General features: G+C 31.6%; 111 protein-coding genes and 2 tRNA genes (2 of these 113 only partly in view). 61 read left to right on the top strand and 52 right to left on the bottom strand.

From position 1 onward, the window contains the following. The 3 genes from LOS89_RS12075 to aspS form a co-directional block, all read right to left on the bottom strand. A protein-coding gene (locus LOS89_RS12075) for a cold-shock protein (protein WP_231835495.1) crosses the window boundary here: on the bottom strand, positions 1 to 151 show its 5' portion. Its footprint begins 47 nt before the window's first position; 151 of the gene's 198 nt are visible here — the first part of the coding sequence; it begins with the start codon at positions 149 to 151; the stop codon falls past the left edge of the window. An 84-nt stretch (positions 152 to 235) separates the two neighbouring features. Beyond that, positions 236 to 463, bottom strand: coding sequence for a hypothetical protein (locus LOS89_RS12070; RefSeq protein ID WP_231835494.1), 228 nt, complete (start codon positions 461 to 463; stop codon positions 236 to 238). A 7-nt stretch (positions 464 to 470) separates the two neighbouring features. Continuing rightward, a complete protein-coding gene (gene aspS / locus LOS89_RS12065) occupies positions 471 to 2,216 on the bottom strand; it encodes an aspartate--tRNA ligase (protein WP_231835493.1) in 1,746 nt (581 codons plus the stop codon). A gap of 140 nt (positions 2,217 to 2,356) precedes the next feature. Between aspS and LOS89_RS12060 the strand changes: the two genes are divergently transcribed. Both LOS89_RS12060 and LOS89_RS12055 read left to right on the top strand, forming a co-directional pair. Beyond that, entirely contained in the window at positions 2,357 to 3,361 is a 1,005-nt protein-coding gene (locus LOS89_RS12060; protein WP_231835492.1) for a TlpA family protein disulfide reductase, read from the top strand. Between the two features lie 162 nt (positions 3,362 to 3,523). Beyond that, positions 3,524 to 3,868, top strand: a complete 345-nt coding sequence (locus LOS89_RS12055) for a toxin-antitoxin system YwqK family antitoxin (RefSeq protein WP_231835491.1) — start codon at positions 3,524 to 3,526, stop codon at positions 3,866 to 3,868. Positions 3,869 to 3,920: 52 nt separating this feature from the next. Here LOS89_RS12055 and LOS89_RS12050 read toward each other — a convergent pair whose 3' ends face one another. Genes LOS89_RS12050 through LOS89_RS12035 form a run of 4 tightly spaced genes read right to left on the bottom strand, consistent with a single transcriptional unit; the run spans position 3,921 to position 10,544 of the window. After that, entirely contained in the window at positions 3,921 to 7,394 is a 3,474-nt protein-coding gene (locus tag LOS89_RS12050) for an efflux RND transporter permease subunit (RefSeq protein ID WP_231835490.1), read from the bottom strand. A 19-nt stretch (positions 7,395 to 7,413) separates the two neighbouring features. Beyond that, the gene (locus LOS89_RS12045) at positions 7,414 to 8,577 is read right to left on the bottom strand and encodes an efflux RND transporter periplasmic adaptor subunit (protein ID WP_231835489.1); all 1,164 of its coding nucleotides are present in this window, start codon (positions 8,575 to 8,577) and stop codon (positions 7,414 to 7,416) included. Positions 8,578 to 8,589: 12 nt separating this feature from the next. Beyond that, a complete protein-coding gene (locus tag LOS89_RS12040) occupies positions 8,590 to 9,939 on the bottom strand; it encodes a TolC family protein (RefSeq protein WP_231835488.1) in 1,350 nt (449 codons plus the stop codon). A 2-nt stretch (positions 9,940 to 9,941) separates the two neighbouring features. Further along, the gene (locus LOS89_RS12035; protein ID WP_231835487.1) at positions 9,942 to 10,544 is read right to left on the bottom strand and encodes a TetR/AcrR family transcriptional regulator; all 603 of its coding nucleotides are present in this window, start codon (positions 10,542 to 10,544) and stop codon (positions 9,942 to 9,944) included. 166 nt (positions 10,545 to 10,710) lie between these two features. Here LOS89_RS12035 and LOS89_RS12030 point away from each other — a divergent pair, with 166 nt between their 5' ends. Together LOS89_RS12030 and LOS89_RS12025 are read left to right on the top strand one after the other, a co-directional pair. Then, on the top strand, positions 10,711 to 11,685 hold the full coding sequence (locus LOS89_RS12030) for a polyprenyl synthetase family protein (protein WP_231835486.1): 975 nt from the start codon (positions 10,711 to 10,713) through the stop codon (positions 11,683 to 11,685). A gap of 47 nt (positions 11,686 to 11,732) precedes the next feature. After that, complete coding sequence (locus tag LOS89_RS12025) at positions 11,733 to 12,086, top strand: hypothetical protein (protein WP_231835485.1); 354 nt, start codon at positions 11,733 to 11,735, stop codon at positions 12,084 to 12,086. Here the strand turns inward: LOS89_RS12025 and LOS89_RS12020 are convergent. From LOS89_RS12020 to LOS89_RS12005, 4 genes are all read right to left on the bottom strand, one after another. Continuing rightward, the gene (locus LOS89_RS12020; RefSeq protein ID WP_231835484.1) at positions 12,070 to 14,703 is read right to left on the bottom strand and encodes a TonB-dependent receptor; all 2,634 of its coding nucleotides are present in this window, start codon (positions 14,701 to 14,703) and stop codon (positions 12,070 to 12,072) included. The genes LOS89_RS12025 and LOS89_RS12020 overlap by 17 nt on opposite strands. Beyond that, positions 14,696 to 15,433 carry a GLPGLI family protein gene (locus LOS89_RS12015; RefSeq protein ID WP_231835483.1) on the bottom strand — a complete coding sequence of 246 codons (738 nt, stop codon included), beginning with the start codon at positions 15,431 to 15,433 and terminating at the stop codon, positions 14,696 to 14,698. The genes LOS89_RS12020 and LOS89_RS12015 overlap by 8 nt, the downstream gene beginning before the upstream one ends. Before the next feature lie 10 nt (positions 15,434 to 15,443). Next, the gene (locus tag LOS89_RS12010; protein WP_231835482.1) at positions 15,444 to 15,704 is read right to left on the bottom strand and encodes a hypothetical protein; all 261 of its coding nucleotides are present in this window, start codon (positions 15,702 to 15,704) and stop codon (positions 15,444 to 15,446) included. A gap of 85 nt (positions 15,705 to 15,789) precedes the next feature. Next, positions 15,790 to 16,335: a hypothetical protein gene (locus tag LOS89_RS12005; protein ID WP_231835481.1), complete on the bottom strand. Its 546-nt coding sequence runs from the start codon at positions 16,333 to 16,335 to the stop codon at positions 15,790 to 15,792. Between the two features lie 115 nt (positions 16,336 to 16,450). Between LOS89_RS12005 and LOS89_RS12000 the strand changes: the two genes are divergently transcribed. The 3 genes from LOS89_RS12000 (at position 16,451) to LOS89_RS11990 (ending at position 21,817) form a co-directional block, all read left to right on the top strand. After that, complete coding sequence (locus LOS89_RS12000) at positions 16,451 to 19,222, top strand: 2-oxoglutarate dehydrogenase E1 component (RefSeq protein WP_231835480.1); 2,772 nt, start codon at positions 16,451 to 16,453, stop codon at positions 19,220 to 19,222. Positions 19,223 to 19,282: 60 nt separating this feature from the next. After that, entirely contained in the window at positions 19,283 to 20,500 is a 1,218-nt protein-coding gene (gene odhB / locus LOS89_RS11995; protein ID WP_231835479.1) for a 2-oxoglutarate dehydrogenase complex dihydrolipoyllysine-residue succinyltransferase, read from the top strand. 96 nt (positions 20,501 to 20,596) lie between these two features. Next, complete coding sequence (locus LOS89_RS11990; protein ID WP_231835478.1) at positions 20,597 to 21,817, top strand: TCR/Tet family MFS transporter; 1,221 nt, start codon at positions 20,597 to 20,599, stop codon at positions 21,815 to 21,817. A 1-nt stretch (position 21,818) separates the two neighbouring features. Here LOS89_RS11990 and LOS89_RS11985 read toward each other — a convergent pair whose 3' ends face one another. Next, the gene (locus tag LOS89_RS11985; protein WP_231835477.1) at positions 21,819 to 22,256 is read right to left on the bottom strand and encodes a retropepsin-like aspartic protease; all 438 of its coding nucleotides are present in this window, start codon (positions 22,254 to 22,256) and stop codon (positions 21,819 to 21,821) included. Between the two features lie 81 nt (positions 22,257 to 22,337). Between LOS89_RS11985 and LOS89_RS11980 the strand changes: the two genes are divergently transcribed. The 9 genes from LOS89_RS11980 (at position 22,338) to LOS89_RS11940 (ending at position 28,670) form a co-directional block, all read left to right on the top strand. After that, entirely contained in the window at positions 22,338 to 23,105 is a 768-nt protein-coding gene (locus LOS89_RS11980; protein WP_231835476.1) for a TatD family hydrolase, read from the top strand. A gap of 60 nt (positions 23,106 to 23,165) precedes the next feature. Continuing rightward, a complete protein-coding gene (locus LOS89_RS11975; protein WP_231835475.1) occupies positions 23,166 to 24,305 on the top strand; it encodes a 1-acyl-sn-glycerol-3-phosphate acyltransferase in 1,140 nt (379 codons plus the stop codon). Beyond that, complete coding sequence (locus LOS89_RS11970; protein WP_231835474.1) at positions 24,292 to 25,323, top strand: asparaginase; 1,032 nt, start codon at positions 24,292 to 24,294, stop codon at positions 25,321 to 25,323. The genes LOS89_RS11975 and LOS89_RS11970 overlap by 14 nt, the downstream gene beginning before the upstream one ends. Positions 25,324 to 25,398: 75 nt before the next feature. After that, positions 25,399 to 25,486, top strand: a tRNA-Ser gene (locus LOS89_RS11965). An 84-nt stretch (positions 25,487 to 25,570) separates the two neighbouring features. Next, positions 25,571 to 26,383 carry a MotA/TolQ/ExbB proton channel family protein gene (locus LOS89_RS11960; protein ID WP_231835473.1) on the top strand — a complete coding sequence of 271 codons (813 nt, stop codon included), beginning with the start codon at positions 25,571 to 25,573 and terminating at the stop codon, positions 26,381 to 26,383. A gap of 20 nt (positions 26,384 to 26,403) precedes the next feature. Beyond that, a complete protein-coding gene (locus LOS89_RS11955; protein WP_231835472.1) occupies positions 26,404 to 26,829 on the top strand; it encodes a hypothetical protein in 426 nt (141 codons plus the stop codon). A gap of 2 nt (positions 26,830 to 26,831) precedes the next feature. Beyond that, on the top strand, positions 26,832 to 27,446 hold the full coding sequence (locus tag LOS89_RS11950) for an ExbD/TolR family protein (RefSeq protein WP_231835471.1): 615 nt from the start codon (positions 26,832 to 26,834) through the stop codon (positions 27,444 to 27,446). Positions 27,447 to 27,467: 21 nt separating this feature from the next. Beyond that, positions 27,468 to 27,941, top strand: a complete 474-nt coding sequence (locus LOS89_RS11945; RefSeq protein ID WP_231835470.1) for an ExbD/TolR family protein — start codon at positions 27,468 to 27,470, stop codon at positions 27,939 to 27,941. 69 nt (positions 27,942 to 28,010) lie between these two features. After that, the gene (locus tag LOS89_RS11940; protein ID WP_231835469.1) at positions 28,011 to 28,670 is read left to right on the top strand and encodes a porin family protein; all 660 of its coding nucleotides are present in this window, start codon (positions 28,011 to 28,013) and stop codon (positions 28,668 to 28,670) included. Here LOS89_RS11940 and LOS89_RS11935 read toward each other — a convergent pair. From LOS89_RS11935 to LOS89_RS11900, 8 genes are all read right to left on the bottom strand, one after another. Then, entirely contained in the window at positions 28,665 to 29,276 is a 612-nt protein-coding gene (locus tag LOS89_RS11935) for a hypothetical protein (RefSeq protein WP_231835468.1), read from the bottom strand. The genes LOS89_RS11940 and LOS89_RS11935 overlap by 6 nt on opposite strands. A 4-nt stretch (positions 29,277 to 29,280) precedes the next feature. Then, positions 29,281 to 30,744: an RNA polymerase factor sigma-54 gene (gene rpoN / locus LOS89_RS11930; protein WP_231835467.1), complete on the bottom strand. Its 1,464-nt coding sequence runs from the start codon at positions 30,742 to 30,744 to the stop codon at positions 29,281 to 29,283. 94 nt (positions 30,745 to 30,838) lie between these two features. Next, a complete protein-coding gene (gene asnS, locus LOS89_RS11925; protein ID WP_111566274.1) occupies positions 30,839 to 32,287 on the bottom strand; it encodes an asparagine--tRNA ligase in 1,449 nt (482 codons plus the stop codon). Positions 32,288 to 32,316: 29 nt separating this feature from the next. Further along, entirely contained in the window at positions 32,317 to 34,728 is a 2,412-nt protein-coding gene (locus LOS89_RS11920; RefSeq protein WP_231835466.1) for an efflux RND transporter permease subunit, read from the bottom strand. A gap of 74 nt (positions 34,729 to 34,802) precedes the next feature. Beyond that, complete coding sequence (locus LOS89_RS11915) at positions 34,803 to 37,286, bottom strand: DUF5686 family protein (protein ID WP_231835465.1); 2,484 nt, start codon at positions 37,284 to 37,286, stop codon at positions 34,803 to 34,805. 70 nt (positions 37,287 to 37,356) lie between these two features. Then, complete coding sequence (gene frr, locus LOS89_RS11910; protein WP_231835464.1) at positions 37,357 to 37,920, bottom strand: ribosome recycling factor; 564 nt, start codon at positions 37,918 to 37,920, stop codon at positions 37,357 to 37,359. 46 nt (positions 37,921 to 37,966) lie between these two features. Continuing rightward, positions 37,967 to 38,674 (bottom strand): UMP kinase, encoded by a 708-nt coding sequence (pyrH, locus tag LOS89_RS11905; RefSeq protein ID WP_231835463.1) that lies wholly within the window; start codon positions 38,672 to 38,674, stop codon positions 37,967 to 37,969. 127 nt (positions 38,675 to 38,801) lie between these two features. Continuing rightward, a complete protein-coding gene (locus tag LOS89_RS11900) occupies positions 38,802 to 39,581 on the bottom strand; it encodes a patatin-like phospholipase family protein (protein ID WP_231835462.1) in 780 nt (259 codons plus the stop codon). 64 nt (positions 39,582 to 39,645) lie between these two features. Here LOS89_RS11900 and LOS89_RS11895 point away from each other — a divergent pair, with 64 nt between their 5' ends. Next, positions 39,646 to 40,251 carry a thioredoxin family protein gene (locus LOS89_RS11895; protein WP_231835461.1) on the top strand — a complete coding sequence of 202 codons (606 nt, stop codon included), beginning with the start codon at positions 39,646 to 39,648 and terminating at the stop codon, positions 40,249 to 40,251. On the opposite strand, the gene LOS89_RS11890 is transcribed toward LOS89_RS11895, so the two are convergent. The 5 genes from LOS89_RS11890 to LOS89_RS11870 are packed head-to-tail and all read right to left on the bottom strand — an operon-like array spanning position 40,243 to position 43,504. Then, positions 40,243 to 40,860, bottom strand: a complete 618-nt coding sequence (locus LOS89_RS11890; RefSeq protein ID WP_231835460.1) for a YiiX/YebB-like N1pC/P60 family cysteine hydrolase — start codon at positions 40,858 to 40,860, stop codon at positions 40,243 to 40,245. The genes LOS89_RS11895 and LOS89_RS11890 overlap by 9 nt on opposite strands. Further along, entirely contained in the window at positions 40,850 to 41,548 is a 699-nt protein-coding gene (truB, locus tag LOS89_RS11885; protein ID WP_231835459.1) for a tRNA pseudouridine(55) synthase TruB, read from the bottom strand. The genes LOS89_RS11890 and truB overlap by 11 nt, the downstream gene beginning before the upstream one ends. Next, positions 41,548 to 42,333: an undecaprenyl-diphosphate phosphatase gene (locus tag LOS89_RS11880; protein ID WP_231835458.1), complete on the bottom strand. Its 786-nt coding sequence runs from the start codon at positions 42,331 to 42,333 to the stop codon at positions 41,548 to 41,550. The genes truB and LOS89_RS11880 overlap by 1 nt, the downstream gene beginning before the upstream one ends. Before the next feature lie 10 nt (positions 42,334 to 42,343). Further along, positions 42,344 to 42,583, bottom strand: a complete 240-nt coding sequence (locus LOS89_RS11875; RefSeq protein ID WP_231835457.1) for a DUF3098 domain-containing protein — start codon at positions 42,581 to 42,583, stop codon at positions 42,344 to 42,346. 45 nt (positions 42,584 to 42,628) lie between these two features. Beyond that, positions 42,629 to 43,504, bottom strand: a complete 876-nt coding sequence (locus tag LOS89_RS11870) for a cell division protein FtsX (protein WP_231835456.1) — start codon at positions 43,502 to 43,504, stop codon at positions 42,629 to 42,631. A gap of 116 nt (positions 43,505 to 43,620) precedes the next feature. Between LOS89_RS11870 and LOS89_RS11865 the strand changes: the two genes are divergently transcribed. The 5 genes from LOS89_RS11865 to LOS89_RS11845 all read left to right on the top strand — a co-directional run bounded on the left by LOS89_RS11865 (position 43,621) and on the right by LOS89_RS11845 (position 50,214). After that, on the top strand, positions 43,621 to 45,294 hold the full coding sequence (locus LOS89_RS11865; protein WP_231835455.1) for a WG repeat-containing protein: 1,674 nt from the start codon (positions 43,621 to 43,623) through the stop codon (positions 45,292 to 45,294). Positions 45,295 to 45,427: 133 nt separating this feature from the next. Further along, a complete protein-coding gene (leuS, locus tag LOS89_RS11860; RefSeq protein ID WP_231835454.1) occupies positions 45,428 to 48,277 on the top strand; it encodes a leucine--tRNA ligase in 2,850 nt (949 codons plus the stop codon). 248 nt (positions 48,278 to 48,525) lie between these two features. Beyond that, entirely contained in the window at positions 48,526 to 49,122 is a 597-nt protein-coding gene (locus LOS89_RS11855; protein ID WP_231835453.1) for a hypothetical protein, read from the top strand. 114 nt (positions 49,123 to 49,236) lie between these two features. After that, positions 49,237 to 49,425, top strand: coding sequence for a hypothetical protein (locus LOS89_RS11850; RefSeq protein WP_231835452.1), 189 nt, complete (start codon positions 49,237 to 49,239; stop codon positions 49,423 to 49,425). A 99-nt stretch (positions 49,426 to 49,524) separates the two neighbouring features. Beyond that, positions 49,525 to 50,214, top strand: coding sequence for a zinc metallopeptidase (locus LOS89_RS11845; protein ID WP_231835451.1), 690 nt, complete (start codon positions 49,525 to 49,527; stop codon positions 50,212 to 50,214). 79 nt (positions 50,215 to 50,293) lie between these two features. On the opposite strand, the gene LOS89_RS11840 is transcribed toward LOS89_RS11845, so the two are convergent. Both LOS89_RS11840 and LOS89_RS11835 read right to left on the bottom strand, forming a co-directional pair. Then, positions 50,294 to 50,764, bottom strand: a complete 471-nt coding sequence (locus LOS89_RS11840) for an Lrp/AsnC family transcriptional regulator (RefSeq protein WP_231835450.1) — start codon at positions 50,762 to 50,764, stop codon at positions 50,294 to 50,296. Between the two features lie 101 nt (positions 50,765 to 50,865). Beyond that, positions 50,866 to 52,236: a saccharopine dehydrogenase family protein gene (locus tag LOS89_RS11835; RefSeq protein WP_231835449.1), complete on the bottom strand. Its 1,371-nt coding sequence runs from the start codon at positions 52,234 to 52,236 to the stop codon at positions 50,866 to 50,868. A 122-nt stretch (positions 52,237 to 52,358) separates the two neighbouring features. On the opposite strand from LOS89_RS11835, the gene LOS89_RS11830 reads away from it, so the two are divergent. Continuing rightward, entirely contained in the window at positions 52,359 to 52,745 is a 387-nt protein-coding gene (locus LOS89_RS11830; protein WP_231835448.1) for a DUF423 domain-containing protein, read from the top strand. Positions 52,746 to 52,814: 69 nt separating this feature from the next. Further along, complete coding sequence (pckA, locus tag LOS89_RS11825; protein ID WP_231835447.1) at positions 52,815 to 54,440, top strand: phosphoenolpyruvate carboxykinase (ATP); 1,626 nt, start codon at positions 52,815 to 52,817, stop codon at positions 54,438 to 54,440. Positions 54,441 to 54,563: 123 nt separating this feature from the next. On the opposite strand, the gene LOS89_RS11820 is transcribed toward pckA, so the two are convergent. Further along, a complete protein-coding gene (locus LOS89_RS11820) occupies positions 54,564 to 55,313 on the bottom strand; it encodes a uroporphyrinogen-III synthase (RefSeq protein ID WP_026724456.1) in 750 nt (249 codons plus the stop codon). 17 nt (positions 55,314 to 55,330) lie between these two features. Then, a complete protein-coding gene (locus tag LOS89_RS11815) occupies positions 55,331 to 55,996 on the bottom strand; it encodes a DUF4271 domain-containing protein (protein WP_231835446.1) in 666 nt (221 codons plus the stop codon). Between the two features lie 107 nt (positions 55,997 to 56,103). On the opposite strand from LOS89_RS11815, the gene LOS89_RS11810 reads away from it, so the two are divergent. The 3 genes from LOS89_RS11810 to LOS89_RS11800 are packed head-to-tail and all read left to right on the top strand — an operon-like array spanning position 56,104 to position 58,579. Next, positions 56,104 to 56,826, top strand: coding sequence for a polyprenol monophosphomannose synthase (locus LOS89_RS11810; RefSeq protein WP_231835445.1), 723 nt, complete (start codon positions 56,104 to 56,106; stop codon positions 56,824 to 56,826). After that, complete coding sequence (locus LOS89_RS11805; RefSeq protein WP_231835444.1) at positions 56,826 to 58,196, top strand: dihydroorotase; 1,371 nt, start codon at positions 56,826 to 56,828, stop codon at positions 58,194 to 58,196. Before LOS89_RS11810 ends, LOS89_RS11805 begins: the two co-directional genes overlap by 1 nt. Next, complete coding sequence (locus LOS89_RS11800) at positions 58,196 to 58,579, top strand: DUF4296 domain-containing protein (RefSeq protein WP_231835443.1); 384 nt, start codon at positions 58,196 to 58,198, stop codon at positions 58,577 to 58,579. Before LOS89_RS11805 ends, LOS89_RS11800 begins: the two co-directional genes overlap by 1 nt. Here the strand turns inward: LOS89_RS11800 and LOS89_RS11795 are convergent. Beyond that, positions 58,560 to 59,552 carry an NAD-dependent epimerase/dehydratase family protein gene (locus tag LOS89_RS11795; RefSeq protein ID WP_231835442.1) on the bottom strand — a complete coding sequence of 331 codons (993 nt, stop codon included), beginning with the start codon at positions 59,550 to 59,552 and terminating at the stop codon, positions 58,560 to 58,562. The genes LOS89_RS11800 and LOS89_RS11795 overlap by 20 nt on opposite strands. A gap of 144 nt (positions 59,553 to 59,696) precedes the next feature. On the opposite strand from LOS89_RS11795, the gene tyrS reads away from it, so the two are divergent. Continuing rightward, a complete protein-coding gene (tyrS, locus tag LOS89_RS11790; protein WP_231835441.1) occupies positions 59,697 to 60,986 on the top strand; it encodes a tyrosine--tRNA ligase in 1,290 nt (429 codons plus the stop codon). Here the strand turns inward: tyrS and LOS89_RS11785 are convergent. The 5 genes from LOS89_RS11785 to LOS89_RS11765 form a co-directional block, all read right to left on the bottom strand. Then, complete coding sequence (locus LOS89_RS11785; RefSeq protein WP_231837075.1) at positions 60,979 to 61,959, bottom strand: LuxE/PaaK family acyltransferase; 981 nt, start codon at positions 61,957 to 61,959, stop codon at positions 60,979 to 60,981. The two genes, tyrS and LOS89_RS11785, sit on opposite strands and share 8 nt — an antisense overlap. Before the next feature lie 82 nt (positions 61,960 to 62,041). Then, positions 62,042 to 62,989 carry a T9SS type A sorting domain-containing protein gene (locus tag LOS89_RS11780; protein WP_231835440.1) on the bottom strand — a complete coding sequence of 316 codons (948 nt, stop codon included), beginning with the start codon at positions 62,987 to 62,989 and terminating at the stop codon, positions 62,042 to 62,044. A gap of 103 nt (positions 62,990 to 63,092) precedes the next feature. Beyond that, positions 63,093 to 63,431: a T9SS type A sorting domain-containing protein gene (locus tag LOS89_RS11775; protein ID WP_231835439.1), complete on the bottom strand. Its 339-nt coding sequence runs from the start codon at positions 63,429 to 63,431 to the stop codon at positions 63,093 to 63,095. 105 nt (positions 63,432 to 63,536) lie between these two features. After that, positions 63,537 to 64,685, bottom strand: a complete 1,149-nt coding sequence (locus LOS89_RS11770) for a beta-helix domain-containing protein (RefSeq protein WP_231835438.1) — start codon at positions 64,683 to 64,685, stop codon at positions 63,537 to 63,539. Between the two features lie 144 nt (positions 64,686 to 64,829). Continuing rightward, positions 64,830 to 67,601, bottom strand: coding sequence for a TonB-dependent receptor (locus LOS89_RS11765; RefSeq protein WP_231835437.1), 2,772 nt, complete (start codon positions 67,599 to 67,601; stop codon positions 64,830 to 64,832). Between the two features lie 178 nt (positions 67,602 to 67,779). On the opposite strand from LOS89_RS11765, the gene LOS89_RS11760 reads away from it, so the two are divergent. Together LOS89_RS11760 and LOS89_RS11755 are read left to right on the top strand one after the other, a co-directional pair. Then, complete coding sequence (locus LOS89_RS11760) at positions 67,780 to 68,469, top strand: response regulator transcription factor (RefSeq protein WP_231835436.1); 690 nt, start codon at positions 67,780 to 67,782, stop codon at positions 68,467 to 68,469. Then, entirely contained in the window at positions 68,469 to 69,512 is a 1,044-nt protein-coding gene (locus LOS89_RS11755; RefSeq protein WP_231835435.1) for a sensor histidine kinase, read from the top strand. The genes LOS89_RS11760 and LOS89_RS11755 overlap by 1 nt, the downstream gene beginning before the upstream one ends. Here the strand turns inward: LOS89_RS11755 and LOS89_RS11750 are convergent. After that, a complete protein-coding gene (locus tag LOS89_RS11750) occupies positions 69,486 to 70,541 on the bottom strand; it encodes a glycosyltransferase (protein WP_231835434.1) in 1,056 nt (351 codons plus the stop codon). The genes LOS89_RS11755 and LOS89_RS11750 overlap by 27 nt on opposite strands. Further along, positions 70,541 to 71,365 (bottom strand): UDP-2,3-diacylglucosamine diphosphatase, encoded by an 825-nt coding sequence (locus tag LOS89_RS11745; protein WP_231835433.1) that lies wholly within the window; start codon positions 71,363 to 71,365, stop codon positions 70,541 to 70,543. The genes LOS89_RS11750 and LOS89_RS11745 overlap by 1 nt, the downstream gene beginning before the upstream one ends. A gap of 117 nt (positions 71,366 to 71,482) precedes the next feature. Here LOS89_RS11745 and trmB point away from each other — a divergent pair, with 117 nt between their 5' ends. The 10 genes from trmB to LOS89_RS11695 all read left to right on the top strand — a co-directional run bounded on the left by trmB (position 71,483) and on the right by LOS89_RS11695 (position 79,036). Further along, positions 71,483 to 72,157 carry a tRNA (guanosine(46)-N7)-methyltransferase TrmB gene (gene trmB, locus LOS89_RS11740; protein WP_231835432.1) on the top strand — a complete coding sequence of 225 codons (675 nt, stop codon included), beginning with the start codon at positions 71,483 to 71,485 and terminating at the stop codon, positions 72,155 to 72,157. Positions 72,158 to 72,211: 54 nt separating this feature from the next. Next, positions 72,212 to 72,841 (top strand): lysine transporter LysE, encoded by a 630-nt coding sequence (locus LOS89_RS11735; protein WP_231835431.1) that lies wholly within the window; start codon positions 72,212 to 72,214, stop codon positions 72,839 to 72,841. 1 nt (position 72,842) lies between these two features. Beyond that, entirely contained in the window at positions 72,843 to 73,178 is a 336-nt protein-coding gene (locus LOS89_RS11730) for an MGMT family protein (RefSeq protein WP_231835430.1), read from the top strand. A 169-nt stretch (positions 73,179 to 73,347) separates the two neighbouring features. Next, positions 73,348 to 73,935 (top strand): YceI family protein, encoded by a 588-nt coding sequence (locus LOS89_RS11725; RefSeq protein WP_231835429.1) that lies wholly within the window; start codon positions 73,348 to 73,350, stop codon positions 73,933 to 73,935. A 48-nt stretch (positions 73,936 to 73,983) separates the two neighbouring features. After that, positions 73,984 to 75,273, top strand: coding sequence for a hypothetical protein (locus LOS89_RS11720; RefSeq protein ID WP_231835428.1), 1,290 nt, complete (start codon positions 73,984 to 73,986; stop codon positions 75,271 to 75,273). A 57-nt stretch (positions 75,274 to 75,330) separates the two neighbouring features. Next, positions 75,331 to 75,888 carry a YceI family protein gene (locus tag LOS89_RS11715; protein WP_231835427.1) on the top strand — a complete coding sequence of 186 codons (558 nt, stop codon included), beginning with the start codon at positions 75,331 to 75,333 and terminating at the stop codon, positions 75,886 to 75,888. A 212-nt stretch (positions 75,889 to 76,100) separates the two neighbouring features. Beyond that, positions 76,101 to 77,240, top strand: a complete 1,140-nt coding sequence (locus tag LOS89_RS11710) for an Mrp/NBP35 family ATP-binding protein (RefSeq protein ID WP_231835426.1) — start codon at positions 76,101 to 76,103, stop codon at positions 77,238 to 77,240. 89 nt (positions 77,241 to 77,329) lie between these two features. Continuing rightward, positions 77,330 to 77,569: a NifU family protein gene (locus LOS89_RS11705; RefSeq protein WP_231835425.1), complete on the top strand. Its 240-nt coding sequence runs from the start codon at positions 77,330 to 77,332 to the stop codon at positions 77,567 to 77,569. Positions 77,570 to 77,643: 74 nt separating this feature from the next. Next, entirely contained in the window at positions 77,644 to 78,702 is a 1,059-nt protein-coding gene (locus LOS89_RS11700) for an NAD(P)/FAD-dependent oxidoreductase (RefSeq protein ID WP_231835424.1), read from the top strand. A gap of 1 nt (position 78,703) precedes the next feature. Next, positions 78,704 to 79,036: a 2Fe-2S iron-sulfur cluster-binding family protein gene (locus LOS89_RS11695; protein WP_231835423.1), complete on the top strand. Its 333-nt coding sequence runs from the start codon at positions 78,704 to 78,706 to the stop codon at positions 79,034 to 79,036. Between the two features lie 34 nt (positions 79,037 to 79,070). Here the strand turns inward: LOS89_RS11695 and LOS89_RS11690 are convergent, their stop codons facing one another. The 5 genes from LOS89_RS11690 to LOS89_RS11670 all read right to left on the bottom strand — a co-directional run bounded on the left by LOS89_RS11690 (position 79,071) and on the right by LOS89_RS11670 (position 83,095). Beyond that, positions 79,071 to 79,853: a DUF3050 domain-containing protein gene (locus LOS89_RS11690; protein ID WP_231835422.1), complete on the bottom strand. Its 783-nt coding sequence runs from the start codon at positions 79,851 to 79,853 to the stop codon at positions 79,071 to 79,073. Between the two features lie 124 nt (positions 79,854 to 79,977). After that, on the bottom strand, positions 79,978 to 81,156 hold the full coding sequence (locus LOS89_RS11685) for an acyl-CoA dehydrogenase family protein (protein WP_231835421.1): 1,179 nt from the start codon (positions 81,154 to 81,156) through the stop codon (positions 79,978 to 79,980). 75 nt (positions 81,157 to 81,231) lie between these two features. Next, positions 81,232 to 81,936, bottom strand: coding sequence for a tRNA1(Val) (adenine(37)-N6)-methyltransferase (locus LOS89_RS11680; RefSeq protein WP_231835420.1), 705 nt, complete (start codon positions 81,934 to 81,936; stop codon positions 81,232 to 81,234). A gap of 61 nt (positions 81,937 to 81,997) precedes the next feature. After that, the gene (gene rimM / locus LOS89_RS11675; RefSeq protein WP_231835419.1) at positions 81,998 to 82,525 is read right to left on the bottom strand and encodes a ribosome maturation factor RimM; all 528 of its coding nucleotides are present in this window, start codon (positions 82,523 to 82,525) and stop codon (positions 81,998 to 82,000) included. 15 nt (positions 82,526 to 82,540) lie between these two features. After that, the gene (locus tag LOS89_RS11670; RefSeq protein WP_231835418.1) at positions 82,541 to 83,095 is read right to left on the bottom strand and encodes a 30S ribosomal protein S16; all 555 of its coding nucleotides are present in this window, start codon (positions 83,093 to 83,095) and stop codon (positions 82,541 to 82,543) included. A 173-nt stretch (positions 83,096 to 83,268) separates the two neighbouring features. Here LOS89_RS11670 and LOS89_RS11665 point away from each other — a divergent pair, with 173 nt between their 5' ends. The 4 genes from LOS89_RS11665 to trxA all read left to right on the top strand — a co-directional run bounded on the left by LOS89_RS11665 (position 83,269) and on the right by trxA (position 89,715). Beyond that, positions 83,269 to 83,964: a DUF6252 domain-containing protein gene (locus LOS89_RS11665; RefSeq protein ID WP_231835417.1), complete on the top strand. Its 696-nt coding sequence runs from the start codon at positions 83,269 to 83,271 to the stop codon at positions 83,962 to 83,964. A gap of 156 nt (positions 83,965 to 84,120) precedes the next feature. Continuing rightward, entirely contained in the window at positions 84,121 to 88,647 is a 4,527-nt protein-coding gene (dnaE, locus tag LOS89_RS11660; RefSeq protein WP_231835416.1) for a DNA polymerase III subunit alpha, read from the top strand. Between the two features lie 66 nt (positions 88,648 to 88,713). Next, entirely contained in the window at positions 88,714 to 89,289 is a 576-nt protein-coding gene (locus LOS89_RS11655; protein WP_231835415.1) for a peroxiredoxin-like family protein, read from the top strand. A 108-nt stretch (positions 89,290 to 89,397) separates the two neighbouring features. Next, the gene (gene trxA / locus LOS89_RS11650; RefSeq protein WP_121312549.1) at positions 89,398 to 89,715 is read left to right on the top strand and encodes a thioredoxin; all 318 of its coding nucleotides are present in this window, start codon (positions 89,398 to 89,400) and stop codon (positions 89,713 to 89,715) included. Between the two features lie 46 nt (positions 89,716 to 89,761). On the opposite strand, the gene LOS89_RS11645 is transcribed toward trxA, so the two are convergent. Together LOS89_RS11645 and LOS89_RS11640 are read right to left on the bottom strand one after the other, a co-directional pair. Then, complete coding sequence (locus LOS89_RS11645) at positions 89,762 to 91,813, bottom strand: sensor histidine kinase (protein ID WP_231835414.1); 2,052 nt, start codon at positions 91,811 to 91,813, stop codon at positions 89,762 to 89,764. An 11-nt stretch (positions 91,814 to 91,824) separates the two neighbouring features. Continuing rightward, positions 91,825 to 92,529, bottom strand: coding sequence for a LytR/AlgR family response regulator transcription factor (locus LOS89_RS11640; RefSeq protein WP_231835413.1), 705 nt, complete (start codon positions 92,527 to 92,529; stop codon positions 91,825 to 91,827). A gap of 143 nt (positions 92,530 to 92,672) precedes the next feature. On the opposite strand from LOS89_RS11640, the gene LOS89_RS11635 reads away from it, so the two are divergent. The 5 genes from LOS89_RS11635 (at position 92,673) to LOS89_RS11615 (ending at position 97,055) form a co-directional block, all read left to right on the top strand. Further along, a complete protein-coding gene (locus LOS89_RS11635; RefSeq protein WP_231835412.1) occupies positions 92,673 to 93,170 on the top strand; it encodes a hypothetical protein in 498 nt (165 codons plus the stop codon). 145 nt (positions 93,171 to 93,315) lie between these two features. Further along, on the top strand, positions 93,316 to 95,268 hold the full coding sequence (locus LOS89_RS11630; protein WP_231835411.1) for a phage tail-like protein: 1,953 nt from the start codon (positions 93,316 to 93,318) through the stop codon (positions 95,266 to 95,268). 13 nt (positions 95,269 to 95,281) lie between these two features. Continuing rightward, positions 95,282 to 95,875: a hypothetical protein gene (locus LOS89_RS11625; protein WP_231835410.1), complete on the top strand. Its 594-nt coding sequence runs from the start codon at positions 95,282 to 95,284 to the stop codon at positions 95,873 to 95,875. Positions 95,876 to 95,965: 90 nt separating this feature from the next. Next, positions 95,966 to 96,892: a DUF58 domain-containing protein gene (locus LOS89_RS11620; RefSeq protein ID WP_231835409.1), complete on the top strand. Its 927-nt coding sequence runs from the start codon at positions 95,966 to 95,968 to the stop codon at positions 96,890 to 96,892. A gap of 86 nt (positions 96,893 to 96,978) precedes the next feature. After that, positions 96,979 to 97,055: transfer RNA gene (locus LOS89_RS11615), tRNA-Asp, on the top strand. 240 nt (positions 97,056 to 97,295) lie between these two features. Here LOS89_RS11615 and LOS89_RS11610 read toward each other — a convergent pair. Together LOS89_RS11610 and LOS89_RS11605 are read right to left on the bottom strand one after the other, a co-directional pair. After that, complete coding sequence (locus LOS89_RS11610) at positions 97,296 to 100,538, bottom strand: LamG-like jellyroll fold domain-containing protein (RefSeq protein ID WP_231835408.1); 3,243 nt, start codon at positions 100,536 to 100,538, stop codon at positions 97,296 to 97,298. A gap of 132 nt (positions 100,539 to 100,670) precedes the next feature. Further along, on the bottom strand, positions 100,671 to 101,168 hold the full coding sequence (locus LOS89_RS11605) for a DUF456 domain-containing protein (RefSeq protein ID WP_231835407.1): 498 nt from the start codon (positions 101,166 to 101,168) through the stop codon (positions 100,671 to 100,673). A 65-nt stretch (positions 101,169 to 101,233) separates the two neighbouring features. On the opposite strand from LOS89_RS11605, the gene LOS89_RS11600 reads away from it, so the two are divergent. Both LOS89_RS11600 and LOS89_RS11595 read left to right on the top strand, forming a co-directional pair. Further along, on the top strand, positions 101,234 to 101,851 hold the full coding sequence (locus tag LOS89_RS11600; RefSeq protein WP_231835406.1) for an energy transducer TonB: 618 nt from the start codon (positions 101,234 to 101,236) through the stop codon (positions 101,849 to 101,851). Position 101,852: 1 nt separating this feature from the next. Next, on the top strand, positions 101,853 to 102,338 hold the full coding sequence (locus LOS89_RS11595) for a hypothetical protein (protein WP_231835405.1): 486 nt from the start codon (positions 101,853 to 101,855) through the stop codon (positions 102,336 to 102,338). Here the strand turns inward: LOS89_RS11595 and LOS89_RS11590 are convergent, their stop codons facing one another. Then, positions 102,339 to 103,442 (bottom strand): glycosyltransferase family 2 protein, encoded by a 1,104-nt coding sequence (locus LOS89_RS11590; RefSeq protein ID WP_231835404.1) that lies wholly within the window; start codon positions 103,440 to 103,442, stop codon positions 102,339 to 102,341. 170 nt (positions 103,443 to 103,612) lie between these two features. Next, a complete protein-coding gene (locus tag LOS89_RS11585; RefSeq protein ID WP_231837073.1) occupies positions 103,613 to 104,542 on the bottom strand; it encodes a hypothetical protein in 930 nt (309 codons plus the stop codon). 20 nt (positions 104,543 to 104,562) lie between these two features. On the opposite strand from LOS89_RS11585, the gene ruvC reads away from it, so the two are divergent. Both ruvC and hemW read left to right on the top strand, forming a co-directional pair. Further along, entirely contained in the window at positions 104,563 to 105,117 is a 555-nt protein-coding gene (ruvC, locus tag LOS89_RS11580) for a crossover junction endodeoxyribonuclease RuvC (RefSeq protein WP_231835403.1), read from the top strand. Positions 105,118 to 105,166: 49 nt separating this feature from the next. Beyond that, positions 105,167 to 106,297 (top strand): radical SAM family heme chaperone HemW, encoded by a 1,131-nt coding sequence (gene hemW, locus LOS89_RS11575; protein WP_231835402.1) that lies wholly within the window; start codon positions 105,167 to 105,169, stop codon positions 106,295 to 106,297. 4 nt (positions 106,298 to 106,301) lie between these two features. On the opposite strand, the gene LOS89_RS11570 is transcribed toward hemW, so the two are convergent. Continuing rightward, positions 106,302 to 106,682: a hypothetical protein gene (locus tag LOS89_RS11570; RefSeq protein WP_231835401.1), complete on the bottom strand. Its 381-nt coding sequence runs from the start codon at positions 106,680 to 106,682 to the stop codon at positions 106,302 to 106,304. A gap of 52 nt (positions 106,683 to 106,734) precedes the next feature. Between LOS89_RS11570 and LOS89_RS11565 the strand changes: the two genes are divergently transcribed. The 5 genes from LOS89_RS11565 (at position 106,735) to LOS89_RS11545 (ending at position 109,711) form a co-directional block, all read left to right on the top strand. Beyond that, positions 106,735 to 107,502 (top strand): cyclase family protein, encoded by a 768-nt coding sequence (locus LOS89_RS11565; RefSeq protein ID WP_231835400.1) that lies wholly within the window; start codon positions 106,735 to 106,737, stop codon positions 107,500 to 107,502. Positions 107,503 to 107,553: 51 nt separating this feature from the next. Next, entirely contained in the window at positions 107,554 to 107,925 is a 372-nt protein-coding gene (locus tag LOS89_RS11560) for a four helix bundle protein (RefSeq protein ID WP_231835399.1), read from the top strand. A gap of 53 nt (positions 107,926 to 107,978) precedes the next feature. Continuing rightward, on the top strand, positions 107,979 to 108,350 hold the full coding sequence (locus LOS89_RS11555) for an MmcQ/YjbR family DNA-binding protein (protein ID WP_231835398.1): 372 nt from the start codon (positions 107,979 to 107,981) through the stop codon (positions 108,348 to 108,350). Positions 108,351 to 108,393: 43 nt separating this feature from the next. Then, positions 108,394 to 108,885 (top strand): hypothetical protein, encoded by a 492-nt coding sequence (locus LOS89_RS11550; RefSeq protein ID WP_231835397.1) that lies wholly within the window; start codon positions 108,394 to 108,396, stop codon positions 108,883 to 108,885. Positions 108,886 to 109,003: 118 nt separating this feature from the next. Beyond that, positions 109,004 to 109,711, top strand: coding sequence for a PH domain-containing protein (locus LOS89_RS11545; protein WP_231835396.1), 708 nt, complete (start codon positions 109,004 to 109,006; stop codon positions 109,709 to 109,711). Between the two features lie 53 nt (positions 109,712 to 109,764). Here LOS89_RS11545 and LOS89_RS11540 read toward each other — a convergent pair whose 3' ends face one another. From LOS89_RS11540 to ahcY, 3 genes are all read right to left on the bottom strand, one after another. Next, complete coding sequence (locus LOS89_RS11540) at positions 109,765 to 110,865, bottom strand: DUF4407 domain-containing protein (RefSeq protein WP_231835395.1); 1,101 nt, start codon at positions 110,863 to 110,865, stop codon at positions 109,765 to 109,767. Positions 110,866 to 111,293: 428 nt separating this feature from the next. Continuing rightward, positions 111,294 to 111,959 (bottom strand): hypothetical protein, encoded by a 666-nt coding sequence (locus LOS89_RS11535; RefSeq protein ID WP_231835394.1) that lies wholly within the window; start codon positions 111,957 to 111,959, stop codon positions 111,294 to 111,296. A gap of 311 nt (positions 111,960 to 112,270) precedes the next feature. Continuing rightward, positions 112,271 to 113,587 carry an adenosylhomocysteinase gene (gene ahcY / locus LOS89_RS11530; RefSeq protein WP_231835393.1) on the bottom strand — a complete coding sequence of 439 codons (1,317 nt, stop codon included), beginning with the start codon at positions 113,585 to 113,587 and terminating at the stop codon, positions 112,271 to 112,273. Between the two features lie 128 nt (positions 113,588 to 113,715). Here ahcY and LOS89_RS11525 point away from each other — a divergent pair, with 128 nt between their 5' ends. The 3 genes in view from LOS89_RS11525 to pnuC are tightly spaced (at most 4 nt apart) and all read left to right on the top strand, a layout consistent with a single transcriptional unit that may run on beyond the window. Then, on the top strand, positions 113,716 to 114,342 hold the full coding sequence (locus LOS89_RS11525; protein WP_231835392.1) for a 4'-phosphopantetheinyl transferase family protein: 627 nt from the start codon (positions 113,716 to 113,718) through the stop codon (positions 114,340 to 114,342). A 4-nt stretch (positions 114,343 to 114,346) separates the two neighbouring features. Continuing rightward, positions 114,347 to 115,060: a phosphoglycerol geranylgeranyltransferase gene (locus tag LOS89_RS11520; RefSeq protein ID WP_231835391.1), complete on the top strand. Its 714-nt coding sequence runs from the start codon at positions 114,347 to 114,349 to the stop codon at positions 115,058 to 115,060. Then, positions 115,060 to 115,343, top strand: partial view of a nicotinamide riboside transporter PnuC gene (gene pnuC / locus LOS89_RS11515; RefSeq protein ID WP_231835390.1) — the start only. The gene runs 331 nt beyond the window's last position; the window shows 284 of its 615 coding nt (coding positions 1-284); the start codon lies at positions 115,060 to 115,062; its stop codon lies off the right edge, out of view. The genes LOS89_RS11520 and pnuC overlap by 1 nt, the downstream gene beginning before the upstream one ends.

The raw sequence follows: 115,343 nt of genomic DNA, 5'->3' as shown, positions 1-115,343 counted from the left end.
CTTCTTCTTCGTAACTTACGCTATCTCCTTCGTTTAGAGTTTCTACTTTCATTCCAGTAGCGTGTACGAAAATGTCTTTTCCAGTTTCATCGTCAGTAATAAAACCGTAACCTTTTGATTCATTGAAGAACTTAACTTTTCCTGTTCTCATTTTGTAATGTAAAAAATTAATAATTATCAAAGATATACTTATTTATGACACGAACAAGAAAAAGTTAATTTTTTTTGTAATTTATTAGTTTTCAGTATTTTCTTTTTTCTTTAATTCAAAATTTAACATTCTATCTCGAACTTCTTTATTTCTGAATCTAGAAAATAAAAATAATGGAATCAAAACAAATGTGCTGATTAAGATTCCAATTCCAATCCATTTATCGCCATTTAATCCGTTTTGTTTTTGAATATATCCAAACGAAATAAATCCAATAATAATTATGATGAGTGCAATTAGAACCTTTTTCATTTTATACTTATCTTAATTTTATATGTAATTCTTGTAATTGCGCTTCATCAATTGTAGATGGGGCATCAATCATTACATCTCTTCCTGAATTATTTTTAGGGAATGCAATAAAATCACGAATCGTTTCTTGTCCTCCTAAAATTGAAACTAAACGGTCTAATCCGAAAGCTAAACCTCCGTGTGGTGGCGCTCCAAATTCGAATGCGCTCATTAAGAAACCAAATTGAGCTTGTGCTTCTTCTTTGCTGAATCCTAATAAATCAAACATTCTAGACTGTAATTCTCTATCGTGAATACGAATAGATCCTCCACCAATTTCATTTCCATTTAAAACCATATCATAAGCATTAGCACGAACTTTTCCAGGTTCTGTTTCAATTAATGCCATATCTTCTGGTTTAGGAGAAGTAAATGGGTGGTGCATTGCATGATAACGTCCGCTTTCTTCGTCCCATTCTAATAATGGAAAATCTACAACCCATAAAGGAGCAAACTCATCCGATTTTCTTAAACCTAAACGAGTAGCAACCTCCATACGAAGTGCAGATAATTGTGTTCTTACTTTGTTAGCATTACCCGATAAAATTAAAATTAAATCGCCTGGTTTTGCATTTGTAATTTCAGCCCATTTTTTCAAATCTTCTTGATCATAGAATTTATCTACCGATGATTTAAATGTTCCGTCTTCTTCACATTTCACATATACCATTCCCGAAGCTCCAATTTGAGGGCGTTTTACCCAATCAATTAAAGCATCAATTTCTTTTCTTGTATAATTTGCACAGCCTGGTGCAGCGATTCCAACTACCAATTCTGCTGAATTGAATACTGGGAAATCTTTATGTTGAGCTACAGCATTTAACTCTCCAAATTTCATTTCAAAACGAATATCTGGTTTGTCATTACCGTACGTTTTCATTGCGTAATCGTAAGTAATTCTTGGGAATTTATCTACTTCAATTCCTTTGATTTCTTTTAGTAAATGACGTGTTAAACCTTCAAACATATTTAAAATGTCTTCTTGTTCTACAAATGCCATTTCACAGTCGATTTGTGTAAATTCTGGTTGGCGGTCAGCACGTAAATCTTCATCACGGAAACACTTTACAATTTGGAAATATTTATCCATTCCACCTACCATCAATAACTGTTTGAATGTTTGTGGCGATTGTGGTAAAGCGTAAAATTGACCTTCGTTCATTCTGCTTGGTACAACGAAATCACGAGCACCTTCTGGAGTAGATTTAATTAAATATGGTGTTTCTACATCACAAAAACCTTGGTCAGAAAGATATTTTCTAACTTCCATCGATACTTTATGACGGAACAATAAGTTGTTTTTAACCGGATTTCTTCTGATATCTAAGTAGCGATATTTCATACGAATATCTTCACCACCATCCGTATCATCTTCAATAGTGAAAGGAGGTAATTGCGCTTCGTTTAAAATTGTTAATTCTGAAACCAAAATTTCAACATCACCAGTAGCCATATTAGCGTTTTTCGATTCACGCTCAATAACAGTTCCTTTAACCTGAATTACGAATTCTCTTCCTAAAGATTTAGCAAGTTCAAAAACAGTTTTGTCTGTTCTTTGTTCGTCAAAGATTAATTGCGTGATACCATAACGGTCACGTAAATCAACCCAAATCATAAAACCTTTATCTCTTGATTTTTGAACCCATCCAGCAAGGGTAACTTCTGTATTAATATGTGAAGCGTTTAGTTCGCCACAGTTATGACTTCTGTACATTTTGAAAAAATTTTATGCAAAAGTAAGAACAAAAAAGAAAATTTTAGAGTTCAATTGTTAATTAAAATAGAATTTTAATTCGATTTTATCGTTTTTTAAAATATTAGTATAATTTTACAGAAACCTTATTTACGTATTTTATGAAAAAACTAGTTTGCTTATTACTATTGTCGGTTGGTTTTTCTTTTGCACAAACTACTGCAAAAGGAAAAGTTAAGTTTTCGGCTAAAATTGAAAACAGAAATAGCGACACTTTAACTATTTATGGTCCGAATAAATTTAAACAAGTAATTCCTGTTAACAAAAAAGGAGTTTTTGAATCAACTTTTGAAGTGACTGATGGATTACACCAATTTAGTGATGGTTCTGAATCTTCGTTAATGTATTTAAGAGGAGGAGATGAGCTTACTTTAAAATTGGATGCTAAAGATTTTGATGAAACAATTGTTTATTCTGGTAAAGGAGCTAAAGAAAGTAACTTTTTAGCGCAGAAAGCTTTATCTGACGAGAAGTTTGAAATGGAATTGGAAGCTTTGTTAGAAAAAGACGAAGCAACTTTTAAAGCTGCATTAGAAGCAAAAGGTAAAGAAGATTTAGCAAAATTAGAATCTGCTGGTTTAGATGAAAAATTAGTTAGCCTTTTAAAGCCAAGAATTGCACAAGAAGGCATGATGCTTACGCAATATTATAATCAAAAAGCTGCTGCTAAAAAAGTTGAAGGAACTGCTTCACCATCGTTTGATTACGAAAATCACAAAGGAGGAAAAACAAAATTAGAAAATTTAAGAGGGAAATATGTTTACATTGATGTTTGGGCAACTTGGTGCGGACCATGTAGAGCTGAAATTCCTCATTTGAAAAAAGTAGAAGAGAAGTATCATGGAAAAAACATCGAATTTGTTAGTATTTCAGTTGATGTTGATAAAGATCACGAAAAATGGCAAAAATTTGTTGTTGACAAAGAATTAGGCGGAATTCAATTGTTTGCAGATAAAAACTGGAACTCAGATTTTATTAAAGCATTCGGAATTAATGCAATTCCTAGATTCTTATTAATTGATCCATCTGGTAAAGTTGTTAAGGCTGATGCTCCAAGACCATCGTCTAATGCTTTAGTAGAATTATTAGATACTTTAGTGAAATAATCATCTCTTTTTTATATATAATTCAAAGCCAATACATTACGTATTGGCTTTTTCAATGTTAAATTTTTACCCAATGTTACCAAATTGTTAAGCAAAAGTTTTTTTATTGTAAAATAAGTTCTATATTTGTTACTGTAATGTTAACCTAAAAAAGAAAAGACTATGAAAAAAGTAATTATTGCTGCGGTGTTGTTGGTTTCTAGCTTGTCATTTGCACAAGAAGTAAAACCAAAATTAGAGGTGGTTGACCAAATGGTAAAAGCGACATATTATTATGATAACGGACAAGTAAAACAAGAAGGATATTACTTAGACGGCAAATTACATGGAAAATGGACTTCTTATAATGAAGATGGAACTAAATTAACCATGGGAGAATATAAAAATGGAACTAAAACAGGTAAATGGTTCTTTTGGAGTGATACTTCTTTAAGCGAAGTAGATTTTTCAGATAGTAGAATTGCTGAAGTAAAAAAATGGTCAAGAGACGTTTTAGTTAAAAACTAATCGTTTTTAAATTATACAAAAAAAGTCCCGATTTAATCGGGACTTTTTCTTTTTATACTGATGGTAAAACTTCCGTTTCGGTAGGTTTCCCTTTTTTTATTCTAATCTTCATTCTGTTTAGTAAGTAGAACATTACTGGAACAATAATTAGTGTTAAGAACGTAGCAAATATTAATCCGTAGATTACCGTTTTAGCTAATGGTCCCCAGAAGATTACGTTATCACCTCCCATATAAATGTTTGGGTTGTAATTGATGAATAATCCAAAGAAGTCAATATTTAAACCAATCGCAAGTGGGATTAAACCAAGTACAGTTGTGATTGCTGTTAACAATACTGGGCGTAATCTTGAACGACCACCTTCTACAATTGCATCAAAGTAATCTTGTTTGCTTAAAATTTCACCTTCTTCTAATCCTATTTCAGCTGCTTTTCGGTCAAGTAATAATTGTGTGTAATCTATTAATACAATTCCGTTGTTTACTACAATTCCGGCTAACGAGATGATTCCCATCATCGTCATGATGATTACGAAATCATTTCTGAAAATTACTAATCCTAAGAATACACCAATAAAACTTAGAATTACAGTAAACATAATAATTGCAGGTTTAGAAATAGAGTTGAACTGCGCTACCATTACTAAAATAATTCCTCCCATCGCAATTAATAAAGCTTTGAATAAGAAAGAAGAGTTTTTCTCTTGTTCTTCTTGTTCTCCTGTAAAAGCAAAGTTGGTGTCTTTTGGCATCTTATAAGTTGCCATTTCTTTTTTAAGTGAACCAACAATTTCATTTGCATTATATCCTTCTAATACATTTGAATAAACCGTAATTACTCTTTTTAAGTTTTTACGTTTAATAGTGTTGAAAGAAGAAGTGTTTGTTTTTTCAACCAAAGCAGCAATTGGTACTTGTTGTAATCTTCCTGTAGCTTGATCTCTAAATGTTACAGGCTGATTGAAAATTGCACTGTTGTCATTTTTTAAATCCTCGTTGAAACGAACATTAATTTCATAATCGTCTTTGTCTTCTTTATAAGTAGAGATTTTTTCTCCATATACAGAACGACGTAATGTTTGACCAACTTGAGCAGTAGAAATTCCTAATTGTCCAGCAACTTTTCTATCTACAACAACTTCTAAACCTGGTTTAGATTTGTTAACATCTAGTTTTAGTTCTTCAATTCCAGCGATATTTTTAGAGTTGATGAAATCTTTTACTTTTTCAGCTTCAATAAGCATATCGTTGTAGTTTTCACCAGAAATTTCAATATTTACTGGATAACCTGAAGGGGGTCCGTTTTGATCTTTTTCAACAATTATAGAAACACCAGGATAACCTTTAACTGCTGCACGAATTTCGTTCATCAAGTCGCTACTATTAACCCCTTTTCTAAATTTGTATTCGCGCATTGAAAGCGTAATTTTTCCTCTATGTGGCATTTCATTTTGTGAAGCACCATCGGTTTGAGGGTTTCCAGCACCTTCACCCACTTGAGCAACTCCAGATTCTACCATGAAGTTGAAATTTTCTTCATCAGTATATTTGTTAGCAACAGCATATACTTTTTTCTCTATTTCCTTTGTAAAAGCATTGGTTTTAGCAATATCTGTTCCTTCAGGAAATTCAATGTAGGTCATGATTTGATTTGGTTGATTTTCCGGAAAGAATAAAACTTTAGGCTGTGCAATACCAACTAAAACAAATGAAAATATTAATAATCCAATAGTACCAAATAAAAATATTATTGGTTTTTTTCCGCTCAATGCAAAAATTAATGCTCTTTTATAAAAGTTCTCTAGTTTTACTAAAACAACTTCCATGAAATATACTTGGGCTCTTGATAAATAATATTTGTAAATCCAAAGCATAATAGCAAAGAAAACCATTAGGTTTCCAATACCTTTTAATCCGTTTGCACCAGATGAAAAACCAAGGATAACTAAAACTAATCCGATTCCACCAACAATGCTACTTAAACGAATTAATGTTTTTTGAGACATTTCTTTTTCTTCCAATTGCATGAATTCAGCTGTAATAAGTGCATTAATTACTAAAGCAACGAATAACGATGAAAATAATACAACAGAAAGTGTCATTGGGAAATAAATCATGAATTTACCCATTGTACCAGGCCATAAACCTAGAGGGAAAAAGGCAGCTAATGTAGTTGCAGTAGAAGCAATAATAGGCCATGCAATTTCTCCAACTCCTTCAATTGCAGCTTGCTTTCGGCTCATTCCTTGACTCATTAAAGAGTGAACGTTTTCAACTACTACAATTCCGTTATCTACAAGCATTCCAAGTCCCATTACTAAGGCAAATAATACCATTGTATTTAATGTAACTCCAAATGATGACAAGATGATGTACGACATAAACATAGATAGCGGAATCGCAAAACCTACGAATAAAGCACTTCTAAATCCTAAGAAGAACATTAAGACACCAACAACTAATAATACACCAAATATGATATTGTTTACTAAATCATCAACCTGGTTGATAGTTCTTGAAGATTGATCGTTTGCCATCGAAATTTTTAAATTCGAAGGGAAGTAATTGTCTTGCGCTTCTTTTACAATTTTCTTGATGCTTTCAGTAGCCTCAATCATGTTTTTACCACTACGTTTTTTAACGTCAAGCATAACAACAGCATTTCCATATTCTCTAGCATGCGTAGTTGCTTCTTTTGGTTGAAACTTAATCGTAGCAATGTCTTTAAGATAAACAACACCGTCTTGTTTTTTTACAACAACGTCTTCTAGTTCAGCCGGATTTTCAATTTCTCCAACAACGCGAATGTTTTTCTTAATACCATTGTTTACTACATTACCACCAGAAATAGTTGTATTTTCTCTAGAAACAGCTCCAATGATATCATCAAAACTCACTTGAGCTGCAGTCATTTTATAAATATCAACTGCAATTTCAACTTCTTTTTCTTGGGCACCACGAATAGCCGCTTCTTTAATTTGTGGAAGACGTTCGATTTTATCTTCTAAATATTCGGCATAATCTTTCAATTTATCTAAAGGTAAATCTCCCGATAAATTGATGTTTAAGATTGGTTGTTCTTCGGCAATGTTTAAGTCAAAAACATTTGGTTCTACTTTTTCTCCACCTGGCATAACTGGCCAATCGGTTTCCGATTTTACTAAGTCAACCTTATCTTTTACTTTTTGTTTTGCCGCATCTACTGTAATGTCTTCATCAAATTCTACTAAGATCATAGAATAATCTTGTAAAGTGTTTGATGTAATTTTTGTTACTCCAGAAATATTGTTAAACTCTTCTTCTAGAGGTTTTGTAATTAATTTTTCAACATCTTCTGCTGCGTTTCCAGGGTTAATAGAACTAACGTAAATTTTAGTTTCAATGATTTCAGGGAAATCTTCACGAGGCATTGAGTAATAGGAAATTAATCCTCCTATTAATATGATGGCTGTAATTACATACACGGTCATTTTGTTGTTAATGGCCCATGTAGAAATTCCAAAGCTTTTAGTTATTTTGTTATCCATACCAATAATTTTTTAGCACTTATTTTTTAAGAATTTCAACAACATCACCATTTTGAACACTTCTTGCTCCGTCGATAATGATGGTTTCTCCTTTGTTTAACCCAGATTTTACTTCAATATTAGCACCTGAAATTAAACCAACTTCGATTGTTTTTTTAATTGCTTTCGGCTCTTTACCACTTGCATCAACAGTATAGATGATTTTTTCACCTGCTGCATTTTCAGTTACGATACTTTCAGGAATTAAAATTGCATTAGGTTTTTTGTAATCTTCAATTTTTAAAACAGCAACTTGGTTTGGTCTTAACAAATTATCAGTATTTGGAACAGCAACTTCAATACTAAAGTTTCTATTGTTTGGATTGATATAATTACCAATTTGTCTTACTTTTCCTTTATATGTTTTTCCAGTAGATTTTACATTTACGTCTACAATAGCACCTACTTTAATTTTACCAATAAAACTTTCAGGAACGTTTGCAGAAACATACATATCTGATAAGTTTACAATTCTCATTAATTGTTGTCCAGGACCAACTACTTGTCCTTTTTCAGTAATTACTTCATCAATAACACCGCTAAATTGAGCTTTTACAACTGTTTTAGCAAGTTGTGCTTTCATTTGAGCAACTGCTTTTGTTTGTGCTTCATAATTTGTTTTAGCTTGTAAAAACTGAATTTCAGAACCAATTTTTTTATCCCAAAGATTTTTTTGTCTTTCAAATGTTGTTTTAGCTAAAGCAGTTTGTGTTTCCATTTGCGCTAATTGATTGCTTAATCCGCCATCGTCAATTCGAGCTAAAACTTGTCCTTTAGTTACATTTTGACCTGCTTTTACATAAACTTGAGATAATAATCCTGAATATTCTGGATAAATAATTAAGTTTTGTTTTGTATCTATATTTCCTTGAATATCGATGTAGTGTGTAAAAATGGTGTCTTTAACAACTGCTGTAGTTACTAAAGCCGATTTTTTTAATGTGTCTAATTCTGCAATTGCTAAATCTAGTTTTGCTAATTCTGTACCAATTGCATCGTATTGCTTTTGTATTTCAGCTCTTGTTGCTTTAATTGTTGCTACATTTTTTGATTCAATAGCTTTGTCAACTGAAGCTGTTTTTGAATCACCTCCACATGAGGTAATTAGTAAACCTAATAAACTGATGTATACTATTTTTTTCATTTTTCGAGTTAATTATTTTTTATTAGTTAGTTTGTCTAAAGTTGCTTTTTTGTTCATTACATCAATCATAGCTTGTAAATAATTTTGTTGCGCTGTATATAATTGACGTTGTGCTTCTGTAAATTCAAAACTTGTAGAAAGTCCTTCTTTGAATTTTACTTGTTGTTTTGCTTCAATTCGTTCTGCTAATTTCAAATTACTTTTAGAAGCACCATATTGTTCAATGCTAAATTCGTAATCCGTTTTTGCTTGTTGGTATTGAAGTTTTAAACGTTGTTCTGTTTCGGTTACTTGTGTTTTAGCTTGTTCAAAAGCAATTTTAGCTTGTTGTGTTCTTGCTCTATCTCTAAAACTACTAAAAATAGGAAGGCTAATATTTACACCAAAATTTGAATAATTGTACCATTTTTGATCCGTTGTTAAAAAGTCAAAACGGTTAGCAAATGTGTTAGCTCCGTAATTTAATTGTGCACCAATGGTAGGTAAAGCTCTAAAACGCTCTAATTTTAAAAGTAAACGTTTTGATTCTTCGTTGTTTTTTTGGATTTTAAAATCAATCGAATTGTTTGCGTCAAATTGTTCATTTAAAACAGCTAAATCAACGTTACTAGTAGCTAAATCATCTAATTTTTCAGTTAAAATCACCTCGTTGTTGATGTCAATTCCTATTGAGATTTTTAAAAGATTTAAAGCAATTTCTTCTCTTTTCTTAGCATTCGATAATGAACTTGTTAACTGAGTAAGTGTTATTTGAAGTTGCTCTACATTTTCTTCTTCAGTTAAACCATTTTTAAAAGTTTCATTTGTTTCAAATAATGTTTTTTCTAAAGTGGCTTTGTTTTTTTCGAAGATTAAAACACTTTCTCTAGCTAATAAAACATTTCCGTATGCATTAGTAACCAGTTCTCTGATTTCTAAATCGGTTTTTTCTTTAGCGTTTTCAGAAATTTGAAGATACACTTTTGCAGATTGCAAACCTACAATATACGAACCATCAAAAATCAATTGGCTTAAAGTTGCCGATGCATTCATGCTGTGTTTTGTTCCAAAAGCAATTGTTGTAATAGCATTTGGATCGCCACCAGGGTTAAAAGCATTACCCGAAACCCCTTGCGCTTGAAAATCTAAGTTATTCAAATATTGAACATTACTAGTAATTTGAGGAAGTCCAGAAGCGGTAGTTTCCCATTTTTTTTGTTTAGCCGCATCAATATCACGTTTTGCATTCATAGCCGTGTAATTGTTTTCAATGGCGTGATCAATTGCTTGTTGTAACGTAAAAGAAAACGATTTTTTCTCGCTTTCTTGTGCTGTTATTACAGAAGCAATAATTAAGCAAATTATGGTTAATTTTTGTTTCATATCTATTTATTGGTTTTTAATAATTGTTCTAATTTTTCTTTTCCTTTTTCTGTACAAATTCCTCTTAAATGATATTCTAAATAATGTTCTTGAATTTCTATTGCGTTAAACTGATTTTTTGGAAATAATTCTTCGTCTTTTAAACTATTCATTCCAGCAAAATAAAAGCGCCCAATGATTTCTACATTAATATCTTCTCTAAACAAACCATCTTGTACACCACGATTTAAATTATCTAGGACACATTCACTCATTTTGCCAAATTGTTTCTTTTTAAGTGTTGAATAAATTTTTGGGTAATATTTATTTAATTGATAAAAAGGTGATGCAGCTTCGTTTTTTAAATGTTCTAAAACAAAGTTTTTAATGGCAAAAAGTTCTTCAATTGGGCTTTTTCCTACAGCACAAATACCATCAATACCACATGAAATAGTTTCAAACAGATGTAAAGTAACTTCTTTTACTAAAGAATCTTTGTTGCTATAATGTTGATAAATGGTTTTTTTGGAAATTCCCATTTCAGCAGCAATATCATCCATCGTAACGCTCTTAAATCCTAGCGTTAGAAACATATCAGTTGCTTTAATTAAAATTTGGTCTTTCATCTTTATTTTTTTATTTAAAACTTTTTTTAGGTTCTAAATTTTGATGCAAATGTATGCAGGAAACTTTTAACACCAAAATAGTTTCCAAAGTTTTTAAGAAAATTTAACATTTGATTAATTTGCCACATTTCAGATTATTGAAGTACTTTAGCAAAAAAATCAAAAAATGCATTCTATTTCCCATTATCAAGAGAAAATGGTTAGTCAATTTTCTCAAATTGTAGCTAACAAAGAACCTAAAAATTTATACGAACCAATTCAGTATATTTTATCACTTGGCGGAAAAAGAATGCGTCCGGTTTTAACATTAATGGCTGCAGAAGTTTTTAATGTAGATTGTGAAAAAGCCATTCCTGCAGCAACGGCGGTTGAGGTGTTTCATAATTTTTCATTAATCCATGATGATATTATGGACGATGCTCCGTTAAGGAGAGGAAATCAAACTGTTCATGAAAAATGGGATTTGAATACGGGAATTTTATCGGGTGATGCAATGCTTATTTTAGCGTATCAATTTTTTGAGAATTATGAACCTAAAACATTTCAAAAATTAGCGAAATTATTCAGTAAAACTGCTCTAGAAGTTTGTGAAGGACAACAATATGATGTGGATTTTGAAACGCGTGACGATGTTACTATTCCGGAATATCTTAAAATGATTGAATACAAAACGGCTGTTTTAGTAGGTGCTGCTATGAAAATGGGAGCAATTGTAGCTGAGACATCCGAAGAAAATGCTGATTTAATTTACGATTTCGGACTAAACTTAGGAATAGCATTTCAATTACAAGACGATTATTTAGACGCTTTTGGAAATCCAGAAACTTTTGGAAAACAAGTTGGTGGTGATATTATTGAAAATAAAAAAACCTATTTGTATTTAAAAGCAGTTGAATTTGCATCTTCAGATGAAAAACAACAATTAATGCATTTGTTTTCGATTCAACCTTCCGATAATACAGATAAAATAGCATCTGTTAAAGCAATATTTAACTCGTCTGGAGCTAGCGATGCTACTAAAAAAGCGATTCAAGATTATACTTTTAAAGCTTTTGAAACGCTTGAAAAAATGAGTATTGAGGATGAAAAGAAAGCCATTTTAAAAGCTTTTGGAGAAAATTTAATGGGAAGAAACGTGTAATAATGTGCCAAATATTCAATTAGACAATGTGTCAATACTACTAAAAAATGAATTTTATAAATCCAGCAAATATTGACGCATTAATCACGCAAGCCGAAGAAGCACATTTGTACTTCAAGTTGATTGAGCAAGTGAATAAGGATTTTGCTTTGGCGAATGAGCCTTTAGATGTACCGGCAAGTATTTTTCCATTCGAATTTAAGAATTTAGTCCAAGAGAAAATCTACAAACTCATTCAACACAAATTTGCTGAATATTTGAATTTACTCTACATCATAGATGTTCCAGAAGAGCAAATCAAAAAATTAGATGGTTCCGACTTAGTGGAATTATCGGAACAAGTTGCTTTTTTGGTCTTAAAACGCGAATGGCAAAAGGTTTGGTTTAGAAACCGAATGTAACTTTTAACATTACATATCTTTCAATTAGGTTGTGTGATGATGTATTATTTGAAAAGTTTGTAACACTGCTCATAAAAAACGATTTATTATTTGTTAGATTTTTCCCAATTAATGAATAAGTGATTTTTTTATTTTTTGAGGTATAATTTATTTCAGATTCTAAGAAAAAATAATTGTTGTTTACCTTTAGATTTGGACAAATAAAGTTTCCAATTACATTTGCATTAAAACGCTCATTTTTCTTAAGTACAATTTTTGTTTGATTTGATAAACTTTGAAAGTTATTTTTCAAATTCTCTTTGATGACAGTAAAATTATTGTTTATAAAAGAAGTTTTATTTTCAACAACAACTATTTTTTTTATTCCTCTTCTAGCAGTGAAGTTCAAAAACAGGTTTTCATTTTTTATTTCTCTAATTTCAGAACTATTAATTATGTTATTATCAAATGAAAGATTGAAGTTAGAATTTAATTGAAATGTCGTTCTAAAGGGATGAAAGTAAGTTTCTCCAGAAATAGATAATCCATAATCTTTATTTCCAATATTACCATAAAAACGATTAAATATTGTTATGTCTTGATTAATTATAGTGTTGTAAAAATAGTTATTTGGGCGATAGTTATGGTTTAAGTTTACACTTAATTGCGTAAGGTTAAAAAAGTCATTATAGTTATAAGTTAGATTATATGAATGTGTTTTAAGATATTCTAAAGAAAGTTCATTAGAAATAAAGCCGCGATAACTTGTTTGAACCACTCCAGTAAAAGTTTTGTCTTCATCGGGAAGCATCTGATTGTAATCATAACTAAAAGTTGTGCTATTTTTTTTGTCAAATCTGTATTTTAAAGCTAGTTTTGGTGTAAAAAAGAGGTTGTTATTTTCTTTTTTTGACGAACTTTCTTTAAAATAAACAGAATTGTAAATAGCATTAATACCTAATTTAAAAGAATATTTTTCGGTATTAAATACTATTATAGGATTTATATTAAAATTAGTGATTTTATATAAATTATTATTAACAAAATCATTATTTAAAATTTGATTTGATTCGTCAAGTAATTTTGAATTTAATCGGTTTTCGTTAATAAAATAGCTTGAATGTATGCCATATTTGAATTTGTTTTTACTTAAGTAATAAGATGCATTTACATTAAAGTAATCTTTTGAAAATTCACTATTTTGTTGAGAAGCTATTAAATTATTGAAGCTATCTATTGTTGTACCTGGATTAGTTAAAAGTGTTTGCGGACTTTTACTACTTACGTGATGTAAAGATGTAACTAAGGCTTTGTTTTCAGAAATTTTATAAGTTGAATTAACAAATTGATTTAAGTTCAAGTTTTCAGAATCAACAGTATTGTCTTGAAGCAAAGTGTTATTAATACTTGAGTCGTTAAAATTTGTTTTATTGTAAAATAACTTTCCTAAATATTCCCAATGGAAATTCTTTTTTTCTTTATTTGAAAACTGAACTTTTAAATCGTATAACTGTGGTGTTTTAATTTGATTATTGATTTCATTAACTTCAAAAGTTTCATTTTCTAGAGTAATAACTGAATTACTTTTGTTTATCCTTTGGAGTTTATCATCGTAATAACCAAAATTTAGCCTTACATTAGAATTTTTGTAAACTTTGTTTAGAAAATTTAAACTGCTATAAAAATTATTGTTTAATCGGTGAAAGCTATCATCTATTTCAGAATTAAAATTACCTTCATTAATTAAAGATTGTGTATTTAAGTTTCTGTTTTTTAAATTTTCGAGTGATAATACTTGTGAATCAAAATCATAAGGTGTGTTATTTTGACCTACATTATTGTAAGAAGCAATTCCAAAACCTTTGATTTTACTGTTTACTAAAATGCCTGTAAGATTTCCGTAATAGCGATTTTCAACGCCAAAACCTAAGGTTGCATTTCCTGAAAAATCTGTTTTTCCCTTTTTAAGTACAAGATTTAAAGCAACTTTATCCGAATCTCTTATTCCTTTTAATAAACTATTTTCTTCAAAGTTTTCAATCCCTTGTATTTTATCTATCATGTCAACATTGATATTTTTGCTACCTATGGTATAGTTAGCATCAAATAAATCATCGCCATCTAAAAGCATTTTTTTTATAGGCTTGCCTTTAAATTTTATTTCACCATTATCTTCAACTTTTATACCAGGTAATTTTTTTAGTAAGTCTTCAATAACTCGTTCACTACCATCTTTAAAGCTTTCAGGGTTGTATACGAGCGTATCTTTTTTAGTTACAATTGGTATCTTTTTTTCTACAATAACTTCTTTAAGTTTAGTAACTCTTCCACTTAATTTGATGTCAATAATAACTTCATTATTTTTACTAACATAATCTTTTAAAGAGATTGTTTTGGGTTCATGTGTTAAATTAGTTACTTCTAAAAAAAGAATTTCTGCATTATTTTTTAAGAGAATTTTGTAAAAACCATTTTCATTGGTTGAAGTATATTGTTTAATAGTATTGTTGCCGTCTTTTAGTAATATAGTAGCAAAAGGAACAGTTCCAATTGAATCTGAAACTGTTCCTTTAATAGTGTTTTGAGAATGAATTTTCGTTGAGAATATTAAGAAAGTAAAAAATAGTATTTTATTCATTTATAAACTTCTCTATGTATCCCTTTGGAATACTAATTGTAACACCATCTTCAGAGACGAAATTTTGAACCTTATCAAATCTCCTTTTATAAAATTTTGTAAATTCAAGCCATGTAATCTTGTCTTTTTGTTCAAAATTATCTATTGATGGGAAAGGTATATTTTGAGAAACTTCTAATTCATAAGCTTCAATATTTACACAACCATCTGTAGAAACTATTTTTAAAATTAGACCTGGTAAGCCATCAAATTTAAAAGGTCCATTTTGATATGGAATATCTTTTAAAAAATAAGCCTTGTAATTTCGCCCTCTAAATGAACCAATTGCTTCTTGACAATTATATCCCAGCACATTTAAAGTATTATCGTTAATTTTCCAAGTTATTAAATTTGTAGAATCAATAATAATTTTCTTTGCCCCATAGTTTCTATCATATAATAAAACTTTTTTTTCAAAATCTTTTATATAAATGTATTTATAATCAGCATCAAAATTATTTAAATCTCCCATTGATAAACTTGATAATAGTGTGTCTCTTGGAGTTTCATAATATATACTCTTTTTGTTATTTGTTATGAGAGTATTGTTTTCGTAATAAAAACAACTAAAATCTTCTGTCTCATCAATTAAAAAAGTTTTATATTTTATGGTTAAGAACTCTTTATTCTCTTGAGAAAATAAAAAGCTACAACAGCAAAATATGGAATAAATATATATATACTTTCTCATTTCTCAATATTTATCCTGCCGCCTCAATTGCAGCTTTAACCATTTTAAGTGCTTTTTTGCATGCTTCACCCATATCAATAGCGTAGTCTCCTGTAGACGGTACACATGCTCTAGCGGTTGCATTTTCACCATTAGGTAATGTTTGTCCTCTTCTGCAACAAACATCTTGAACCTCTTTTTTCTTTTCATTTGTCTTCTCTTTTTCTGAGTTTCCAGCAAAAGCCCCTGTTGTCAGTAAAGACAATCCTAAAATCAAAATTATTTTTTTCATAATTAAAGTTTTAAATGTTAATGTAACAAATTTAACAAAGGGGGGGGGTAAAATGCAAAATTAAACTCGTTAAAATTTTGTTAAATTAAAAGAATATCCTCACAAACGGCATAAATGGCTCCGCGTAAATATTATCTCTATCACGATGAAGAATGTTATAACGAATTCCTAAAGTTATGTTTTCATTACGATATCCAGCGCCAAAGAATAATGCAGTGTTCCAAAAGTCTTGAGAGGCACTTCCAAAAGTTCCTTCATAAGTTCTGTTAATTCTCAATTGCTCTAATTCCGCAGAAATTTGAACTACTTCTATCGGATTAATTAAGGTAATTAGACTGCCTCCATACATGTTGGCGCTATAAAAATCGCGTTGTTTTACATAATTATATTGTGCTCCTAATCCTAAAGCTACATATTCATTAAAATTGTAAATAGCACTTGGCGCAATCATGATATCGGCATAGCCATTTCCAAAACCTAAACCTAGTCCGCCACCAAATTGAACATGATTCCAAAAATCACTTTTTGTTTTATTTTCTGGTATTTGTTGTGCAAAAATTTCAGATTTAAAACTAAATAAAACCACAATAGTTAACAAAAATGTTAAATTCATTACGAAATTCTTTTTCATAAAACCATTTTAAAAAAATTAATGTTATAAAAGTATTAATTTCCATGAGAAATTATCATAAAATGTTTTACTTTTGCGTAAATTTTTAATTAAAAGGTCTTTCAGACAACACAATATGGATAGGTTTTCCTTTTTAAACGCTGCACACACTGCTTTTTTCGCAGATTTATACGAACAATATTTACAAAACCCAGATAGCGTTGAGCCAAGCTGGAGAAGTTTTTTTCAAGGATTCGATTTTGCCCAAGCTAATTACGGTTCTGATGAAGTAGCTCAGCAAGTTGCTTATGTTGCTTCGGGAGATTCAGGTGAGATTTCTGAAAAAATGCAAAAAGAGTTCAATGTTCTTAAATTAATCGAAGGATACAGAACTCGAGGTCATTTATTTACAAAAACAAATCCTGTAAGAGATAGAAGGGTTCACGCGCCTTCTTTAGCATTAGAAAATTTTGGTTTGTCTCAAGCAGATTTAAACACGGTTTTTGATGCTGCTAAAATGGTTAACATGAAACCAAGTTCATTAACTGACATCATCAAGCATTTAGAAAATGTATATTGTCAGTCAATTGGTGTTGAGTTCATGTACATTCGTGATCCGAAAGTTCAAGATTGGATTAAGAATAGATTGGATATCAACGATAATCAGCCTAATTTTTCTGTTGATCAAAAGAAACATATTCTTAAGAAATTAAACGAGGCGGTTTCATTTGAAAACTTCTTACATACAAAATATGTTGGTCAAAAACGCTTCTCTTTAGAAGGTTGTGAGGCTGCTATTCCAGCATTAGATGCTTTAATCGAAGGTGCTGCTGATAGAGGAGTTGAGCAATTTGTAATGGGAATGGCGCACAGAGGTCGTTTGAATGTTTTAGCTAATATCTTTGGAAAAAACACACAAAATATTTTCTCTGAATTCGACGGAAAAGATTACGATGAAGATGCTAACTTTGATGGTGACGTAAAATACCACTTAGGTTTAACATCGGATAGATTAACGGATTCTGGTAAAAAAATCAACTTAAATTTAGCTCCAAATCCATCCCACTTAGAAACTGTTGGTGCAGTTATCGAAGGGATTACAAGAGCAAAACAAGACAGACATTATCCAAATGATTTTTCAAAAGTATTACCTATTGCCGTTCACGGTGATGCTGCGGTAGCAGGTCAAGGTATTGTTTATGAAATCATTCAAATGGCAAAACTAGATGGTTATAAAACGGGTGGAACTATTCACTTAGTAATTAATAACCAAGTAGGTTTTACAACAAACTATTTAGATGCTCGTTCATCTACTTATTGTACAGATGTGGCTAAAGTAACTTTATCGCCAGTTTTACACGTAAATGCTGATGATGCAGAAGCTGTAGTACATGCTATGTTGTTTGCCTTAGATTATAGAATGGAATTTGGTGGTGACGTATTTATCGACCTTTTAGGATATAGAAAATACGGACACAATGAAGGTGATGAGCCAAGATTTACACAACCAATTTTATATAAAGCAATTTCAAAACATAAAAATCCTAGAGATATTTATGCAGCTAAATTGCTTCAAGAAAATGTAATTAGTACTTCTTTTGTTAAAGAATTAGAAGATGCTTACAAAGCGAAGTTAGATGAGAATTTAGAAGAATCTCGTAAAAAAGAACTTACTGTAATTACGCCATTTATGCAAAATGAATGGGAAGGTTACAAACAAGTTTCTGACGATGTAATGCTTCAAAAATTTGATACAACTTTTGACAAATCAGAATTAACAGAAATTGCTAAAACAATAACAGAATTACCTTCAGACAAAAAATTCATTAGTAAGATTACTAAACTTATTAATGATAGAAAAAACATGTTTGAGACTGATAAATTAGATTGGGCAATGGGCGAATTATTAGCTTATGGTTCATTAATAAAAGAAGGTTTCGATGTGCGTATTTCTGGTCAAGATGTGGAACGAGGAACATTCTCACACCGTCATGCTGTAGTTAAAGTAGAAGATTCAGAAGAAGAAGTAATTCTTTTAAATAAAATAAAAGATAAAAAAGGGAACTTTTATATCTACAATTCGCACCTTTCAGAATATGGGGTTTTAGGTTTTGAATACGGATATGCCTTAGCATCACCAAAAACCTTAGTAATTTGGGAAGCACAGTTTGGAGATTTCTCTAACGGAGCTCAAATTATGATTGACCAATATATCTCAGCAGGTGAAGACAAATGGAACAACCAAAACGGATTGGTAATGTTGCTACCTCACGGTTATGAAAACCAAGGAGCAGAGCATTCATCAGCACGTATGGAGCGTTACTTACAATTATGTGCAAAACACAACATGTACATTGCCGATGTAACTACGCCAGCCAATTTCTTCCACTTAATGAGAAGACAATTAAAAACAGAATTCCGTAAGCCATTAGTAGTATTCTCTCCGAAGAGTTTATTACGTCATCCAGATGTAGTTTCTTCAATGGATGATTTAGCAAACGGACAATTCCAAGAAGTATTAGATGATCCAAATGTAACAGACAAAAAAGCAATCAAAACTTTGGTTTTCTGTACAGGTAAATTCTATTATGATATTATTGCAAAACGTGCTGAATTAGGTAGAAATGATGTGGCAGTAGTTCGTTTAGAGCAATTGTTCCCATTAGCGGTTGACCAAATCAAAGCGATTATCGATAGTTATCCAAATGTGGATGATTACGTTTGGGCACAAGAAGAACCTAAAAACATGGGAGCTTATGGTTATATGTTGATGAATTTTGATTTAGTAAAATTAAGATTAGCATCACCAAAAGCATACAGTGCACCAGCAGCAGGAAGTTATGAGCGTTCTAAAAAACGTCATGCAAACGCGATTGCTATGGTTTTCGACAAAAAATTATTTCAATAAAAAAACAACTCAATTATCACCCTGAGCTTGTCGAAGGGTAAACTTTTTAAATAAAAAGATATGATTTTAGAAATGAAAGTCCCTTCTCCAGGGGAATCAATTAAAGAAGTAGAAATTGCTACATGGTTAGTAAAAGATGGTGATTATGTAGAAAAAGACCAAGCAATTGCTGAGGTTGATTCAGATAAAGCAACATTAGAATTACCAGCAGAAGCAAGTGGAATCATTACATTAAAAGCAGAAGAAGGCGATGCAGTAGCAGTAGGTGCTGTAGTTTGTTTAATCGATACAGGTGCAGCAAAACCAGAAGGTGGTGCAGTTCCAGCAAAAGAAGAAGCAAAAGCAGTTGAAGCTCCAAAAGCTGAGGCTCCAAAAGCGGCTCCAGTTGCTGAGAAAACATATGCAACTCAAGCGCCATCTCCAGCAGCTAGAAAAATATTAGAAGAAAAAAACATCGAGCCATCTGCAATTGTAGGAACTGGTAAAGGTGGAAGAATAACTAAAGATGATGCTGTTAATGCAGTACCATCAATGGGAACTCCAACAGGAGGAAATCGCGGAACAGAAAGAACAAAACTTTCGATGTTACGTAGAAAAGTAGCAGAGCGTTTAGTTTCTGCTAAAAATGAAACTGCAATGTTGACAACTTTCAATGAAGTAGACATGTCAGCAATTTATGCTATTCGTGATCAATATAAAGAAGAGTTCAAAGCAAAACATGGTTTAGGATTAGGCTTCATGTCGTTCTTTACTAAAGCGGTAACTCGTGCTTTACAATTATATCCAGATGTAAACTCTATGATCGATGGTCAAGAGAAAATTTCTTATGACTTCTGTGATATTTCTGTAGCGGTTTCTGGGCCAAAAGGATTAATGGTTCCAGTAATGAGAAATGCAGAAACATTATCTTTCAGAGGTGTTGAAGCTGAAATCAAGAGATTAGCATTAAGAGCTCGTGACGGACAAATTACTGTTGACGAAATGACTGGAGGAACTTTCACTATTTCAAATGGTGGTGTTTTCGGAAGTATGTTGTCTACACCAATTATCAATCCACCTCAATCAGGTATTTTAGGAATGCACAATGTTGTAGATAGAGCAATCGTTAAAAATGGTCAAATCGTTATCGCTCCAGTAATGTTCGTAGCGTTATCTTACGACCACAGAATCATCGACGGACGTGAGTCAGTAGGATTCTTAGTAGCAGTTAAAGAAGCATTAGAAAACCCAGTGGAAATTTTAATGGGTGGTAATGTGAAAAAAGCATTAGAACTTTAATTGTCTTGCTGAACTTGTTTCAGCATCAAAATAATAAAATCCCAAACTTCAAAAGAGTTTGGGATTTTTCTTTTCTTTGTAATTCAAAAAATTGCCATGAAGAAATCTAAAAAACAAGCAGCAGTAGGTTTTATATTTATTACGGTTTTGCTTGATGTAATAGGCTGGGGAATTATCATTCCAGTAATTCCAAATTTAATCAAAGAACTTATAAACGGAGATATTAGCGAGGCTGCTAAATATGGTGGTTGGTTAACATTTGCTTACGCAATTACCCAATTTATTTTTGCTCCTGTTGTTGGAAATTTAAGCGATAAATATGGTAGAAGACCAGTTTTGCTAATTTCTTTATTTGGATTTTCATTAGATTTTTTACTATTGGCATACGCACCAACTATTATTTGGTTGTTTGTTGGAAGAATTTTATCAGGAATAACAGGCGCTAGTTTTACAACAGCTTCCGCTTACATTGCCGATGTAAGTACTCATGAAAATAGAGCGAAGAACTTTGGATTGATGGGAGCTGCTTTTGGATTAGGATTCATTATTGGTCCTGTTATAGGAGGTTTATTAGGTCAATTTGGCGTTAGAGTTCCATTTTTTGCAGCTGCATTTTTATGTATGTTGAACTTTTTATATGGTTATTTTATTCTTCCAGAATCGTTAGATAAAGATAAAAGAAGACCTTTTGAACTAAAACGTGCTAACCCAATTGGTGCTTTTGTGCATCTAAAAAAATACCCAAACTTAATTGGTTTGGTTTTGGCAATTTTCATACTTCATGTTGGATCGCATGCGGTTCAAAGTAATTGGAATTATTTTACTATGTACCAATTTAATTGGGATGAAAAAATGGTTGGAATTTCTCTTGGAATAATCGGGTTGTTAGTCGGAATTGTTCAAGGAGGTTTAATACGCTGGATTAATCCTAGAATAGGTAATGAAAAAAGTATTTATTTCGGATTGGCATTATATACATTAGGAATGTTTCTTTTTGCAATGGCAACCGAAAGTTGGATGATGTTTGTGTTTTTAATTCCATACTGTTTGGGAGGAATTGCCGGACCAGCATTACAAGCAGTAGTTTCCGAACAAGTTGATCCTTCAGAGCAAGGTGAAATTCAAGGAACGTTAACCAGTTTAATGAGTGCTTCTGCAATTGTAGGTCCGCCTATGATGGCTTCTGTTTTTTATTACTTTACTCATGGCGAAGCACCATTTTTATTTCCTGGAGCACCGTTTGTTTTAGGCGGAACCTTAATGTTGTTGAGTACAATTCTTGCTTTTAGAGCTTTGAAAAAGAATAGAAGTAAATAATTTATTTTAAATATAAGTAATGGTTGCTGTAATCAATTATTGCTTTTCCTTTTAATAGAATATCAGCGCCAATAATGCCATCAACAGGTTTGGTTTTATAATGCATCAAAGCTTCATTTACATGACTCATGTCAAAGACAATTAAATGAAGTTTGTTGTTTTTCCATCTTCCTAATTGAATTTCATTGTTTTTTGCCAATTGTGTTTCAATTCCTGTTGCGCCAGCTCCAGCAGCTTTAGTTTCTGAAAATTGAGCATCCAATTGAAAATGTTCAATACTCTCATATCCTACACAACTATTACTGGCTCCTGTGTCTAAAATGAAATTGCCTTTAACACCATTTATCTTTCCTTTGATTAATAAATGTTGGGTTTTTAGCACTGTGAACTTTATCTTTTTATATTTTTTCCCCTTTAAAAAGTCTTGCAAATCTTCCATGAATCAAAAATAGAAAATAGTTGTATTATTTCAGTCTTAATACTTTTATTTTAACTTTGCACTTTGTAACCCAATCTACTAATGATACTAACAGATACACACACCCATTTATATTCTGAAGAATTTGATCAAGACAGAAGCGAAATGATGCAAAGAGCAATCAATGCTGGAATTTCACGCTTTTTTGTTCCTTCAATCGATTCTAATTATACAACTAAAATGTATGATTTGGAAAAACAGTATCCTGAAAATGTGTTTTTGATGATGGGTTTGCATCCAACGTATGTGAAGGAAAATTACTTAGAAGAATTGGCGCATGTAGAAAAAGAATTGGCTTCGAGAAAATTTTATGCTGTTGGAGAAATCGGAATCGATTTGTTTTGGGATAAAACCTTTTTGAAAGAACAACAACATGCTTTCAAACATCAAATCCAATTGGCAAAAAAGTATAAACTAGGAATCAACATTCATTGTCGTGATGCTTTTGATGAGGTTTTCGAAGTGTTAGAAAGTGAAAAATCGGATGATTTATTCGGAATTTTTCATTGTTTTACGGGTGATTTGGTTCAAGCCCAAAGAGCTATTTCATTAGGAATGAAATTAGGAATAGGAGGAGTGGCAACTTTTAAAAATGGAAAGATTGATCAGTTTTTGAACGAGATTGATTTACAACAGATTGTTTTAGAAACCGATTCGCCATATTTAGCACCAGTTCCATATCGTGGAAAGCGAAATGAAAGCAGTTATACCTTGCTAGTAGCACAAAAGTTAGCCGAAATTTATCAGCTTCCAGTTGAAGAAATTGCGAGAATTACTACAGAGAATTCAAAACAAATTTTTGGAATTTAATTTAAAATAAAGGTTCATTTCATAAAATTTTTGTTCTTTTGTGAACTGTTTTTAATAAATATGACAAAATTCGATTCTATTCGCCCGTATTATGATTCTGAAGTAAACGAAGCTTTAAAGTCTTTGTTACATCATCCTATGATGAAGGCTATGATGGATTTTACTTTTCCTGAATTAGAAGATGAAGTTTGGAAAGAGCAGTTGAGTAGAACCCATTCTATTCGCGATTTTCAAGTTAATTTTGTTTATCAATCAATACAAAGAGTTTTAGAAAGAAGCTCAGAAGGGCTTTCTACTTCTGGTTTTGAAAAATTAGAGCCTAATACATCATATCTATTTATTTCCAATCACCGCGATATTATCTTAGATACGTCGTTATTGAACGTTTCGTTGTTTGATTACGGTTTGGTTATGACAGCTTCGGCTATCGGAGATAACTTAGTTCAAAAAGATTTTCTTTTAAAATTATCAAAACTCAACCGAAACTTTTTAGTTCAACGTGGTTTATCGCCTAGAGAATTATTACAAAGTTCTAAGTTGATGTCGGAATACATGTATCATTTATTATCAAAGGAAAATCGTTCGGTTTGGATTGCACAAAGAGAAGGAAGAACGAAAGATGGTAATGATGCAACACATCAAGGTGTGTTGAAAATGATTGCTATGGCTTCTGATGAAGCTTGTTGCATGAACTTTTTTAAGAAATTAAAAGTTGTTCCTGTTTCAATTTCGTACGAATATGATCCAACAGATGCTTTAAAAATGCCTCAATTGATTGCGCTTTCTAAAGATGAAGTATATATTAAGGAGAAAAACGAAGATTTCATTACATTGTTAAGTGGAATCATCGGTCAAAAGAAACGTATTCATATTCATATTGGCGATGTTTTAGAAAACGAATACGAAAAAATCATAGCTGAAAACGATAATAATAACAAACAAATCCAAGCTTTGGCACAAGTAATAGACGATTCTATTTTGCAATCGTATAAATTATGGCCAACCAATTTTATAGCTTACGATATTTTGTATAAAACCAACCAGTTTCAACATTTGTACAACGAAAAAGAGCGTCAATTGTTTGAAAGAAGATTAGAAATGCGAATTGATGCTGATAATGAAACTATGAGAGAAGGTTTCTTGGCGATGTATGCTAATCCGGTTGTGAACAAACTAAAATACACTAATGACATCTGTTAAACCAAAAATACTCTTAATCTATACCGGTGGAACTATCGGAATGGTAAAAGATTTTGAAACAGGAGCTTTGAAGGCTTTTGATTTTAATGAGTTGTTAAGCAGAATTCCCGAATTACATTTATTGGATTGTCAAATTGAAACAATTTCATTCGAAGTTCCTATCGATTCTTCGAATATGAATATTTCCAATTGGCAAAAAATGGCTAAAATCATTGAAGAGAATTATACTTCTTTTGATGGTTTTGTGGTTTTACATGGTTCGGATACGATGTCTTATAGTGCATCGGCATTAAGTTTTATGTTGGAAAACCTGGCAAAGCCAGTAATTTTTACAGGATCTCAGTTGCCAATTGGAGATTTAAGAACAGATGCAAAAGAAAATTTGATTACGGCAATTCAAGTAGCTTCTTTACGAGATGGCAAAAAATCTGCAATTCAAGAAGTGTGTTTGTATTTTGAGTATAAATTATACAGAGGAAACAGAACAACAAAAATAAGTGCCGAACATTTTAATGCATTTACTTCTCCAAATTTTCCCGAATTGGCGGAATCTGGAGTGCATTTAAAGGTGAATTCTGACATAGTTATCAAACAAAATTCTAATAAAAAGCTTAAAGTACATACAGAGTTTGATGATAATGTGGCGATTTTAAAAATTTTCCCTGGAATCAATCAGCATGTTTTGGATGCATTTTTTGCAATTCCTAATCTAAAAGGTATCGTTTTGGAAACTTACGGGTCAGGAAATGCGCCTACAGGAGAATGGTTTGTATCAACATTAAGTAAGGCAATTAACAATAATATCCATGTAATTAACGTTACACAATGTAGTGGAGGTAGTGTTTCGATGGGAAATTATGAAACAAGTACACAATTAAAAAATATTGGCGTAATCTCAGGAAAAGACATAACAACAGAGGCGGCTATAACTAAACTAATGTATCTTTTAGGACAAAAAGTTTCAAATAACGTTTTTAAGACCATTTTTGAAACCGGAATTCGAGGAGAAATGTTTTAAAAATAACATATAAAATTTTTATACATGAGATTTTTTGCGTTATTTAGCACCCTTAAAATCGAGTATTGTGCCGATAGAGAGGTGGCCGAGTGGTCGAAGGCGCACGCCTGGAAAGTGTGTATACTCCACAAGGGTATCGAGGGTTCGAATCCCTTCCTCTCTGCAGAACGATATTAATTTTAAATTTTTTATAAATATTTTTATATCTTTAAACCCAATTAACTAATTAAATTTAAGAACAAAAGCGATGAAAAGATTATTTTCTATTTTAGCAATCACGGGGCTTATGACTTTTGGAAATGTTCAAGCTCAAGATTCAACTCAAGCGGCAGCTCCTGCTACAGAACAAGTTGCTGATTCAACTGCAACTGAAGCTACAACTGATGAAGCTACTGCAACAACTGACGAAGCTGCTCCAGCTGAAGAAGTTACTTTCACTCAAGGAATGAAAAAACGTTTTATTGAAGGTGGACCTGCTTTCATGGGAATTGTATTAATCTGTTTAATTTTAGGTTTAGCAATTGCTATCGAGAGAATTATCTACTTAAACTTATCTTCTACAAATTCTAAAAAATTAATTAGTGAAGTAGAAAGTGCTTTAAATTCAGGTGGTGTTGATGCTGCTAAAGAAGTAGCTAGAAATACTTCTGGACCAGTTGCATCTATTTTCTACCAAGGTTTAGATCGTTATTCTCATGGTTTAGATTCAGCTGAAAAATCTATCGTAGCTTATGGTGGTGTTCAAATGGGTCAATTAGAGAAAAACGTTTCTTGGATTTCTTTATTTATTGCATTAGCACCGATGTTAGGATTCATGGGAACGGTAATCGGGATGATCGAGGCGTTTGACCAAATCCAATCTGCAGGATCTATGGAGCCATCTTTAGTTGCTGGAGGTATTAAAGTTGCCTTATTAACAACTGTATTCGGACTTATCGTTGCTATTATCTTACAAATTTTCTATAACTATATCACTGCAAAAATCGATTCTATCGTTAATGATATGGAAGATGCATCTATCAGCTTAGTTGATATGTTATCTGATTACAGCAAAAAATAATTAATAAATATATAACTGTTATGAATTTACACAAAGTAACAAAAATAGCAGCTATTGTAATTTCAATATTAAGTTTAGTTGCCTTAGGAGGCTTAATGGCTACAAGTGATAGCGAAGACAATAGTTGGATCTCTCCTCTTATATATTTATCTTATGTAATTCTACTTGCTTGTGTAGTAGTAGTTTTAATTTATGTATTTAAGAACTTATTCTCTCACAAAGAGAATTTAAAGAAAACTTTAATCTCTGCAGGAGTATTTTTAGCAGTAGTATTAGTTTCATTCATCTTAGCTGATGGTAGTGAAGTTAAATCTGCTACAAACGAGGTTATTGCTTCAGAAAGTACTTCAAAATGGGTTAGTACAGGTTTAAATACGTTTTATTTGTTAGCAGTTGCGGCAATTGGAACTATGGTTTGGACTGGTTTTAACAAAATTAAAAAATAATTATGGCTAGAAAAGGAAGAGGTTTACCACCTGAAGTAAATGCCGGTTCTATGGCAGATATTGCTTTCTTACTTTTGATTTTCTTCTTGGTAACTACAACTATTGGAGTTGACCAAGGGATTAACAGACTCTTGCCTCGTTGGGAAGAAAACCCACCTGTTCCGCCTATTAATGAAAGAAACATTTTAACAGTTTTGGTTAATAAAGACAACCAACTTCTTGTTGAAGAGAAGATAGTTGAACTTAAAGATTTAAGACAAACTGCTATTGAGTTTCTTGAAAATAATGGTAATGGTAGTTGTGCTTATTGTAATGGGAAAAAAGATCCTAATTCATCAGATAGTCCTGGTGATGCAGTAATTTCCTTAAATAACGACGGGCAAACATCTTACGAAATGTATATTGCTGTTCAAAACGAATTAGTTGCAGCTTATAACTTTTTAAGAGATAGAGAATGTAAGAGACGTTACGGTATGACTTTTACAGAAATGGAATACATTTATAATGATCCAGCTTCTAAAGCAACCGAAGGTTTAGTAGAGGATTTGAAACCGAAAGTGGAAAAAATTCAAGAATTATTTCCAATGAGACTTTCAGAAGCAGAACCAAAAAAATAATTAATATAATATTAAGAAAGTATGTCTAAATTTAAAAAGAAAAAATCGGGTGATCTTCCTGCTATTTCAACTGCATCTTTGCCAGATATTGTATTTATGCTTTTGTTCTTCTTCATGACTGCTACTACAATGAAAGATAGTGACTTGAAAATTGAAAATACACTACCTAAAGCAAATCAAACAGCTAAATTACATAAGAAACAATATGTTATGTATATCTATGCAGGAAAACCAAGCGAGAGATATCGCGCTACTTTAGGTGCTTCTGACCGTATACAATTAGCTGATAAAATGGCTTCACCTGCTGAAATAAGAAATTTTATTATTTCTGAAAGAGCACAACGTAATTCTGAAGACGAAAAATACCTTACTGCATCCTTAAAAATTGACAAACAAGTTAAGATGGGATTAGTAAGTGCAATCAAATTAGAGTTGCGTAAGATTAATCAATTGAAAGTAAATTATACTACTGCACAAGGAAATCCTGTTGAATAGTATAAATTTCATAAATAAAAAAAGGTACGCATTAGCGTGCCTTTTTTATTATTTTTATAAAAAAAATTAATGCGACAATTTAGATCTCTTTTTTTTCTATTTTTTTCTATAATTGGTTTTTCACAATCAGAGAATAAACCCGTTGTTGATTCTTTGTTTCGTGAGGATCAATTTTATATTTCTGTTTCTTATAATTTTCTTCAAAAAACGCCTGACAATTTTAGTCAGTATTCTTTTTCTACTGGTTTATCAGGTGGATTTTTGAGAGATTTTCCTTTTACTAAAAACAGACATTGGTCTATTGCTCCTGGAATTGGTTATTCGTTTAACGATTTGAAGCAAAATATCGATTTATCCTCTGTATCTACGAGTACTTCAACTACAGTTGTTAAAAGTAGAATGCTACTTCATTATTTAGATTTTCCTATTGAAGTTCGTTGGCGAAATGCAACACCAGAAAGTCATAAATTTTGGCGTATTTATGGGGGTTTTATGATGAGCTATTTAATTAATGGAAACTTCGAATATGAAGGCGCTATTGGTTCTGGGGATGAAAACATCAACGTTATTTTAAATAAATTTCAATACGCTACCTATCTAAGTTTTGGATTCAATACATGGAATGCTTACATTCATTATGGTTTAAATCCGTTTTTTGATAAAGATAAAACGGCTGCAGAAAATAAAGTTACTACCTTAAAAATAGGATTGATTTTTTATATTTTATAACCAATACTGATATAAAAAAACTTGTGGTGCAGCACCAATTAAGATACCAGCAATAAGTTCTGTGTATGTATGCGCTTTCATATACAATCGAGAAGAAGCAACTAATCCAACACAAACTATACAAAAAGCAGTTAGGTTTACAAACGGTAATTGATAATACATGCTCAAACCATAAATAAAGCATGTTAAAGCACTTATTCCTATCATGTGCAAACTAGCTTTGAATTTTAATAAAACAGCTGCTAAAACGATAATACTGCTTATTAATCCGCCAAGGAAAAAGAAATAGAGCTCGGCAACAGTATCTCTTGAAACACTAAATTGGATTAACACAAATAATAATATTGCTTGAACGGCAATTGGCATTTTTCTTTCACTAATGCTGGCTTCCGTAAAGGAAGTAACTACACCTAATGAGCGAAATAAAAAATACATCGACAAAGGTAGAAGCAAGGTTAATATTGTTACTTGAATTAGTGTAACTAATATTTGTGAATTATAAAAAAATGGACTCGCGATTAAAAAGAAGAAAAGCGTTCCATATAAGGAAACAAATATGGGATGAAAAATATAGGAAAAAACAGGTAATATTTTTTTTAAATCCATATTCTTAGATTTTTTTTCTCAAACGCGCTACTGGAATATCTAGTTGTTCGCGGTATTTTGCGATGGTTCTTCTAGCAATTGGATAACCTCTTTCTTTCAAAATTTCCGCTAACTGATCATCTGGTAAAGGTTTTCTTTTATCTTCTTCCGAAATAACTTGTTGTAAGATATTTTTAATTTCGATTGTTGATACTTCTTCACCTTGATCGTTTGTCATCGATTCACTAAAGAATTCTTTGATTAGTTTTGTTCCGTATGGCGTATCAACATATTTGCTATTGGCAACACGCGAAACCGTTGAAATATCTAAACCAACCATATCGGCAATGTCTTTTAGAATCATCGGACGAAGTTTGGTTTCTTCTCCTTCTAAAAAGTATTCTTGCTGATAAAACATTATCGCATTCATGGTCACATACAATGTTTCCTGACGTTGTTTAATCGCATCAATGAACCATTTTGCCGAATCTAATTTTTGCTTGATAAATTGAACTGCATCTTTCTGCGAACTCGATTTTTCAGAAGTGTCTTTATAACTCTGCAACATTTCTTGATAATCTTTAGAAACGTGCAATTCTGGAGCGTTTCTTCCGTTTAACGAAAGTTCTAGTTCGCCATCAACAATTCGAATAGTAAAATCAGGAACAATATGTTCTACAGCTTTTTGATTACCGTCGAAACTTCCTCCTGGTTTCGGATTTAGTTTTTCAATTTCGTCAATAGCTTTGCGCAGTTGTTGTTGCGAAACGTCAAATTTTTGTAACAATTTATCGTAATGTTTTTTGGTAAAAGCATCAAATTGTTGTTCAATCACATTAATAGCTAAAGCAATCGAATCCGATGGCGTTTTGTGTTTTAATTGTAACAACAAACATTCTTGTAAATCGCGAGCACCAACACCTGCAGGTTCTAAGTCTTGAACCAAATGTAAGATGCGTTCTACTGTTGGCTCGTCGGTATAAATACCTTGAGTGAAAGCCATATCATCCACAATATCTTGAATGCTTCTTCTGATATAGCCCATATCATCGATACTTCCTACTAAAAACTCAGCAATGTCTCGTTCCTCATCAGTTAAAATAAAAGTATTCAACTGATTGATTAAATCTTGATGAAAACTTACTGGAGCCGCAAAGGGCATCGTTTTGTCTTCATCGTCATCGCTGTAATTGTTGGTTTGATATTTATAATCTGGCGTTTCGTCATTGCTTAAATATTCGTCAATGTTGATGTCGCCTGTATCGATGTGTTCGTTATCGTAATCGTCGTAATCATCAGTATCACTTCCATAATCATCTAAATCGTAATTATCTTCCTTGCTACTTTCTTCCAAAGCAGGATTCTCTACTAATTCTTCCTGAAGACGTTGCTCAAAAGCTTGCGTAGGCAATTGAATTAACTTCATCAACTGAATTTGTTGAGGCGATAATTTTTGAGATAATTTGAATTGTAAACTGTGTTTTAACATTAATGTTTGTTTAATTGATTTAATCGTTTAACTGTTTAATTGTTTATTAAATTTACTATTTAATACATCGACAGTTAAACAATTTAACAAGATTCTAAAATTCTGCGTTTTGTGGTGTTCTTGGGAAAGGAATTACGTCTCTAATGTTACCCATACCAGTTACAAAAAGCACTAATCTTTCAAATCCTAATCCGAATCCTGAGTGAACAGCAGATCCGAATCTTCTAGTATCTAAATACCACCAAAGTTCTTCTTCATCGATTCCTAAGGCTTTCATTTTTTCTACAAGTACATCGTAACGCTCTTCTCTTTGAGAACCTCCAACGATTTCTCCAATTCCTGGGAATAAGATATCCATGGCTCTTACAGTTTCTTTTCCTGGTTCAGTGTTGTCGTTCAAACGCATGTAAAACGCTTTAATTTTTGCGGGATAATCAAATAAAATTACCGGACATTTAAAGTGTTTTTCTACTAAGAAACGTTCGTGCTCACTTTGTAAATCAGCACCCCATTCGTTAATGATATATTGAAATTTTTTCTTTTTATTTGGTGTTGAATCTTTTAAAATATCAATTGCTTCTGTATAAGAAACACGTTTGAAGTTGTTATCAAGTACAAAACTTAATTTTTCTAACAACGTCATTTCGCTTCTATCTGCTTGTGGTTTTGATTTTTCTTCTTCTAAAAGTCTTGCTTCTAAGAATTTTAAATCATCGCCACATTTATCAACCGTATATTTGATAACGTATTTGATGAAATCTTCAGCCAAATCCATGTTATCCGCTAAATCATTGAAAGCCACTTCTGGTTCAATCATCCAAAACTCCGCTAAGTGACGAGAAGTGTTTGAATTTTCTGCACGGAATGTTGGTCCAAACGTATAGATTTGACCTAATGCCATAGCAAAAGTTTCGCCTTCTAATTGTCCAGAAACGGTTAAGTTGGTTTGTTTTCCGAAGAAATCTTCTTTGTAGTTGATGCTTCCGTCTTCGTTTCTTGGAGCCGAACCGTCAATTGGTAAAGAAGTTACTTGGAACATTTCTCCAGCACCTTCAGCATCAGAACCTGTGATGATAGGCGTATTTACATAGAAAAATCCTTTTTCTTGAAAATATTGGTGTACTGCAAACGCTAAAGTTGAACGCACACGCATTATTGCTCCAAAAGCATTCGTTCTTACACGTAAATGAGCATTTTCGCGTAAAAATTCTAACGAGTGTTTTTTAGGTTGCATTGGGAATTTCTCTGCATCGCTATCGCCTAAAATCTCTAATTTCGTTACTTGAATTTCTACTTTTTGTCCAGCACCACGGCTTTCTGCCAAAGTTCCTGTAACGCAAATAGCGGCCCCGGTTGTAATTCTTTTTAAGGTTTCGTCAGGTGTGTTTTCAAAATCTACCACACACTGAATATTATGAATAGTCGAACCATCGTTCAACGCAATAAATTGATTGTTTCTAAATGTTCTAACCCAACCTTTTGCTGTTACTTCATGTAATGTTTTTGTGCTGTTTAAAAGGTCTATGACTTTTGAGTGTTTCATTTCGATTTATGATTTATAATGCAAATATACTATTTCTCGTTTGAATTTTCTTCTTCAATATCTTCTGCTAAAATATCTAATGTTGGTTCTAAAAATTCTTGTTGGTTAGCAATCGTTTTATCTAACGAAAGTAACAATGCTGGTAATAGAATTAAATTAGATAACATGGCAAATAACAAGGTTGTGGCAACTAATCCTCCTAATGCAACAGTTCCGCCAAAGCTAGATAATGTAAATACTGAGAATCCAAAGAACAACACTACTGAAGTGTAAAACATACTAATTCCTGCTTCTTTTAGTGTAGCGTAAACAGATCGTTTTATTTTCCAATCGTTAGCTTTTAACTCTTGACGGTATTTCGCCAAAAAGTGGATCGTATCATCCACCGATATTCCAAACGCAATACTAAATACTAATATGGTAGATGGTTTAATTGGGATTCCAAAATAACCCATCAATCCAGCAGTCATAACTAAAGGTAAAATATTTGGTAATAATGATACAACTATCATCTTGAAAGAACGGAACATATATGCCATTAATAGCGAAATTAGAACAATAGCAAAAATTAGCGATTGTACTAAATTGTCAATTAAATAATGGGTTCCTTTTTCAAAAACATAAGCTTTTCCTGTTAGTGAAACTTCGTAGCGTTCTTTTGGGAAAATGTGATTGATTTTGTCTTGTAAACGTTCTTCAATTTTTTGCATTTTGTCCGTACCAATATCTCGCATAAAAGTTGTGATGCGAGCATATTGCCCAGTACTATCAACATAGCTTTTCAGCATATTCTCGTTTCCTTTTTTAGTCGAATTTTTTATGTACGATAAAATGAAAGCTTCTTCTTGTTTGGTAGGTAATTCGTAATATTCAGGATTTCCGTTATAGTAAGCTTGTTTTGAATATTTGACTAAATTAACAATAGAAACAGGTTTAGATAATTCAGGAATTTCTTCAATGGTTTCTTGAAGTTCTTCTATTCGTTTTAATGTTACTGATTTTAAAGCTCCTTTAGGTTTTTTAGTATCAATCACAATTTCTAATGGCATAACACCATCAAATTCCTTTTCATAGAATAAAATGTCTTTGTAAAAAGGAGCCTTTTTCGGCATATCTTCAATAATACTTCCTGAAATTTTAATTTGATAAATTCCAATAATTCCCATCACTAAAATCCCAATGGCTGTTGAAAAAACAGCAACTCGGTGATGTCTAATCGTGTTTTCAATCCAATTCATGAAAGTTGCCATGTAGTTTTTGCCAAGATGAGCTAAATGTTTTTCCTTAGGCATTGGCATATAACTGTAAACAATTGGAATGATAATTAAACAAAGTATAAATAAGAAAACAATGTTTAATGAAGCTACAATTCCAAATTCTTTCAATAATTTACTATCTGTAAAAATGAATGTTCCAAAACCAGCAGCAGTAGTTAAATTCGTCATTAAAGTAGCATTTCCTACTTTAGAGATTACCCTTTGTAAGGATTTGGCTTTATTTCCGTGATTTTTAATTTCTTGCTGGTATTTGTTGATAAGGAAAATACAGTTAGGAATTCCGATAACAATGATTAATGGAGGAATAATTGCTGTTAAAACGGTTATTTCATAATGTAACAAACCTAGTGTTCCAAACGACCACATTACTCCAATAATTACCACAAACATGGAAACCATGGTAGCTCTGAAACTTCTAAAAAAGAAAAAGAATAGTAATGAAGTAATTCCTAGTGCTGCACCAACGAACAATCCAATTTCACTAATAATACTATTAGCATTCAGTGTTCTAATATAGGGCATTCCAGAAACACGAAGATCTAATCCGGTTTCTTTTTCGAAGGCGTTAATTCTGTCTTGGTTAAGATGTTTTTCAATAAATTGTTTTCTTGCTGGCGTGTTTACAATTTTTTTATCCATGTAAATAGCAAAACGCACTGCTCCACTTTCTTTATTGAACAGCATACCTTCATAGAAAGGTAAATCGTTGAAAAACTCTTTTTCCTTTTCTTTTAAATAGGTGTCAGAAATACTATCATTATTGATGAAAGAAACTAACTTGAATTTTTTTGCAACAGTGTCTTTTTCTAAAACTTGTAAATCTTCAATTGAAAGCGTTAGTTCGGTTGACTTGTCTTTCTTAATATCAGCTGTAAATTTTTCCCAAGCTCTGTAGTTTTTCTCATTAAAAAAGTTTTTGTCTTTAAATCCAAGAACTACAAGATTTCCTTCTTCTCCAAATTTCTCTAGAAACGAATTGTACTGAATATTTACTTCGTGATCATCAGGTAATAAATTGGCTTCGGTAAAGGTAAAACGCATGTTTTTCCATTGAAACCCCATGAATATGGTGAAAAGTAAAATAAGGATTAAAAGAAAAACGCGATTTCTTAAAATTTTACCGGCTATATAATTCCAAAAACTAGTGCTCAACCACTTTAACATCTCTCAAAAATTAGGGTGCAAAGGTAGCAAAACTTCCTTAATTTATTGGAACAGAATCAATAATTAAGATAAATTTAAAGTCCTAAATCTAAATAATAAGAAACTTTGATAGCGATGTTGTCATCAAAATTCGCTAATTGATTTGGACCATAACGATAAAAGGCAACCAACCCTAAACCTTTGAAAATTTTATTACATTCTATACCACTTTCAAAAAAACCATCTTCCATTGTTTTATATGCAATTCCTAAATGTTGGTTATTGTGGTTATTTGATCCAAAAGCCATACGTGTAACAACAGTAAATTCAGGATTTATTTTGTAGCCCAATCTTATTTTGTTAAAAGTATGTTTTAATTGTAGTGAAGCGTATTTGTCTGAGAAAAATTCATTAAAATACATGGTTTCAAAACTGTTTTTACCTGCAAAAGTAATACGTTGTAAAATGGCTTCTCTGTTTAAGTTATTTGGAACAATGCTGTATAAATGTGTAATTGGGACATCTCCAAATGCAATTCCTGTTTGTAAAAGAACAGAACTTTTTTGTCCTGATAAATAAGGTAATTCATAGAATGTTTTGAAATCAATCTTAGAAAAAACAAAATTATTATCTAATAAATTTGGTAACGTTTGTGTAAACTGAATTGAGAATTTTGGATGTCTTTTTTCATACTCAATTTTGCCCATTGGTGTTTGCATATAATTGCTAAACGGATTCCATTGAAATGCTAATTGAACTGCAGTTATAGTATAATCCGTATACGATTTATCTCCTTTTACAAAAGTGTAATCAAAAAGCGGTTGAATTTGATTGTGAGAAATTCCAAAATAACTTGATGTTTTTGGTAAAAATTTACTTTCTACAAATACAGAGCTCATTTTGTTGTTGTAAAATGTAGAGATGTTAATAGGTCTTGGGTCATAAATTTTAAATCTACGAGAATCTGTAGCAAAATTTGTTTGTGCAATCTCGCTAATATCATCCGCATAGGAAGCGCTAACCCAAGTTTCCGAATTTTTATGCGCTAGATATGAAGGTGTGATTCCATATTTGAACTCTTCATCTTTCAAACCATAAGCGCCATAAAAAGCAATTTTGTATTTTTCAGATAATTTTGAATTAGTAATAGCGCCTAATCCTAATCTGAAACCTTCAAAATTGTTGTATTTAACAATGCTTCTTAAATCAATATCAAAAATTGAAACAGGATAATAACCATTAAATATTTTTCTACCAAGAAAAAGTTTGTGTTCTATTTTTTCCGAAACCGATAAACTATCAATTGAAGTGTACGTTCTTAGTTTTCTGTTGTCAATAGTATCTTTTTTGAAAGCATTCCAATAATCGTTATCTTGTTTTAGACTTGAATTTGGGACTTCAATTTTTACTCTTGGTTTTGTAAAAGTGATTGACTTGTTTATTTCTATGTCAAAAGGTGTTGACTCAATGGAAACATAAGCTTGGTCGGTGGCATTTTTACTTTCCGTTAAATCCAAATCGGAACTAAATTTTATAGTACCACCTAAGATTTTAATATCTTCGTGATTATTTCCTTTAGAAACTTTAAATTTTCTGTTTTTTGGGAACCAAATATCGATGTCTTTTCTGTAATCAAATGTATAAGTAGCATTGATGTTTACCATACCATAAATTCTGAAATAGGCTTTACAAATAGCAAAATTTACTGTGTCAATATATAACAAACCTCTTAGTCGATTTGTATTTAATTTTTTTGGCTCGAAGTAAATTCTATAAGCACTTCTACCGTCAATTTTAACTGTATCTATTAACTTGTAATTGTAAAGTTTGCGGCCAAAATTTGAAATTGGGTTTTGAACTGGAATTTCCAAGATTTCAAACGGATTTTCATAAACAGAATAAGAAATTAATTTCAGACCTAAATATTCATAAATCGGTTTTTCAAAACCAGCCATTCGAGTAGCTAAAACAGTTTCTTTGTATTGGGATTGATTGTTTTGAATTAGATTTACTTTTTCAGTTTGATACAAATGCTGTTTTTCTGAAAACTTTTTAAACTTGTAGTTAGTGGAATCTAATTTCATTAAAGGCTTTCTCAAAAACCTTTTTTTGTAAATGGAATCAATTTTAGAGGTAATACTATCAGGATTTGCAGTTACCTGAAGATATTCGTAATTTTTATATTGAAAGCTTGATAATCCTTTTTCGGGGTCGTTTGTTTTTTTGTTTTCAATTACTTTTTTAATGATGTTGTTTACCTTGTTTTCGGTATAAATTTCTGCTTTTTTCTCGTTTAAATCATTAATTAATTTAATCGTGATGTTGGTAACTTTAGGCTGTGGATAGGTTATTTTTTCATAATATCCTTTGAAATTAACCTTGATTGGTAATTTGAAATCTTTTACTTCAATAGTGAATTTTCCTTCCCAGTCAGCATTAAATTTTGAGTTATTATAAGTAATAGAGGCAAAGGCAATAGGTACTTTAGTATCATAATCGATAACTTGTCCTTTTACTTTATTTTGTGCAATAAAACTATGTGTTATGAATAAGCTCAAAAAAAGCCAAAAATATTTCATGTAAGTTATTTCAAGTATTCTACAAATATATTCAAAATAAAAATCCCGAATGTTAATCGGGATTTAAAATTTATACTTTCATGATTTCAGCTTCTTTAACAGCTAAAACTTCTTCAATTTTTTTGATGAAGCTGTCAGTTAATTTTTGAACATCTTCTTCAGCTTTTTTACAGATGTCTTCGGCTGTTCCATTTTTTTCTTCTTTTTTGATATCAGTGTTAGCATCTTTTCTGTGATTTCTAATACCAATTTTTGCATCCTCAGCTTCTTGTTTTGCTTGTTTTACCAAGTCACGTCTTCTTTCTTCTGTTAAAGCAGGAATGTTGATGATAATGTTTTCACCATTGTTCATTGGGTTTAACCCTAAATTAGCAATCATAATTGCTTTTTCAATTGGGCCTAACATGTTTTTTTCCCAAGGAGTAACAGTTAATGTACGCGCATCTGCAGCGTTGATATTTGCTACTTGCGAAATAGGAGTTTGAGAACCATAATAATCTACAAAAACACCACCAAGCATTTGAGGAGAAGCTTTACCAGCTCTAATATTTAAAAGTTCTTTTTCTAAATGCGCAACAGAAGCACTCATAGCTTCTTTAGCACTGTCTAAAATAAAGTTAATTTCTTCTGTCATCGTTTTGTTTTTTAAATTTCCTGAATTCTTATTTCGGAATTCTAAATTATATTGTAACTGTTGTTCCTATAGTTGCGCCTTCACAAACTTTTAATAAATTTCCGTCTTTGTTCATATCGAAAACAATGATTGGTAATTTATTTTCTTGACTTAATGTAAAAGCAGTTGTGTCCATTACATTTAATCCTTTTGCTAAAACTTCTTCAAATGAAATATAGTCAAATTTCACTGCATCAGGATTTTTCTCTGGATCTGCATTATAAACTCCATCAACACGAGTTCCTTTTAAAATAACGTCTGCACCAACTTCAATTCCTCTTAAAACGGCTGCAGTATCAGTTGTAAAATATGGATTACCCGTTCCTGCACCAAAGATTACAATTCTTCCTTTTTCTAAATGGCGAGTTGCTCTTCTTTTGATATATGGTTCAGCAATTGCTTCAATTTTTAAAGCTGTTTGCAAACGTGTTTGCATTCCAGCTTCTTCTAAAGCGCCTTGTAAGGCCATTCCATTAATTACTGTTGCAAGCATTCCCATATAATCACCTTGAACGCGATCCATTCCGTTACTAGCTCCAGCTACACCTCTAAAAATATTTCCACCGCCAATTACAATAGCAATTTCTATGCCTTTATCGTGAATTTGTTTGATTTCTTGAGCATATTCTGATAAGCGTTTTGGATCAATTCCGTATTGTCTGTCGCCCATTAAAGCTTCACCACTTAATTTTAGAAGTATTCTTTTGTATTTCATTGGTTGTGTCGTTTATCTAAAAAACAGATTTTGTTTTACTTTGTTCTTGAAATTGAAATTGTTCTTTGAACTTTTAATGGTGCAAATATAGTCAAATCGCTTTTTTCTAAAAAAAATGTTTTAACATTTATAAAGCTAAATTTTCAAACGATTTTTTTGCTTCATCATATCCTATTTTAAATAACGTATCCATCTTGGATTTATTGGTTTCAAAGGTGCTATAATTGGCTAAATCTTTTGGTTCAATTACTAAATCACAAAGATTGAATTTTTGATAATTGTAATTGGCATACAACAAATCAAACGCTCTTGTGGTAACTCCTTTTATCGACTTTAAATCACTTGACTCTATTTTTTGTATTGGACTTACATAAATGCCAATCATAGTATCGCATCGACCTTGTAATAAATCGGTAGGAAAGTGATTTAAAATTCCACCATCGCTATATAATCTGTTTTTAATTTCATAAGGCGACAACATTCCAGGGAATGAAGATGAAGCTAAAATAGCATCAACTAATTTTGTTTCGCCACTAAAAACTTTAAGTTTTCCTTTTACCAAATCGGTTGCGGTAATATAAATTGGAATTTTAAGTTCTTCAATGGTAATGGGACCTAATATTTCTACAAAATAGTTTTTGAAGGATTCTGAATCAACAATTCCGGCTTTTTTAAATGTAAAATGTTTCCAATGGAAAAAGGAAATCGATTTAAAAAAATCTAAAATTTCTTCAGGTTTTTTGCCATAAGCATACAATCCGCCTACAATTGAACCAGCACTTGTTCCTGCAATACAAGATGGTTCGATACCTTGTTCTGATAAAAATTGTAATGCTCCAGCTTGCGCAATCCCTTTAGAACCGCCACCTGACAATACAATTCCGATAGATTTTGAATTTAAATCCATATGTAACATTTCTTACATTTAATTATCAAAATTAGAATTAAATTTGCCAAATAAAGTTAAGAAGATGATAAATACTATAAAACAAGCATTAGAAAATAGTTTTTCTTATTCTGAGTATAGAAATGAAGTAACGAGTTTAATTGCAGAAGGAAAATCTACAGGACATACCCAAACAGAAGATTTGTTGAAATATTCTGAATTGAACGAGACAAGAATGAATCGATTAGAGAAAACGATTCAGATACTTGATGGTGTGCAACATAAATTGCAAAATTTAGAAAAAAATTACATTTGGTTAGTACTAAGTGAGGGTTGGTGTGGTGATGCGGCTCAAATTGTTCCGGTTATTCATAAGATGGCTGCAGCTTTAGATAAAATAGATTTGCGAATTGCTTTGAGAGATGATAATGATGCTTTAATGCAGCAATTTTTAACTAACGGAGGAAAAGCTATTCCTAAATTGATAATTATTGAAAGTGCTACTTTAGAAGTGCTTTCAGATTGGGGACCAAGACCTCAAGGAGCAAAACAATTGATTTTAGACTACAAGGCAGCTCATGGTGTGGTTGATGAAACGGCAAAAATAGAGTTGCAAAAATGGTATTTACACGATAAAGGAATTTCGATTCAGAATGAAATCGTGGAACTACATGAAAGAGTGTTAGCGTAAGCTTCCTATAATTTTTAATTTGTTAGAAGTGGAAATTCCGCCAGGGTTACAACCAAGTTGCCCTTCTGGGATTTCCATTTTTAGTTTAGCATAATAGTCTGCCCAAACTTCAAAATATTCATTTGTATTTGGTGATTTGAAAGTCATTGGATACAAATCAAATAGAGGCTTTTTATACGAATTCAAAAAAGCATCATAAATTAATTCTGAACAATAGTATTTTCCATTATCATACAAATATTCATCGTCATAAGGAACACCAACTTGTTGCAAAGAAAAGCTAATTGCTTCAGGAATATATTTTCGGAATTTACGTTTCAATCTGCCTACATACATTTCGTCATTGGTGTAGGTTTTAAAAGTTTCGTAAGGTGTAACTTTTACTTCTTTTCCAGATGCTTCAATTACAAAAATAGAATCATTTTTGATGTACACCATTCCTAAATGACTAAAATCTTTTCCTTGATAACCTTCAGTAACTTCGTTAATGGCTTCACAAAGCGGACCGCAATTCATAGATTGAAATAATAAATCGCCTGTTTTTAGTTTTACGTTTTGCGAAAAGCTTGAAACAGTAAATAATAAAAGAAGGTAAAATTTAGTTTTCATTATTTATTTCTTTTTCAAAATCTTCAGGTGAAATAGCATTGTTAACTGAATAATCACCAATTTTCGTTCTTCTTAATGCGGTTAAATGACCTCCAGATTGTAGAGCTAATCCAAAATCATAAGCTAACGAACGAATGTATGTTCCTTTGCTGCATTTTACTCTGAAATCTACTTCAGGAAATTGTATTCTTGTAATTTCAAATTCGTAAATCGTAGTTTTTCTTGCTTGAATTTCTACTTCTTCGCCAGCACGAGCGTGTTCGTACAAACGTTTTCCATCTTTTTTTATAGCTGAAAAAACAGGTGGTTTTTGATCTATTTCGCCTAAAAATTGTTTAGTAGTTTCTAAAATCAATTCTTCAGTAATATGTTCTGTTGGAAAAGTTGCATCTATTTCTGTTTCTAAATCATAAGATGGAGTAGTGGCTCCAATTATAATTGTTCCAGTATATTCTTTTGCTTGTGCTTGAATTTCGGTAATTTGTTTGGTAAACTTTCCAGTACAAATAATTAATAAACCAGTTGCTAAAGGATCTAGCGTTCCGGCATGACCAATTTTAAATTTTTTAGGTAAATCGTATTTGCGTTTTAAAATGTATTTCAATTTATTAACCGCCTGAAACGAAGACCACGTTAAAGGCTTGTCGATTAGCAATACTTTTCCGGCTAAAATTTCTTCTGAAGTCATTAAATAATGGTTAATTTTTGAACAAAAAAATGAATTAATAGAATGGCAATTCCTGCTACTATTCTGTAATATCCAAAAATTTTAAATCCGTGTTTCGTTAAAAATCCTATGAAAGATTTTATTGCAATTAAAGCCACAATAAACCCAACAACATTTCCTATAATTAGTAAATTAGTTTGTTCTTGTGTTAGTTCATAACCTGCTTTATAATAATCGTATGATTTTTTTAATGTAGCGCCCAACATAGTAGGAATTGCTAGAAAAAATGAAAATTCCGCAGCAGTTGTTCTTGAAAGTTTTTGTGTCATACCACCAACGATACTAGCACCACTTCTAGAAACTCCAGGTATCATAGCTAAACATTGAAATAAACCAATTTTTAAAGCGGTTAAATAGGAGATTTCAGTTCCTTCAGAATTGCCAAACCATTCGTCAACTTTAAGTAATAAAACACCTCCAATAATTAATGAAACTGCAACAGTGATAGGATTTTCTAGTAAACCATCGATAAAATCACTTAGAAGTAAACCAAAAATTACTGCAGGAATAAAAGCTACAAATAATTTGAAGTAAAAATCAAGCGATTGAAAAAAGCGTTTGAAATACAATACAACTACTGATAAAATAGTTCCTAACTGTATTACGATTGTAAATAATTTGGTAAAATCGTCTTGTGCAATTCCAAAAAAAGAAGAAGCGATTATCATATGTCCTGTAGAAGAAACAGGAAGGAATTCGGTTATTCCTTCAATAATTGCAAGTATAATGGCTTGAAGTGTGTTCAATTTTAACTAATTACTTTTTAGAAGGATTTTTCAAAATGGAATAAACAGTAATTCCAAATCCAATTAATACTAAAGTTGGAGCTAAACGAATTCTTCTGAAATTAAAGATGTCTTCGTTAAACACGTTTGGATTGTCACTACCGCCACCACTCATTAAGATAAATCCTAGTGCAATTACAGCTAAGCCAACTAAAAGAATTTTATAATTTACTTTGTCAAAAAGAAATTCAGGTTTGTTGTTATTTTCCATTTTGTTATTTTTTAATTCACAGTGCCTTCAATTGAATACGGAATATTAGTATAAGTCGTCAGTTTTTAAATTTAGAAAACGTTGTGTTGCAAAAAACGTGCTAATCGAAGTAATAATGATTCCAATTAATAACACTCCAATAACTACAATTCCGATAGAAGTATAATCTTTTGCAATTCCTAAACTTGGGAATAAACCATCAACATAATATACAAGGAATAATAAAGCAATAATTGCCAACACAGAACCTATTAAACCTAGTTTGATGCTTCTCCAAATAAATGGTTTTCTGATGAAAGATTTTGTAGCGCCAACCATTTGCATTGTTTTGATTGTAAATCGATGTGAATAAACCGATAAACGAAGCGAACTGTTAATTAAAAGCATAGCTACTACTGTTAAAACTCCGCTTATAATTAAAATCCAAAAACTGATTTTAGTAACATTGTTATTAACTAAATCTACTAATTCTTTGTCATAAATAATTTCCGAAACCATTTCGTTTTTACGAATGTTACGTTCAATTTTTTTTATACTATCTGCAACAACGTAATCTCCTTTTAAGTGAATATCAAATGAATTTTGAAGCGGATTGAAACCTAAAAACTCCATGAAATCTTTTCCTACGATATCTACATTGTTTTTAGCAGCACTATCTTTATGAACAAATGCGTAGTCTTTTATAAATTTTGCATTTTTCATTTCGGTATCAAATGCATCAATAATAGAATCATTTGCATCGTTATTAAAGAAAATAGTCATCGGAATATTCTCTTTAAAATCATTGGTTATTTTTTTTGAATTAATTACAAAAAGTCCTAATGCTCCTAAAAGGAATAAAACTAAAAAGATACTCAATACTACCGAAAAGTATGAAGAAATCAATCGTCGCTTGTTGTAATTTTCAAAAGATGATGCCATATAATTGTATTTAAGCCGTAAAAATAGTAAAGAAATTTTGTTTACATAGAATATAACAACAAAGTTTTAACTTTAGTATTTATTATCTTTAAATTTGAACCTTTAAATTCTTTAAAATGACATCAAAATTTAAGATTTTTTCATTTTTATTATTTTTTACAATTGTTTTAAATGCCCAAGAAAAGATTTTTCCTTACCGAGAAGGAAATTTATGGGGTTTGTGTAATGAAAAAGCTTTGGTTTTAGTTAAGCCAACATACGATGTTGTTAAAAATGTACGTGGTAAATCGTATGATTTTTTTGAAGTTAAGTCGAATAATAATATTGGAATTTATTCAGGTTTTAAAAATATTATTCCAGTTGAATTTCAAGATTTGATTTATGTCTCTCATAATTTAATAATTGCTATTAAAAAAGATTCATTAAAAAAAGAACAACAATTTCTATACAATATTAATGGTGAACTTTTAATAAATAAACCACTTTCTTCTTTAAAAGCAATCAAAGGAAATGACAAGCGATTCGCAGATACATTTATAATTGGGTTTCATGTAAGAAATCTTGATGGTAAAGAATCGTTGGTAAACCTTGATTATTATGATAAAGATAAGTTGAGTTATGTAATAAAAGATGTTTTCTCAATTGAGTTAGATAATAAAAAATCAAAAGAAGAATTAGCAATTGCTTACATTAAGCAAACTGCAGTAAGTAATACTGAAACCAAATACTTTAAAATTGAAGGAAGTCAAATAATTCTTTTAGATGAAAAAAAAGATAGCCAGTACATTTTAGAAAATACTGGTATTCAAAAGAAAAAGAATAGATATGAAGGTTATGATGACAATGTAGCTGTTCCAGATATGGGAAGCGAAATTGTTATAGATGAACCACAAGTTTATTTAGGAACAGGATTAGGAAGTGGTGATGTGCCAGATCAAAAAAAGGACATTAGAAAAAAACCAAAAGGGAATTCTTATTACAATTATGTGTTAAAAGAAGGTCAAATTGAAATTACAAATAGCGTTAATAAGAATAAAAAAACTGTAAAATTCCCATTTAAAGTTGATAAAATAGAAGTGTTTAAATCAAAAGGTGCTATTGTAGATGAAAAGCCATTTTCGGATTCAATACAAGGGTACTTTAATTACATTATTTATCAGAAGAAGAATAAATTTGGTTTAATTTATAAATATCCATTTCAAAAAAGTTTAGAATATGATTTCTTAGAGCCAATGAAATCTGAAAAGAAATTTGATTATAGTTCTAAAAGTTATTTCAAAGTTGGAGTTTTAGATAAGAAAACAAAAATCATGAAATATGGCGTTATTGATGCTAAACATACTGTTGTTTTGCCATTTGAATATGATGAAGTAAAATTAGGATTTACTATAACTCCTATTGTTAAAGAACAAATATTTTTGGTAAAGAAAAACAATCTGTATGGATTAATTTCGGAAAAATTATTTGCTACTTCTTCAGATGAAAAAGAAATTAAATTACCAATCGATTTTGATGATATTAGATTCAATTCAGAAAATCAAAGTTTTTTAAAAGTAAAAAAAGGGAATCAACATTCGGCATATATTAGCTATTATAGTGGCTCTGATTATGTCCTGACATTGTTGCCGTCTTATTATCCTTATTCAGTTAAAGAAATTAGATATGCTGTTGGGAGTGGAAAAAAAGGAATTTCTCTGTTAGAAGCGATCGATTATATTGCACTTGAAGATGAAAATGGAAATTTCAAAGGATATGCAAATCCAAACGGTACTTTATATTTTAAAGATTAGTTTTATAAAAGTTTTATAAAACGTATTTTTGCACCTTATTTTTCGGTTAAACCGATTACAGAAAAACGACAATGTTATAAATGACTTGAGCTTGCGAAAGCATGAGACCATTAAAAAACAATAAAAACGACGAATGAAATACCATCACGAAAAAATCGAAGCCAAATGGCAACAATATTGGGCAGAAAACCAAACTTTTGCTGCTAAAAATAATTCTGAAAAGCCAAAATACTATGTATTAGACATGTTTCCTTATCCATCTGGAGCAGGATTACACGTTGGGCATCCACTAGGTTACATTGCTTCTGATATTGTGGCGCGTTATAAAAGACATCAAGGATTCAATGTTTTGCATCCACAAGGTTATGATTCTTTTGGTTTACCAGCGGAACAATATGCCATTCAAACAGGTCAACATCCAGAAAAAACAACTAAAGAGAATATTGCGCGTTATCGTGAGCAATTAGATAAAATTGGTTTTTCATTTGATTGGAGTCGTGAAGTACGTACTTCAAATCCTGATTATTACAAATGGACACAATGGATTTTTATCCAATTGTTCAATTCATGGTATAACAATGATACCAACCAAGCGGAAGATATCTCTACGTTAGTAGAAAAATTCCAAGCGGAAGGAAACGCAAATGTAAATGCGGTTTGTGATGACAATATTGTATCATTTACTTCAGCAGAATGGGATGCATTTTCTTCAGAAGAGCAACAAAAAATCTTATTACAATATAGATTAACGTATTTAGCAGAAACAGAAGTAAACTGGTGTCCGGCTTTAGGAACTGTTTTAGCAAATGACGAAATCGTAAATGGTGTTTCGGAGCGTGGTGGACATCCTGTTATTCGTAAAAAAATGACACAATGGTCGATGCGAATTTCAGCTTATGCAGAACGTTTGTTACAAGGTTTAGAAACGATTGATTGGAGTGAATCGATTAAAGAATCGCAACGTAACTGGATTGGGAAAAGTGTAGGAGCAAGTGTGACTTTTAACGTTCTTCCATCTTCTAACTTCCAACTTCCAGCAACAATCGAAGTATTTACAACGCGTCCTGATACGATTTTTGGTGTTACGTTTATGACGTTAGCGCCAGAACACGAATTGGTAGCTCAAATTACAACTCCAGAACAAAAGGAAGCGGTTGAAGCTTATATTGAAGCAACTGCAAAGCGTTCAGAAAGAGAGCGTATGGCTGATGTTAAAACCATTTCAGGAGTTTTTACTGGAGCGTATGCCGAACATCCATTTACTAAAGAACCAATTCCGGTTTGGATTGGCGATTACGTGTTGGCAGGTTACGGAACGGGTGCTGTTATGGCGGTTCCTTGTGGTGATGAGCGCGATTATGCGTTTGCTAATTTCTTCAAAGGAACAAACGGAATGCCAGCTATTAAAAATATTTTTAATCAAGATATTTCTGAAGCAGCTTTTGGTGAAAAAGGTGGTTTCGAACTAGTAGATTCTGATTTCTTAAACGGATTGGATTGCAAAAATGGAACGAAAAAAGTAATCGAAGAGTTAGAAAAAATAGGAGCAGGAAAAGCCAAAGTAAATTACCGTTTACGCGATGCTGTTTTCTCTCGTCAAAGATATTGGGGTGAACCTTTCCCAGTGTATTATGTAAATGGTTTGCCACAAATGATTGACAAAAAACATTTGCCAATTGTTTTACCAGAAGTTGAAAAATATTTACCAACAGAAGATGGTCAGCCACCATTAGGAAATGCAACGGTTTGGGCTTGGGATACAAATGCAAATGCTGTAGTTAGCAATGATTTAATTGACAATGTAAATGTATTCCCATTAGAATTGAACACCATGCCAGGTTGGGCAGGTTCGTCTTGGTATTGGATGCGTTATATGGATGCTCACAACGACAACGAATTTGCTAGCGAGGATGCTTTAAAATATTGGGAAAATGTAGATTTATATATTGGAGGAAGCGAGCACGCAACTGGTCACTTGTTGTATTCTCGTTTTTGGAACAAATTTTTAAAAGATAGAGGTGTTGCGCCAACAGAAGAACCATTCAAAAAATTAATCAATCAAGGAATGATTTTGGGAATGAGTGCTTTTGTTTACAGAAGTGAAGATTCAAAAACATTATATTCTAAAGGATTAATTAAAGATAAAAATGTTCATCCAATTCACGTTGATTTATCATGTATTAATGACATCACCAACGAATTAGACATCGAAAAATTCAAAGCGCATCCTTTATATTCAGATTATAAAAACGCTGAATTTGTGTTAGAAGATGGAAAATACATTGTAGGTCGCGAAGTAGAAAAAATGTCAAAATCGAAATACAATGTAGTCAATCCAGATGATATTTGTGAAGAATATGGTGCGGATACGTTGCGTTTGTATGAAATGTTTTTAGGGCCATTAGAACAAGCGAAACCTTGGAATACAGCAGGAATTACAGGAGTTTCTGGTTTCTTAAAAAAACTATGGCGTTTGTATTTTGATGACAATGGTTCTGTTGTAAAAGATGACGAACCAACGGCAGAAATGTACAAATCGTTACATAAAACCATTAAGAAAGTAACGGAAGATATTGAGAATTTCTCGTTTAATACTTCTGTTTCTCAATTTATGATTTGTGTAAACGAATTATCGCAATTAAAATGCAATCACAGAGCTATTTTAGAACCCTTAGCAGTTTTAGTTTCGCCTTATGCACCACATATTGCAGAAGAGTTATGGAGTGCTTTAGGTCATGAAGGTTCAATTTCAACAGTTGCTTTCCCTAAATTTGAGGAAAAATATTTAATTGAAAGCGAAAAAGAATATCCGGTTTCATTCAACGGAAAAATGCGTTTTACAATTAAATTGCCATTAGATTTAACAGCTGCTCAAATTGAAGAAATTGTAATGGCTGATGAAAGAACGCAAAATCAATTACAAGGAAGAACACCTAATAAAGTAATCATCGTTCCTGGAAAGATTATTAATTTAGTAGGGTAATCATAAAGAATATTTCTTTCAACCCCCAAACTTAAAAAGTTTGGGGTTTTTTATTTGGCATAGAAAATTTTGACAAAATCTGTTTGTTTTGGGTATAAAAAACATATTTTTTGTTAAATTTTTATATTTTATGATGTTAAACTCATGTTGTTTGATATAAAATGCATATATTTAGAAATCAAACAATTAAATAGGGTTTATTATTTATATAATTCACTAGTTTTATTAATCCCCCAAATCGATAAACTATGAAGAAAAATGTCAGTATTTCAGTAGTACTTTTTCTGATTTCTTGTTTTGTGTTCAATTTAAATGCACAAGTTTCGGACAGTAATTTGTCAAAAAAGTTTTCCACTTTATTTAATAATTCCTCTAGCTACAAAGATTATAAGATGATCAATAAGGCAGATGCTTTGGATTTTCAATCACATCTTCATAATTATATTCAACATCAACAAACTAATCAACTTGCGATAAAAGATAAACTGGTTGAAAACGAAAAAGAACTTTTGGTTTTGCAACAAGAAATGTCAGAGTTGATTAATATCAATCAAATGTTAATTCAGGATAGTGCAAGTGTTAGTCTTTTTGGGATGGCTATCAGTAGAGAAACATATTCTGTTTTTGTTTGGACAATATTTTTGGGGTTATTATTGTTTGGCGCAGCGATGTATTTCCGATTTAAAAAAGCAAATGAAGTAACAGAAAGTTCTAAATTGGTTTTGCAAGAATTAGAAGATGAATATGAAAATTTTAGAAGAGTTTGTATAGAACGCGAACAAAGTTTAAGAAGACAATTGTTTGATGAAATAAAAAAAACCAATGAGTTAAGAGATGCATCTTAATTAGATATGTTTAGTGTTAAAGCCTTCTTGCAAAAGAAGGCTTTTTTGTTTTTGGTAAATTTTACTTTTTATGTAACATTTTGTTTTTTTTACGTATAATAATAAATTTAAGTTATGAAAAAACACGAAGTACACGTTCTAAAGAAATCAGCTGGTTTTTCTGGAAGCATGAAAGAAGAATTGGCAAAAGAAGTAGAACAATTCTTGAATAAAAAAGCAAATGAAGGTTTTGAAGTTGTAAGTGTTTCATTTACCTATTACGAAACTATGGAGTTAATAGCTTTTGTTACGTTGTGTCGTTAGTATTTTAGAAATATTTAACTAATGCCAAATTGTCATTTTGTAAATTTGGCTTATAATTTGCAATTGATTTAATAAATTTTAAAATAAAAAATACAAGATATGTTTGATTTAGGTTCAATGATTATTGGTGGTATAGTAATGCTTGTGAGTTGGTTGGTTTCTAATCGACTTCAATCTAAGTTTGATTACTATTCAAAAGTTCATTTAAGAAACGGAATGAGTGGAGCTGAAATTGCGGAAAAAATGTTAGCCGATCATGGCATTCATGATGTGCGTGTAATTTCTACACCAGGTAGATTAACAGACCACTACAATCCAGCGGATAAAACCGTTAATTTGTCTGAAGCGGTTTATAACCAAAGAAATGCTGCTGCTGCTGCGGTTGCGGCTCACGAATGTGGTCACGCGGTACAACATGCACAAGCGTATAGTTGGTTAACAATGCGTTCTAAAATGGTGCCGGCAGTTCAAATTTCTTCAATGTTAGTACAATGGGTTTTAATCGCAGGAATCTTATTGATTAATAAATTCCCTTCATTATTATTAGTTGGAATTGTGTTGTTTGCTGTTACCACTTTATTTTCAATTATTACATTACCTGTAGAATACGATGCAAGTAATAGAGCGTTAGCTTGGTTAAAAAACAAAAATATGGTAAGTCAGCAAGAATATGCTGGTGCAGAAGATTCTTTAAAATGGGCTGCTCGTACGTATTTAGTTGCTGCAATTGGTTCAATTGCAACGTTGCTTTACTACGTAATGCGATATGTAGGAGCAAGTAGAGATTAAGGATTACTTATAATATTTTAAAACCCAAATTCGATAAGAATTTGGGTTTTTTATTGATTTTTGAAATTGTAATTGAAATTTACAACTGAATTTGTCTTTCTATTTGTTGTTCCAATGAAATATAAGTTTCTGTTCTGGAAACACCATCAATTGGTTGGATTTTTTTATTAAGTAATTGCATCAAGTGTTCATTGTCTTTACAAATTAGCTTAATTAAAATACTCCAGTTTCCTGTGGTGTAATGACATTCTAAAACTTCGGGTATTTTTTTCAACTCTTTTACAACATCTGGATTACTTGACGCTTTTTCTAAATAAATTCCAATAAAAGCCAAAGTGCTATAACCTAGAACTTTGGTGTCTACTACAAATTTTGAACCTGCGATAACACCAGCTTGTTCTAGTTTTCGCAAGCGTTGATGGATAGCAGCGCCTGAAATTCCAATTTTATTAGCAATCTGTAAAATGGGTTTTCGGGCATCTTCCATCAAATAACGAAGAATTTCTTTGTCGATGCCATCAATTTCAATTTGTAAGTGATTTATCTTCATATTGGATTTATTTGAAAGTAAAAATACAAAATTGGTTGTAATTGAAATAAAAAAATCCGAAACCAGTTATGATTTCGGATTAATTTTAGAATAATAATTACTTAATTCTTTATATTTAGTGGATTGTAGCCTAAATAAGGAACCTTAGTTTCTTTAAAAATCACACCATAATCTTCTAATTCTTTTAAGATAGGATCATAAACCTCTTTAGTAATTGGTAATTGAACTCCTGGTGTTGTAATTTCTTTGTTTAATATTTTTAAAGTAGCAATTGCTACAGGTAAACCAACGGTTTTTGCCATGGCAGTATACGTTTGGTCGTCTCCAATACAAACCATTGTAGAATCGATTTGTTTTTTCTCGCCGTTTAATTCGTAACCAAATTTATGATACATTACAATCATATCTTTGTCGTTTGGTTCCAAAGCCCATTTTTCAGATAATATTTTTTCTAAAATTTGTGCTGGAGTAGCTTTTATTAATCCAATTTTTTTAGTCGGATTGAATAAATCAATTTCTACTAATTTGTCCCAAATGATATCGTCTTGATCTATTTTTTGCGCATGACGTAATTTAATTTCAACTGTATCTGTTGGATGATATGGTAAGAATGAATTGGTAAACTCGCGATACGTCATGTTTTCAGAGTTGTCAATAGTATACGAATCATCTGTCATTCCAAGTTGAACTAAAATATCCCAAGCTCTAGAATATCCCACTCTTCTAATGGTCCCGCGATAACAAGTTAAAGCATCATCTAATCCGTAAACACTTCTGTATTTTAATGAATCACGATTTGCATAGGCTTCAAATCTGCCATAGCCTTCAACATGCAAAAATTCGGTTCTTCTGAATAATTTGGAATATGGAATGTATTTGTAAGTGCCTTCTTGGATAAATTTTGCAGCGCCACCTTGACCAGCTAAAACTACATTTCTTGGATTCCAAGTGAATTTGTAGTTCCATAAGTTTGTATCACTTTCAGGAGCAACCAATCCTCCACAGAATGATTCAAACAAAATAATGTTGCCGCCTTTTTCTCGAATTTCATCTAAAACTTTCATAGCACTCATGTGGTCGATACCAGGATCAAGACCAATTTCGTTCATGAAAATCAAATTTTTTTCTTTGGCCACCTTGTCTAATTCTTGCATAGCTGGGCTAATATAAGAAGCAGTAACCATGTGCTTTTTATATGTAATGCAATCTTTAGCAACTTCTAAATGCAAATGTGCTGGAAGCATCGAAACCACAATGTCGGCTTTTTGAATTTCTTCTTTTCGTTGTGCTTCGTTAAAAATGTCAAAAGCAATAGCTCTTGCGTTTTTGTGATTATTAGTCTTTTGTTTTGCTAACTCTTCAGATAAATCACTTATAGTAACTTGTAGATTTTGTTCTTCGGAATGATCTAATAAATATTTTATAAGAGATGATGCAGATCGACCAGCTCCAATGACTAAAACATGTCTCATTTTGTAACTTGTAAAATATCACACGAAGATAGTGAAATGTTATATTTATAAAAATAAATTCTTGATTTATGTCATAATTTAACATAAAAACTTTTGCTATCTTTGGTCTCAAATTTTATAAAATGGATAAGAAAATACTGTTGGTTGCGGCTATTTTAGGGGTAACAGCAATAATTTTAGGAGCATTTGGTGCTCACGGATTAAAGAAAGTACTTTCGGTGGAGCAATTGGCAACATTTGAAGTTGGGGTACGTTATCAAATGTATCACGCGTTGTTTCTTTTTTTTATAGGAACTTTTTCTTTTTTAGGAGAGAAAGAACGTTCTATCATTTTTTATTTAACAATTATTGGAGTTTTGTTTTTTTCAGGCTCGATTTATTTTTTAGCAACAAATACTGTTACGAATTTAAAGACGAAATTTTTAGGACCGATAACGCCAATAGGTGGGCTGTTCTTAGTTTCGGCTTGGGGATACTTATTTTACGCTGTTTTATCTAAAAAACACTAAATTAAAACGCTATCTCAAATTTAATTTATAATTTTGCACTTTATTTTAAACACAACATAACCTAATTTTATGGATACGAATGCTCAAACTACGAAATCGATTTCGTTAGAAAAGTACGGAATCGTTAATGTATCAGAAATCATATACAATCCTTCATACGATTATTTATATAATGAAGAATTAAACCCAGCTTTAGAAGGTTTTGAAAGAGGTCAGTTGTCAGAACTTGGCGCGGTTAACGTAATGACAGGTGAATTCACAGGTCGTTCTCCTAAAGACAAATACATTGTTAAAGATAGCGTTACAGAAAACACAATTTGGTGGAATTCTGATAAAGCAGCTAACGACAACAAACCGATCTCGCAAGACACTTGGAATGCTTTAAAAGAAACTACGGTAAAGCAATTATCAAATAAAAAATTATATGTTGTTGACGCTTTTTGTGGTGCAAACGAAAACACAAGATTGAAAGTTCGTTTTATCATGGAAGTAGCATGGCAAGCACACTTTGTGAAAAACATGTTCATCCGTCCAACGGAAGCGGAATTAGAAAACTTTGGTGAGCCAGATTTCATTGTAATGAATGGTTCAAAAACAAGTTTCAAAGATTACGCAGCTCACGGATTAAATTCGGAAGTATATATCGCGTTCAATTTAACTGAGAAAATCCAATTAATTGGAGGAACTTGGTACGGTGGTGAAATGAAAAAAGGATTGTTCTCAATGATGAACTATTACTTACCATTACAAGGAATTGCTTCTATGCACTGTTCGGCTAATAAAGGAAAAGATGGCGATGTTGCTGTTTTCTTCGGATTATCTGGAACAGGTAAAACTACGTTATCAACAGATCCAAAACGTGAATTAATCGGAGACGACGAGCACGGATGGGATAATGACGGTGTTTTCAACTTCGAAGGTGGATGTTATGCAAAAACTATCGATTTAAGTAAAGAAAACGAACCAGACATTTACGGAGCTATCAAAAAAGATGCGTTATTAGAAAACGTAACGGTTGATGCTAATGGAAAAATTGATTTCAAAGATGGTTCAGTTACACAAAATACACGTGTTTCTTATCCAATTTACCATATTGATAACATTGTATGGCCGGTTTCTAAAGCAGGTCACGCTACTAAAGTTATTTTCTTAACAGCAGATGCATTCGGAGTAATGCCTCCAGTTTCTAAATTAACTCCAGAGCAAACTAAATATTACTTCTTATCTGGATTTACAGCTAAATTAGCTGGAACAGAAAGAGGAGTAACACAACCAGAACCAACATTCTCAGCTTGTTTCGGAAAAGCATTCTTATCATTACACCCAACAAAATACGGTGAAGAATTAGTGAAGAAAATGGAGCAACACAATGCTACAGCTTACATGGTTAACACAGGTTGGAACGGAACAGGTAAACGTATTTCAATTAAAGATACAAGAGCTATTATTGATGCTATTTTAGATGGTTCTATCGAAAAAGCGGAAACTAAAACAGTTCCAGTATTTAATTTTGTAGTTCCTACTGCTTTACCAAATGTAGATACTAATATTTTAGACCCTAGAAATACATATGCGGATGCTTCTGAATGGAATGCAAAAGCAGAAGATTTGGCTTCAAGATTCATCAAAAACTTCGTTCAATATACAGACAACGAAGAAGGAAAATCATTAGTAGCAGCTGGTCCTCAATTGTAATCTAAAGAAATTTATATAGTAAAAAGTCCCGAAATATTCGGGACTTTTTTTATTGGTATTAATCAAACAAAAAGCAAAACCCAAACTCTTTCGAATTTGGGTTCTATATATTTTTGTTTGTTTTTATTTTCCTTTATTGGCTTCAGCTACATATTTCTCTAAAGCTCCTGTCATCGATGGTGTTCCAGGACTTGGCGCCATGATGTCAACACGTAAACCGTGTTCTAAAGCTTCTTTTTTAGTGGTTTCTCCAAAAACAGCAATTCTAGTGTTGTTTTGTTGAAAATCAGGGAAGTTTTTAAATAACGATTTAATTCCTGTTGGACTAAAGAACGCTAAAATGTCATAATAAACATCTTTTAAGTCTGATAAATCACTCATTACTGTTCTGTAGAAAATACCTTGTTTCCATTCTACTTTTAATCCATCTAATGTTTGTGGAACATCGGCGTTTAATTGGTCGGTATTTGGTAATAAGAATTTTTCGTCTTTATATTTTTTAATTAGCGGAGCTAAATCAGCGAAGTCTTTTTGACCCACATAAATTTTTCTCTTTCTATATACTACATAACGTTGTAAGTAAAAAGCAACCGCTTCAGACTGACAGAAATATTTTAAATCTTCTGGCACTTTGTAACGCATTTCCTCAGCTACTCTGAAAAAGTGATCTACAGCGTTTCTACTGGTTAATATGATGGCAGTATAATTATTTAAGTCGATTTTTTGAGCGCGAACTTCTTTAGCAGGAACACCTTCTACATGGATGAAAGGTCGAAAATCAACCTTTACTTTCAGTTTATTTTGAAGCTCAAAATACGGAGAATTTTCTACTTTAGGCTCTGGTTGTGAAACTAATATTGTTTTCACTTTCAAATTTGACATATTTCTCTCTAATTTTTTGTAAACCAATTATAAATAAAATAGTAAGGTGCTATTTCAAGGGTGCAAAGATATAAAATAAAATAAAATATTTTACGTAATAGTAAATTTTGATACAATTTCAATGCAACCAAGTAAGTAGTGATGTTTATGGTGATTAGGGTAATCAATAATGTCCAAAAAAACCAATCTGAATCAAATGAATTGTAGAATAAAATGATATTAACGGGTAATAAAATGAATCCAAAATAAGCTCTGTAGTTGACTTTCAACAAGTTAAATTGTTCGTTAAATTCTTCAATTTTAAATGCTGTTGCAATAATTTTCTCAATTAAGAATTTAGAGAGGATAAAAACACTCAAAAAAGTAAAGATTTGGATATAAACAATCAAATCGTTTTTCTCAGCTCTATGAAATTGATTTAAAACCAATAGCGTAAAAAACGAAAATGAAATTAACTGCAAAACAAACATCGAAATGGTAAAGCCACTCATCAAGTTACTACTATCGCGATAAATTTTAGTGTATTTATCGGAATAAGCCAATCGAACAAACTCATTAAATCGAACAGAAGATATGGTTTTGTTAATGGCAATTATAGCCAAGCAGATAATAAACAAGATGGTTGCCCAATCTTTGTTTTCGATGATTCTGTCGTGTAATTGAATTGCTAACATAATTGGCGCAAAATTACAAAAAATAGTGTCACTTTCATTATTATAAAATTATTAAGAATTGTCAGCTAGAAATACCTTATTTTTGCAGTTGAAATACAAGATTTTTTATGGCCCAGGGTATTGTTGTAATTCCAACTTTTAACGAAATTGAAAATATTGAAGCAATTGTAAAGGCAGTTTTGACTTTGCCTACTCCTTTTCATGTTTTAATCGTAGATGACAATTCGCCTGATGGAACAGCTACAAAAGTGAAAGAAATGCAAGAAGAATTTCCAAATCGATTGCATCTAAAAGTACGTATGAAAAAATCAGGTTTAGGTACGGCTTATGTGGCGGGGTTTAAATGGGCGCTTTCTCATGGATATGATTATATTTTTGAAATGGATGCCGATTTTTCTCACAATCCAAATGATTTAGAAAAGTTGTTAGCTGCTTGTGAAAATGGTGCAGATGTTGCCATTGGTTCCCGATATTCTAATGGAGTTAATGTGGTAAATTGGCCTTTGAGTCGTGTTTTGCTATCTTATTTTGCTTCCGTTTATGTTCGAATGATAACGGGCATGAAAATTGCAGATGCTACTGCAGGATTCAAATGTTACAGAAGACAAGTATTAGAAGCGATCAATTTGGATAAAATAAAATTTGTGGGTTATGCGTTTCAGATTGAAATGAAATATCGCGCTTTCGTAAAGAATTTTAAAATTGTTGAAGTGCCTATCATTTTTACCGATAGAACAAAAGGACAATCAAAAATGAGTGGAGGAATTATACGCGAAGCCGTAGTTGGAGTAATAATGTTGAGGTTAAGAAAAATATTTAATAGATTATAATGAGTACAGTTTTAATTCGAAATGCCAAAATTGTTAATGAAGGAAATGCCAAAATTGTTAATGAAGGAGCTATTTTTGAAGGTGATATTTTAATTGAGAATGAATTCATTAAAGAGATTGCCGAAAAAATAAGCCCAAAATCGTCGGATTGCGTTATTATTGATGCGGAAGGAAGTTATGTAATGCCTGGAGCAATTGACGATCAGGTGCATTTTAGAGAGCCAGGACTTACACACAAAGGAAATATCGAAACAGAAAGTAGAGCAGCTGTTGCAGGCGGAATTACTTCTTTTATTGAGCAGCCAAATACAATTCCAAATGCTGTTACTCAAGAACTTTTAGAAGATAAATATCAAATTGCTTCTCAAAAATCGTATGCGAATTATTCGTTTATGATGGGAGGAACCAACGATAACTTAGACGAAGTTTTAAAAACAAATCCAAGAAATGTTGCAGGAATCAAATTGTTTTTGGGTTCTTCAACAGGAAATATGTTGGTAGATAATCCAGAAGTTTTAGAAAAGATTTTCTCTTCAACAAAAATGTTAATTGCGGTTCATTGTGAGGATGAAGCAACTATAAAAGCTAATACTGAAAAATACAGAGAAGAATTTGGAGATGATATTCCAATGAAATATCATCACTTAATTAGAAGTGCAGAAGCTTGTTATTTGTCTTCTTCTAAAGCGATTGAATTAGCTAAAAAAACAGGAGCTCGTTTGCATGTTTTTCATTTGTCAACAGCAAAAGAAATGGAGTTGTTTACCAATAAAATTCCATTAGAGCAAAAACAAATTACTGCCGAAGTATGCATCCATCATTTATGGTTTACCGATGCTGATTATGAAACGAAAGGCTCATTAATCAAATGGAATCCAGCTGTAAAAACACAAGAAGATAAAGATGCGTTATGGAAAGCATTATTGGATGATAGAATTGATGTTATTGCTACTGATCATGCGCCACATACTTTAGAAGAAAAAACAAATCCATATACAACATGTCCTTCTGGAGGGCCATTAGTGCAACATGCTGTTGTGGCAATGTTTGAAGCGCATTTAAAAGGAAAAATTTCAGTTGAAAAAATTGTAGAGAAGATGTGTCATAATCCTGCAAAAATTTTCAAAATCGAAAAAAGAGGTTTTATCAAAGAAGGTTATTATGCCGATTTGGCAATTGTAAATACACATTTACCTTGGGTTGTAAAAAAAGAAAATTTACTTTATAAATGCGGTTGGTCACCATTAGAAGGAACAAATTTTAAATCTAGAGTTACACATACTTTTGTAAACGGAAAACTAGTTTATAATAATGGTAAAGTAAAAGATTTAAAAGTAGGACAACGATTATTATTTGAAAGAGAAATCTAATGAAAAACATAGTATTTTTATTTTTTAGTTTATTGGTGCTTTCTTGTTCAAAGAATCCAGTGCCTAAGCCAGATAATTTGTTAGACGAAGATGTGATGGTTGATATTATTTATGATATCTCAGTTCTTCAGGCTACAGATGGTTCTATGCCAAATAAGTTGTTTGAGAATAACATTAAAATGGATCAATATATATTTGAAAAATATAAAATTGACAGTTTAACGTATCGTCAGAATCAAAATTACTATGCTGCTGATGCTCGAAAGTATAAAAAGATATATAAAAGAGTAATTGAGAGATTAGAAGAGGAGAAAATAAAATTGGATGGTACTAATAAAGATAGTATTGGTGATTCAAAAAACTCTAATACTCCTTTAGAATAGATTTTAAATAATCTTCTTTTTTTTGAAAATCTATATTAATTTCATTTTTTATTTTTGAAGTGTCAAAATGATATTTTGAGTGCGAAGCTGCCACAGTATTTTTTGTTAGCTTCCTTTTTCTGTTCAAAATTTTCGAAATTAACCAATCAACTCGCCAAGCAATAGATGTCATCGATTTTGTAGCTTCAATACTAGGGTTCTTTACTTTTAACTCTTCAGCAATAAATTCTAGTAATTTCTTAGTTTCGATATTTTCTCCAACTAAAGTAAATCGCTCTCCATTACAATTGCTTTTCATAAGTTGTATCATGCATTTTACTACATCTTCAACTGCAACAATTCCAACATTTCCTTTTGTATAAAATGGATTGCCACTTTTTACAGATTGAATAATTACGCCACTTCCTTTTTTGGGAAAACCAAAACCAAAAATAACACCAGGATTTACAATTACAACTTCTAAGCCTTCTTGATGACCTCTAAAAACTTCCATTTCGGCACCATACTTCGTAATGGCGTAATCACTATGTAATTCTTCTGGGTTCCACTCAGTTTCTTCTGTAATTGTTGTTTCATGTTCTTTTGGATCGCCTAAAGCAGCAATTGAACTTACATGACAAAGTTTTTTTACGCCAAAGTCAATACAACAATTTACAATGTTTGCAGTTCCTTCTATGTTTATTTTTCTAAGTTCATCCTCATCATTTGGATCAAACGAAACTAATGCAGCACAATGATAAACATAATCAACATCTTTAAACGCTAATTCTAGCGAAGGAATATCAGTAATATCGCCTTTTACCCAATTGATTTTATCAAAAAGTGCTACTTGATTGTAAAAAGAAAAGACATTTTTTACGTTATCAATTTGTTTTTCAGAACGAAACAAGGCTTTTACTTCTTCGTTTTCTTGAAGAAGTTTAACCAATAAATGCGAACCTACTAATCCTGTTGCTCCTGTGACTAAAATCATGAGGTAAAAATAGCAAATCTTTTGATTTTAGATTTAAGATTAATGATTTTTGATTGCAGAAATTCAAAACTTTGCCACTTTTAACTTGAACACTTTGCCACTTTAAGACTAAAAACTATCTTTGCTCAAATTATTTTAAGAATCATGAAAAATTTTATTGAAGAAGTGACTTGGAGAGGAATGCTCCACGACGTAATGCCAGGCACAGAAGAACATTTGATGGAGCAGATGCGTGTGGCGTATGTGGGTATTGATCCAACCGCCGATTCATTGCATATAGGACATTTAGTAGGAGTAATGTTGTTGAAACATTTTCAATTAAGTGGTCATAAACCATTGGCTTTAGTAGGCGGAGCAACCGGAATGATTGGTGATCCATCTGGAAAATCTAATGAAAGAAATTTATTAGATGAAGCAACTTTGCGTCACAATCAGGAAGCAATTAAAGCACAATTATCACGCTTTTTAGATTTTACTTCTGCTGAAGCAAATGCGGCTGAATTAGTAAATAACTACGATTGGATGAAAGAGTTTTCATTCTTGGATTTCATTCGTGATGTTGGAAAGCACATTACTGTTAACTACATGATGGCAAAAGATTCTGTAAAGAAACGTTTAACTGGTGAAACTTCAGAAGGAATGTCTTTTACGGAATTTACATACCAATTAGTTCAAGGTTACGATTTTTTACATTTATACCGCGCTAAAAAATGTACATTACAAATGGGTGGAAGCGACCAGTGGGGAAATATTACTACTGGAACTGAATTAGTTCGTAGAATTGAATCAGGAAAAGCATATGCCTTAACTTGTCCGTTGATTACAAAAGCAGATGGAACTAAATTCGGTAAATCAGAAGGTGGTAATATTTGGTTAGATGCGGAAAGAACTTCACCATACAAATTTTACCAATACTGGTTGAATACATCAGATGTAGATGCTGAAAAGTATATTAAGATTTTCACATTCTTAGATAAAGAAACAATTGAAAAATTGATTACAGAACACAATGAAGCACCTCATTTAAGAGTGTTACAAAAACGTTTGGCTGAAGAAATTACGGTTATGGTACATTCTAGAGAAGATTTAGAAAATGCCATTGCAGCTTCAAATGCTTTTTTTAGCCCATCTATGGATGAGTTGAAAAAGTTAGATGAGAAAACGTTTTTAGAAGTGTTTGATGGTGTTTCTCAAGCAGAAATTTCGATGGAAGATTTGAATGCGGGATTGGACATGATTGCAGCATTAGCAGCAAAAACAAATTTCTTAGCTTCTAATAGTGATGCTCGTAGAGAGTTGAAACAAAACTCTATTTCTTTAAATAAAGAAAAAGTAGGCGAGGATAAAATCATTACTAAAGAAGATTTAATCAACAATCAGTTTTTGTTATTACAAAAAGGGAAGAAAAATTATTACGTAATTAAGGTTAAATAACCATCAGGTTACAACCACGAATATCAGAATTATCAAAACGTCCCAACACTTCGAAAGAATGGTTGGGATATTTTTTTCCCAAATCTTGCGTAGCAATAAACGAACACGAATTAATATTCGCTAAATCAATCACATTAATCCCACCTGTTTTCCCATCGGAAACATACGTTAAAGCGTCTTCGGTATCGCGAACAAGAATTTGCATCCATGGTGGGCATTCGAAAATCCCATCGCCTAAAGAATACGCTTGAGAAAGTAATTCTGTCATTCCGTATTCAGAGTGAATTTTTGAAACACCAAATCCATTACATAAAATGGTGTGCAACTCTTCGCGAATCATTTCTTTGCGTTTGCCTTTCATGCCGCCGGTTTCCATGATGATGGTGTTTTTTAATTGGAATTTTTGCTTCTCAATTAAATCCAACAAAGCGTACGTAACACCAATTAAAATCACGTTGTGACCTGAATTATCCAACTCAATGAGTTTCGAAATCAATTCATCATAATTGTTTAAATAAAATCCAGAAGCTGAATGATTACTACTTTGAATTAAATCTTCTACCATGTAGATTAATGATGAACCTTCGCGCTCTAGATAGGATGGAAGTAAGGCTAAAACACAATAATCTTCTATATTTCCATAGAATTCTGAAAAGCCTAAGCGGTAACTCATTTCGTACCAACTTACATCGGTAACCAAATGTTTACTGGTTTGCATTCCTGTTGTACCGCTACTGGTAAACGTTTGTTGAATAGGTTCGTCAGCACTTAAAACATCATGACTTTTAAAAAACTGAATGGGTAAAAAAGGGATTTCGGTTAAGGATTTCACATTTGTTTTGTCTTTCTTTAAGAAGTTGCAAAATTGTTGGTACACCAAATTGTTATCGTACTGATGACGAAATACTTTTAAAGTAATTTTTTCAAATTCTTTTTTAGAGCCAATTTGGAAAATATCTTCTTGTGAAATCATGGTGCAAAAATAGCAAACAAATTGGTCATAAATAAAAAAGCACCAACTTTCGTTGATGCTTTTCATTGTATTTTGAAACTAATTATTGAATAACTAATTTTCTTGTAGCAGTTTTACCTTCTTCAGTAACTTTTACAATGTAAACTCCAGCATTTAAACCAGAAACATTTACAGTGTTGTTCATTACTTTCGAGTTTACAACTTCTTTGCCTAATACATCATAAATTTGAACTGACATATCTGCATTAGCAGTTGAAGTTAAAAATAAAGTGTCTCCTTTTAATGGGTTTGGATACATTGTTAAACCATCGATTGAATTAAATGATGAAGATGAAAGAACATTAGAAGTCGCACTGAATGAAAAATCATCAATAGCTAATAAACTGTCGTTTCCAGCAGCATTATCATCAAGCCATTTAATCCATAAAGTTGAACCATTTGCCCAAGGAGTTGAACTTATATTTACAGTTCCATTTAGATTCGCATTATTCCCTGTTGCATTTCCATCTACAGCCGCTGAAGCAGTTGTTGAAGTAAGGATTTCATTTATGTTAAGATTTGTTGCGTTAATCCATGTGCCATCACTTAAATTAGTAGCATTAGTGCTATAAGAAAAAAGCATAACTTCGTTTGCTGTATCAAGACTACCAGTTCTCCACTGTTCTATTTTTAATGCGATATTAAATTCAGTAATTTGATCACCGGTGTTATTTGTAAAAGACATACCAAATGCAGGAACTGTTGATCCAGATGCTATTGACCCAAAAGCTCTATCTGAATTCCCTGTTGTTCCAACGTTATATACAGTTCCAGAGTTAGCAGTTCCATCAGTAATAGCCATGGTAAGAGTTTGATTTGCAGTTCCAGAGCCCGCCGCTCTAATTGCTGACCAATTTGTTGGGAATGTCGTTCCTGTTGGGGTCATTCCGTCAAAGTTTTCAGTGTAAGGGGTGTTAAGTGCAGTAATTGAAGCTTGTCCAAAAGCAACTCCTGTTAAAGCAACGAATAATAAAGTGTAAAGTTTTTTCATGTTTATATGAATTAAAATTGGGTACAAAGATAAAAACAAATTAAATTTCTTACTAATAAAAAGATGTTAAGTTTAAATTAATTTTGTGTTTTATGAAATATAACTAATTGATAATTAGTTTTCTTGTTGCGGTTGCATCGCCTTCTTTTATTTTGATAATGTAGACTCCAGCAGCCAAATTGCTTACATTTACTTCTTTAGAAGTAATAACCGTCTCTAATACTTTTTTTCCAAGTACATTAAAAATTTCCACTTTTTTATCTAATGAGGATTTTGTAGTGATAAATATTTTGCCAGAGTTAACAGGATTTGGGTAAATGGTTAAGCCTTCAATTGTAGGCTCTTGAGTTTTAGTTGCAATAGAAGATTTGCTTTCTTGCGCTTGTAGGCTAAAAGAAAACAAAAACATAAATAGAAAAATATATAAGTAATTTTTTTTCATGCAAAACTAATATTGAGTGTAAAGATAATTATTTTTAATTACAAATACAATGCCAAACAAAAAATCCCTCATAATGAGGGATTTTGATATTATTTTATTAGCTTCTTAGAAACCTGTAGTCCAACCTGTAGTCCAGCTAGGAGTGTTTCCACTATTACCAGCTCCTGTATTAGAACCAATTGTTAAATATGTAGTGTTTGTACCAGCATATTCAGATTGAGTTGTGATAGATGCTCCAAAATAAATTGGGTTAAAAGTTATAAAACCATTATCAACATTTAAGTTTGCATTAGCATCAGCTGTTGATGAATTGATTTTTAAGCCTTTAGTAAATCCATCAATATAGATATTTTGACAGTTCCATTTACCAGCACCTTCTTTTAAATACATTCCGTGCTCAGAACCAGCTAAACTTCCTTTCAAGATTGTAAAGTTTTTTAAAGTAGCGTTTGTTGTTGGAGTTGCAGCTCCGTTATCTCCATTGTTAGAACCTTCTACACCTGCTTTTGCAACATCTTTAATGAAAACGTTTTCAAGTGTTCCAGAAAATCCGTCAGCAAAATCAATTGCATCGTCCTCACTGTGTAATGCAACTAAATATTTAGCGTTAACAGCTCCACCAAAAAATTCGATTCCGTCATCACCACTTTTGTAAGCTTGTACATATTCGAAAACTGTTCCTGAACCAACAGCGAATAAAGATACACCGTTGAATTCTTTATCACCATTAAAAGCAGCACCAGTATATTCTACTCTTAAATAACGGATAACTCCTGAACTATCATCATTTTCAGTTCCACCATAAGTTAAATCTCCAACTTCAGAAATTGCAGTTTGACCTGTTGAACCTCCTTTGTTTGTGTATGCTCTACCGCAGATTACTAAACCACCCCAGTTTCCTGTTGCAGGAACTGCGTTTCCAGAAGTCATAACAACTGGGTTTGTTGAAGTACCATTAACGTATAATAATCCGTCTTGTGCAATTGCTATATAAGAAGAAGTTCCTCCTGTAGCTTCAATTCTTGTTCCAGCTGGAATTGTTAAAGTAGCTCCACCTCTTACGATAAATGATCCAGTTAAGTTGTAAACTTGAGATGGGTCTAAAGTTGCTGATTGTCCAGCTAATAATTCTCCTTTAAAATCAGCAGGGTTAATAGTTACAGCTCCACTGTTATTGTTTGAATCTTCATCTCTTGAACAAGATGTAAATGTTAATGCAGCTAAAGCTAAAGCTGATAATAATAAATTTTTCATGTTTTTTGTGTTATTTAATTTGTTGTTACAAATGTATTGTTGAAATATTTTTTTGTGTTTACCTTAGTGTTATGAGTTTATTAAAAAATATTAGGCGAATTTTACTAAAATCCGCCTAATATTAATTTATTGTTAAACAAACATTTAGAAAGAATATTTCATAGAAATACTAAAGTTTCTTCCTTTTTTGTAAGAGTCAACTACTACGTTTTGAATGTCTTGTCTTCTTTCAATTGTAGGGTCTGTTAAGTTTTTAGCACTTAATCCAAATCCAATGTTTTTATTGATCTTGTATTTTAAGATAAAATCTAAAGTGATTACTTCGCTATCTACTAAATCTCCTTTACTTGTTACACCTAATGCGTAAATTCTATCAGAAAAATAACCTCCAGCTAAAGTTGCAGTTAACGATCTGTCATTTTTAAATTCTTTGTTAAAACTGATGTCAGAATTAATTAATAAATCTGATGCTCCAGTAAGTCTTGAATCTTTGTTAGTGAAAGCAACACTAAAACCAGGATTCTCTTCTATAACTTTTTGAGTATTTAAATCTTGATCAGTAAATAAGTATGAAACGTTTAATCCAAAACCTAAGTTTGTTTTTTCTCCTGTAGAAATGTTTTCACGAGAAAAAATGTTTTTTCTCCATTCTCCTTCAATACCTAATCCAATTGCTTGATCACCTGAATTTACCCAAGAAATATCATTTGTAGCAGAAGCTACAGTAACTTGATTAATTGGATTTTGAATTAATTTTCCAAAACCTGTAAACGATAATACTTCACCATTTTTAGGGAACATTTCCCATTTTAAGTCAAAGTTATAATCTGTTGAATTATATAAATATGGGTTACCAAAGTAACTTTGTCCTACTTCTTCAAATAAGAAAGGCGCTCTTTCTTTAAATTGTGGTAAAGTATATGTTTTACTAACTGCGAACTTGATATTTTGTTTTTCGTTTACTTCGTACTTTGCAGTTAATGAAGGTAAATATTCCATAGTATCAGATAAATTTTTACCTGTTTTTAATGAAGTATTATAGAAAATATCTTGAATAATATACTCAGAACGGAAACCTGCAATTACAAATAATTTAGGTGTAAATTGATATTCGATTGCACCAAATCCTGCTGAAATAATTTGTTGCCCATTATAATTTTGTGGTACTAATGCATTCGCATTTGTAATATCACCTCTAAAGGTTCTAATAGAAAAGAAATTGGCATCTAAATTAGCTTGATTGAAATAGCCATCTAAATTATTCAAATCAACAGTTGGTTGAGTGTTGTATAAAGCTCTATTTACTGATAAGTTCAATTGCGTAGCATCAAAGTTGATTTCTTTATATCTTCCGCTATAACCTGCAATTATTTTTCCTTTATATGAATTATCGTCATTTTTTCCGAATTTGTACGATAAAGTAAAGTTTCCTGCTACTTCATCATCCGTCATTTCTTGATAATATCTGTGGTTGTCAGATTGGTTAATATCAGATGCTACAAGTCTTGAATTAGGATCATCCCATGTGAAAGGAATGATTGTGTTTTGCATACGATCTGGAATTACATTTGTCATCATATTGTATGAAACTCCCCAATCAAAATTTACTCTTTCTCCAAATTTATGCTCTCCTAATAATTGATTGATAAGTAAAGAAGTTCTGTCAAAAGTAGAACGACGAATAAAACCACCACCATTTTGAGCTGCACCAAAAACATCAATAATTCCTGTAAACTCTTCGTGTTTTTGAGAAGAAGAATTAATGTAAACTGAATTTATTTTGAAATTATGGTTGTTGTTTAACTTGTAGTTAATATTTGCCATTCCGTTAGAACTAGTGCTGTATTCAGATGCTGTTCTAAATAAGTCTTTTACTGCAACTCCTTGAGCATTAACACTTCCTCTTCTTGCACCTTCTTTATAGCTATAATTATTGTCAAAAGAAGCATTAACGAAAAAGCTTAATTTTCCACCTGAACCAACAGAATAAGAATCTCCACCTCTTAAATAGAATGAACTTCCAATAGGTGTTGCTGCTTGCTTATTCCAGCTTGTTGTGAAATTATATCCACTTAAAGGATTGTTAGGTATTGGTTCGTTACTAAATCCGTGAAAATTTGGACCGTCTTGTAAATAGAATTTATTTTGAGAAATAGCATTTGAATTAGCATTCATTCCACTTCCTACTTCAATCATTCCACTTCCTTTATATGTTTTAGAAACGATATCTACATTTGCTCCAGCAAAATCTCCGTAGTTTTTGTAGTTATATGTTTTGTCGATTCCAATATATTCAAGAATATCTGTAGAGAAAATATCTAATGAAATATTTTTTGTAGATGGATTGTTAGATGGTAATGGTAATCCATTCATTGTAGTAGAATTGTATCTATCTCCAAGTCCTCTTACATAAATATCACTTGATCCTTCTTGTTTAGAAATACCAGATGTTTTTGCAACTGCTGCAGCAACGTCTCCAATTCCTTTTTTAGAAATTTCTTCAGCACCAATACTTTGTTTAATTTCAACAGCTTTTTGTTGTTCTTGTAATAAAGCGCTTTCTTTTTCTTTAGAAACTACTTGAATAATTTCAACATCAGCTAATTGAACGCCACTAGCTTCTAAAGTGTAATTGATTACTTTTTTTTCGTTTGCTTTTAAAGTAAATGGAATTTCTTTAGTTTCGTATCCTAAATAACCAATAACTAAAGTGTAGCTTCCTGGTTTAAGTGTGATAGAATATTTTCCATTTTCATCTGTCGATGCTCCTTGTTTTGTTCCTTTAATTACTATATTAGCAAAAGGTAAAGGTTCGTTATTAAATTCCTTGTCTAAGATAACTCCTGTTACTGTACCGTTTTGAGCAAACATTGTTGCTGCAAATAAAAATGACAATAATAAAAAACGTAGTTTCATGTTGTGTTATTAATTTTGGTGCAAAGGAACTGCTGTAGTGTTATAGTAAAGTTACTTGCCTGTTATGAATTAGTTGCGAATGTGTTATGTGAATGTTAATAGATTAAATAATTGTAAACTACTTTGAACATTTTATTTTATCTTTACCTTTACAAACCAAAACACAACATTTTTTATAATGAAGAAAAAAGACATTAAGATCTTATTGGTTGATGATGAGCAAGATATCCTTGAAATTGTAGGGTACAATCTTTCTCAAGAGGGTTATCAAATTGTTACTGCCGAGAATGGAAAAGAGGCAATTGCAAAAGCAAAAAAAGAGCATCCACATTTAATTATTATGGATGTTATGATGCCCGAAATGGATGGAATGGAAGCATGTGAAAACATCAGAAAAATTCCAGAACTTCAAGATACAATTATTACTTTTTTAACGGCTCGTTCTGAAGATTATTCTCAAGTTGCAGGTTTTGATGCAGGTGCAGATGACTACATTGCTAAACCAATAAAACCAAAAGTTCTTATTAGTAAAGTACAAGCTTTGTTAAGAAGATTAAAAGGAGTTGAAGGAGTTTCTTCGAGCACGACGTTAACTTTAGGAACTATCGAAATTAATAGAGAAGAATATAAAATTATTAAAGAAGGTGAAGAGATTGTTTTACCTCGTAAAGAGTTTGAATTATTCTATTTATTAGCTACAAAACCAGGAAAAGTTTTCACAAGAGAAGAAATTTTAGATAAAGTTTGGGGTAATGAAGTTGTTGTTGGCGGAAGAACCATCGACGTTCATATCAGAAAACTAAGAGAAAAAATTGGAGATAGCTTCTTTAAAACTATAAAAGGAGTTGGTTACAAAATCGAATTTTAATGCAATTAAAATTTAAAAAATCTTATAAGTTCGCTATAAAGTCATCGGTATACATTACGTTGTTCTTTCTAGCGACTATTTTTTTATACCATTATTTGGTTCAGCCATTAAATATATTAGCGGTATTAGCTTTTTCGTTAATATTTAATTGTGCTACTTTTTTTCTTATTCAGTTCAGAGTTGAACATTTTATTTACAAAAGAGTAAAGAAAATTTATGATGATGTATCACTTTTAGAAACATCAACTTATGTAAATCAGCCAGTAACTACCGATATGGCTACTTTAACTAAAGAAGTAAAAAAATTCGCCAGAGATAAGAAATTAGAAATTGAAACATTAAAAATCCGAGAAGAATATCGTAGAGAATTTCTTGGAAACGTTTCGCACGAATTAAAAACGCCTCTTTTTACCGTTCAAGGTTATTTACTTACGCTTTTAGATGGCGCGATGGACGATAAAAATATTCGAAAAAAATATTTAGAACGTGCAGAAAAAGGAGTGGAGCGCCTTATTTATATTGTTAAGGATTTAGATATGATTACCAAATTAGAAGTTGGTGAAATCAATTTAGATGTTTCAAAATTCAATATTGTAGAAGTTATCCAAAATGTATTCGATTTGTTTGAAATGAAAGCGGCTAATAAGAATATTACGCTAACGTTTGACATGAAATATTCCAAACCAATTTGGGTAATGGCCGATCAAGAAAAAATACAACAAGTTGTTACAAATTTAATTGTAAACTCAATTAAATACGGAAAAAAAGGAGGTACAACTGAAGTTGGAATTGAAGATTTGGTTAACAACAAAGTGATTGTACGTGTTACCGATAACGGAGAAGGTATTGAAAAACAAAACATTCCTCGTCTTTTTGAACGATTTTTTAGAGTCGATAAAAGTGGCGCTAGAAGCGAAGGTGGCTCGGGCTTAGGTTTAGCAATCGTGAAACATATTATTGAAGGTCACGAAGAAAAAATCTATGTTGAAAGTCAAATTGGCGTTGGTTCAGAATTTTCATTCACTTTGGAAAAGACCAAATAATTCGTTCCAATTTGTATCAACCGAATAATCATTGAATCCTTTATAAAAGTGGATTTTTTCTAGTTTAGAAGCCTTAAACTTTTCTTGTTTACAACTAGGTGCAATAATTTCAGATTTAAATTTCTTTGCTAAATATTCTTGTTCGTATTGTCCTGGAGTTGGAATAAAAAAGGCTTTTTTCTCCAATTTAGCTAAATCCATTACAGTTGTGTAACCCGAACGACAAACTACTACTTCACTTTCGTTGAAAGCAGTGTTTAACTGTTCTGAATTCATAAAGTTGTAATAGGTAATTGAGTTTGTTTTTTCAATTTCTTGTTGCGATTCAACAACTCCTTTTACAAATAAAATTTCTTTGGTACTTTTTTCTAGTTCTTTTCTAAGTTTTTTTTCTAATAAAGTTCGTTGAGGTTCTGGTCCAGACAACAAAACCATTATATCATATTTAATAGGTAAAGATTTTTTTTCAATTCTACTTAACGGACCAATATATTTGATTTTATCTAATACTTTTTCAGGATGACCAAGTACGCCTGATAAGTTTTGTACTCCTGAAACATCAGGAACCCAACAAGATTGAAATTTTGAAATATATTTTAAATGTAGTTTTGTGGTTAACCAAGAAGTTTTTCCAGAAAGCACATTCAATTGATGTGTTATAAAAACCGAAGGAACTTTTGATGAATAAACGCCCAATCTATTATCGCTAATAATTCCGGCTATTTTATAATTTTCGACTATTCTTTTAATTCTTGATTTTTCTCTTTTAATTGCTAAAACCATTTTTGGCAATTGTAAAATCATTTTCCATTTAAAGTTTTCTCCTTTTTCAGCATATTGAATATTGTATGAAGGCAATTCAATGCTGATTAGTTTTGGAAATTCTTTTTTTAATAAAGCAAGAGCAGCACCGTCAGAAGCAATAATTGGTTCATAACCATTTTCTTCAAGCGCTTTGATGATTGGAATACATCTTGTGGCATGGCCTAATCCCCAATTTAATGGAGCTATGAGAATTTTATTTTTCATTACTTTTTTAGTGCTGTAATAAATTGCTCTGCAAGCTTGTTTTCATCATCAAAATTGTACTCATTATCATCATCAGTGCTCAAGCTTCTATCGTGTTTGTATAATTTCCATTTCTTTTTATTGTATTCAAGAGCGGTTAAATTTTCAATCCAATCGCCAGAATTTAAATAGAAAACTTCTCCTTTTTCATTTTCCATAAACTCAATTTTTGGTTCATGAATATGACCGCAAATTACATAATCATACTTATTTTCGATAGCTAACTCAACGCAAACATTTTCAAAGTTAGTGATAAATTTAACAGCAGATTTTACATTGTTTTTTATTTTTTTTGAAAACGAGTAAGGTTCTTTGTTCAATCTTGCTAATACCCAATTAATGAAACGATTAATAAGGATTAAAATATCGTATCCCCAACCTCCTAATTTTGCTAACCATTTTGCTTGTGTAATTGAAGAATCAAATACATCACCATGAAAAATCCATGCTTTTTTATGATCAAATTCTAACACAAGTTTGTCAATTAAACTAATGTTACCCATGTGTAAATCGGTAAATTTTCGTAAAAACTCATCATGATTTCCAGTAAGATAATACACTTTAGTTCCCTTAGTACTCATCGATATAATTTTCTTAATGACTTCTAAGTGTTTTGATGGGAAATATGACTTTCTGAATTGCCAAATATCAATGATATCGCCGTTTAAGACAAGAATTTTTGGTTTTACAGAAGATAAATAAGCTAATAATTCCTTAGCATGACAACCATATGTTCCAAGATGAACATCTGAAATTACAACAATTTCTACTTTTCTTTTTTTCAAAATAAAAACTTTATGCAAAAAAAGAGAATACATCTAATGTTAAGGTTATTGAAACATTATTAAAAGTTTATTTATGTTGCTAATTATTTCCTTAATTTTGCCCAAAATTATTTAGAAGTGGGAAGTAAGAATAAATTAAAGAGATTTAAAGAAAACGAAACGTTTGTTAATGTTTTTCAACCAACAAGAGAAGAAGTTGTTTCAGACAGTCTTCCGTTAAAAGGAAAATGGAGAACAGACTTTTTTAAGAACGATAATCCAATTGTACTTGAATTAGGTTGTGGTAAAGGAGAATATTCTGTTGGTTTAGCAGAGCGATTTCCAGAGAAAAACTTTATCGGAATAGATATTAAAGGAGCTAGATTTTGGCGTGGAGCGAAAACAGCCGTGGAAAACGGTTTGAATAATGTTGCGTTTTTAAGAACACAAATCGAATTAATTGAGCATTGTTTTGAAGCTAATGAGGTAGATGAAATTTGGATTACTTTCCCAGATCCACAAATTAAATATAAACGTACAAAACACAGAATGACCAATTCTGACTTTTTGAATCGTTATAAAAAAATATTAAAGCCTAATGGATTGATGCATTTAAAAACGGATAGCGAATTTATGCACGGTTATACTTTAGGTTTGTTACATGGTGAAGGACATGAAGTAATTTATGCAAACCATAATATTTATAAAAATGAAGGAGCGCCTGCAGAAGTTACCGGAATTCAAACATTTTATGAAAGTCAATATTTAGAAGTAAATAAACCAATTACTTATATTCAATTCAGAATTAAGTAACATAGCTTACATTTCAAGTTAATATAGTTTCTTATTTTTGAAAAAAATCAAATTATGATATATGTTTTAGCAATCTTTTTAGGGTTAGTAATTTCAATAGGCGGTATAATCATACCAGGAATGTTGAATATGACGATTGCTAAAATAAGTATTAAAGAAAATCAAAAAGAAGCTTTAAACTTTGCACTAGGAGCGGTTGTTATTGTTTTTCTCCAAAGTTTTTTTGGAACTTATTTTGCTAAATTTTTAGATGCAAATCCTGTTGTTAGTGAAGGATTAAAAAAAATAGGCACATTTATTTTTATTGGACTAACCATTGTTTTTATAATAATGGGAATCAATGCTAAAAAGAAAAAAGAAATCGAAGTTAAAATCGATAAAAAAAGAAATCGCTTTTTTTATGGTATGGCAATGTCTTCGTTTAATATGTTTGCGATTCCTTGGTATGCTATTACAAGTTTGATGATGTCTTCAAAAGATTTGTTCCATTATGATATAATTTCTATTCTTTTGTTTTCAATTTTTGCTGCAATCGGAACTTATTTCGTATTCTTTTTGTATGCTAAATTCTTTAAAAAGATAGAACATAAATTAACGTTTATTGTCCAAAACATAAACTTTTTAATTGCAGCACTTACTGGTATTGTTGCAATTTCTTCACTTTATAAAATTTTAGTAGCCTAATTTGAAAAAAGACGTTTCAAATAATGATAACTTTTTTGAACGAGTTTACGAAATCGTTCGTCAAATTCCAGAAGGAAAAGTAACGTCTTATGGTGCTATTGCAAAAGCTTTAGGAATGGCACGTTCTGCCAGAATGGTAGGATGGGCTATGAATGCTTCTCATAATAGGGAAGATGTGCCTGCTCACAGAGTAGTAAACAGATTAGGAATGCTTTCTGGAAAACATCATTTTGAAGGCACTAATTTAATGCAACAACTTTTAGAAAACGAAGGAATAAAAGTTGTTGATAATCAAATAATTGACTTTAAACTTCACTTTTGGGATCCTAAAAATTAGGATACATTTTAAAAAAAATATCTTTTTTTCTCAATGTTTATTTTTCGAAAACGTTTGAGTTACTGTTTTTTTAATCTACACCATTAATTCTGTAACAAATGTGACATTTATCATGTGTTACGTTTTTTTTTCAGCGGAAATTTGTCCTATAAAATAAAACGTAGTACAAATGAAAACTCTAAAAATAAATCTAAAAAATTGGCTTCTACTTATCTTAATGATAATTCCAGTGTTTAATGTTTTAGCTCAAGAATCAAAATTGGTCTTGGCTGAAAGTAAATTAACAGTATTTGGCACTTCTAATCTTCACGATTGGGAAATTGAAGCGAAAGCGATGAGTGGAAAAGCAAATTTAACTATTGAAGCAGGAGATTTAAAAGCTATTAAAAGTTTGGATTTTGCTCTTGAAGTTGAACAACTAAAAAGCGGTAAAAGCGGAATGGATTCAAACACCTTTAAAGCTCTTAACAGTAAAACTTACAAAACAATAAATTATAAACTAGTAAGTGTAACTAAAATTACTGAAGTTTCAAACGGTAATTACACAGTTGAAACACAAGGTGATTTAACCATTTCAGGAGTTACAAAAAGAATCGCTCAAACTTTTACAGTAAAAATGGTTGGTAAAAAAGCAGTCATCACTGGTAAAACAAAAATTGATATGACAGTGTTTGGAGTAAAACCACCAACAGCTTTAATGGGAACCATAAAAACTGGAAAAGACGTAACAGTAGATTTCAAAGTTACATACAACTAATAAAAATTCGGACTTATAACTAAATTCAGATATTAAATTTTAAAAATCATGAGAACATTTATTAAATTTACGGTAGTAATTGCTGCTTTAGGCTTAACAACAGCCATGGAAGCACAAAATAGAGATTTAGATAATTATAGACAACCAGATAAAAGAGGCATCAATGTTTTTGAATCACCAAAAGATACAGCTTCAACTTTTAATGGAGTTAAAGTAAGAATCGGTGGAGCTTCAACATTACAATACCAAGCTATTGATCACGAGAACGCAACTGGAGCGGCAGCTTTGATTCCAATTACAAATAACTTTAACTTAGCAACAGCTAATTTAGATTTAGATGTAGCAATTGCAAAAGGTGTAAGAATGCATTTAAGAACTTATTTGTCTTCTCGTCACCACAATGAAACTTATGTTAAAGGAGGATATTTCCAAATTGATAACTTGGATTTTATAAAAGAAGGTTTTGCTTCTGATTTAATGAAAAACGTTACAATTAAAGTTGGTCACATGGAAATAAACTATGGTGATGCACACTTTAGAAGATCTGATAACGCACAAGCAATCTTCAATCCATTTGTTGGAAACTATATTATGGATTCATTTACAACAGAAGTTGGTGGTGAAGTTTACTATAGAAAAGGTGGATTCTTAGCAATGTTAGGTGCAACAAATACTAAATTAAATCAAGATGTAAAAGATAATGTTGCTGGTGGGAATGCTAGTCCATCAATAGTTGCTAAATTAGGATTTGACAAACAAATTAATCCTGATTTAAGAGTAAGAATTACAGGGTCTTTATATAACACAGCTTGGGCAACTAGAACTTATTTATACGCTGGAGATAGAGCAGGAGCAAGATATTACTTTGTAATGGCAGAGCCACTAACAAATGGAGCTGCAACAACAGGAGCAAATAATTTTACAACAGGTCGTTATAACCCTGGTTTTGATAACAAATTAACAGCAATTATGTTCAATCCATTTGTTAAATTTAAAGGATTAGAATTCTTTGGAATGGTTGAATTAACTAATGGTAAAAAATTAGCTGAAACAGATAGAAGAAAAGCAACTCAATTAGGAGCTGAATTACTTTACAGATTTGGTAAAACTGAAAACTTCTACTTCGGTGGTCGTTACAACTCAGTATCTGCAGAAGATGCAACAGGAGTTGATGTAGATATTACAAGATTCAATATTGGTGGTGGTTGGTTCATGACTAAAAACATCTTAGCAAAAGTTGAATATGTAACTCAAAAATACGATGGTTTTACAACAACAAGTCCTTTTAATGGTGGTAAATTCAACGGATTTGTTGCAGAAGCTGTAATTAGTTTCTAATAATTAAAAATTCAAAAAAAGAGAAAAGCAATTTGCTTTTCTCTTTTAACAAAAATCATGAGAACAATAAGTTTTATATTAGCTATTATACTGTTTGGTTTTGGTTTTACAACAAATAAAACTAAGGTAAAAATCACGAATAAAAGTGAGGTAATTATCAAAGGAAAATCAAACGTAAACTCATTTTCTTGTAAGTACAATTCAGACTTAATAGAAGATGTGTTTTATATAGCGGTATCAAAACAAAACACCAAAACAACTTTAATAGGTGCAGAGATTTTAATAAAAAGTAATGGTTTTGATTGTGCGCATAGAATGATTACAAAAGATTTTAAAACCATTCTAAAAGCAGAAGATTATCCGCACATTAAAATAGCTGTTAATGAAATTGTTGCAAGTAACAACGCACTTACTGCAAAAGTTAAAGTTGAAATAGCGGGCATTGCAAAAGATTATATAATTCCTATTGTTTTCGATCAAAAAAGTAATAATGTTAAAGGGGAATTGAAATTGAATATTAAAGATTTTAAACTAAAATCGCCTAAAAAATTATTAGGCATGGTAGTAGTAGATGATAATGTTGATATCCAATTCAATTTGTTTTTACAATATTAATAATTCAATTTTCAAGTTAGTTTAGAAAGCAACCTCAAAAGGGTTGCTTTTTTGGTTTTGCAGTATAAAATTTTCTTATAGTTTCATTAGTAAAGTTTTAACTCTTGCCTTTTGCTGATTTGTTTTTTCAAAGTATCTTTGCAATCTAAAATCAGTCTGAATAAAAATGAATAAAATTGGTTTTCAGATGGATTGCGAATAAATTCAAGAAAATGAAACTAGATAGAAAAGAAATTTTAACTGCATTAGAATCAATATCTGTTGCAGGTGAAGGAAAAAATATGGTAGAAAGTGGTGCCATTCAAAATGTAATCACTTTTGGAGATGAAGTAGTGGTTGATGTTATTTTAGCTACTCCAGCTTTACATATTAAAAAACGTGCTGAAGTAGATATTATCAAAGTAATTCACGAAAAAGTATACGAAAAAGCAAAAGTAAAAGTCAACATTAAAGTTGAAGCTCCAGAAAAACCTGAAAATCCTAATCTTATAAGAGGAAAGCAAATTCCAGGAATTTCAAATATTATTGCGGTTGCATCTGGTAAAGGTGGTGTTGGAAAATCTACAATTACTGCAAACTTAGCTGTTTCATTAGCTAAAATGGGTTTCAAAGTTGGAGTTTTAGATGCCGATATTTACGGACCATCTATGCCGATAATGTTTGATGTAGAAAATTCAAAACCTATTTCAGTTGAGGTTGATGGAAAATCAAAAATGCAACCAATTTCAAGTTATGGTGTTGAAATTTTATCAATCGGATTTTTTACAAAACCAGATCAAGCTGTAATTTGGAGAGGTCCAATGGCAGCAAAAGCATTAAATCAAATGATTTTTGATGCTAATTGGGGAGAATTGGATTTTATGTTAATCGATTTACCACCAGGAACAGGTGATATTCACTTGTCTATTATGCAGTCGTTGCCAATTACTGGTGCGGTTGTAGTAAGTACTCCGCAAGCAGTTGCTTTAGCCGATGCGAAAAAGGGAGTTTCGATGTTTATGTCGGAATCTATTAATGTTCCTGTTTTAGGAATTATTGAAAACATGGCATATTTCACACCAGAAGAATTACCTGAAAATAAATATTATATCTTTGGTAAAGAAGGAGCTAAAAACTTAGCAGAAGATTTACAAGTACCGCTTTTAGGTGAAGTGCCTTTAGTGCAAAGTATTCGTGAGGCTGGAGATTATGGTCGTCCAGCAGCATTACAAACAGCTTCAGTTTTAGAAGGTGTTTTTGAAAGCATCACACGAAGTGTAGTACAAGAAACGGTAAATCGTAATGAAACTTTACCTCCTACAGAAGCAATTAAAATAACTACTATGGCAGGATGTTCTGCTGTAAAAAAATAATTATCAATTAGTCTATATGTCAATTAGCCAATTTAAAAATTGAAACATATTGACACATCGACACATTGAAAAATTGACACATTAAAAATATGACTACAACAGAAATAAAAGATAATGTTGAAAAAGCGTTAGAAGAAATCCGCCCTTTTTTAAATTCCGATGGAGGAAACATTTCATTAGTAGAAATTATTGATGACAAGCATGTGAAAGTTCGATTAGAAGGAGCTTGTACCAACTGTAGTTTGAGTATCAGTACTATGAAAGCTGGTGTTGAAACGACTATTAAAAAATATGCTCCTCAAATAGAAACAGTAGAAAATATAGCTTAAAATGTATTGTATGATATAAATCATATAATTGCTTTTTACAAGTTTGTTATTTTGCTATTCAGAAACTTATTATAATGATAGAAACAGATATTCTTATTATCGGCGCTGGTCCTACGGGACTTTTTGCTGTTTTCGAAGCCGGCTTATTGCAATTAAAATGTCATATTATTGACGCTTTGCCTCAACCGGGCGGTCAATTGGCAGAACTATATCCAAAAAAACCTATTTTCGATATTCCAGGTTATCCATCAGTTTTAGCTGGAGATTTGGTAACGAACCTAATGGAGCAAATCAAACAGTTTCAACCAGGGTTTACTCTAGGGGAAACTGCAGAAACAATTCAAAAGTTAGAAGATGGAACCTTTATTGTAACTACTAATGAAGGAACGCAACATCACGCAAAAGCTGTAGCTATTGCAGGTGGTTTAGGAACTTTTGAACCGAGAAAACCTATTCTAAAAGATATTGAATTCTACGAAAAAGAAGATCGCGGAGTGGATTACTTTGTTAAAGATCCTGAAAAATATCGCGGTAAAAATATTGTAATTGCTGGTGGAGGTGACTCTGCTTTAGATTGGAGTATTTTCTTGTCAAATGTTGCTAATTCAGTAACATTGGTACACAGAAGAAATGAATTCCGTGGTGCTTTAGACTCAGTTGAAAAAGTACAAGAATTAAAAAATGCTGGTAAAATTAAATTAGTAACTCCTGCTGAGGTTGTAGGATTTAATGGTAATGAGAGAATAATTGCAGTTGACATTGAAGTTAATGGTGCTAGAATGAAAGTAGAATGTGATTATTTTATTCCACTTTTTGGATTAACTCCAAAACTAGGACCTATTGCTAATTGGGGATTGGAAATCGAGAAAAATGCCATCAAAGTAAATAATGCATTAGATTATCAAACGAATATTGATGGTATTTACGCTATTGGTGATGTAAACATTTATCCAGGAAAATTAAAATTGATTTTATGTGGTTTCCACGAAGCTACTTTAATGTGTCAAAGTGTGTATAACAGAATCCATCCAGGAAAGCGTTATGTTTTAAAATACACAACAGTTTCTGGAATTGATGGTTTTGATGGAACAAGAAAAGAAGCTGAAAAAGCGGTTGTAAAATCGATAGATTAATATGAGTCAAGACGTAACTATTTTTATAACCGACAGAAACGGGGTTCGACATGAAGTGTTAGCGCCAACTGACATGAATATGAACATTATGGAGTTAATTCGTTCGTATGAATTAGCAGAAGAAGGAACTGTTGGTGTTTGTGGCGGAATGGCAATGTGCGCTTCTTGTCAATGCTATGTTTTAAACGATGTAGTTTCATTAGAACGCAATCCTGATGAAGAAGCAATGCTTTGGGAAGCCTATCATGTAAAAGATAATTCGAGATTAGGTTGTCAAATTCCAATTACTGAAGATTTAGAAGGATTGGAAATTGAAATAGCACCTGAACAATAAAAATAAAAGCGAGAAGAAATTCTCGCTTTTATTTTTATACTAATTCATGTTTGTGTTCTACTTGTTCTTCAATAGCATCCCAAAGTCCAATTCTTTTTTCTAAAGCTAAAACCGAAACTTCTTCTACTTCTTTCCAGTTTTGTTCCGAATCACCACAAAGTTCTGTAATCATTTGCATTGCCATTGGACCGTGTTCATCAGCGTCTAATTCAATATGTCTTTCGAAATAATAAATTAGTTTTGATAAATTGGTTTCAGGGAAGTTTTGCTGAAAGTTTTTCAAGATTTCGGTAAACATATTCGGAATCAAATCTTCTCTTCCAAAAGTAAAAGCAGCTGCAATCTCATGCGGTTTTCCTTGTTCAATCACACGGAAAGTAAAATCCAAAAACGCTTTCACACTCGGATGTAAATCGCTTTGTTTTATCGATACAAATATGTTTTTCGTTTCTTCTACATTTTTCAAAAACGCATTAATTTGATTTGTTGAAGCACCACATTGTGTCATCGCATCCAAATACATCTCAAAATGACTTTGACGTGTTCCATCAATAGTTAAATCGGTTTCTTCGGCTACAACTATTTCGTTAATTAAATAACGAATCTCTGGATTTCCAATTGGCAACCAAGGTGTAGTAGTACAAGTTAACTTATTTTGCAAGGCTTTTAGTAATGACATAAAATCCCAAACCGCATAAATGTGGTTTTCTAAAAAACAATGTAAATCGTCAATCGTTTTAACTTTGTTGTATAACGAATGGTTTAACAATTGTTCTTTCTGACTTTGAATCGATTGGTTTATGGTTTGAATATTCATAGGGCAATTTTTATTTCTATATACGAAATTCTAACTTCTTTTGGTTTCGAATCTGTACACTACAAATGTAAAAATGCTTCCCTAAAAAGAGAAGCATTTTGTATCAATTTTATCTATTGTTTAATTATTTGAATGCAGGGAAACCAGTTACATCCATACCTGTAATTAACAAGTGAATGTCGTGAGTTCCTTCGTAAGTCACTACAGATTCTAAATTCATCATGTGTCTCATGATTGAATATTCACCTGTAATTCCCATTCCACCTAGCATTTGACGTGCATCACGAGCAATCGTTAACGCCATATCAACGTTGTTTCTTTTTGCCATCGAAATTTGAGCCGAAGTAGCTTTTCCTTCGTTTCTTAAAACTCCCAATCTCCAAGTTAACAATTGTGCTTTCGTGATTTCAGTAATCATTTCAGCTAATTTCTTTTGTTGTAATTGAGTAGCTCCAATTGGTTTGTCAAACTGAATTCTTTCTTTTGAATAACGTAAAGCAGTATCATAACAATCCATTGCTGCTCCAATCGCTCCCCAAGCAATTCCATAACGAGCTGAATCTAAACATCCAAGTGGCGCTCCTAATCCGGATTTGTTTGGTAATAAGTTTTCTTTTGGAACTTTTACGTTGTCAAAAATAAGCTCTCCAGTAGCAGAAGCTCTTAATGACCATTTATTGTGAGTTTCTGGAGTTGAAAAACCTTCCATTCCTCTTTCCACGATTAAACCGTGAATTCTTCCTTCTTCGTTTTTAGCCCAAACTACTGCAATGTCAGCAAACGGTGCATTCGAAATCCACATTTTAGCACCATTTAAAAGATAATGATCGCCCATATCTTTAAAATTAGTTACCATTCCACCTGGATTTGAACCGTAATCTGGCTCAGTTAAACCAAAACAACCAATCATTTCTCCTGTGGCTAATTTTGGTAAATATTTCATTCTTTGTTCTTCGTTTCCGTATTTCCAAATTGGATACATTACCAATGAAGATTGAACCGAAGAAGTCGAACGTACACCCGAATCACCTCTTTCAATTTCTTGCATGATTAATCCATAAGAAATTTGATCTAATCCAGCACCACCATATTCAACTGGTATGTAAGGACCAAAACCACCGATTTCTCCTAAACCTTTTACGATTTGGTGTGGAAATTCTGCTCTTTGTGCGTACTCTTCAATAATTGGAGATACTTCTTTTTTAACCCAAGCACGTGCAGCATCACGTACCATTTTATGTTCGTCAGATAATAATTCGTCTAATAAATAATAATCTGGAGATTGAAATAAGTCTGGTCTCATAGTTTTTGATTTGAAAGTGACAAAAGTAAGTAAAGATTTTTAACAAATCAATTAACAAATGTTATAATTTTTAAATTACATCTTCAAATAAAAATCTTTCGTCAATTCTGTATATTCTGTAGTATATTGATGGCGTGAAATTTCAATGGTAAGTTCGTCTATTAAAGGAGTTTGTTCTAATCTACAGAAGGCTAGTAAACTTCTTTTAATTTCTGAAGTTGGTGTTCCTTTTACACGAGTAATTTTTAAAGGAAACAAATCGACTTCTTTACACATTGTAATAAATCGTTCTTCTTCTTTGTAAGGAATAATTACAGAAAAAATTCCGTTATCTGAAAGCAATAATGCGGCTGCATCAATCAATTCTTCAAAAGGTAGAGCGTCTTCAAATCGAGCTAAATCTCTTGAAGTGTTATCTGATTTATAATCATCAGTATAAAAAGGCGGATTAGAAATAATCAAATCGTATTCATCTTCAGGTTCGTCTACAAATTCATCTAAACCCGCATGAAAACAAAATAATTTATCACTCCAAGGTGAAGCTTCAAAATTTTCAACACATTGTTCGTATGCGTTTTCGTCAATTTCAATGGCATCAATTTGTTCGGCGTTGCTTCTTTGCGCTAACATCAATGACAATATTCCTGTTCCAGCTCCAATATCTAACACATTATAGGGATTGTTAATTAACGGAGTCCAAGCACCAAGCAAAACACCATCAGTGCCTATTTTCATAGCGCAACGGTCTTGATTAACTGAAAATTGTTTGAATTTGAACAAAATGAATAAGGAATGAATTTAAACAATTTAAAAAACTAAAAACTGTGACTGCGACTGTCAACTATTGTAAATAAAGGTCAACCAATCCTTCAGGAGTTTCTAAAGTAATGGTTTTGTTTTCTCTGTCAAGTGCAATGATGAAATCGTCGATAAGTGGAATTAGAATTTCGGTTCCATTATGATCAATTTCAAAAAGTGGTTGAGCACCGCTATCATTAATTGAAGTTATTTGTCCAATATTACCTAAACGAGTGTCAATTACATCAAATCCAATTACTTCGTGATAGTAAAATTGAGTTCCTTCAAGTTTGGGTAACATTGAAAGTGGAAGATATAATTCACTTCCCATAATTTCATCCGCTTCTTCTTCCGTTTGAATGTCTTCAAAACGAATACGCAAGAATTTTTCTTTATGAAGTGAACTAGTTTCAATAAAAAATGGAACCAGACTTTTGTTGATTTCAACAAAAACTGATTCCAAATTTTGATACATTTCGGGTTCGTCGGTGTCTAAATACGCCAATACTTCACCCTTGAAACTAAATTTTTTCGCGATTTTACCTAAATAGAAACAATCTTCTTTACGCATGGAATCGCTATAATATTAAGCTTCTGTTTCTTCGTTGTTTTCTTCAACAGCAGGAGCTTCCTCAGCAGCAGCCTCAACTACTTCTTCAGCAACTTCTTCTGTAGCTTCAGCAGCTTTTGCAGCCTCAGCTTGAGCAGCAATACGTTTTTCGTTTGCTTCTTTTTCAGCTTTTAAAGCTTTAGCTTTAGCATCAGCATCAGCTTTTGATAAACCAGCTTTTTTAGCATCAACTTTTCCAGCTTTTTCTTCTAACCAAGCAGCTAATTTAGCGTCAGCTTGCTCTTGAGTTAAAGCACCTTTACGAACTCCTCCATCTAAGTGGTGTTTTAATAAAGCACCTTTGTAAGATAAAATTGCTCTTGCAGTATCCGTTGGTTGAGCACCATTGAATAACCATTGAGCTGCTTTCTCGATATTTAAATCGATAGTTGCTGGATTAGTGTTTGGATTGTAAGTTCCTAATTTTTCTAAGAATTTACCATCTCTTTTTGATCTTGCATCTGCTGCAACAACCCAATAAAAAGGTTTCCCTTTTTTTCCGTGTCTTTGTAATCTAATTTTTACTGACATAATCTTGTGATTAATTTGAGGTTCTCGACCTCGGTTATTTAAGGGTGCAAATATATAAAACTTTGCAATACAAATTAATATGAATGCAAAAAATATTTTTTTAAAGAAATGATATTATATTCAATAAAAAAGTTATTTTTGTTACCCACATGTAAAACGAACTTAAAATTAAGATGAAAAAAATAGTTTCTTTATTGGCTTTGGTTGTAATGATGTCTTCTTGCGAGGAAAATCTTCAATCTAATAATCCTTCTTTTCAAGCAAAGCAAAATGATGTTTATTGGAGAGCAAATGAAGCAAGAGTTTCTGTAGATGCTAGCGGAGCTATGACAATTACTGCTTATAATCAATATGAAACGGTTACTTTAGAAACGTCAAGTACAAATCCTGGTACTTATGTTTTAGGAACAACTAACCAAAATAATTTTGCATCTTATTCTAATGATGTAGATGGTGTTTCGGATTATTATGATACAGGTTTGTATACTGGACCAGCTTTTAAAGTTTCTAACATGATTAATAGAGGAACAGGTTATCAAACAAATACAGGTGGAGCTCAAACTACAGGTGGAACTGGTTCTGGATTAAGAGTAGCGACTCAAACTACAAATGGAACGGTAACTGCAATTACTGTTGTGGCAAGAGGAGTTGGTTATACACCAGGTGATCTTATCACAATTGTTGGAGGAAATAATAATGCAACTTTTAGAGTGTTAAATATCCAACAAAGTAATGGAGAAATTAAAATTGAAGAAGTAGAAAATGGTTTGTTCACTGGAACATATAAATTCAACGCTGTTAATGAGAATGGTGATGTAATTACTTTTTCAGAAGGAGTTTTCTATAAAATCCCGCTTTCAAGTTTTTAAGGTATCATTAAAAATATTCAAAACCATCTGGAGAAATTCAGGTGGTTTTTTGTTTTTTGTTGATAACTTAAATTGTCATTCCGTAACTTAAAATGTATTTTTGTTTTCATGCAAAAACTGTTTTTGCAGTTTCTCTTTAGCTTAATATTCAGATAGATGTACTTAATTTTCGATACAGAAACCACAGGATTACCTCGTAGTTGGTCGGCACCTATTACCGATACTGACAACTGGCCACGTTGTATTCAAATTGCATGGCAATTGCACGATGAAATGGGAAATTTAATAGAGCATCAAGATTATTTGGTAAAACCTGAGGGTTTTAATATTCCGTATGATGCGGAACGAGTTCATGGTATTTCTACTGAATTGGCAATGGAGCAAGGAATTTCTCTATCTGAAGTTTTAGAGAAATTTAATATTGCGCTGTCAAAAACAAAGTTTGTTGTAGGACAAAATGTTGGATTTGATGTTAATATTATGGGATGTGAATTTCATCGTTTGAATATTGGATCAGATTTAGCAACAATGCCAGTTTTGGATACTTGTACTGAAGTTACCGCTAATTTGTTGAAATTACCTGGGGGTCGTGGAGGTAAATTTAAATTACCAACACTAACAGAGTTACATCAATATCTTTTTAACCAACCTTTTGCTGAAGCACATAATGCAACAGCCGATGTTGAAGCAACAACGCGATGCTTTTTAGAGTTAATAAAGCGAGAAGTTTTTACTAAAGAAGAATTAGATGTTGCACCTGAATATTTTAGAAGTTTTCGCGAAAGAAATTTAGGTGAAATTCAGCTAATTGGGTTAAAACATATCAATCTAAAACAAGCTTCTGATGAAATAAGAGCTCGTTTAAAGAAAATTGAACAAGAACAAGCTCAAACTATTATTTCTGATGAAGTAAAATCAGATTTAAAAGATGCGGCATTTGCTCATTTGCATAATCATACCCAGTTTTCGGTTTTACAATCTACTATTGGTATTAATGATTTAGTTAAAGCTTCGGCTAAATTTAAAATGCCAGCGGTTGCTATGACTGACACTGGTAATATGATGGGAGCTTTCCATTTTGTAAGCGCAGTTTTAAATCATAATAAAGCTGTAAAACCAGCTATTGAAGCTGCGATAGAATCGGGAGAGGAACCTACAGATGTTGAAATAAAGCCTATTGTAGGTTGCGAGTTCAATATTTGTGACGATCATAAAGACAAAACCAAAAAAGACAATGGCTATCAAGTTGTCCTATTAGCTAAAAATAAAAATGGCTATCATAATTTAGCCAAAATGTCTTCTATTGCCTACACAGATGGTTTTTATTATGTGCCAAGAATTGATAGAACTATCGTTGAAAAATATAAAGAAGATATTATTGTTCTTTCCGGAAATTTATATGGTGAAATTCCAAGTAAGATTTTAAATATTGGTGAAAGCCAAGCAGAAGAAACTTTAGTTTGGTGGAAAGAACAGTTTGGTTCTGATTTTTATTTGGAATTAATGCGTCACAAGCAAGAAGATGAAAATCGTGTTAATCAAACATTAATTGCTTTCGCAAAAAAACACAATGTAAAGCTAATTGCTACTAATAATACCTATTACGTAAATAAGGAAGATGCCAATGCACATGATATTTTATTGTGTGTAAAAGATGGTGAGAAACAAGCGACTCCTATTGGTCGTGGTCGCGGCTATCGTTACGGATTACCGAATCAAGAATATTATTTTAAATCGGGTGATGAAATGAAGCAACTTTTTGCTGATTTACCTGAAGCTATTATCAATATTCAAGAAGTTATCGATAAAGTTGAACCCTATTCCTTATATAGAGATGTATTACTTCCAAAATTTAAAATTCCTGATGAATTTGAAGTTGAAGAAGATAAAGTAGACGGAGGTGTAAGAGGTGAAAATGCTTATTTGAAGCATTTAACCATGGAAGGAGCCAAAAAACGCTACGGTGAAATCACACCTGAAATTCAAGAACGTTTGGATTTTGAATTGCTTACAATTTCTAACTCAGGTTATCCGGGTTATTTCTTAATTGTGCAGGATTTCATTGCAGAAGCTAGAAAAATGGATGTTTCCGTTGGGCCAGGACGTGGTTCTGCTGCAGGTTCTGCTGTTGCGTATTGTTTGGGGATTACGAATATTGATCCAATCAAATACGATTTGCTTTTTGAGCGTTTCTTAAATCCTGACCGTGTATCCATGCCCGATATTGATATCGATTTTGATGATGAAGGTCGTGGTCGTGTTATGGATTATGTAATCAATAAATATGGTGCTAATCAAGTTGCGCAAATTATCACTTATGGTAAAATGGCAACTAAATCGGCCATTCGAGATACTGCTCGTGTATTGGATTTACCTCTTTTTGAAGCTGACAGAATTGCTAAATTGATTCCAGGTATGATGCCTTCTAAATGGAATTTAGCACGATTTTTAGCAGAAGATGAAAGTGAAGTAAAAAAGGCACTTCGATCAGAAGAGTTTGACAAAGTTAAAGAGTTAATCGAAATTGCCAATTCAGAAGATTTAGCAGGAGAAACCATTCAGCAGGCAAAAGTGTTAGAAGGTTCTATGCGAAATACAGGAATTCATGCCTGTGGAGTTATCATTACACCAGATGATATTACCAATTTCGTTCCAGTTACCACCGCGAAAGATTCCGATTTATATGTAACCCAATTTGACAACTCAGTTGCTGAAAGTGCAGGTTTGTTAAAGATGGACTTCTTGGGATTAAAAACCCTTACCTTAATTAAAGACACCGTTAAATTGGTAAAATATCGCACAGGAATTGAATTGAATCCTGACGAATTTCCGATTGATGATATTAAAACATATGAGTTGTTCCAAAGAGGTGAAACAGTTGGTATTTTCCAATACGAATCACCTGGAATGCAGAAATACATGAAGGACTTAAAACCTAATGTTTTTGGAGATTTAATTGCTATGAATGCGCTTTATCGACCAGGACCATTGGAGTATATTCCTTCATTCGTTCGTAGAAAAAATGGTGAAGAACCAATTACATACGATTTGGATGCTTGTGAAGAATATTTATCTGAAACTTACGGAATTACGGTTTACCAAGAGCAGGTAATGCTTTTGTCGCAAAAATTGGCAAATTTCTCAAAAGGTGATGCCGACGTACTTCGTAAAGCAATGGGTAAAAAACAGAAAGATGTCTTAGATAAAATGAAATCTAAGTTCATTGATCAAGCTAAAGCAAACGGTCACGACGAACAAAAATTAGATAAAATTTGGACCGACTGGGAAGCCTTTGCAAGTTATGCATTCAATAAATCGCACTCTACTTGTTATGCTTGGATTGCTTATCAAACTGCTTATTTAAAAGCGCATTATCCTGCGGAATATATGGCTGCGGTGCTTTCAAATAACATGAACGATATCAAACAAGTGTCGTTTTTTATGGAAGAATGTAAACGAATGGGATTAGCTGTATTAGGTCCAGATGTGAATGAATCGTACTATAAATTTACGGTTAATGAAGATTATGCAGTACGATTCGGAATGGGAGCTATTAAAGGTGTTGGTGCTGGAGCTGTTCAAACAATTGTAGACAATAGAAAAGACGGGAAATACAAATCGATTTTTGATTTAGCAAAACGTATCGATTTACGTGCTGCCAATAAAAAAGCTTTCGAAAACTTAGCTTTGGCTGGAGGTTTTGATGGATTTTCAGATACACATCGTGCCCAATATTTTCATCATGATGGTGACGGAATTACTTTCTTAGAAAAAGCAATTCGTTATGGAGCTAAATTTCAAGAAAATGAAAATTCTTCTCAAGTAAGTTTGTTTGGGGATACTTCTGAAGTACAAATTGCTGAGCCTCAAGTGCCACCATCTGAAGAATGGAGTACAATGGAAAAATTAGCAAAAGAAAAAGAAGTAGTTGGAATCTATATTTCGGGTCATCCTCTGGATGATTATAAATTTGAAATGAAATATTTCTGTAATGCTAAGTTAGAATCGCTTAAAAATCTTGAACAACATTTAGGTAAAAACCTTTCTTTTGGAGGAATTGTTACCAATGTTCAACATCGAACAGCAAAAAACGGAAAAGGTTGGGCAACCTTCAATTTAGAAGGTTATGACGAAAGTTACGAGTTCAGAATATTTGACGAAGAGTATTTGAAATACAGACATTTTTTGTTACAAAATCAATTTGTATTCTTTAAAATAAATGTAAAAGAAGGTTGGGTTAATAGAGAAACAGGTAAAAAATCAGATCCGAGAATTCAGTTTTTAGACGCAAAGATGTTAGCTGATGTTTTACCAACATTTGCCAAGAAATTAATTTTAATGTTCCCAATTAATGAATTGAAAGAAAACTTAATTGCTGAATTGAACAGGGTGTTTTCAGAAAACAAAGGTGATAATTCGGTAACTTTTGAGGTAATGGAATTGGAACGAATTAAAAGAATTGTTGAAGATGTTCCGGTTGCTCCTGCAACAATTGAGATAGATGATGATGTTTTAGATGAAACTGGAGAACTTCCAGAAATGGAGATGGAAATTCCTGTAGAAAGAGAAGAAATTATTGTGAAAACAAAACTTTCAATGCCAAGTAGAAAACTTAAGGTTAAAATTTCTTCTGAATTGCTTCAAGAGTTAGAAAAAATGCAAATTAATTTTAAATTGAACTAATTGTTGTTTAGCTAACATTTTGTTTTCGTGTTAAACTCGAAATTTGTGTTATAAATAAATATCACTATGAAAAAAATTATAACATTAATTGTATTGAGTTTTGCTATAAACTCTTTTGCTCAAATTGCCGATGCTCCAGAAAACATTTCGCCATTATTAATAGGAGAAAAAATACCAAATATTCCATTGCATGATAGCAACGGAAAAGAGGTTACTAGCAACAAAATTTTTAATAAAAAAACTGTTTTAGTTGTATATAGAGGAGGTTGGTGTCCGTATTGTAATTCACAATTAGCGGATATGCAAGAAATAGAAAATCAGTTAATTGAATTGGGTTATCAAGTTGTAGCAGTTAGTCCTGATGCACCATCTTTTTTAAAGCAAACTGAAGATAAAAAAGAATTGAAATATCAATTGTATTCTGATAGTGAAGGGAAATTTGCTCAAGCTTTAGGCATTGCTTTTAAAAATGAAAAAGGGTTTTTAAAGAAATATTCGGAAGATAAAAATCCAGGATTTTTACCAGTTCCAACGATTTATGTTTTAAATGAAAAACAAGAAATTGAATTTTTATACATAAATCCTAATTATTCAAAGCGATTAGAAGGAAATGTACTATTAGCTGTGTTAAAAGCATTATAAATCAGTTTTGTATATACTCTAATAAATAAAAGCAATTTGAGTTTTTGGTTTAGTAAAAAATAAATAGCTATTTTTGTTACTCAATAAAGTAAATTAAAATTTAAAAATATGGCATTAGCAATTACAGATGCTACTTTTGATGAAGTAGTATTAAAATCAGATAAACCAGTAGTAGTAGATTTTTGGGCAGCTTGGTGTGGTCCATGTAGAATGGTTGGTCCAGTTATCGACGAAATTTCTTCAGAATATGAAGGTAAAGCAGTAGTTGGTAAAGTTGACGTAGATGCAAACCAAGAATTTGCTGCAAAATACGGAGTTCGTAACATTCCTACAGTATTAGTATTTCAAAACGGAGAAGTTGTTGGAAGACAAGTAGGAGTTGCTCCTAAAAAGACTTATACAGATGCAATTGATGCATTATTATAATATTTGAAAAAGAAGAAAAAAGGCTCAACGTATGTTGGGCCTTTTTTTATATTCTTAAAACAACTTTGGTTCCTTTGTTTTCCGATGTTTCTAGGCTAATTTCACAATCAATCATTTTAGCTAAATCACGAATTAAATGAAGTCCAAGCCCTGTTTTAATTCCAACAATTTCTTTTTCATCATAAAGTGCTTTAAATTGTTCTATTGATGCTCCTTTGCCATTATCAGTAATGGAAATAAATGTTCTGTTATTTTCATTCCAAGCTTTCCAGTTGATAGTTGGGTTATCAATGCCTTCAAGCGCTTTTATAGCGTTTCCGGTTAAATTTCGCATGATGGTTTTAAGGAAATTCTGATCGGTAAACAATTTTATATTTGAATTGTTTTCAAATTGAATGGCAATATTTTCAGCGCTAGAAAAATGATTTTTAATATCATGAAATAAATCAGAAATATTGATTTTTTCTGGTTGCGGTTTAAAGTTTTCCATTTGTCCTTTGCTCCACAACAAAATGTCTTCCATTGAGTTAAGAAGATTTTCCGCTCCATCAATTGTTTTTTGTTCCAAACGCGCTTTACTTTCCTCATCTAATAAGTCTGGACTTTCTTTTTTTAGATGTAAAAATTGAATTAACGTTGCAACCGGACTTCTTAAATCGTGATTTAAAATGTTTAGAAATCGCAGTTTAGCGTTGTTGGCTTCTTCAAGTTCGTTATTTAAAAGAAGCAGTTTTTGATTCGATTTTTTTCTGTTTAGGTTTTGATAATATAGTAAGCCTCCAATTATAGTTAATAATAAAAGACCTGCAATTAAATAGTATTTTTGTTTATTAGCGACGTCTATTTGAAGGTTTTTGTTTGCTATTTCTTGTTTTTTTACACTATTTTGGTACTTGGCTTCCATTTCTGCAAGATTCTTTTTTGTTTTTTCTGCTAATAAGGTTTCTTGTAATGCGGCATAATTGTTTAAATGAAAATAGGCTTGTTTGGTGTTTCCGATGCCTAAATAAGTTTGTGCTAATAATTTTTGTAAAACACAGTTTGCTTCTGGAGAGTCTTCTCTTATAATAGGTTCTGACGAAATCAAATATGGTAATGCTTTTTTATAATCTTTTTGGAATAAATAAATTTTACCAAAAGTTTGATTTACTTGTGCTTTAGTGAAATCACTTGCGTATTTTTCTACATTAGAATTGGCTTGGTTAGCGTAGAATAGCGCTTTTATAGGTTGATTTTTTTCTAAGTAATAATTTGAAAAAAGTAAATTACTCTGAATAAAATATTCAAAACAATCACCTAAATCAACAGTTTTTAAAAATAACTTAAACTTAGAATATCTGTCTTCTGCTTTTATTAAATTATTTTGCTTTAAATAAATAGAAATAAAATCGTTATGAACAGCAGCAATGCCTTCCTTGTATTTTGATAAATAAGGCTCACTTTCAATTAAATATTCCAAACTTTTTGGAAGATTATCCATAGTGTAGTAAAGCTCAGATATGTTAACTAACTGTACACCAAAATTAATTGTATCGTTATAATTGCCTTTATTTAAATATTTTTTTCGTTTTTCTAAACCTTCTATTTTATATTGTAATCCTTTTTCATATTGTCCTATGTGAATATAATAATCTGATATTTCAGCTAAGATTTTACTCTTCTCTAATTCGTTTTTTGAAGTGTCAATAACATTCTGTAGCTCATTTAAAACACGCTCTCTTTTTTTGGTTGCGCCATAATTTTTATAGCACACAAGCATTTGTTTTAATGCTTCTACAACTCTTTTGTTGTTTTTAGCTTTTCTTCCAAATAATTCTGATTTTTCTAGATAATAGGATATGCTATCTGTTTCACTGCCATAATCAAATGAAACACCTAGATAGAAATTGAAAAGTGACAAGTTATAAAAATCATTTTTTGAAGTTAGTTGTATGCCTTTTTTTCCAGCAATTCTTAGTTGCTTGTAGTTTTCAACGGCAAGAAATTCGTCACAATAATCTGCCCAGGCTTGAAGTTTTTCTTTTTGAGTTTTAAATTTTGTAAGATTTGGTTCATTTTGTCCAATAACAAAACATGAAAAAAATATAAAAATTAACAAAAAGTAGCCTTTCATAAAACCAAACTTAAGTTATTTTTGAAGCTTCGTCCAATAGGTATAGAGACATCGTTTTTTAAAACTAATTCTTGACTATTAATCTTTTGAATAAATTGTTTTTGAACTGCAAAACTGCGATGAATTCTTATAAACGATTGAAAATTTTCATTTTGAAGGATTTCGCCTAAATTTTGTAAAACACAATGTCTTTTGTTTTCAGTTGCCAAAATGGTATAATTTTTTAAAGCTTCTAAATATAATATTTCATGAAGTTTAATTTTAACTTGGCTATGACCAGATTTTACGTAAATAACATCACCACCTATTGAAGCTTCAAACAAACTTGCTTTTGTTTTAATTTCCATAAACTCCACAATTCGCTGTACAGTTTGTTCAAAGCGAGGAAATTTAAACGGTTTAACAATAAAATCTAATGTTTGTAATTCAAAAGTGTATGCCGCACTTTCTGTATGAGATGAAATAAAAACGCAAGCAGGAATTTCTTTTGCTTTTTCACGAAGCTCTAAGCCAGATTTTCCCGGAAGTTCAATGTCTAGAAAAGCAATATCAACTGAATTGGTTTCTAAAAACGCTAATGCAGTTTCAGCAGTTTCAAATATTCCAACTATTTGAAAAATTGAAAATCTTTTAACGTAAGAAATAACCAGGAGTCTGTCTATTTCTTCATCATCAACAATTATACAGTTAAATGATTGCATACTTTAATATTATACTCAAATATAGAAAATTTCTTCTAAAAACATTTATTCGTGTATTTATAATGTTGTTTGTCCTTTTTGTTTTGTTTTCATTTTAATAGCTATTTAGGTTTGTGATATTATTAAATATAAAAAATAATCTTATGAGTAAGTACAAATACGTAACTCCATATTGGAAAGATAGTCTAGGTATTTTTGGTGAAGGTCACAAAGCCCACACCGGAACTACTTTTTATGTTCATAATTATAATAATACAAGCGCAAGAATAGTTATTCATTTTTACGATTTAGATGGAAAATTATTTTCGGATATGGAAGTAGATCTTCTTACACCTCCAAATTCAGTTTTAGATATGAGAATTGTAGATATAATTAGTGTAAAGAATCCTAGTTATAACGTAACAGAACATTCAAGAAATGGTTCAATGCATATATTTTGCGATGTACCATTGGTAATTAGTGGAAAAATGTATAAAGGAAGAACAAACTCTTTTGGTACACAAGATGAAAATGTGTGGTCAATTCCTTTTCAAGAAGTTAAAATGGAAGAGCTTAATTTAGGTAGAATAGATGATGAAATTCCTATAAATAATCCAGACTTTAGTAATTTCTTTAAAAGAAGAAAACTAAGAAATAAATAATTTTTAAAAGCTCTGTAATTACAGAGCTTTTGTTTTTTTTAAAACGATATGTAGTTGGTGTATTTAAAATGTCGTTTGTCCTTTTTGCTTTTTATAAAGCAATTAAACGAATGAAATTTGCTGCATCAACTATAAAAATAAAAAAATGAAGAAGTTCTATTTTTTAATATTAGGTATTGTAACTGCAGGATATTCTCAAGTAGGGATTAACACAGCTACACCAGCAGCACAATTAGAAATAAAATCTAGTAATCAAGCAGTGCCAGCTAATACTGATGGTGTTTTAATTCCAAAAATAGATACTTTTCCAGCAATTAATCCAACTATTTTACAGCAAGGAATGCTAGTTTATTTAACTACAACTTCTGGAACAAATCAACCTGGGTTTTATTATTGGGATAATACAACTACGAGTTGGAAAGGATTTGGGAATGGTTCAGGATGGAGTTTAACTGGGAATACTGGAACAAATCCGACAACCAATTTTTTAGGAACTACTGATGATAAATCGTTGTTTTTTCGTGTAAACAATCAGCATGCAGGAAGAATAGATACCAATACTGGAGAAGGAACAGGAGGTAATGTTTTTTTAGGCATTACTACAGGGCAAGCTGTTAATTCTGGTTCTCACAATGTTGCGATTGGTGTTGAAGCTTTTATGAATAATAGTGGCGCCTTAAATACAGCTATAGGGTCTTATGCTTTGCAAAAAAACACGAGTGGGGATTCTAATATTGCTGTTGGATCAAGTGCTTTGTATGAAAACACCGTTGGTACAGAAAATATAGCTATCGGGAGATTTGCTTATTTTAATAATAAATCTGGATCAAATGGAGTAGCTATTGGAGTTAGAGCAATGCAATATGCTGATAATACTGCCACGGCTTATCAAAATCATAATGTAGCTGTTGGTTTTGAGGCTATACAAGGGTCTTCGACTCCTGCAAATAATACAGGTAATCTTAACACCGCAATAGGTTTTAGAACTTTATCAAAAAACACTTCAGGAAGTGGTAATAGTGCAGTTGGAGATCGTGCATTATCCTCAAACACAACTGGCGAATACAATAACGCATTTGGGTACTTGTCTTTATTTGGAAACACAACTGGCACGCAAAATAATGCCCATGGTTCAGAAGTTTTATTAGGAAATTCATCAGGAAGTTATAATTCTGGTTTTGGATATAGAGCATTAAATGGTAATAATGGTAATTACAATTCTGCATTTGGTAACGGTTCAATGTTTAATAATAAAATGGCAAGTAATAATGTAGCAGTTGGATATAGAGCCTTGTCTAATCAACAATTTAGTAATGGAAATGTTGCTTTTGATACTAATAATGTAGCAGTTGGTGTTGACGCTTTGTTGAATAATAACCCAACTTCTACAAGCAATGGTATTCAAAATACAGCTTTAGGTAATTATGCATTAAATGCGAATACCACTGGTTATAGAAATACAGCACTTGGTAATAGGGCATTGTTCAATAATACTACGGGCTATCAAAACACAGCTGTTGGCTATAATGTTTATCCAACATCGTCAACATCTTTAAATAATTATACTGGACTTGGTTACAATGTAGGGGGAGGTACTTCTACTAGCAATATGGTTGAAATCGGAAACACTAGTGTAGCTTCTATTCGTGGGCAAGTTAATTTTACAACCTATAGCGATCAGCGAATAAAAAACAATATAAAAGAAGATGTTCCGGGGTTAAATTTTATAACACAATTAAGACCTGTAACTTACAACCTTGACATTCATAAACAAAATGCAATTATTTACAAAGACAAACAAGAAGCTAACGAAGACTGGGAAGGAAAATACGATATTGAAAATATTAAACAAACTGGTTTCATAGCTCAAGAAGTTGCTCAAACAGCAAAATCTTTAAATTTTGATTTTAGTGGAATTGATGCGCCAAAAAAAATAGATGGTCTTTATGGTTTGCGCTACGCAGAATTTGTAGTTCCTTTAGTGAAAGCAGTACAAGAACAACAACAAATCATCGAAGAACAAAATGAAAAAATAAAGCAATTAGAAGCTATAAATAAAGAGATATTAAATCGATTAGAGAAGTTAGAAACTAAATAATTTGAAGAATATTATGAAAACAATTAAAAGAGTAAGTTGGTTATTAGGAATATTTATAACACTTTGTTCTTGTACAAAGGAAGAGATTGTTGATAGAGAAACTATTTATACGCCATTAGAATCTGTTGCAATTAGTGATGGAGCTAATTGGGCAGTATATTCGAATTACGGTGAAGTAAGTGATAATTTAATAGTTTCAGGGTTAGAAGGAAGAACGAATGAAATTGAACTTAAATTAAAAGCTTCGGTTTATAATTTAAATAATTTAGATTTTTATTTAATTTCTCCATCTAATCAAGTTTTGCCTTTGATGGGAAATATGATTCAATATACCCCTAGTACAGTAGAAATTGATATTAAGTTAACAGATAATGGTCCGCTAACTTTTGATGATTGGACACAAAGTAACAATATGACAGGAAATTATTTTTCGTTTGGAGATATTAGTTCTGCTTCAATTTTTGCGAATCAAGTAGTATATGATTTTGATGGGTTTAATGATCAAAATCCTAATGGACAATGGAGGGTGGTAATTAGAGAAAAAGCTTTAAATACGGCTATTGCCGAAATTAGATCTGCAGAATTATTTGTTTCTACAAAATACTAAAGATTTATTGATTTTAGGGTGGGTTTGTTAAGTAGAATTAGGTCTAACGAAAGTTAGGCCTTTTTTGATAGATTTCACTATCTTTACGATATGAAGTTAGAGGCGCATTTAGAAAAAATATCCAGTTTTGAGCATTTAGAATTATTGGCCAATCAAATTGTTGAAGGGTTTATTTCTGGAATGCACAAATCACCTTTTCATGGATTCTCGGCTGAGTTTGCCGAACATAAAATTTACAATCCTGGAGAAAGTACCAAGCATATCGATTGGAAATTGTTTGCCAAAACAGACAGATTGTACACAAAACGATACGAAGAGGAGACCAATTTACGTTGTCATTTGATAATTGATAATTCTTCGTCGATGCATTATCCTAAATTGAAGGAAAATCAGCTGTTTTACGAGAATAAAATAGGTTTTTCTGTCTTGGCTTCGGCTGTGTTGATGAACTTGCTTAAAAAACAACGGGATGCTGTTGGTTTGAGTGTTTATTCGGATATATATGAATATTATTCTCCTGAAAAAGGGAGCGAGCGTCATCATAGGATGATTTTAAATAAGCTCGAAGAAGTTTTAATGCAAAACAAAACAACTCGTAAAACCGATACTGTTACTTTTTTACACCAAATTGCAGAAAATATTCATCGTCGCTCTATGGTAATTTTGTTTACCGACATGTTTCAGAGTGAAGACAACGATAAAATATTTAAAGCTTTGCAGCATTTAAAACACAACAAACATCGAGTAGTTGTTTTTCATGTTTATGATAAAAAAACGGAGTTAAATTTTAGTTTTGATAATACGCCACGTAAGTTTATTGATGTGGAAACGGGAGAAGAGATCAATTTATTTGCTGAAAATACCCAAGAAATGTATCAAAAAGAAGTACAAAGTTATTTCAAAACGATAGAAGCAACCTGTATGCAATATCAAATACGATATGTTCCGGTTTCAGTTGATGAAAATTTTGAAAAAATTTTATTAACGTATTTGGTTGAAAAACAAAAGTTTGGCTAAAACAGGTAAAAAAAGTTTAATTTTTTTTAAAAAAATATTTGCAAGATTAAAAAAGCGTAGTATATTTGCACTCGCAATCAAGCACTGGTTTGGTAGTTCAGTTGGTTAGAATACATGCCTGTCACGCATGGGGTCGCGGGTTCGAGTCCCGTCCAGACCGCCAGTAAAAGAGGAAGCCTTTCGAAAAGAAAGGCTTTTTTGCCCTCTTACAATATTTAAAATAGTTGTGTTGTTTAGGTACGAAAGTACCAAAAGGTTTAGTAGTTAGACCAATGAAAAGCTTTGCATTTGATGCAGGGCTTTTTTATTTTATAAATATTATATATAAAACTATTGAAATAAAAAAGCCGACTTATAAAGCCGGCTTTAATTCTAATCAACTAATAAAAATATTTAAGGGGATTTATTCTTTAATTACTTTATAAATTTTACTTTCTCCGTTAGCAGATGTAGCTTTGAAAATATAAATTCCTGCTGCATGATTTGAAATGTCGATTTTGTTGCTTCCAGCTTCTAAATCTGAACTCAATATTAATTTTCCTAAAACATCCCAAGCTTCTACTTTAATTGACTCAGGAGTGTTTATTGTAAGTAATCCGTTTGAAGGATTAGGATAAATCATAATTGAATTATTTGTATTAGTAAAATCAGAATTACTCAATGTAGCACAAGTATTTCCGGTTGTTACTGGCGAACCTGCTGCCCAGTTTGACATAGCGCCAGTTAAAGTAAAGTTAGTTAAGGTTCCATTATAGTTGCCTAATTCATCAGCTAATGTTGTGATAGGAGCATTGTTAGCATTGTCAAATCCCTGATTAAATTTATAATATGCTACTAACTCTGGTTGTGCTTGTGCTTCACAATTCATAGTGTTTTGAATATCAGTTTGATTTAATGCAATATCCCAAATACGAACTTCGTCTATATCTCCATTAAACATTTCAGGAACAGCTTGAGCATTTCCTCCAATAACAAAAGCTGTTGTTTTCAATGGGATTACTCCTGTTTTTGCAGTAGTACTAATTAAAGTACCATCTACATAAATTTTCATAGTTGTACCATCCCAAACACCTGCAACATGTTGCCAAGTATTTAATATTACTGTATTTGATGCTACTACAGATGAGTAACCACTTCCTCCATCAATCCAAAAAGAGTACCCGTTATTATCTCTTCTTAATAGCATTTGTAAACCACGACCTAATGATGGGTAATCATAATTACCTGCAATTACACCTAAACCAGAATTTGTTTCAGGTCTAACCCATGCTTCTACTGTTACTGCTGTTTTACCTGTAAAATAAGTTGTTAAACCATTTCCTGTGTTAACGATATCATTAGCTCCATCAAAGTTTAAATGAGTTGCATTTGCATTAACAGTAATAATAATTTCGATTCTTCCGCTTTCACAACCATTTGCATTAGTTGAAGCAACCCAATATGAAGTAGAACCTGCAGTAGTTGTAGAAGGAGTTGGAGCTGTTGTAGAGCCAGTTCCCCCAGTTGCAGATGTGTACCACATTAATCCTGTTCCATTTGTTCCAGTAGTTGCAGATAAAGCTGAAGCAGTATCTCCTAGATTATAAGTAACAGGAGATGTAGCAGTAGCATTGCTTGGTATTACTGAACCAGTTATTACAGGAGAGCCAGCTAACCAATTTGATGTTGTTCCTGTTAAAGAAAAGTTTGATAATGTACCATTAGATCCAGTTGTAGCATTTAAAGTGGTAATAGCTGTATTGTCGGCTTGGTCAATACCTTGGTTGAATTTATAATAAGCTACCAAACCAGTTTCATTTCCTTGTAATTCGCAATTTTTTGATCTGTTAATTTGTTCGGCTGTTCTTGCTACATTCCATACTCTTACTTCATCAATACTTCCATTAAAATACTCTGATGCTACTCCTCTGTATCCAATACTAAATTGATTTCCAGTAGTATTAAATGTCTTTGCTTGTGAAGTCCCTACTTGTACACCATCTAAATATACTTTTAAGGAAGTTCCATCATGTGTAGCTGCAATATGGTGCCAATTACCATCATTAATTGTTGCATTTGTATTGTAGTCGTTGTTTTCAGCAACAAAATTCAATTTACCTCCTGTTTGATATAGAGCAAATCTATTGTTTGTAGTAAGGTTACCATAAGTCATAATTGCTCCGCCACCATTGTTTTGAGTAGTTTTAATCCAAGCCTCAATTGTTCTAGAAGTATTTCCAAGAGGAAAATTAACCCCTGTTACAGTTATAGCATCATTTGAACCGTCAAAATTTAAATGTGTTGCAGGTAGACTAACTGTTACAACAACTTCAATTCTTTCACTTTCGCAACCATTAGTATTAGTGTTTGAAACCCAATAAGATGTGGATCCTACAGATGCTGTATTTGGTGTAGGAGCTGTAGTAGTACCTGTTCCGCCAGTAGAACCTGTATACCATAATATATTATTACCTGTTGCTACAAGCGGAGATGCCGACTGACCAACAAAATAATTAACTTGAGTTGAAACTACAGGAGCAGTGATAGCAACATATGATTGAATATTTAAATCATTAATATTAATGCATGATTGTCCGTCTCTAGCCGCATTAAAAAAATCAGGTTTGCCGTCATTGTTAAAATCGCTAATAGCAATACCATTATATGAATTAGATAAAACCTGAGTTGCTAGAGTAAGTTGACAACCTGAGTTTAAATAATATCTTGCACCACTACCATTTCTTAAAACTACATCTAACCAAGTGTCTCCATTTAAATCAACTATTTTATCAACAGCTCCTACACTAGGCATTGTTATTAAAGAATTTGTACTTACAGTACCAAATGTTCCTGTACCATCGTTTTTCCATAATCTTAAGCCCCAATTATTATAGTAATCATAAGCTAAGAAATCTATATCGCCATCATTATCCCAATCAGCTAAAAAACCTTCTCCTGTATAAGTAGGCAAATTTTGAGTATTTGTAAATACACCACTTCCATTGTTCTTAAAGACTCTTCCGTTCCACCCACCTTGTTGACAAAAAACTAGGTCAATATCTCCGTCGTTGTCAATATCTCCAGCTACAGATCCTAAATTAGTATACCCATTTAAATTTTGAATTTCAGTTCCAAGAACAAAACTTGCATTGCCTGTAGTTCCATTGTTAAACCAAATTTGATTAACCGTAGTAGAATTAGAAGTTGCATTTAACCATAAAATATCTTGTTTGGTATCTCCGTTAAAATCTGCTACTCTAAATGCACCAATAGAACCTGTTGCTGTAAAAAAAGTACCTGGTAATTCAGTAAAGACAGCAGATCCGTTGTTAATGAAAATTTTACCCGCAGAACTTACAATATCTATGTCACCATCGTTATCCATATCTTTAGAGATTAAAGAACTCCATGTTAATCCTGATAAAGTTGTAGTTTGAGTAAAATTGTTTGAACCATCATTAGTAAACAAACGATACACTCCAGACTCATCAAGTACAATAATGTCTTTGTCTGTATCACCATCAAAGTCTGCAACTTGAGGCTGGTAAAATCTGTTTTGAGGATTGGTAGTTGTTCCTATACATGTTGAAGTCAGAAAAGAATCTGTCTGGGAAAATGACTTCAAACCTGTGAGTAATAGAATTAATAAAAGGTACTTGTGTTTCATAAAAATATGTTTTATAGTTATGAAGCAAAAATATTGTTAAAAATAAAGTAAAAATTATCTTTGGGACGAACTGCAAAAGTTTGTATACGAAAAGGATTACACTTTAATTTTCCTTAGAAATTTGATATTGCTTTAAAACCAAATTGCTCTATTTTGCCAAACTAAAACAAAAAATAATCCCATAAAAAGAAAGCTAACTAAGAGTTTTATAAAAGTACCAGCTAAAAATCCTAAAAAAGAACCAGTTGCTGCTTTTAGCGCTCTTTTACCTTCGTTAGAATTGTAAATTAATTCACCAATTAATGCGCCTAAGAAGGGTCCGACTAAAAACCCAAAAGGAGGAAAAAATAATCCAATTACTAATCCAATATTAGTACCCCAAATTCCGTATTTGCTTCCGCCAAAATATTTAGTTCCCTTTGCTGGAATCACATAATCTAAAATTCCAATAGCTATTGCAATTATTAAGGTGATGCCAAGTAACCAATAATTGGTTTCCATTCCTGGACAAAAATAGAGAAGTAAAATCCCAACCCAACTTATTGGTGGTCCTGGTAACGCAGGTAATAAACTTCCTATGATTCCAAGAATCATAAGAACTAACCCCAAAATCAATAAAAAGTATTCCATAAGATTTTAGTTATTGTCTAACAAATTTATAACTTTGTTTTATACAATTTAAATTAATTACCTCAATGAGATTTGTTTTTTTGCTTTTGATTTCTTTTTTACTTGCTAATCCTGTTATTGCACAAGGCAATAAAATGTCTACCCAAGATCGTTTAAAACAGCTGGCTGAAAAAAAAAGAGAGTACGAAGAAATTAGAAAAAAAGAATGGGAAGATTATTTGGTTCGTGTTGAAGAAAGTAAAATTGCAAAACAACAAAAAAAACAAGCCGATTCAATTGAAAAATCTAAAATCCAAACTAATGTTATAAAAGATGATGAGTTGGGTTTTACAAAATGTATAGTTCAAGAATTACCTTTTTATGAAATAAAAAATTTAACTACAGGAATTGAAGAAAAAGTATCGTTTGATAACTACTTAAGAAAGCATATCTATAATAAGTTTAGATACCCTGAATTTGCAATGGATCATGAATTACAAGGAAGAGTTATGGTGCATTTTATTATTGATAAAGAGGGGAATCCACAAGTTAAAGAAGCTATTGGTCCAAAAAACGGATTAATTTTAGAAGAAGAAGCTATTCGTATTATAAAATTATTACCAACAGCTATTCCAGCTACTTGCGATGGGAAGCCGATAAATATTATGTTTGCAATACCTATAACCTTTCAGATGCAAGAGTAATATGAAAAAAATAATACAAGTATTTCTTTTACTTTTAGTAATTCAATCTTGTCAGTACTTCGATAAGCAAGTTCCTGATGAAAAGCAATTGTTAGAGCAAGAATTAAAAAAAATCAATTGGGAAGAAGTTGATGAATTTCCGTCGGTTTTGCAATGCGATACAATCAAAGATGAGGTAGTTAAGAAACAATGTTTTTTTGATTATTTGTCTCAAACAATTCAAGAGAGAATAGGAATTGATACTTTTCGTGTTGAATATCCAGAAATTGATACCATAAACGTAAAAATAACCGTTAATCCGGATTCTAGTTTGCAATTCGAAACGCAATATCCAAACGACAGTATTCCTTTAGCAGATAAAACAAAAATTGACAGTATTCTATCTTCAAGATTATCCGATCTTCCAAAGGTAGAACCAGCTATTAAAAGAGGTGTAAAAGTAAAAACGCAATTTGTTCTTCCCGTAATTATCAAAATGGAGAAGTAATTATTTCTTAAAATTTCTCCCTTTCCAACTATATTTACCAAACAACGAATACAAAGCTACCGAAACACTAAAAAAAGGATAAGTCAAACTACTGGCTAAAATATATTGTAATTTCGATTCGAAGAAATTAGCAGTTTTTAAAAGTAAAATAAAGTCAATTAGAAACTTAAGAGCCACAACCAACATAAAAAGATTTTGGTCGAGTAAACCAAGCAACCAAAGTAAAAAGCTCAAAATCCAATTTAAATTTCCTGCAAAAACTAGTATCGCTAACATCTTTCCATATGATGAAGAATAAGCAGTGCTTTTTGAAGCCCATCTTACACGTTGATGAAATAATTCGGTCCAATTATCAACTGATTTTGTTGCAACAATACTTTCTTTAGCTAATAAAAACCCAACTTTCTTTGGAGCAATAGTAATGGCTTTTTGTAACAAAAAAACATCATCGCCACTAGCAATGGTTTCATTTCCTTGAAAACCATTCAAACCCTTAAAAAAAGCTTTAGAATAGGCAAAATTTGCGCCATTACACAAAAAAGGTTTGTTGATTCCAAAGCTTCCGATTGTAGCGCCTTGTAAACTTAAAAAATCTAAATTTTGAAATGCAGCTAAAAACCCATTTTTAGGAACATAACAAACACCCGATGCAATCATTTCAACATTATTTTCTTGAATATATTGGTCGTAAAGAATCAACCAATTTTTCTGAACCAAACAATCGGCATCAGTAGTAATGATCCAATCGTTTTTGGCTATTTTAATGGCAGTTTCAATAGCATCTTTTTTTGGTGAATTCGACTTTCTTTCGTTCTTAATTACTTTTAAACTGAACACTGAATACTGAACACTGAATACTTCTTCAGAATCATCATCCACTAAGATTACTTCTACCAATTCCTTCGGATAATTCAAATTGGTAATAGAATGCAATAAATGAGGAAGATTTTCTTTTTCATTTCGAAACGGAACCACAATCGAAAATGACGTTCTTGGAGTGATTTCCTTTTTTGTAAATCGCTTCATTCTATTAAATCCATAAATAAGCTGCCCAATAAATAGGATGTAAATGAGAAAAACAATTCCGAGAATCAATTCCAGCATAATTAAAAATTAGTTCTATGTGAGTTATGTTAAGTGAAACGCCTAAAATCATCACAATCAAAATCTATTGTGGCTATGTGTTAAATTTTAAAACACATAGAAACATAGTAAAAGTGAAAAAAAATATTGAGAAGACAAAGAAAACTTCGTTTTTGCACAAAGAAAATAGATTATGGTTTTTTGTCATTCAATTTAAATCGCATAACAAAATAACTTCCTATAATAACAGGCAAAACAATATTTAACAGCCACATCAAAGTGCTAATAAAAATTACAATCCATTCGTTTATTCCGAGTTTTCCAAAGAAAAAAACGGCAACGCTTCCTTTTACTGCAAAATCTAAAAATTGAAAACTTGGTAAAGATGAGGCTAAAAAGTAAACGGCTGCAATTGAACTAATTAAAGTTAAATATGGCAAATCGACATCAAAAACTAAGAACAAAACATAATATTGATGTGAAAAAACCAAATATCGTAAGGTTCCTAAAAGGATGTTTTTTCTATGAATAGCTTTTGGAATTTCATTAATCTTATGAAGCAATTTCTGAATAGAATAACCTTTTATGGTGATATTTTTTGAGAAGAAAGCTAAAATCCCAAATCCCAAAACAAAAAGAACAATCCCTATTACCCATAATCCATAACCTATAAACAACAAACCAATTGTTCCGAAAATGACAGTTAAAATCATTTGAATTCCATTGCAGATCAAATTCAAGAAAATAACTTTTTTGGTTTTTTCTTTTTTGAAGAACAAAGCTTTTCCGGCATATTCGCCTAAACCGTTTGGAGTAAATATTCCTGCTGTTAACGCTCCCAATACTTGTTTACTAGCTTCTCCAACAGAAATTGGTTTGATGAAATTAACTAAATTTTGCCATTTTAAAATTTCCAAATAACGATTAGCAACACTAAATAGTAAAACAAATAAAAACGTAATTAATGAAGTTTTTTCAACAACTAAAGTTTGAAATTTATTCCAATCTAGTTTTTGATTAGATGAAATTTGATGGTAAATAAAATAAAAAGCACCAATTACAATCAAAAGTTTGATGGTAAAAACTAGGAATTGTTTAGCTTTGTGAGGAATAGATTTCATTACTACAAAGAAAAGAAAAATTGGCAAACGAACGCATCATATTAGGAATTGATCCCGGAACAACCATCATGGGTTTTGGTTTGATAAAAGTAATCAATAAAAAAATGGAGTTTCTTCAGTTAAATGAATTGATTCTGAACAAGTATGATGATCATTATATGAAATTGAAAGTCATTTTTGAACGTACAATTGAGTTAATTGAAACGCATCATCCTGATGAAATAGCAATTGAAGCGCCTTTTTTTGGTAAAAATGTACAATCGATGCTTAAGTTAGGAAGAGCTCAAGGAGTTGCCATGGCGGCTGGTTTGTCTCGTCAAATTCCAATTACCGAATACGAACCTAAGAAAATTAAAATGGCAATCACCGGAAACGGTAATGCCAGTAAAGAACAAGTTGCTAAAATGCTCCAGCAATTATTAGGTTTGAAAGAATTGCCTAAAAATCTTGATTCAACTGATGGTTTAGCAGCTGCAGTTTGTCATTTTTTTAATTCCAACAAAGTTGTGGCTGGAAAAAGTTATTCAGGTTGGGATGCTTTTGTAAAACAAAATGAATCACGAGTAAAAAAATAGTTTTCAGTCGTAGTGATGCAAACTGCGACTGCTACTGAATACTAATAAAATGTCAGGTATCTACATACATATTCCATTTTGCAAACAGGCTTGCCATTATTGCGATTTTCATTTTTCTACTTCATTGAAGAAAAAAGAAGAAATGGTTTTGGCTTTAGCTAAAGAAATTAAAATGCGCAAAGATGAGTTTCAAGATGAGGTTGTGGAAACCATTTATTTTGGTGGAGGAACACCTTCGATATTATCTAATGAAGATTTAAATTTTTTGATTGAACAAGTATATCAAAATTACAATGTTGTTGTAAATCCAGAAATTACGATAGAAGCAAATCCGGATGATTTATCAGAAGAAAGGATAGTTGATTTATCTAAGAACAAAGTCAATCGTTTATCAATTGGTATTCAATCTTTTTTTGAAGACGATTTGAAGATGATGAATCGTGCACACAATGCAATAGAAGCACAAAAGTGTTTAGAATTTGCAACACATTATTTCGAAAACATTTCTATCGATTTGATTTATGGAATTCCGGGTTCGAGCAATGAAAAATGGAAACAGAATATTGCAAAAGCAATTTCTTTTGGTATTCCACATATTTCAAGTTATGCTTTAACAGTCGAACCTAAAACAGCTTTGGATAATTTTATAAAAAAAGGAATTATTGCTTCGCCAGACGATGAAGCGGCTTCAAATCAGTTTGATATTTTGGTTGAAACGCTTCAGGAAAACGGATTTATACATTATGAATTGTCTAATTTTGGTAAAGAAAATTATTTTTCAAAAAACAATTCTAGTTATTGGTTGGGTAAAAAATATATTGGAATTGGACCATCTGCTCACAGTTATGATGGAAAAAACAGAGGTTGGAATGTAGCAAACAATTCACTTTATATAAAATCAATTCAAGATGATAAATTGCCAATTGAAATCGAAACGTTAACCCAAACCGATCGTTATAACGAATATATTATGACAGGTTTGCGAACCATTTGGGGTGTTTCTTTGGAAAGAATTGAAAAAGAGTTTGGTAAAACATTTTTGGATTATTTGAATCTTCAAGCTGCAAAATTTATCGAAGATAATTTGTTGTTTGTTGAAAATAAGATTTTAAGAACTACACAAAAAGGTAAATTTCTTTCAGATGGAATTGCCTCAGATTTATTTTTGTTGAACAAGTAAAAGCTTATTTTGTATTAAATAAACCTTGCGCAAAATTTAAAACGCCAATTATAAGAGCACTACCAAATTCACTAGCTCCATTAGGATTAAAAGAATCTATTTTAGAATTATATACCATGTTTTCAGGGATAAAAACAGAATTTTTGTATTCAAATTGACCTTTGTAAACCGAAAAATTATCATTCAGCATAGTAGCTTTATTGTAAACTGAAAAATCATTTTTTGTATAAAATTTTAATTGATTAAAAGAGATAAAGTGTTTGTTCGAATTTAATTTCACATCCAATTTAATTGGTTGTAAAACAAGTTGTACTGAGTCTGTTTTTATTTGAGAAAAAAAGCAAACACTATATAAAAATGAAAGGATAACAAAATATTTCTTCATTTTAACTATCTTTAAGGTCAGAATAACCTTGTAAATTTAATCATTAATTCTTTTGAAAACTACAATTCAACATAATAATTTAGAATACGAAATCGACTTATCAAAACCAATTGATATTTCAATTTCATTGACCAATAATGAGCAAAATCCGATTGCATGGTATCAAAATACACCAGAAATCGAGCCAGTAACAATGGGTGATTGGATTGGAAAAGTTTCTGAAGGAAAATCGTCAACAAATTTTAATAATATTTTCTTCAACCCACATGCGCATGGAACTCATACCGAATGTTTAGGACATATTACCCATGATTTTTATTCGGTAAATCAGTGTTTGAAGCAATTTTTCTTTACTGCAGAATTGATTTCGGTAGAACCAAAAGAGATTGGGGAAGATTTGATTATTACAAAAGAACAAGTTGAGATAGCTTTGGATAAAAAATCGCCCGAAGCTATTGTTATAAGAACATTACCAAATTTGGAAATGAAAAAGCATTTGAACTATTCGAATACAAATCCTCCATATTTGGAAGAAGCTGCAGCAATTTACATCAGAGAGAAAGGAATTAAACATTTGTTAATCGATTTGCCAAGTGTAGACAAAGAACACGATGAACGTAAATTATTAGCTCATAAAGCGTTTTGGAATGTAAAAGACGTCAATAATGTGAATGAAGACGCACGATTTGATTGTACCATAACCGAAATGATTTACGTTGATGAAGAAGTTGAAGATGGAAGTTATATGCTGAATTTACAATTTGCTTCATTTGAGAATGATGCAAGTCCATCGAAACCCGTTTTGTATAGTTTGGAGTAGGGAGTTTTTAGTTTGGAGATTAGTTAGAGTAATTAGTTTTAATATTGTAATATGGATTATAAAGATTTATTAGCCTATAAAAAATCGTTCGCCTTAGCTATGTTGATTTTTGATGTATCTAAAACTTTTCCAAAAGAAGAAAAGTATTCTTTAATAGATCAAATTAGGAGAAGTTCTAGAAGTGTTACCGTAACAATTACAGAATCATATAGAAAAAGAGTTTATCCAAAAAATTTCTTGAGTAAACTTACTGATGCTGAAGCAGAAAATTCTGAAACTCAAGTTTGGTTAGATTTTTCATTAGCATGTGGTTATTTAGAAGAAATAAAATATATTGAGTTAACAGCTTTAAATACTGAAGTTGGTAAACTAATTTATTATATGATGAATAATCCAGATAAATTCGGTTCAAGTAAAATATAAATTAAACGATATAAAACTCCCAACTAAAAACTCCTTACTCCCAACTTTTAATTATGAACATCCAGCAACTTTACGAATTTTGTCAATCTAAAAAAGGAGTTACCGAACATTTTCCTTTTGATGAAGATACTTTAGTGTTTAAAGTAGGAGGTAAAATGTTTTGTTTGACGTCGCTATCACAATGGGAAAAAGGCGAACCTTCCTTGAATTTAAAATGTGATCCCGATCGAGCATTGGAACTTAGAGCAGAATACGAAGCCGTTCAGCCAGGTTGGCATATGAGTAAAGTGCATTGGAATACGGTTTTATTTAATGGCGATGTTTCCGATAAAATGATGTGCGAATTAATCAATCACTCCTATGATTTGATTTTTAAAAGTTTGACAAAAAAAGTCCAACAAGAAATTCTAGAAGTAGAAAATTAGGCATTACTTTTGTGCTTGCCATTATATATAAGCAAACAAAACTTTGGAAAAATATCTTTATCTTGAAAAAACAACTTTAAAAATTTTAGTTTTAGGAAACATACTTTGGATTTCAGGATTGTTACTATTGCTGTTTTTAAATGTGACATTTGGACCTGCTTTTGTTTTGATTTGGATAGCCTTGATAATAGGAGGTTTTGTTCTTTTATCTAAAGATGGAATTGAGTTAGATTTGAAAAACAATCAATACAGAAGTGTTTTTTCAATTTTAGGTTTAAATATTGGAGATTGGAAAAATTTTCCTGAGATAGAATATATTTCGATATCCAGGAGTAAGGTTTCAACCAAAGTAGGAGGGATAGGAATGAGTTCTACAGCTTCTGCAAGAATTTCAGAAAAAGTAATTTTAATCAATTTATTTTCAGAGAATAGAAAACCTGTAAAACTTTATTATACAAAAGATGAAAATGTTGCTTTAGAAATTTGCGAAAAGCTTAAATCAAAATATAAAGTTGAAATTATTAATAAGCTTTAGCCGTTGAATTTTTGATTCAATTGAGACATGATGAAATAATAAATTAGCTTAACTTTGTATTAGATTATTTACATAGATAATTTCTAAATAATTAGCACATAAAATTTTAAAAACAATCATGATTGACAACTTAAAAAAAATATTAAACGAAGATCAAGATCCAAAAGCTATTGAGAAAATTACGGCTAAATTGGAAAATCTTTTAATGTCGAACGAAGAAGTAGGCTACATTGCCGTTCAGAAAAAACCAGCGGTGACAATTTTTCCAGACAGCATTGTGGTGACAAACAAACGTATCATTTTGTGTAAGCCTAAAAACTTAGGGTTGTCAATGGAATTCATTGATTACGATTGGGATGATATTGCAGGTTCATTTGTAAAAGAAGGTATTTTAGGAGCTGATTTTACTTTTACTACGAATTCTGATTTAACACATACTGTTGATTATTTACCAAAGAATCAAGCGCGAAAATTATATACTTACGCTAAAGAGCAATTGGATTTGTTGAAAAATCCAAAAGTAGCTACACCAGTTGTGGAAGAAGTTAAAACAGAAGCTCCAATTGAAACTCTTGTTCAAGAAGCCGAAGTTGAGGAAATTCAAACAGAAGAAGTAACGCTTTATGCTGAAATCATGCCAACTCCAAATGACGTTATTCGCGATACAGAAGTTGAAGCGCCAATTTCAGAGGAAAAAGGATTGGCACATTTAACACAAGACGAATTGTTTGCTAAACTTCAGAATTATAAGAAATTATTAGATAATGGATTAATCCTTCAAGGCGAGTACGATCGATTAAAATCGGATATTTTAAAATATTTGTAAGATAAAATTAAAACCCAACACTTCAAAATGTTGGGTTTTTCTTTACTATGTTTTTACATTGATTTTTTCTGTTTCTCTACAAAACCATCGGCTTGGAGTTTTAATAATTCCATTGCACTTTTCTTTTTGTAGTTATATAATTCTTTATCTTCTTTGATGTCAGCATATACTTTGTCGTAAATTTCTGCATCGGTTTGTTTTTGCAATTCACTTTGATAACGATTTTGAGCCAACATGTTTTTGATTCCCATTTCGCTATCTTCTTGTTTGAAGTCGTATTCGCTTTTTGGTGATAATAATTTGGCAATAATGGGCGAAGTTTCAATAGCTAAAAACAACAACATAATAAAAAGAGAAGGTAATAGAGGAAGTTTGTTTAAAGCATTAATACGCGCCATTAAACCATCAAACCCATCAATAATCGGTTGAGAATCCGCTACTTTTTTATCTAAGTCGGCTTGCAATGTTTTACCCTTTGCTTCTTTTTCGGCAATCGTTTTAGCACTACTCACTTTTAAAGAATCTAATTGCTTTATTGCAGCATCATGAGCCGCACGTTTTTCTTTATAAATAGGCCCTTTACCCATTTTCTTCGTTCCTGCAGAACCTTCAGCTTCAGTTATATACGATTGATACAACGCCGCCACTTCTTTTTCTTTAGCTTTAATTTGATTCTTCAAACTATCAATTGACGCTTGGTTTTTATCTACATCAGTTTTAAAATAATCGGCTACTTGTTTTTTGTTGGCAATAGCCATTTCATTCTTTTCCTTCAACAATACCGTATTAATTTCTTTCTCAAAAATCTTAATTTCTAAGGGTTTTGAAATTACAATTGCAATAATCATCGCTAGGACAATTCGTGGAGAAGCCTGAATGAATTCGTCCATAAAATTACCTTTCTTACGAATGGTAGAAACAATAAATCGATCTAAATTAAAAATAAGCAAACCCCAAACGAGACCAAAAAACACCGCCATATACGCGTTGTCAAAAACCGTATATAAAGCATAAGAACAAGCTACAAAAGCCATAACTGCAGTAAAGAAAACAGTAGCGCCAATTCCGGCATATTTATTCTGTTCTCCGTTAGAGCATGAGGAAACAATATCTTTGTCCGCTCCAGAACAAAGAATAAAAAATGATTTTAGCATAACGATTCGTTTAAAACCATAAACTTGTTCTGACTTGTTGGAAAGAAAACACTTATGGTTAGTTGATGATTGATGATGATGATTACAAATTTGTTGCCAAAAATGGTTTTTTGTTACAAGTTTTTAGATTAATTATTAAATTACCACACAGAAAAGCACAAAATAGCCCAGAGAATCTATAAATTTAAAACACAGATTATCATAAATTATCACAGATTACTATCGATTATTTTAAAAAAAAATCCCCAATCTTTTGATTAAGGATTAACAAATATTTAAACTAGATATTAAATGTAATATTCTGTCTTAGATACCGCTGAACAACAACAGATTTAGCCCATTTTCATTTATTCCAGTAATATATTATGATATGAATTTGGAAAGCATATTCAATACTAAAAATAAATTTATGAAAACAAAGGTATTAATTACCTTATTTGGTTAATGGTAAAATTACAATCTTCTCTTGTTCCAAGCAGATTCAAACTCAATAAAGTACTTAACACATTAAAACTAATTGTATCGCCAGTATTTAAACTCACCAGTGTTGTTACCGTTCTAACAGGAGGCGTAACATTTACACCAACTACTCCAACATTAGCAAACGAAGTCCTATTAACTACTGTTCCATTTTTCAAAATGGCTACTCCAAAGTTTGTAGCAACCGCAATAGCTGACGTAGCTTTGATTTGAACCGAAACTTGATAAATCCCATCTTGTTTAGCCGTGAACTCTGATTGCGTCGTATTGAACTCATTGTTTAAGTCGAATTCAACAAAATCAAACCCAATCTTACAAGCATCCGCCAATAAAGTTAGAGTCACATCACTTGAACTATTGAAGCTACCTTTTACACATGATTTTAAATTGCTTTCAAATACCGTTTTGGAAGATACTCTTTTTACATTTCCAATATTATCAACCACTAAGATTGAATCTTTAGCAGCGCTAATGTTATTAGTTAAAACTGTTGTTCGAACTCTTAAAGTCCCATTAACATCTAATTGAGCGGTTGGTGTTGTAGTGCCAATACCTACTTGCGCAACTATTACTCTCACCGAAAGTAACAATAAAATTGTTGAAAGTTTTTTCATAATAGTTAAATTTAGTTTAATATAAATTTACTGAATTCAAACTTTATAAAAAAAAACAAATGTTAAATTTTACTTATTTTGTTAAATTTATAATTTATAAACATTAATATAGTGGAAATATTAATGTATTAATGTGTTAATACCTAAAATGCAATTTTATAACGTATTTATCAAAATCTAAATAAAAAATAAATAATATATTTCAAATACTATCAATAAAAAACCCTCACATTTCTGTGAGGGTTTTAGTATCAAAAAATAAACGGATTACTTATCTCGAAATTTCAGGACTGTAAACTATTTACCAATTTTTAGTATCTGTAGTATTCTGGTTTAAATGGACCTTGAACTTCAACTCCAATGTAAGCAGCTTGCTCATCATTTAAAGTTTCTAATTCAACTCCTAATTTAGCTAAATGTAAAGCTGCTACTTTTTCATCTAAATGTTTAGGTAACATATACACTTCATTTTTGTAAGCTGCACTGTTTGTCCATAACTCTAACTGAGCTAAAGTTTGGTTTGTGAAAGAGTTAGACATTACAAATGATGGGTGACCTGTTGCACAACCTAAGTTTACTAAACGACCTTCAGCTAAAATAATAACTTCTTTACCGTTTACATTGTAAATATCAACTTGAGGTTTAACTTCAACTTTAGAGCTTCCGTAGTTTTTGTTTAACCAAGCCATGTCAATTTCGTTATCAAAGTGTCCGATGTTACAAACGATAGTTTTATCTTTCATAGCTTCAAAGTGACGACCAACAACAATATCTTTATTTCCTGTTGTAGTAATTACAATATCAGCATTACCAATAACAGTGTCTAATTTTTTAACTTCAAAACCATCCATTGCAGCTTGTAAAGCACAAATTGGGTCAATTTCAGTAACAGTTACAATAGAACCAGCACCACGGAAAGAAGCAGCAGTTCCTTTTCCTACGTCACCGTAACCACAAACAACAACTCTTTTTCCAGCTAACATAACATCAGTTGCTCTACGAACTGCATCTACTGCAGATTCTTTACAACCATATTTATTATCAAATTTAGATTTAGTAACTGAATCATTTACGTTGATAGCAGGCATATATAAAGTTCCAGCTTTCATTCTTTCGTATAAACGGTGAACTCCAGTTGTAGTTTCTTCAGATAAACCTTTAATTCCTTCAACTAATTCAGTATATCTATCGAAAACCATATTTGTTAAATCACCACCATCATCTAAAATCATGTTTAATGGTTGACGATCTTCTCCAAAGAATAACGTTTGCTCAATACACCAATCAAATTCTTCTTCATTCATTCCTTTCCATGCATAAACTGGAATTCCAGCAGCAGCAATAGCAGCAGCAGCATGATCTTGAGTAGAGAAAATGTTACAAGATGACCAAGTTACATCAGCACCTAAAGCAACTAATGTTTCAATTAAAACAGCAGTTTGAATAGTCATATGTAAACAACCAGCAATACGAGCACCTTTTAAAGGTTGGCTAGCACCATATTCAGCTCTTAAAGCCATTAAACCTGGCATTTCAGCTTCTGCTAATTGAATTTCTTTTCTACCCCATTCTGCTAAAGAAATATCTTTAACTTTGTATGGTACATACGGAATTGTTTTTGTACTCATTATAATATATAATTAATTTTTAATTTTGAGGTTGCAAAGTTACAACATAACTTTTTAATTTCTAAATATTAAATAAAATTTTGTGAATTGTTTATCTTGCTAATTATTTGAATTACAATAAAATATAAATGCCATTTTATAAAGCTATATCCATAAACGAATCAACAACTGCATACTTTTGGAAAATTTCTGAAGATGTAACTGATTTATTTAGAGCAGTTTCTTTGAAAGATGTAACGCTGTTTCGTTATGAAGGAATGAAATCAGAAAGTCATCAAAAAGGATTTCTAGCTGTGCGAATGTTGTTGCAACATTTAGGATATACTGATTATGATTTGAGTTATGATGAGCAAGGAAAGCCACATTTAAATGATGGAAAACATATTTCTATTTCGCATTCTCATGAATTTTCGTGTATTTGTATTAGTGATTCATTAATGGGAATTGATTTGGAAAAATGCAAAGACAAAATTTTGCGAATTGCACCTCGTTTTTTAGAAATGAAGCATTTAGAAAATTTATCTGATACAGAAAAAATACAGAAAGCAACTGTTATTTGGGGAGTTAAAGAGTCGATATTCAAAATTAAAAATGAAGTAGGGATTAGTTTTCCAGAGCATATTTTTGAGAACGAATTTGATGTAGCAGCAGGCAACTGTTCTGCCGAATTGCATTTTAATAACCAAATAGAAAAGTTTACAATTCAATTTTATAACATAGAAGAGTATATCTTTGTGTGCGCCTTTCCAAAATAGTAAAATGCAAAATTTATATCAAGATATACTTCGGGCAAAAAAGAACCATCAAAAACTTTTAGCTATTTTAATTGACCCAGAAAAGGTTTCGATTGAAGCTGCAGTAACTTTATCTGAAAAAATCATTTCTTCGCCTGCAACACATATTTTTATTGGAGGAAGCACTTTTAGTGGAACGCATTTAGATGAGCTTATTGCAATTATAAAAACTAAAACCCAATTACCAGTTTTAATTTTTCCAGGTCATCCTTCGCAAATTTCAAATGAAGCTGATGGGATTTTGTTTTTAAGTTTACTCTCTGGTAGAAATCCTGAATATTTAATTGAACATCATATCAATTCAGTTGATGCTTTAGAAAAGTCTAATTTGGAAATTATTCCAACAGGTTATTTACTAATTGATGGAGGCAAAGAAACGGCTGTGCAAAGAGTTAGTCAAACTCAACCAATTGAGTATGGCAATGTAGAATTGGCTTACAAAACGGCAAAAGCGGGTGAGTTTTTAGGTAAAAAACTAATCTATTTAGAAGCAGGAAGTGGAGCTGAAAAGCATGTTTCTTTAGAAATGGTGCAATTTGTAGTTCAAAATATCAATATTCCACTAATTGTTGGCGGAGGAATTCGCTCATTAGAAAAAATAAAAGAAGTTCATGAAGCTGGTGCCGATTTGGTAGTGATTGGGACAGCTTTTGAAAACAATCCAAATTTCTTTTTATAATGATAGAGTTTCTTTTTTCTCAGTATAAAGATTACTCTAATCTTTTTATTTTTTTAGAACTTACTGCAGTTGTGTTTGGAACAATTAGTGTTTTGTTTGCTAAAAAAAACAATGTTTTGGTGTATCCGACGGGTTTAGTAAGTACACTTATTTTTGTTTATATATTACTTAAATGGAAATTATATGGTGATTTAATCATTAATATTTATTATTCCATAATGAGTATTCTAGGCTGGTATTTGTGGACAAGAAAGAAAAATGGAGTAGAGGAGTTTCCTATTTC

The sequence above is a fragment of the Flavobacterium channae genome, assembly GCF_021172165.1.
In the GTDB taxonomy this organism is placed as follows: Bacteria; Bacteroidota; Bacteroidia; order Flavobacteriales; family Flavobacteriaceae; genus Flavobacterium; species Flavobacterium channae.
Note: the sequence above shows the minus strand (reverse complement) of the source record. Positions and strands in the feature narration are given on the sequence as shown.

Coding starts and splice junctions, on each gene's coding strand:
- LOS89_RS11980 (WP_231835476.1), top strand. CDS start 22,338: ATGATACTAACAGATACACACACCCATTTATATTCTGAAGAATTTGAT.
- LOS89_RS11840 (WP_231835450.1), bottom strand. CDS start 50,764: ATGAAGATAAATCACTTACAAATTGAAATTGATGGCATCGACAAAGAA.
- LOS89_RS11800 (WP_231835443.1), top strand. CDS start 58,196: ATGAAAAACATAGTATTTTTATTTTTTAGTTTATTGGTGCTTTCTTGT.
- LOS89_RS11915 (WP_231835465.1), bottom strand. CDS start 37,286: ATGAAATATTTTTGGCTTTTTTTGAGCTTATTCATAACACATAGTTTT.
- LOS89_RS12070 (WP_231835494.1), bottom strand. CDS start 463: ATGAAAAAGGTTCTAATTGCACTCATCATAATTATTATTGGATTTATT.
- odhB (WP_231835479.1), top strand. CDS start 19,283: ATGATTTTAGAAATGAAAGTCCCTTCTCCAGGGGAATCAATTAAAGAA.
- LOS89_RS12055 (WP_231835491.1), top strand. CDS start 3,524: ATGAAAAAAGTAATTATTGCTGCGGTGTTGTTGGTTTCTAGCTTGTCA.
- LOS89_RS11665 (WP_231835417.1), top strand. CDS start 83,269: ATGAAAAAAATAGTTTCTTTATTGGCTTTGGTTGTAATGATGTCTTCT.
- LOS89_RS11720 (WP_231835428.1), top strand. CDS start 73,984: ATGAGAACATTTATTAAATTTACGGTAGTAATTGCTGCTTTAGGCTTA.
- LOS89_RS11590 (WP_231835404.1), bottom strand. CDS start 103,442: ATGCTGGAATTGATTCTCGGAATTGTTTTTCTCATTTACATCCTATTT.
- LOS89_RS11520 (WP_231835391.1), top strand. CDS start 114,347: ATGCAAAATTTATATCAAGATATACTTCGGGCAAAAAAGAACCATCAA.
- LOS89_RS11655 (WP_231835415.1), top strand. CDS start 88,714: ATGAAAAAAATTATAACATTAATTGTATTGAGTTTTGCTATAAACTCT.
- LOS89_RS11595 (WP_231835405.1), top strand. CDS start 101,853: ATGAAAAAAATAATACAAGTATTTCTTTTACTTTTAGTAATTCAATCT.
- LOS89_RS11865 (WP_231835455.1), top strand. CDS start 43,621: ATGACATCAAAATTTAAGATTTTTTCATTTTTATTATTTTTTACAATT.
- LOS89_RS11785 (WP_231837075.1), bottom strand. CDS start 61,959: ATGATTTCACAAGAAGATATTTTCCAAATTGGCTCTAAAAAAGAATTT.
- LOS89_RS11585 (WP_231837073.1), bottom strand. CDS start 104,542: ATGAAATCTATTCCTCACAAAGCTAAACAATTCCTAGTTTTTACCATC.
- LOS89_RS11570 (WP_231835401.1), bottom strand. CDS start 106,682: ATGAAGAAATATTTTGTTATCCTTTCATTTTTATATAGTGTTTGCTTT.
- LOS89_RS11640 (WP_231835413.1), bottom strand. CDS start 92,529: ATGCAATCATTTAACTGTATAATTGTTGATGATGAAGAAATAGACAGA.
- LOS89_RS11630 (WP_231835411.1), top strand. CDS start 93,316: ATGAAGAAGTTCTATTTTTTAATATTAGGTATTGTAACTGCAGGATAT.
- LOS89_RS12000 (WP_231835480.1), top strand. CDS start 16,451: ATGGATAGGTTTTCCTTTTTAAACGCTGCACACACTGCTTTTTTCGCA.
- LOS89_RS11945 (WP_231835470.1), top strand. CDS start 27,468: ATGTCTAAATTTAAAAAGAAAAAATCGGGTGATCTTCCTGCTATTTCA.
- LOS89_RS12015 (WP_231835483.1), bottom strand. CDS start 15,433: ATGAGAAAGTATATATATATTTATTCCATATTTTGCTGTTGTAGCTTT.
- LOS89_RS11600 (WP_231835406.1), top strand. CDS start 101,234: ATGAGATTTGTTTTTTTGCTTTTGATTTCTTTTTTACTTGCTAATCCT.
- LOS89_RS11610 (WP_231835408.1), bottom strand. CDS start 100,538: ATGAAACACAAGTACCTTTTATTAATTCTATTACTCACAGGTTTGAAG.
- ahcY (WP_231835393.1), bottom strand. CDS start 113,587: ATGAGTACAAAAACAATTCCGTATGTACCATACAAAGTTAAAGATATT.
- LOS89_RS12060 (WP_231835492.1), top strand. CDS start 2,357: ATGAAAAAACTAGTTTGCTTATTACTATTGTCGGTTGGTTTTTCTTTT.
- dnaE (WP_231835416.1), top strand. CDS start 84,121: ATGTACTTAATTTTCGATACAGAAACCACAGGATTACCTCGTAGTTGG.
- rpoN (WP_231835467.1), bottom strand. CDS start 30,744: ATGTTAAAACACAGTTTACAATTCAAATTATCTCAAAAATTATCGCCT.
- LOS89_RS11710 (WP_231835426.1), top strand. CDS start 76,101: ATGAAACTAGATAGAAAAGAAATTTTAACTGCATTAGAATCAATATCT.
- LOS89_RS11935 (WP_231835468.1), bottom strand. CDS start 29,276: ATGGATTTAAAAAAAATATTACCTGTTTTTTCCTATATTTTTCATCCC.
- trxA (WP_121312549.1), top strand. CDS start 89,398: ATGGCATTAGCAATTACAGATGCTACTTTTGATGAAGTAGTATTAAAA.
- LOS89_RS11960 (WP_231835473.1), top strand. CDS start 25,571: ATGAAAAGATTATTTTCTATTTTAGCAATCACGGGGCTTATGACTTTT.
- LOS89_RS11770 (WP_231835438.1), bottom strand. CDS start 64,685: ATGAAAAATTTATTATTATCAGCTTTAGCTTTAGCTGCATTAACATTT.
- LOS89_RS11735 (WP_231835431.1), top strand. CDS start 72,212: ATGATATATGTTTTAGCAATCTTTTTAGGGTTAGTAATTTCAATAGGC.
- LOS89_RS11950 (WP_231835471.1), top strand. CDS start 26,832: ATGGCTAGAAAAGGAAGAGGTTTACCACCTGAAGTAAATGCCGGTTCT.
- LOS89_RS12030 (WP_231835486.1), top strand. CDS start 10,711: ATGCATTCTATTTCCCATTATCAAGAGAAAATGGTTAGTCAATTTTCT.
- LOS89_RS12040 (WP_231835488.1), bottom strand. CDS start 9,939: ATGAAACAAAAATTAACCATAATTTGCTTAATTATTGCTTCTGTAATA.
- LOS89_RS12010 (WP_231835482.1), bottom strand. CDS start 15,704: ATGAAAAAAATAATTTTGATTTTAGGATTGTCTTTACTGACAACAGGG.
- pyrH (WP_231835463.1), bottom strand. CDS start 38,674: ATGAAATACAAAAGAATACTTCTAAAATTAAGTGGTGAAGCTTTAATG.
- LOS89_RS11990 (WP_231835478.1), top strand. CDS start 20,597: ATGAAGAAATCTAAAAAACAAGCAGCAGTAGGTTTTATATTTATTACG.
- leuS (WP_231835454.1), top strand. CDS start 45,428: ATGAAATACCATCACGAAAAAATCGAAGCCAAATGGCAACAATATTGG.
- truB (WP_231835459.1), bottom strand. CDS start 41,548: ATGACTTCAGAAGAAATTTTAGCCGGAAAAGTATTGCTAATCGACAAG.
- LOS89_RS11605 (WP_231835407.1), bottom strand. CDS start 101,168: ATGGAATACTTTTTATTGATTTTGGGGTTAGTTCTTATGATTCTTGGA.
- hemW (WP_231835402.1), top strand. CDS start 105,167: ATGTCAGGTATCTACATACATATTCCATTTTGCAAACAGGCTTGCCAT.
- LOS89_RS11545 (WP_231835396.1), top strand. CDS start 109,004: ATGATTGACAACTTAAAAAAAATATTAAACGAAGATCAAGATCCAAAA.
- LOS89_RS12020 (WP_231835484.1), bottom strand. CDS start 14,703: ATGAATAAAATACTATTTTTTACTTTCTTAATATTCTCAACGAAAATT.
- LOS89_RS11920 (WP_231835466.1), bottom strand. CDS start 34,728: ATGTTAAAGTGGTTGAGCACTAGTTTTTGGAATTATATAGCCGGTAAA.
- LOS89_RS11670 (WP_231835418.1), bottom strand. CDS start 83,095: ATGTCAGTAAAAATTAGATTACAAAGACACGGAAAAAAAGGGAAACCT.
- tyrS (WP_231835441.1), top strand. CDS start 59,697: ATGAAAAATTTTATTGAAGAAGTGACTTGGAGAGGAATGCTCCACGAC.
- LOS89_RS11985 (WP_231835477.1), bottom strand. CDS start 22,256: ATGGAAGATTTGCAAGACTTTTTAAAGGGGAAAAAATATAAAAAGATA.
- pckA (WP_231835447.1), top strand. CDS start 52,815: ATGGATACGAATGCTCAAACTACGAAATCGATTTCGTTAGAAAAGTAC.
- LOS89_RS11835 (WP_231835449.1), bottom strand. CDS start 52,236: ATGAGACATGTTTTAGTCATTGGAGCTGGTCGATCTGCATCATCTCTT.
- LOS89_RS11900 (WP_231835462.1), bottom strand. CDS start 39,581: ATGGATTTAAATTCAAAATCTATCGGAATTGTATTGTCAGGTGGCGGT.
- LOS89_RS11940 (WP_231835469.1), top strand. CDS start 28,011: ATGCGACAATTTAGATCTCTTTTTTTTCTATTTTTTTCTATAATTGGT.
- LOS89_RS11540 (WP_231835395.1), bottom strand. CDS start 110,865: ATGCTAAAATCATTTTTTATTCTTTGTTCTGGAGCGGACAAAGATATT.
- LOS89_RS12050 (WP_231835490.1), bottom strand. CDS start 7,394: ATGGATAACAAAATAACTAAAAGCTTTGGAATTTCTACATGGGCCATT.
- LOS89_RS11975 (WP_231835475.1), top strand. CDS start 23,166: ATGACAAAATTCGATTCTATTCGCCCGTATTATGATTCTGAAGTAAAC.
- LOS89_RS11555 (WP_231835398.1), top strand. CDS start 107,979: ATGAACATCCAGCAACTTTACGAATTTTGTCAATCTAAAAAAGGAGTT.
- LOS89_RS11855 (WP_231835453.1), top strand. CDS start 48,526: ATGAAGAAAAATGTCAGTATTTCAGTAGTACTTTTTCTGATTTCTTGT.
- LOS89_RS11755 (WP_231835435.1), top strand. CDS start 68,469: ATGCAATTAAAATTTAAAAAATCTTATAAGTTCGCTATAAAGTCATCG.
- LOS89_RS11700 (WP_231835424.1), top strand. CDS start 77,644: ATGATAGAAACAGATATTCTTATTATCGGCGCTGGTCCTACGGGACTT.
- LOS89_RS11970 (WP_231835474.1), top strand. CDS start 24,292: ATGACATCTGTTAAACCAAAAATACTCTTAATCTATACCGGTGGAACT.
- LOS89_RS11725 (WP_231835429.1), top strand. CDS start 73,348: ATGAAAACTCTAAAAATAAATCTAAAAAATTGGCTTCTACTTATCTTA.
- LOS89_RS11525 (WP_231835392.1), top strand. CDS start 113,716: ATGCCATTTTATAAAGCTATATCCATAAACGAATCAACAACTGCATAC.
- LOS89_RS11830 (WP_231835448.1), top strand. CDS start 52,359: ATGGATAAGAAAATACTGTTGGTTGCGGCTATTTTAGGGGTAACAGCA.
- LOS89_RS11690 (WP_231835422.1), bottom strand. CDS start 79,853: ATGAATATTCAAACCATAAACCAATCGATTCAAAGTCAGAAAGAACAA.
- LOS89_RS11750 (WP_231835434.1), bottom strand. CDS start 70,541: ATGAAAAATAAAATTCTCATAGCTCCATTAAATTGGGGATTAGGCCAT.
- LOS89_RS11620 (WP_231835409.1), top strand. CDS start 95,966: ATGAAGTTAGAGGCGCATTTAGAAAAAATATCCAGTTTTGAGCATTTA.
- LOS89_RS12025 (WP_231835485.1), top strand. CDS start 11,733: ATGAATTTTATAAATCCAGCAAATATTGACGCATTAATCACGCAAGCC.
- LOS89_RS11795 (WP_231835442.1), bottom strand. CDS start 59,552: ATGATTTTAGTCACAGGAGCAACAGGATTAGTAGGTTCGCATTTATTG.
- aspS (WP_231835493.1), bottom strand. CDS start 2,216: ATGTACAGAAGTCATAACTGTGGCGAACTAAACGCTTCACATATTAAT.
- LOS89_RS11850 (WP_231835452.1), top strand. CDS start 49,237: ATGAAAAAACACGAAGTACACGTTCTAAAGAAATCAGCTGGTTTTTCT.
- LOS89_RS11810 (WP_231835445.1), top strand. CDS start 56,104: ATGGCCCAGGGTATTGTTGTAATTCCAACTTTTAACGAAATTGAAAAT.
- LOS89_RS11775 (WP_231835439.1), bottom strand. CDS start 63,431: ATGAAAAAAAATTACTTATATATTTTTCTATTTATGTTTTTGTTTTCT.
- asnS (WP_111566274.1), bottom strand. CDS start 32,287: ATGAAACACTCAAAAGTCATAGACCTTTTAAACAGCACAAAAACATTA.
- LOS89_RS11780 (WP_231835440.1), bottom strand. CDS start 62,989: ATGAAAAAACTTTACACTTTATTATTCGTTGCTTTAACAGGAGTTGCT.
- LOS89_RS11765 (WP_231835437.1), bottom strand. CDS start 67,601: ATGAAACTACGTTTTTTATTATTGTCATTTTTATTTGCAGCAACAATG.
- LOS89_RS11870 (WP_231835456.1), bottom strand. CDS start 43,504: ATGGCATCATCTTTTGAAAATTACAACAAGCGACGATTGATTTCTTCA.
- LOS89_RS11875 (WP_231835457.1), bottom strand. CDS start 42,583: ATGGAAAATAACAACAAACCTGAATTTCTTTTTGACAAAGTAAATTAT.
- LOS89_RS11955 (WP_231835472.1), top strand. CDS start 26,404: ATGAATTTACACAAAGTAACAAAAATAGCAGCTATTGTAATTTCAATA.
- LOS89_RS11705 (WP_231835425.1), top strand. CDS start 77,330: ATGACTACAACAGAAATAAAAGATAATGTTGAAAAAGCGTTAGAAGAA.
- LOS89_RS11805 (WP_231835444.1), top strand. CDS start 56,826: ATGAGTACAGTTTTAATTCGAAATGCCAAAATTGTTAATGAAGGAAAT.
- LOS89_RS11625 (WP_231835410.1), top strand. CDS start 95,282: ATGAAAACAATTAAAAGAGTAAGTTGGTTATTAGGAATATTTATAACA.
- LOS89_RS11535 (WP_231835394.1), bottom strand. CDS start 111,959: ATGAAAAAACTTTCAACAATTTTATTGTTACTTTCGGTGAGAGTAATA.
- LOS89_RS12035 (WP_231835487.1), bottom strand. CDS start 10,544: ATGAAAGACCAAATTTTAATTAAAGCAACTGATATGTTTCTAACGCTA.
- LOS89_RS11635 (WP_231835412.1), top strand. CDS start 92,673: ATGAGTAAGTACAAATACGTAACTCCATATTGGAAAGATAGTCTAGGT.
- LOS89_RS11560 (WP_231835399.1), top strand. CDS start 107,554: ATGGATTATAAAGATTTATTAGCCTATAAAAAATCGTTCGCCTTAGCT.
- LOS89_RS11890 (WP_231835460.1), bottom strand. CDS start 40,860: ATGAAAACTAAATTTTACCTTCTTTTATTATTTACTGTTTCAAGCTTT.
- LOS89_RS11815 (WP_231835446.1), bottom strand. CDS start 55,996: ATGTTAGCAATTCAATTACACGACAGAATCATCGAAAACAAAGATTGG.
- LOS89_RS11715 (WP_231835427.1), top strand. CDS start 75,331: ATGAGAACAATAAGTTTTATATTAGCTATTATACTGTTTGGTTTTGGT.
- frr (WP_231835464.1), bottom strand. CDS start 37,920: ATGACAGAAGAAATTAACTTTATTTTAGACAGTGCTAAAGAAGCTATG.
- LOS89_RS11895 (WP_231835461.1), top strand. CDS start 39,646: ATGATAAATACTATAAAACAAGCATTAGAAAATAGTTTTTCTTATTCT.
- LOS89_RS11695 (WP_231835423.1), top strand. CDS start 78,704: ATGAGTCAAGACGTAACTATTTTTATAACCGACAGAAACGGGGTTCGA.
- LOS89_RS11760 (WP_231835436.1), top strand. CDS start 67,780: ATGAAGAAAAAAGACATTAAGATCTTATTGGTTGATGATGAGCAAGAT.
- LOS89_RS12045 (WP_231835489.1), bottom strand. CDS start 8,577: ATGAAAAAAATAGTATACATCAGTTTATTAGGTTTACTAATTACCTCA.
- rimM (WP_231835419.1), bottom strand. CDS start 82,525: ATGCGTAAAGAAGATTGTTTCTATTTAGGTAAAATCGCGAAAAAATTT.
- LOS89_RS12005 (WP_231835481.1), bottom strand. CDS start 16,335: ATGAAAAAGAATTTCGTAATGAATTTAACATTTTTGTTAACTATTGTG.
- LOS89_RS11685 (WP_231835421.1), bottom strand. CDS start 81,156: ATGAGACCAGACTTATTTCAATCTCCAGATTATTATTTATTAGACGAA.
- LOS89_RS11845 (WP_231835451.1), top strand. CDS start 49,525: ATGTTTGATTTAGGTTCAATGATTATTGGTGGTATAGTAATGCTTGTG.